The following is an 81,488-nucleotide window of genomic DNA, read 5'->3' as shown; positions in this document are numbered from 1 at the left end:
GATGCGTGTGACCCATTGCTGTCGAAGATGTTCATTTGCCAAATGGGGCAACCTCCTTGCGTTCTCGGTTACCTCATTTTCTCATGGGATTCAATCCGTTTGAAGGTGGGGACAGTTTGACGCTTACCTTTCGCCGCACCTCCGCCAGCTTCTCCCGTCGGATCTCCTTCGTTTTTCGAACAGCCGGATACAATCAAGGACATCGCTAGCCATGCAGCGGCCGTTGCCTTCACTGCGGCCGCCATTATCTTTTTTTGTTTCATCGTGTACCCTCCTCATGAATTGGCTCGGATCTGATCGGAACTTTGTCCGGTTCCAATGTACCAAAACGGCTCCATCGCGGTAAGCTTCACTTTTTGCTTAAGCACACCCTTTTTGCGAAACGCAAAAAAAGCCTTTTCCCGCAAGGAAAAAGACTTGTGTCGTTTTATACATGCTACACGCCTGTCCGGAGAGACCGGTCCCGATTAAAATCCCGGCGATTGGATACGGTGCTTCAAATAAAACGTGATCGCGGCACAATCGATATTAATAAACTGCAGCGGATCGCTGCGAATAAGTTCGGCGAGCTCGTCTACGGTGACCCATCGGGGATTTTGCGCGCAATCGCCTTCGGGAAGCAGTTCGCCTTCCGCTCTGCATAGAAAGTAATACCCGACCGAGTCGATTCCGCCTTTAATCGTCTGGTATGCTGTGAAAGGCCGGATACATTCGACGACGACATTCGGATTGATCCCGACCGTATCGATCCGCGTATCTTCCCCTTCAATCCACACGACATCGAGGCCGGTTTCTTCCTTCACTTCGCGGCGCAGCGCGCTTGTCAGCGACTCGAACTGCTCCACGCCGCCTCCCGGAAGCTCCAGCTGTTTCGGTTGGTTCGGCTTGTTGCGCGTCTGGATGATGATCTCGGTTGTGCCATCGCGTTCGCGCTCGATGATGGCGCGGGAATTCACATAAAACAACGGCAACCTCTCCTCATTCGAAGTCATGTTCGATCCAACGTATAGGCAACTTATGGATATCGACTCTTCCAAATACTACAATTCTCGGTATCCGTAAAAAATCCTTCCCGGCGGCTGCTCCAGACTAGGAAGCATTTCTCCATCCGTCACTTTCCCTCTAACCCGGTCTGCGGGCGACGGCTCATAAACTTGCGTACTTCGTAACCAGCGCAGCATACACACTTTTGGGCCGGAGTCCGACCAGCTTCTCCACCGGTACTCCGTTGTGAAATACGATAACGGTCGGCATCGACATAATTCCGTATTCGGAAGCGAGGGTCGGGGAGTCGTCGCAGTCCACTTTCAACACCGACAGCCGTTCCCCGTATTCGCTCGCCAGATCGCCCAGGATCGGCAAAAGCACTTTGCATGGCGGACACCACACCGCTCCAAATTCGACGAGCGTCACCCCCTGCTGGCGGATCATCCCTCGAAATGTCGTATCGTCAACAGCATACAAACTCATCGGTCATTCCTCCTGTTGGGTAGCTGCAGTTGCGAGTGGTTCATAAGCCCGGTTCTTATAGCCCCGGTCGTTCTCCCAACCGGTAGGTCCATCATAAACCCTTACATTAATGTCAGAGTCAATACATGCAAGCACACATTTTTTCAAAAAATGAATGGTCTAATACGGCGGATTCACCGATCGATGATGGACTTCCACGCTCCCCCGGAACTTTAAGAACTGGAGATCAGCTGCTCCTCGTCCAGCTCGGCCAATCGCCGGAATGCAGAAGAGCGGCTGTACAGCTCTTCATAGGAACCGCAATGTTCCATTTGCCCTCCGGCCAAAAAATAGATGAGATCCGCATTTTTGATCGTGGATAACCGATGGGCGATTAAGATCGTCGTTTTGCCTTGACGGTCCTGATCCAGCGCCTGCATCACCCGTCGCTCCGTCTCCAGATCAAGCGCTGACGTCGCTTCGTCCAGCACGAGAATTTCCGGATTGCGCAGCATGGCGCGAGCAAGCGCCAGTCGTTGCCGCTGCCCGCCTGACATTGTGATCCCCCGTTCCCCGAGAACGCTGTCATAACCGTCCGTCATGCGGATGATCGTTTCATGAATTTGGGCTTTCCGGCAAGCATCGATCATCTCTTGTTCGGTTATGTCCATGCCGAACGTTACATTTCTCCGTACCGTATCCGGGAAAAAATAAGGCTCCTGCAGCACGATCGCCAAGCGCCGGTTCCAGTCATCCGCAGCCAGCTGTTCCAGAGGTTGCTGATTGATGAAGACTTGTCCTTGCTGGGGAGAGATCGTTCGGAGCAGCATCTGCAGCAAGGTCGATTTCCCCCCTCCGCTTACGCCGACCAGGGCGATTTTGTGACCGGCCGGAATATCCATAGACAACCCTTCGAATACAGGGGTCGTTTGCGATGGATACGTAAAATGGATTTGTTGAAAGCGGATATGGTTGACCGGCCCGCCCAAGCGAAGGGTGCCCGAATGCGACTCGGCTTGCCGCATGATCGTCTTTAACCGGTCCGCCGATGCCACGCCGCGCGTCAGATCCATGCTGAAATTGAACAAGTTCTGGAAGGAATTGACCAGTTGGGCGATATATTGGTAAGCGACGAGGAACATGCCGATGCTTAAATCCCCCCGGATCACCGCATATCCGCCGAAACCGAGCACAGCGACGTGAATTCCCCATTTGGTCGGCTCGGTCATGAACAGCTGCAGGTTGCTCTTTCGTCCTTCCTCCATCACTTTGCGGAAATAACGCGCAAAGCCGGAATGATACTTGTCCATCTCCCACTGCTGCCGGTTGTACGAGATCACTTCGCGGGTTGAGGAGATGCCTTCCTCGATGACGACACCGAGCTGAATCCGTTCATCGTTGACCTCCCGGCTGATTCGTTTGATCATAGGTCCGGAATATTTGCCGATCCATACATAAAAAACGATAAGGGCTGCGGTCACGATCACAATCATCGGCCCCATCTGGCTTAAGATCATAAAAATCGAGAAAACGTAAAACAGATGCTGCAGCCCTCTCGGAATCCGGTTGGATAACACTTGGGCGATCGAATCCGCATCATGGGTCATATGGTGCACATAGGTTGAAGTGCGTTCCTGCTGGAATACCGCCTGCGGCAGCCGTAAAATCGCGTCCATCAAACTTCGGGTGATCAAATGTTTGCTGTCCATCCGATTGAGAAACACATAGTGGGCGACCCGGATATATAGAAGCATAAATAAGATTATCAGAACGACGAACACGGCAATAAGCGCCGGCAAGCGCTCATACCTGCCAACAAGAATCACATCGTCGACAAAAAACTTTTGAATGCCGGTAACTCCAAGAGTGACTAGACATTGGGCAAGCATAAGAAGAAGCATCACCGCATAGTTTCTCCGGAACGGGGCTACGAATTGCCAATACCATCTCACATCCGGCTTGGGGTTAGCCTGCTTCATATTCGTCACTCCCCCTCCACAATTGATACAACAAACCACGCTGCTTCATAAGCGACTCCCAGTCGCCGACCTCCACAATCGATCCCTGATCCATCATGACAATCCGGTCGTAATCCCTGATCGTGGATAACCGATGGGCTACAGTCAGGACGGTGGCCTGCTCCAGCGCTCGGAGCGACCGGACGATTTCCAGCTCATGCTCGCGATCGAGCGAGGAGGTCGCTTCATCCAGCAATACGATCGGCGGATTTTTGAGCAGCATACGCGCGACCGATATGCGCTGCTTCTGCCCGCCCGACAGCTTCACGCCACGCTCGCCGATCCAGGTCCCGTACCCTTCCGGAAGCTGCCGGATAAACGGATGCGCGGCCGCACGTTCGGCAGCGGCCGTTATCTCTTCCTCCGCACACAGCGGATTTCCGAACCGGATATTCTCACTGACCGAGCTGCCGAATAAATAAGTTTCTTGAAACACGTATCCCATCGATTCCCGCAGTTGCCCCAGCGACAACTCCCGGATCGGAACCCCGTCCAGCAAAATCCGGCCTTGCAGCGGATCGTAAAATCGGCTCAACAGCTTCAGAACGGTCGTTTTGCCGCTCCCGCTTTCGCCTACCAGCGCGACTCTTTCACCCGGACGAACCGTTAAATTAAAATCACGCAGCACAGGCGTCCCGCTCCCGTAAGCAAAGGAGACGTTCTCAAACGTAATTTCGCCGCGCACGTTTTCTAACGAGACAGGCTCCGCCGCTTCCTTCACCTCGGGCACAAGGTGAATAAACCGGTACAACCGGTCTACCTGAACGAGGAGCAGCCTCTGTTCCGTTATCGAGCCGATCAAAGCTTGCATGAAGCCCATCATGCTAAAATAATAGAGAAGAAATGTGATAAACTCTCCGATCTGGACTCGTCCTTCCCGGATCTCGAAACTGCCGGCAATAAACAACAGCGCTGCGCCGACATAATGCGAGAAGTGCCGGAACGATTCCGACCGGTATAAATAGGCGAGCATTTTTAACCATTGCTTCGAGTAGGCTTTATATTTCTGATCGATCTCTTGAAAGACCCATCTTTCTGCGCCGTAAGCTTTCACTTCCGTCATTGCGGAGACGGAATCGTAGATTTGCTTCTGGTAATTTTTATCCAGCTCCGACGCTTCTCTGCGATGGATGCCGGTTTTTCTTTCCAGCGTCGGACCGATAAAATAGTAGATTAGAAACGCGCACAACGACAATACAGTAAGCGTAATGCTCGAGCCAAGCATCAATCCGATACACAGGAGAATAAAAATCGTCCGGGTAATCAGATTCGGGATGTGATGCCGGTACAGCTCCTGAACGGTGCCGACATCCGAACGAAGCAAGGTCAAAATCTCGCCTGTCGGCGTATTCTCGAAGTAAGGATAGCCAAGCCTGCGCAGCTGATGAAACGATTGCAGCTGAATATCCCGGGACGTATACTCCCGCATCCGGCGCTCGATCAGATTACGGACGCTTGACAAGGTCAACATGACGGCGATTACGGCAAGGAAGATCCACAGCAGTTTGCCAAGCGCGACAACATCCTTGGAGGGGATGATCTGATCGATAATAATCCCGATCATTTTCGGAATCGACAGCTCGCCCAAACCGATTAGCAGACCGCAGCTCACCAGCAACAGGAGCATCCCCCGATACGGCCGCATGAAGCCAAGTATCCAAACATACGATCGGAGCCCCTCTTTGAGGCGCTTCCATTTCGTCTCCCTGGTTTCCATTTTTCGCTCCTCTTCCCGATTCGGCACAATACAATTCGCCTAAATGAAATCCCTATATATGGCAATGCAGTTACGATTATACTACACAAAAGGAGCCGGACTCTAGAGAAATTATAAATCCGGCAGTTTCACCATTTTGTGTTGCTCCGTATAGCAAGTAGTAATGGTACATGAAAAAACAAATCTATTTACTCCGGTTATATATTTAGGTAAACTAACAAATAGGTAAGCTAATAAATAGGTTGGCTAAACATATGCCAAGCAGAATCCAAGTCATACGGTACGGTCTAGCAACAAACTAGAAAAAAGAAGGTGGCGCTTCAAAATGGAGGATGATCCGAGATGGAACGGGAAAAGAGTCAGGGCAAGCGGCTGATCGAGGTAATGGCTCAAATTAGACGCGTGTCGTCGAAGCATCAATTTGAAGATATTATTCCCCAGCGCGAGTTTCATGTATTGGAAATTATCAATAGCCGGATGCGGTGCAACCGCTCCGAGGAGCAGGAGCATTCCGCTGCCCCGGGGATAAAAGTTTCCGAATTAAGCGAGATTTTACACATCACAATGCCCTCAGTTTCGCAAATGATCAATGGGCTGGAACAAAAAGGTTACGTAAAGCGGGTTACCACTAAAAATGACAGGCGGGTTGTCTATATCACGCTCGATTCCGAAGGGGAAGCCGCCCTTGCTAAAGCCAAAAAGGCGTTCTTATCCTTTACGGACGAAATTGTCGGACGGCTCGGACATGAGGAAACCGAACAGCTTATCTCGCTTTGCACCCGTCTTTATGAGATTATCGGCGATATCCGGAGCCGGCAAACGTAAACATCCCTACTAGAAAGGAAAGGAACCCGTCATGGCAAAACTCGCCAAATATTTAAAGCCCTTCGGCGCGATGCTCGTGTTGTCGATTGCGTTGTTGTTCGGTCAAGCGATCTCGGATCTGAATCTGCCGAATTACATGTCCGACATTGTCAACACAGGCATTCAGCAAAGCGGAATCGAAAGCGCCGTACCCGATGCGATCAGCGAGGACGGCTTCACGCTGATGACCTCTCTCATGCAGGAGCGGGATAAGCAAACGGTAAATCAACATTACACGCTCGTCCAAGCGGGAGATAACAAGTATACCGACGCCTATCCCCTGCTGAAAAACAAAAATGGATATATCTTAAAAGAAAAAAACGACACGGTTATCGACGAATTAAATCCGATCTTCGGCAAAGCCGCCGCAACCTTCATTGAAATCTCGAAGCAGCTCTCCGCCTCTTCGGGGAATCAAGCAGCTCCGGCCAAGAAGCTGGATATGACCAACGTCGATTACAAAGAGCTGTACGCTCTAAACCCCGTACTTCAGCAGCTTCCCGCCGCAAAGCTGAATGAAGCGATCGCTTCGGCGGACCAGATGGATCCCGCCATGCAGATTCAGACGGGTACGGCTTTCGTGAAGCTGTTGTATGGCGAGCTTGGAATGGACGTAGGCCGGATTCAGAACCAGTATATTATGAAGACGGGATTTTTCATGCTGCTGATCGCATTAGGCGGGGCCGCCGCTACGATCGGAGTCGGATATTTATCGGCGCGGATCGCCGCAGGCATAGCCAAAAAGCTTCGGCGCGACGTGTTCAGCAAGATCGAGAGCTTCTCGAACAACGAATTTGACAAGTTCTCGACCTCCTCGCTGATTACCCGTACGACCAACGATATTACCCAGGTTCAGACGCTCATTATTATGGGTATCCGGATCTTGTTCTATGCTCCGATATTAGGGGTCGGCGGCGTCATTATGGTGCTGAGAGAGAACAGCTCCATGACATGGATTATCGGCTGGGCCGTCGCCCTGCTGATTGCATTGATCGGAATCGTCTTTTATGTCGCGATGCCCAAGTTTAAAATCATCCAGAAGCTGATCGATAAATTAAATCTCGTTGCGAGAGAAAATTTGAGCGGTCTTTCGGTCGTCCGCGCCTTCAGCAACCAAAGCTTCGAGAAAAGACGTTTCGATTCGGCTAACCAGGATTTAACGAATACCAACCTGTTCGTCAACCGCGTTATGGTGTTTATGATGCCGATCATGATGCTGATTATGAACCTGATCACCCTGCTTATCGTATGGGTCGGTGCAAATCAGATCGCGGTATCCGCCATGCAAGTCGGAGATATGATGGCATTTATGCAATATGCGATGCAAATTATTATGTCCTTCTTGATGATCTCGATGATGTTCATTATGGTGCCGCGCGCTTCCGTATCCGCCCAGCGTATCGTCGAAGTGCTTGCGACGAAACCTTCGATTGAAGATCCCGTTCAAGTGAAGCCGTTTCAGTCCGATATGCGTGGTGTCGTAGAATTCCGCAACGTTTGCTTTCATTACCAGGATGCCCCGGAGGATGTACTGAACGACATCACGTTCACGGCCAAACCTGGGGAAACGACAGCCTTTATCGGCTCGACGGGTTCGGGCAAGTCGACGCTGATTAACTTGATCCCTCGCTTCTACGACGTAACGTCAGGCGAAGTTTTCGTTAATGGCGTGAACGTGAAGGACGTAACCCAGCACGATCTTCATGAGCAGATCGGTTATGTCCCTCAGAAGGGAGTGTTGATGTCCGGCTCGATTGCGAGCAATTTACGCTACGGCAAAAAAGAAGCCACCGACGAAGAAGTGCGTCATGCCGCGGAGATTGCCCAAGCCGCCGATTTCATCCAGAAGGATGAGGCCGGATTTGAGAAAAACATATCGGAAGGCGGCGCCAACGTGTCCGGAGGCCAGAAGCAGCGTCTGTCGATCGCACGCGCGCTCGTGAAGAAGTCGCCCATCTATATTTTCGACGACAGCTTCTCCGCCCTTGATTACAAAACCGATACGGCTCTCAGACAAGCCCTGAAGAAATATACGGGAGACAGCACCGTTCTGATCGTCGCACAGCGTGTCAACACGATTCGGCATGCCGACCAAATCATCGTCTTGGATGAAGGTAAAATCGTTGGGATCGGTACCCACGATGAATTGCTTCAGAATTGCCCGACCTATCTGGAGATCGCTTCATCCCAGCTTTCGAAGGAGGAATTGCAATGAGTGAACGAGCCTCCAAGTTCGGAAAACCGAGAAACAAAGGGCCGATGGGCGGCGGACCCGGGGGACCCGGCGGACCGGGAATGATGATGCCCGGCGAGAAAGCGAAAGACTTTAAAGGAACGTTCCGAAAGCTGATCGCTTACCTAGGCAAGTATAAAACGGCCGTTTTCTTCGTCATCTTGTTCGCGATCGGATCTACGATCTTTAACATTCTCGGCCCTAAAATACTCGGGGAAGCGACAACGAAAGTATTCGAAGGCGTCATGGCCATGATCACGGGCACGGGCGACGGCATCGATTTCGGTTACGTCAGCCGGATTATGCTGATCCTGGTTGCGTTATATTTGATCAGCGCATTGTTTGCTTATATTCAAGGTTATATCATGTCCAATGTTGCGATGAAGGTGACCTATAATCTTAGGCGCGATATATCCGAGAAAATTCATAAGCTGCCCCTTAAATATTTTGATAAACGTAATTACGGCGAAGTATTGTCGCACATTACGAATGACGTCGATGCCATCAGTCAAAGTCTGAACCAAAGCTTGACTCAGATCATCACCTCCGTTACGAGCATCGTCGGTATTATGATCATGATGTTTACGATCAGCTGGCAAATGACCCTAGTCGCGTTATTCGTTCTGCCGCTGTCCTTTATCTTCATTATGTTCGTCGTGAAAAAGTCGCAGAAGCACTTCGTGGCCCAACAAGAGTCGCTCGGGCACGTCAACGGGCATATTGAGGAGATGTACGGCAGCCATACGGTGATGAAGGCATTCAACGGCGAGGAAGAATCGCTCAAAAAGTTCGACGAACATAACGAAAAGCTGTACAATTCCGCATGGAAATCGCAGTTTCTCTCCGGGATGATGATGCCGATCATGATGTTTATCGGCAATCTCGGGTATGTTGCCGTTTGTATTCTAGGCGGATATTTGGCCGTGAACGGACGAATCTCGGTCGGGGATATCCAGGCGTTTATCCAATACATGCGCCAGTTTACCCAACCTATTGCTCAGGTGGCCAACATCTCGAACGTCCTTCAGCAGACGGTTGCGGCTGCGGAACGCGTATTTGAGTTTTTGGCCGAGGAAGAAGAGCCTGCAGATACGGCAACGCCTGCGGACACTTCCAAAGTAAAAGGCGCGGTCCGGTTTGACAACGTCCACTTCGGCTACAATCCGGAGAAGCCGGTCATTAATAACTTTACGGCTCTTGTTCAGCCCGGGCAGAAGGTGGCCATCGTCGGCCCTACCGGTGCCGGCAAATCGACGATCATCAAGCTGCTGATGCGCTTCTACGATATACAGAGCGGCGCCATCCTGATCGACGATACCGACATTCGGGACTTTGCCCGCAACGATCTGCGCTCGCTGTTCGGTATGGTGCTGCAGGATACTTGGCTGTACAACAATACGATCAAGGAAAATATCCGTTACGGGAAGCTGGACGCGACCGACGAAGAGCTGTACGCGGCGGCGAAGGCCGCTCAGGTGGACCATTTCATCCGTACGCTGCCTGACGGTTACGACATGGTGCTTAACGAAGAAGCGAGCAACGTATCGCAAGGTCAGAAGCAGCTGCTCACGATCGCGCGCGCGATTTTGTCCAATCCGCAAATTCTGATCCTGGACGAAGCGACGAGCTCGGTCGATACCCGTACCGAGATTCTGATCCAGAAAGCGATGGCGAACCTCATGAAGGGTCGCACCAGCTTCGTGATCGCTCACCGTCTGTCGACCATCCGCGATGCCGATCTGATCTTCGTCATGAAGGACGGCGACATTATCGAGCAAGGCACGCATGACGAGCTGCTGGCGCGGGGCGGCTTCTACGAAAACTTGTACAACAGCCAGTTTTCCGAGGGCGAGGAAGAAGCAAGCTGATAAAACGACAAGGGCTGCCGGTTTCGGCAGCCTTTTGCTTGTTAGGATAGGCTGACAATCGATTTGATCTGCTCCTGCCAGCTGCGGATATAGGGATCTTCTTTCAGTTATGTGTAAAGAAAACCGAGGACGGCTCCCTCCTCTTGATTGCGTTTTCCGAGTAACGCGTGTTATACTTGCCGTAATTCCGGATTCGATTCCTTAATAAGATCCAATGGCACCAGTTGTTGAAGCGCTGTTCGGTCCGTCGGGGATTGCGTTACTTAACAGCACGACGCCAGCCGGTTGACGCCCGCAGCTCGCCATACATTCGATGCAAGGAATAAGCGGGAAAGCAAAGATTACCTGCAACCGGTTCCAGATTTGCCACCTCGAGAGTCCATTCAAATTTCAAGTAAAGGATGCGTCCCGCATGAGCGTAACCAAAAAACAAATCGCCGATCATCTGGGCATTTCCCGTACCGCCGTCTCGCTTGTTCTGAACAATTCGCCATCCAGCAGCATCTCGCAAGAAACTCGAGACCGTATCCTGCAAGCGGCCAAAGATCTGGGCTACAAAGATACGACACCGCGCCATCGTCTCTGTCTTTTGCTTATCAATATGGAAATCGACGACCCTCGTTTCATGTCACGGCTCGATGTTATTTCACGAGCTGCGGATCGGATGCAGTGCGATCTGATATTCAAATACATACCGCAGACAAATGATTCCATCGCGCAATTGACGCACTTTTTGCATACGACCGATCTGGCCGGCATCATCGTGCGGGGACCTTACACCTCGGAGACGATTCAAGCCTTGGAGCAAGTCGCCGTCCCGTACTTGGTGCAATCGTTCGAAGAACATGCGCCGTCCCCCTCCAGCAACATGCGGCAAATCGTTTACGATCAATCCCAAGTGGCTTATTTGGCGACGAAGAGATTGATCGATCTCGGTCATCGACATATCGCGCTGTTTCTCGGGCGAATCGACCTTCAAGTTCACATAGTCACGTTGCGTGGTTACCGGCAGGCTTTGATCGATCATGGAATTACGCCTGATATGAGCCTGGTGCAGTCATGCAAGGAAGAAGACGGTTACGAATTGTGCCGTCGGCTGCGAATATATGAAGTGCCGTATACCGCGATATTGTGCTGCAATACGATCGTGGAGTTCGCTGCACTGCAATGGCACAAAGATCATCACGTTGCGGTACCCGAGCAAGTCAGCCTGCTTGGATTCGGCGCCACAAGCTTAATTACGGCGAGTACGCCTGTATTGTCCAGCGTACGGATCGACTCCGAAGAGATGATGCTGGCGATGATGAAACAGATCGAAGGGCTGCTCACGGAGGACCAGGCCACTACGCTGTACGTCGACAAAGTCGAATTTCTCGGAAAAGAAACCTTATATCAAACCAAGCAATAACGGAAATATAACTATGGTTACTTTTATATAACGGACGAAACTTTTTCGTTGACATTCCCCCTTATCGTATTGTAATGTTACTCATGAAAGCGATTACCAACCTTGAACCTGCAGCAATCGATTTCCACTTCATCCTATTATGGAGGCGATCACGATGCACAAGAGGGACATCAATCATGAGGGGGATTTCAAACACGAACGGAGCCGGCCGGAGCAGCACCAATTCCCCGCGGCCGCCGCAACGAACGGCATCACTACGATCGAAGCACACACGAAGACCCGAGTAAGCAGACGCAAAATGCTTACCATGCTAGGTGCGGCAGGAGTGTCACTCACCGCTGCCGGGCTGCTGCCGGCCGGGGCTTTAGGACCATCGACAGCCTATGCCGACAAAGGCGGTATTCCGAATCACGGCGCCGGCAACGGGAATACGGGCGTAAGCGGCTCCCCGCCCTCTCCTTCCGGGACAAGCGATTGTGTAATCCCGATGACTCTCTCACAACTGCGCAGCTACACACCCCCACAGCCCAATGAGCAATATTACCTTACCGATCCCGGTCATGAAGGGCATTTCCGTTACGATCCGACGGATTCGTCTTCTCCCGACAACACGGGCACAGTTCTCGTCTCTTCCAGCGGCGCCCGCTTCAAGCGCCATATCGAAGGGAAAACGTATAACGTCACTTGGTTTGGCGCCAAAGGTAACGGCGTTAACAACGATACGCCCGCTTTGCAAGCCGCGATCGATGCGATCCCTCCGGAAGGCGGCACCTTGTACATTCCGCCGGCAGCGGCCTTTTACGCTTTGGAGACCGGCGGATTATGGCTTAGCGACCGAACGAACATTCACATCTTCTCTTCTCATGCGATCTTGAAGATTCAAGCCGGGGTACCCGATATTCCGAAGCAGCAAGACAGTACCTACACCACTTCCGTCGACAACTATTCGTTGTTGTATTTGCAAAATTGTACGAACATGACGATCGAAGGACTGCAGCTTAACGGCAATATCTCGAACCGGACCGCATTGGCAAGCGGCGAAAGCTTCCAAACGTGCCTGAAAATCAAAGGCTGTACGAATGTGAATGTACGCAACTGCATCATTACGGAAGCCATGACGGACGGCATTACCGTAACCGGAATTTATCAGTTCACTCCGACACGTCAAGTACAGGTGAGCAAGCAAATCCTGATCGATTGCTGCACGGTCACCAAATGCCGCCGCAACAACGTATCGCTCATCGCGCAGGACGGGGTTACGATGACGAATTGTCTGATTGATCAAGCCGGGATCATCCAAGGGACGCAGCCGATGGTCGGGATCGACGTGGAGCCGAATCCGTCCTGGCCGCGCAGCAGCCAAAATGTCATTTTGCGAAATAACCGAGTGACCCGCAGTGCAGGCAAATACGAAATCAGCTGCGGCGGATCGGATCAGCATCATATTTTAATCGACGGCAACCTCATTCACGATAGTATCGGAACGGGGCTGAACATCGAGACCGGGAAAAATCAGCCGCTCTGCACCAATGTCATCGTCGTCAACAATACGTTCACCCATACGAAGTACGGGCTGCGCATCGTAGGCCGGAACGTCGAATTGATCAGCAACAACTTGTTCGTCGACAATGAGCAGATCGGGTTATTCCTCTATAGCAGCGACGGTATGCTGGTAACCGCCAACAAATTTATTCGCAACGGCGTGGCCGGTATTTTCAACAGTACGTCAGACGCCAGCTTGAAAATCCGCTCCCTCTTCATTACGAACAACTGGTTTGAAGATAACGCTTCCGCCGCATTCGCCAGCCACGGCAACTCGGTCAAACTGTCGAAGTACGACGCTTCGTCCCTTGTCGTCTTCGATAACAACAAACAAATCAACACACCGGCCGCATCGCCGAAAATGAAGGGCGTTCTAATCGACATCGATTGCAACGCTGTCGCAAATGGCAACGTTTCGCGTTACTTGCTGGACCCGGACCATCCGCACGACCGGTTTGACGGAGTAGGAAACGTTTCTCTCAGCATATAATCGAATCCATTCGAACGATTGCACCCGTATATAGAAATCGATTACATAGGTGGAAAAAGGGGATGATTGTTATGGTCTGGAAACAAACATGCAGCACGATAGCAACACTCGGCATGTTAGGAGCCGTCTTGACCGCTTGCGGAGGCGCAGCGACACCGGAAACAGGAGGAAGCGGCAGCTCGTCCGCTCCTCCCGCCGCCCAGAAGCCGAGCGAACCGCCGGCACCGGTGAAACTGATTATGATGCAGGACGGCGCTACGATCACGAAGGAAGAATTCGAAAATTTGATTGCGGCGCCCGTCAAAGCCAAATACCCGCATATCACCATGGAGTTGGTTGTCAATAGCAAAGCCGACGCGGGCATTCAAGATTTCATCGCCTCCGGCGAGTTCCCGGATCTCATTTTCAGCACGTATCCGCGCATTACGAACCACCGGGATTTGAAGACGGTCGAGGATCTGAATCCGTATGTCAACAAAAACAATATCGATCTGAAGAAATACGATCCCGCCGCGCTTCAAACTGCGCAAGTGTACTCAGGTGACGGCAAGCTGTACGGACTGCCGTTCTCTTTGAACTTTACAGCTACGTTTTACAACAAAGACATCTTCGACCGGTTTGGGGTTCCCTACCCGAAAGAAGGCATGACCTGGGACGATGCGCTGGAAACGGCCAAAAAGCTATCGCGTGTTATGGACGGCGTCGAGTATAAAGGCGCCTTCATCCAAGGGATCGGCGATGTCTCTACACAGCTCGGTCTGCCTCTCGTCGATCCGAAAACAGGCAAAGCGAATATAACCACCCAAGAAGGCTGGAAGAAGCTGTTCGATATGTACAAAGCGTTTAATGATATCCCGAATAACAAGGACGCCCATGCGGCAGCGACGTTAACTAACGGCTTTCTTAAAGATCAGAAGGTTGCGATGGCGATCAGTTACGACGCCCGTATCGCTGCGCTCGAGAAATTGTACGGCACGCCGCAAGATTTTAACTGGGATCTCACCCAATTCCCGAGCTTCAAGGAAAAACCGAACACAACGGTCGCCTCGTCAGGCCATTTCCTGCTGCTGTCCTCACTCGGCAAACACAAGGAAGAAGCATTCAAGGTCATCGAATTACTCGGCTCAACCGACGTACAGAAATTGATTACCGACCACGGCCGCTTCACCGCACTCAGCGACCAATCGATCAAAGAGATGTACGGAAACAATATGAAATCGCTGAAAGGCAAAAATATTAAAGCCGTATTTAAAAGCCAATTCGCCGCACCGGTCGCTCCGCATACGAATACGGCCTACGTGTTCAAACATATCAATACCTCGCTTACCCGGGTAGTCAATGGTGAAGTCGACGTCAACACAGCCATTCGCGAAGCGGAAGAAGCAGCGAACAAAGAAATTGCCGAGAAATCGAGATAAACCCGACGTGAATATCTAGACTTGGAAGGAAGGAATTATTTATGCAATCCGAATCAAAGGTTACTTTGGGAGTCATTGGACTCGGCGCCCGAGGAACGGGCTTGCTCCAAAATCTGCTGGCCATGGACGACGTGGACATACCGGCCGTCTGCGACCCTTACGAGGATCGTCTGCAGAACGCGCTGGACATCGTAGCGGGCACGGGAAGACCGAAGGCGGAAGGATATTCGGACTACAAGCAGCTGCTTGCCCGCGGCGATCTGCAAGGCGTTATTATCGCTACCACCTGGACTACACATGCCGAGATTGCAATCGCGGCAATGAAAGCCGGCAAATACGCGGGGATCGAGGTCGGCGGAGCCGCTTCGCTCGAAGAGTGCTGGGAGCTGGTCCGGACTTCGGAGCAGACCGGGGTGCCGTGCATGCTGCTGGAAAACTGCTGCTACGGACGCGATGAGCTGGCCGTCCTCCATATCGTGAAGCAAGGGCTGCTCGGCGAGCTGATTCATTGCCAGTGCGGCTACGAGCATGACCTGCGCAGCCAGGTTGCGCTTGGCGAGCAGAACCGCCATAACCGGTACCGCAACTATTTGCACCGCAACGGCGAGCTGTATCCGATCCATGGACTCGGCCCGGTGTCCAAAGTGTTGAATATTAACCGCGGCAACCGTCTGATGACCTTGACCTCGATGTCTTCGATAGCGCGCGGCATCCGCCAGTGGGCGACGGACAAGTTCGGGGACAGCGATCCGCTGGCCAGAACGGAGTTCGCCCAAGGCGACATCGTCACGACGATGATCAAATGCGCCGGCGGCGAAACGATCTCGATCATTCACGATACGACGCTGCCGCGTCCGTATTCCCGGGCGGGCCGGGTGCAAGGGACGAAAGGGCTGTGGACGGAGGACAACAACTCGATTCATATCGAGGGCAGAAGTCCGCACCACAAATGGGAATCGTTCGATGGCTACCGCGAGGCATACGAGCATCCGATCTGGAAGCAGTTTCTGCGCGACGGGATCACAGGCGGCCACGGCGGCATGGACCATCTCGTAATCCGCGCTTTCGCCGAAAGCGTCAAAAACGGAACGGAGACGCCGATCGACGTTTACGACACGGCGGTGTGGATGGCGATTACCGTACTTTCCGAAGATTCGATTGCGCTCGGCAGCGCCCCGGTTTGCATCCCCGACTTTACGAAGGGCAAATGGATCAACCGTGATCCGGCTTCGGCGGGCCGGTATAGGCTGGACCGCGTAGATGAATTATCGTTTAACGATTAAACGCAATCTTCAAAGCGAATGAAGGAAGGCTGTGCCCGAAGCCGACAACGGCTATAAGCACAGCCTGTTTTACGCAAAAATTGAAGATGCGGACTCCTTCATAGTGGGCTTCCGTCGGATTATTCAGCTCCATCCTTCGCCCGCTTGAATCGGCTGGTCCGCATCCGCTCCTCCAGGTGCGACAAGTACAAGTCCTCATCGACCGGCAAGTCGGCCCAACCGTCCGTCCAAGCGGACAAATGCATCGCGTTGGACAGCATCAGCCCCTTGATCCCCTCTTCCCCCGGGGCAATCAGCGGCGTGCCTGTACGAATCGCATCGGCGAAATTTTGCGTCGTGAGCAGATGCCCGTCCTTCTCCTGCTTCGGCAGCGGAACGTCGAACTTCCAGCATTCCGGCTGGCGGAACAGGTCCGTCGACGTCCGGTTGAACTCCGTCTCCGGCACCCTCAGCCTCCAGAACGTCATTTTCCCGTCCTCGATCACCAGTTTACCCCGGTCTCCGACCACCTCGTACCGGTTCGTCCCCGGCGACTCTCCCGTCGACGTAATCAATTGTCCGGTCGCCCCGTTCTCGTATTCGGCAAATGCGATCACTTCGTCCTCTACCTCGATATCGCGGTTTTTCCCGAAATAACACGACGCCCGAATCCGCTTCGGCATCATATCGATCGTCCACTGCCACAGATCGAGCTGGTGCGGAGCCTGATTAATGAGGACGCCCCCGCCTTCGCCGGCCCACGTTCCTCTCCACGTGCCCGAATCGTAATAGCTCTGCGGACGGTACCAGTTCGTCACGATCCAGTTCGTGCGCCGGATCGCCCCCAGTTCGCCGGATATGACGAGCTCCCGAAGCTTCCGGTACAACGGCTGTGTCCGCGCATTGTACATGATTCCGAACACGGTGCCCGCCCGGGCGGCCGACTCGTTCATCTGCCGGACTTGCTTCGTATAGACGCCCGCCGGCTTCTCGGTCAGCACATGCAGGCCGCACTCGAACGCCCGAATCGCGATGGCGGGATGGTCAAAATGAGGGGTAGCGATGTATACGGCGTCGATGCTTCCCGAGGTAAGCATCGCTTCGATCGAGTCGAACCCGGCCACGGAGGACGGGAAATGTCCGGCAGCCCATTTCAGCCTTTCGGGAAACATCTCGCATACGGCGGCAAGCTCCGCTCCTTCGATCTCGCCTTTCGACAAGTAGTCGGCCGTCATCGTCCCCATATTGCCTAATCCGATCACTCCGAATTTTACGTTGCCCATATTGATTCTCCTCTCCAGAATCCGATCCGGGAATCGGGCAGCTGTATGCGGCTGCCCGTTCAGCTTTATTTGGCCTGCAGCTCCTTGATCGCTTTCTCGGCCGTCTCGGTCGACACCCGCAGCGCCGTATTGGTGTCTTCCTGTCCTTGCGATATCCGGCTCAGCGCCGTGAGCAGCCCGGCTTCGGCGGCGCTTGAATATTTGGTGTACAAGGCCGGATCGGCGTATTTTCCCGGAATCATGCCCTTCCGGTTTTTGCCTGCCGAATATTCGTCATCCTGGGCGTACGCCTTCATCACCTCGGGGCTTTTCAGAATCGAAGGGATTCCTTTCTTCGACTGCTCCAGCTGGAATTCATCCGACGTCAAGTATGCAATGACCTGGAAGGCGGCATCCTTATGCTTGCTGGTGGACGACACATAGAAGAAAGTCGGATACGACTGCGGGCCGAGTCCCGGCGATTCCTTCAGGTAAGGCAAGCTGACGACGTCCCAGTTCATCGTCTTGAACGCTTCTCTCATCGCAGGCTCGCGCATGCTGGTCGTCAGGTGAGCGAGCATCGCCAGTGTTTTATCCTTAATGAACAGATTGACCTGCTTGCTCAGCACAGCGGTATCCGCATCGCCCTCATTGCCCGGCAGCCTGAAAAATCTCGTGAGATTTTCCGTCATCTGCTTAAAGTTGTCGCTGCCGTACAGCACCTTGTTCGTTTTGGACTCCAGATAAGGAAGCGATTGCTGGTTGAGGCGCATCATATGCGGGAACGACATGGAAAATCCGCGGTACATCACTCCGCCTTCCGTACGGCTCACTTTTTTGGTCAGCTCGTACAGCTCGTCCCAGGTCATCCCGTCCTTCGGGTAAGGAGCGCCGAATTTGTCGAAAATGTCCTTGTTGTAATACAACGCCAGCGTGGTCGTATGGACGGGCAAACCGTATATGCCCCCGTCGGCAAGCTGCTGCTGCATTTTCACTGTGGACGGCTCCAGACGGTTTAAGTCGTACTGATATTTCTTGATCAGCTCCGAGATGTCGTATTGCAAACCGAATTCCATCAGCTGCGACGGGGTCAGCCCGATCGAGGTGTACACGATATCGATCGTTTCCTGAGCCGTAACGCGATCTTTCAACGCCGCGCTCGGATGGTATTCCAGCGTGACGTGGGGAAATTTTTTCCGGATCGCGTTACCGTAATCCTGCATGAACCGCTCCTGATCGTCGCTGTTTACGCCATTGTTCACAACGAGCGTTACCGGCTGGTCCGCCGGCTTGACCGCTCCCTCCGGGGCGCCGCTGCCCTCTTTGCCGCTTCCGCCTCCATTCCCTCCGCATGAAGCCAATAGTACCGCCGTCATCGGTATGACCCATCCCATTGCGAGCTTGTTATTCATTTTGTTCGGCCCCTTTTCGTGAATTCGTATATCCATCTTGCAGCGAAGTTTCGTTGCAGCAACGACAGCGCTTACAATTAAGTCGAATATAGCCGATACGATGCCGAAGCCGTTCTTCGGACCGATAGTCAAGCGAAGCAAACCTCCGCCACTCTGACCACATAGTTCACGCCGTAGGGGAAGCTCGTCGCTGTGAATGAAAACGTCCCGGCTGCCGCATCCTGAGTAAATTCCAACCTCTCTCCGTTGTCCAGCCAGTGTACGGATTCGACCTTCCGGCTCAGCCCCGTAAATGTTTTCGATCCCGGGCCTCCGCCTCCGACGGTTACATCGGCATGTCCGCTTCTTTTCAGATGATGGATGAACAGATACAGCTTGCCGCCCGGCGTTTCCAGCGCAAAATTGCTTCCCTCCCCTTCCACGTCGGCCGGTTTTCCTTCGTAGATCGGCTTGCCGTTCACCTTCAGCCATTGACCGAGCACTTCCAGCATCGCCTGCTGGATCGGAACGATTTTGCCGCCGGCGGACGGACCGACATTTAGTAAATAATTGGCCCCGACCTTCCTGCACGCGCACAGACTTTCGATCAAATGCGGAACCGACTTGTACATATAATCCGCATCCCCGATCCCCCAATGATCGTTCATCGTCTCGCACATTTCGGCAGCCACGTATTTGCTCATGCCGCTTCGGTCCATCGGCTTCGGACGCCCCTGCTCGTACGTGACACTGTCGATCTCCGGATGGCCCAGCTCGCCTTTTTTCCACAGCCCCGTGTTGTTGATGATCATCGCTTCCGGCTGAAGCCTGCGAATCATCCCGTACAGATCGTCCAGCTTCCAGTCCGCTTCCGGCTTGCTCCAGTTGCCGTCGAACCAGATCCCGCCGATCGGCCCATAATGGGTGCATAACCGTTCTATAGACTGGTACAAGTAATCCAGATAAGCGTCAAAATCGGAATGGAAGGAAAGCTCATACCAGTCCAATGTCGTATGATAAAACAGGGGCAGTACGCCGCCTTCCCTGCACGCTGCGACGAATTCGGCGACCAGATCCCGCTTCGCCAGACTGTGCGGAGCATCGTACCGGTTCAACCCCCGCGTGTCGTACAGCGAGAAGCCGTCGTGATGACGCGTCGTGAGCGTAATGTACTTCATCCCGGCTCTTTGGGCGATGGCGACAATTTCCTTGGCGTTAAACTCTTCTGCAGAGAACGTATCCGCAAGCCGCATATAGTCGTCCCCAGCCATTTTGCCGATCTGCTGAATCCACTCCCCCTTCCCGAGCTGCGAATAAAGACCCCAGTGAATAAACATGCCGAAGCCGAGTCGTTCAAATCGTTCGATTCTTGGTTCCGGTTTTGGTTTTGGTAAATGTACGGGTTCCATAAGTTTTTTCCTTCCTGGATCGTTGGATTTATTCGATGGCGCTTTCATTACTAATGTATAAAATCTGGCGTTTGTTTTGTAGATTGGATCACGAACAATAATTGGACGATCCCGACTATTTGTTTCGGATTACGGTAACGCCCGGGATATGATAAGATGGGAAGCATAGTCGGCGTACAGCCAATCTGGCGACGGAAGGAAGATGGGGCCGTGTTATGCCTGGAGTTGAAAATCCCGCCGCTCCCGCAAGTCATTACGGTCGGAAGATCGGTCACCGGCAAAGCCTATCAACATTTCAGAAGATGCTTCGAGGCGTACAATATCGTGTTCGTCCAATCAGGTTCCTTTTACATTACGGAAGATGATATCGCTTACAATATGAAGGAGGGCGACATCCTCGTACTGGAACCGGGCAAAACCCATTGGGGGCATCGCCCCTCTCCCGAGCATACGGAGCTGATCTGGGTCCATCTGTCCCATCCGAGAGCGATCCGGTCGCTGGACCGCGAGCAGATTCCTTGGTCATACCCGCTTCAGCGAAACGAAGACAACGACGAACGCCCGTTCGATCAATCGATGTATTTGCCGAAAATGACCTATATCGACCCTCCATCGATCGTGCCTTTGCTGGAACGGATGTATTTGATGTTCCATTCGTTCTCGGTATCGAATGCGCTGCCGCTTCATGCTTTAGTGTCGGAGCTGCTGGTCAAAATCCAGTCAGTTGCGCAAGTTTGCGGACGCTCCCGGTCCGCTTATTTATCCGAGAAGGTCATCGAGTATTTGCAGCAGCACGCCAACGTCCCTTTGCACTACCAGCATCTGGAGGAATCGCTTCATTATCATTTCGATTACTTGTCCCGCTGCCTCAAGAAACATACCGGCAAAACGCCGCTTCAATATATGCGCGGCATCCAGATCAATCAGGCCAAATCGCTGCTGGAAAATACGGAGCTGACGATCGCCGACATCGGCGAGCGGGTCGGGCTGAACAGCCACGGTTACTTGAACCGGATCTTCCGGCAAAGCACCGGGATGACGCCGAATCAATACCGGGCCTCCTGCCGCAGAAACTACGGACCGGAACCTCAAAAATAAGCTTCTTCTGCCGCCGGAAACGAAAGAAAGATCGTCTGTTTTCGACCGATCGATCAAAAACAGGCGATCTTTAATTAGGAGATATTTCTTTAATCGGAGCCGAGAAGCCGTTGTTCGGTTTTGGCAACTGTAAACGAGACGGAAGTCCCTGCACCGGTCCTGCTTTCTATTCTTAGCCCATGACCGGTAAACTGCTTCAACCGCCGATCCGTATTCAATAGGCCGATTCCCGAACGTTTGTTTTTGTTCCGGTTCAATAACTGCTTGACCGTATCTTCATCGATCCCCGTTCCGTTATCGGAAACGCATATTTCGACAGCCGCTCCGAGATCGCTGATCCGTATGCGGACTTCTCCACCCGAGCGCCGTTTCAGTATACCGTGCGTTACCGCATTTTCCACAAGCGGCTGGATCGTAAGCGGCGGCAGAAACACGGTCACGTGATCGTCGATCTCCCAGGCTACCCGGAGCCTTTCTTCAAACCTCTCCTGCTGAATGTTCAAATACGAACGCACGAGCTTCAGCTCATGGTCCAGCGGCACCGCCCCGTCGGAGTTTTGAAAATCGATCCCGTACTTGATATACGTAGTCAGCTCCTCCACCAGATCGTCCATCCGGTCTTTGTCGATCCGGCTCAGCGCGGTTACCGCATTAAACGTATTGATGAGAAAATGCGGCTTGATCTGGGCTTGCAGCAAGGCCGCTTCCATCCGCAGCCGTTCGCCCACCGATTTTCTGAGATTCGTCAGCGACCGTACGCGGGCCTTCAACTCGATCGCGTTCACCGGCTTGGTGACATAATCGTTGGCGCCGGCGCGAAATCCGGCTTCGATATCTTGATCTTGGCTGCTCGCCGTTAGCAGCAGAATCGGAAGCTCCTCGACGGAATAACGTTCGCGGACCCGCTCCGTCAGCTCGTAACCGGACATGATCGGCATCATGACGTCGGAGATGATCAAATCCCATACGCCGGTTTCCAGCAAGCGCAGCGCTTCCTTCCCCCCGATCGCCGTGAATAGCTCGTACGGCTCCTCGGCAAATATAGCCTTCAGCACATTCAGATTAACCGGATCGTCATCAACCGCGAGCAAGCGGAGCCGTTCCGGAGCCGGGCTGCGCGCCGGTCCGTTAGCCGGAGCGGTCTCTTGGCTGCTCCCCCTGCTGCCTCCGTATGCGGAATCGGCCGCTGCCGTTTGCTGGACCGCGGAGTCCATTTCCTCCCTGTCCGCCGCCAGCTTCAGCCGGAAGGTGAATACGGAGCCTTCGTGCAGCTTCGAGCGGACCGTTAACGTGCCGCCATGCATCTCGACCAGTTGCTTGCATATGTTCAACCCCAACCCGAAGCCGCCGCTGCGGGAACCTTTATCCGGGGATACCTGCTCGTACGGCTCGAATACCCGGCTCAGCAGCTCCTCATCCATGCCCAGCCCCGTATCGGAGACGGAGACGACCGCCCATCCGCCGTCCGCCTCGGCTTGCACGGACACCTCGCCTGCGTTCGAATACTTCACTGCATTATGCAGCAGATTGAACAATATCTGGTTCAGTCTGTTCTCATCGGCATGAACGAGCGGGAACTCGGCCGGAATGCGGTTGACCAGCCGGAGAGGCTTGCCTTCCGTCATAAACCGCAGCATATCCATAACGCCCGAAGCGACGCTGTGCACGGACAGATCCGCCAGCTGCAGGTGAATCCGGTTGTCTCTCAGCCGGGCCATATCCAGCAGGTCGTTAAGCAGATACGACATCCGCCTGCCCACCTTGACGAGCATCTGCAGATCGCTTACGCTGTCGATTCCGAGCTTGGACTGTTCCCTCGCCGCTACCGATTGGGAGATGTTGATGAGGCCGTGCAGCGGATTGCGCAGTTCGTGGGCGACGGTGGACAGAAATTCGTCCTTCTGCTTGCCGGCCTGCCGCAGCTTGTTCGTCAGCTCCTTGGATTCCTCGGACATCCGGATATAACGTCTGAACCAGTAAGCGGAAAAGCAAATCATGGCGATGATCAGATCGAACGGATAAGAGATCAGCTCGATTCCGGCAATATGCATAACAACAAGCCAGATCAGGCTGTTGATCGCAGCGGTTGCAGCCAGCAGCAAGAAGATATTGTCCATGTCGATCCGGACAGCCGACCGGAACAGCAGCACCGGCGTCATCAGACAAGGAATGAACATCAGAATCAGATAGCCCCCTTGCAAAGACAGGGCGGCAGATAACGGCAGGACCAGCACAGATATAAACGCAATGCCGCACAGCAGCTCATAGATCCGCGAAACCCTTCGATGAACAAACGGAACCTTTTCTTTAACGAGCTGGTACAGAAAAAAACCGCCGCTGATCATAACGAGATAGATGCTCTTCAGACTCCATACGAACGGGAACGGAATCCACACATACAGTAACCTTTCCCCGTCCAGCAAAGTCGCCATAATGATGCATACGATCATGAGGGAGTAATAGATCAGACGGCGGTCTCTGCCTCCGACGAGGTACAGGACGAAGCCGTACAGCACATGAATCGCATAAGCGACGCAAGCGACCCAGACCATATCTCTGGCCAAGCCGGTGTCCCTGCTCAACGTGGTCTCCAGACCAAACTTGATCGAGCGGAAAATCCCGCCGTTGAGACGGTTGTCGAAATTGGCGGCCTGGATGACCAGATCGATCTCGTCAATTCCTTCGCCCACTGAAAATTTTACGGTATACGGAACGTCCAGCGGCTTATAGTCTGCCTGGCTGTCGGCCGGCTGGCCGGAACGACCGATCGATTGCCCGTTTACATAGACTTCCGATGAGCTTTTTACGCTCGTTACTCGAACCCCGTATTCCTTTCCCCTGCCCGAGTCTACCAAAATCCGCAACCGGTAAGTGCCGTATCCGTACTTCTCGCTGCCCTTCGGCCGATCGTCGAAGCTCCAGCTGCCGGGTACTTGGATCGGCCGCCCCTCAGAATGAGGACGATCGGCCGTGTCATCCGTCCCATCGCTGTACAGCAACGTATCCGGATAAAACAACCATTCGCCGTTAAGCGGAAGGGAATGCTCGGTCAGCGGCTCCCAGCCCCGCAAGTCTAGCACGCCGCCGGCCGCGACCGGGTAGGAATCGGCCGAATGGGATTCCAGCCACCAATAACGAAACCCGGTCAGAACGGCTAAAAAAATCGTAGTTATGATCCAAATTTTTCTGGTAGTCATCATAACTGTTCATTTCGACAAACTTTGTCGGTATTCCTCTCGCACGCGTTGGGAGAGGATGGAAAATAAGTTTCGGCAGCATGCTGCCTAATAGCAAGGCACAGAACCGAACCGGCACGAAGAACAACGTCCCGAGACACTTACGGGCGCTATTCGTCACGTCCGATTCCCGAAAGTTTATATTTCTTGAATGATGAAAGAACACTGCTTCATAGGGAAGAAGCAGTGTCCGCACACCTTATAGAAACGCTTTAAACAACATTTTTACAGCTTGACCGGCTTTCCCGTCGCCGCCGACAGATTCGCCGCAACCGTAACTTCGTGTGTTTTCAGGGAATCCGCATAAGACGACTTGATCGGTGACGGATCTCCCGTGCGAACCGCATCAAGGAAGGCGATATCTTCGAATACCCGGGGATTTGGCGTGAGCGCGAAAGGTGCCGCAGCCTCCTCCTTGTTTCTGACGATCCGGCTTCCATTGCTCTGCACCTCGACTACGCCCTGCCCGGTGTATACGTTCAGTCCCGTCTTATGTCCGGCCGGCAGCATGCACGAATTGGAGATGGTCGCTACGCTCCCGTTCGCCAGCTTCATCGTCACCGTTCCTACATCCGCCACGTTAGCGCCTTCCTCCAGCTCATGGAGAATCCGATGCCCGTACGCCGCATACACTTCCACCACTTCGCCGCACAAATATCTCAGCAGATCCGTGATATGCGTCGTCTGCTCGACAAACTGCCCCCCGGATAAATGCTGCACCCGCCACCACGGAACTTTCGGCATACTGCCGAGCCAATAACCGAGCGACATCCCGATGCAGCCGGACTCCAGAAAGCGCTTCGCCTCGTCGAGCGATTGGATATAGCGCCACTGGTAGCCTACGGACGTGATCAGCCCTTTTCCGGCGATCTGTTCCGCCAACTGGCGCGGCAGTTCGTTGTTCACGCCAAGCGGCTTCTCCACCAGAAAGGGAATGCCGCGTTCGATCAACGCCCGCTCCGCCTCGCCGTGCGCCATAGGAGGCACGCACACAAAGGCGGCATCCAGCTTACGGTCGTCCAGCATCTCGGTAATGCTGGAATAAGCTTTCGCATCCGTCCAATCTTTAGCCGCCGTTTCGGCGCGCTCCAGCTGCAAATCGCAAAATGCGGAAATCGTAACCCCTTCAATGGCAGCCAGGTTCGTGATATGTCCCTTGGCGACTCCTCCCGTGCCGATAAAGCCGACCTTAAGTGTCATTACGTATCACCCTTTCCCGATATCTCACGATTCCACATGCCGGAGAATATCCCGCTTGAACTGATGCAGCGCTTCATCCGTATCGATCGTATATCCACACTCCAGACCGACAAAACCGTCAAATCCGGTATCCTTAATGGATTTCAAAATATTCAGATAATTCAACTCGCCCGTTCCCGGCTGCTTCCTCCCCGGATTGTCCGCGATATGAAAATGATTGATCCGATCGATATAAACGACGGCGTTACGGATGACGTTGCCTTCGGTAATTTGCTGGTGATACACGTCAAACACCAGCTTGATGAACGGACTGCCGACCCGGTCGATCACTTCGGCGGACTCATCCGAAGCTTGCAGGAAATGCCCGGGGTGGTTGATAAGCCCGTTCAATGGCTCCAGCTCCAGCACGACACCGGCCGCTTCACACATGGAGGCACAGATCTTCAACGTCTCCACCATATCGTGTGTTTGTTTCTCTCTGGAAATTCCCGGTATCTCCTGCCCGGTCTGCGTTATGATGCTCGCCGTACCGGCCTCCTTGCAGAACGCCAGCGTTTGCCGAAGTCCGTCCAGATACTGCTCCCTCGCCGCGCCGTCAACCAGATTGAAGAAGGTGGTGCATACCGCGCTGATTCCGACTCCTAACCGATCCTGCGCCTTCACCAGCTCACGGACATCCGCCACCGATTTCCAGTTCAAATATTCCAGACCGTGAAAACCGTGCTCCGCCACCTTTTCCAGTAATTCAATTACATTTTTTCCTTTGTAAGCGCCTGCGCTTAATGCGTACTTCAACTAGCCTCTCCTCCTTCGCTGTGCCGTGGGCTTCTGCCTTCACCACGGTGCCGGATTACTAGACAAATGAAATAACGTTCGTTATGATTGCGGTATCCCGCATCTGCGGATCTGATCAGCATCCCTTATATGTACACGTTTATATTACCATCGCAAAGAAAATGAAAACAATCTGCTTTTTTGAAGATCAATAGCACTTTTTGAATAAATAGCGAAGGAAAATGATCGATGAGCAATCGGAGACGCCAGTTTATATCAAGCGAAGCGACCTCGGGCAATATCCCCCTGCGCCTGTACAATATGGGTCTTATTCAGCAGAAAAAAATCATCCGGCTGGAAGGATTTCCAGTTCTCCATCTATTTGTCAACCATACGGGTAGCGGTCAGTTCGAGACGCTGCACGACGGCAGGCTGTGGACGCTCGCTGACAATCAGGCGTGCATCCTGCCCGCCCGGGTACCGCATACTTACTACCCGCTTCCCGACACCGTCTGGAAACACGGCTTCGTCACGATCACCGGGCCGTCCGTTAACGATCTGCTGGAAACGATGAATCTGCCGCTAATGGAAACGATTCCGCTCCAATCGACCGAGTCGATCTGGAAATTGTTCGAGAGCTTGTTCCAGCTCGTCCGGGATAACCCCCCAGAGCAGGAGTGGAACGTCTCTGCGCTGCTCTACGAGCTGCTGCTTGAAGTGCTGAAGCAGTCGCTCCTCCATCACGAGGCGTCTACCCGGACGAAAAGCAGCTCCGGCGCCATCAAAATGGCGGCCAGAATGATCCGCGAGCATTATGCGGAGCCGATCCTGCTGGCCGAATACGCCCAAAGCCTCGGGTATACCGTCCAGCATTTGAACCGGCTGTTCAAGCAAGCGTACGGCGTGACGATGCACCAATATTTGGACGATATCCGATTCGAGAAGTCGCTGCAGCTGCTCAGTCTCGATATGAGCGTACAGGACATCGCTTCTGCCCTGGGCATGGAAGCCAATTATTTCATACGCGCCTTCAAACGCGTTCACGGCATTACGCCCGGCCAATACAAGGCGCAGTATGTTTCCGGCCAGGAGTGAAGCAGGGTTTTGCTCCATTTAAGGGGCTGTCTCCTTAATCCAAAATCGGTTGCGATTTTGCGAGCCCGCCTGGAACCGATGTTCCTCTAGAAAAAAGGACCTCAGCCTCCACGTCCCCGTGGAAGTTGGGGTCCTTTCGTTTGGAAATGGAGCGCTTCTCTGTCAGGCGGTTTCCGGCTTGCGGTACCCGGTCACACGTCGACTGTCTGTCCGCCTGGGCTCAAAACCAGATAAGAGTCTTTTGCACCCTCTATATTCGGCCTTTTCGCAAAAACGAAACCAATAAAGGCGGTTTGTACCCCTTATTTCAGCCAGTTGGCGGGGGCTGGACCCATATCGCCGATTTTAGCAGCTTCAATCCGCTCTTATTTCCCCAGCCAAGCGGCTTGCGGACCATATAAAAGCTGCAAACCGCTATTATTCGGTTCCTACCTCACTCACACTAGAAGCAGGCAAGCTCCGATCAGCCGCGTTAAATAACTTGCGACACTACACTGCTGGCCCGATAAACCGCATGAGCAAACTTAAACTTTCCTGCAACCCGGAGGCTATCTGCAGAAACGAGGGATACACCGGCATAGCATCAGCTGCGCCTTAGCGCTGAATCGATGGCAAAAGCGTTGCCCGACCACGCCCGGCGCGACGTCCACTCCGCCTCTCCGCACCAGAACGGATCGTCCGCCGGCAAGCCGAGCGGGAGAAAGACGACCGAGCACAAATACAGGCTGCCCGTTGATATATACGTCTCTCCGATCTCCGGCTGGTGTCCGCAAAAACCGATCGTCAGCCAGCCGCCCGGATCAAACGTCCCCGGCGCCTCGATCGTCCGGCGGATAACCGCCGTAAGCGCACATCGGACCTGCGCAGGGATCAGCGGCGCGGGAAGCTCGCGGCGGAGCGACATTTGGGCCAGCGTCTGGAACGCTCCGAATCGATAGGCGAGCGAGCGGCCGAGCGGCGGGAACGTCCCTTCCGGGGATATCAGCCTTTCCTGGACGGCTGCATAACGCTGCGCCCGGCTTCGGATTCGTTCGGCCATTCCTTGCCATTCGCTGTAACATTCCCCCGCCTTATCAACAATATCGAGCAGCATCGGCTGGATGACGAAACTGTTATAGTAATCGGCGTGGTATTCTGGACCGTCTCCGTATGTGCCGTCACCGACATACCATTGTTCATGCTGCTTCAGCGCATAGTCTACGCGCATCGGGTCCCAGTCGCTCTCCCCCATCCGGTAAAGCGCCGTCTCGATGATCGCCGCAAACAGCAGCCAATTGTTATGGAACGGCTTGCGCGTACGCGTCGCTTTCAGCGCGGCCACCGTGTTCCGCCTCACACGTTCCTCCAGCTTGTCCCACAGCTCGGTCGGAGCGCGCAAGATCGCATGGGCCAAAAAAGCCGCATCCACGATCGGCTGGAAGCCAGCGCAAAAATTCATATAATCGGGCGACAATGGATCGGTTCCGGCGTCTATCGCTTCCCGGGCCAGCGCCGCCGTTCGTTTCCGCCGCTCCCCTTCCTCGCCGTCCGCGGCCCCCGTCTCCAGCCATGGAGCTATGCCTGCGAGCAGACGGCCCAATGCTTCCAGATGGGTATAGTTTGGACGGTCGTCCAGCTTTCCTTCCACCGGCATCGTTGCCTTTAACCGGCGTTCAGCCAGCGCGCCCAATACGGGGTCCGCAATACGTATCAAAGTATGTATCCAATATTCCCTGTCGAGTTTGCCTATTGTCATACCGGGCCACCTCCTCCTACCAGCAACTCTATCAAAGTGCAGACAGCCGGACCAGGGATAATAGTGGCCGTTTCCCGTACGATTTTATCCTATTGATAAAGTGGAAGGGAGACTACCAGGAACGCGCCGGCAGCTTCATTCGTACTCGACATTCCGTTCCAGCCAGGAAGCCATCCGGCCGAGCAGGTTCGCCCGGAGCATCACCAGTTCTTCATAGTCATAGAAAAATTCGATCTTCTGCTCCACGATCGAATCTCCTTCCGGCCGCGGAGTCACTACAAAATGGGACCAAGACTCGGCAAAATCCTCATACACATCATTCATCGCATAGTCGGATACGAAGTTTTCCTCGTCCTCGGAATCCCCGTCTTCCCAAAACTGCTTATAAAATTCGTACATATACGAGCCGCGATTGGCGCAGCCTTCATCCCACATATACGTTTTGCAACTGCTCTCGCTTTTGTAAGGATCAACCTGTTTGGCATTTAGCGCGAGTAAATGTCCGAACTCGTGAATGTCGGTTAAGACCCGCTCCGTTTCGAAGGTCGCTTGTTCGACGTTAACGGCGTACGTCCATTTCTCGTAATCCTCATCGTCTTGAATGACATACGCCATCAAATCCACATGTTCAAACACTTCATAGTTCGAAACCATCATTCGCTCTTTCGACGGAATGATCCAGGTGAACCGTTCCCACAACCACGCGTAATATTGTTCGTCTTCATCAGACGGATCGATCCGGATCGTATTGCCCCGGACCGGATAACTTGCCAGTACGTCCGCATCTTTTTTACTTTTGCGGAGCATCTTCTCATCGAGATACCATTCTTCCGAATACATCAGTTCACCGTACCATTCTTCCATATCGAAAATGAGGTTTTCAGCCCACGCTTCACAGGTTTTCGGATTTTTGCAATCGACCTTGTAACTGCATACGCCCGGTTCGACTTCCTCTTCGTAGGATTCACACACGCTTTTCCCCTTTTTCCCGGCAGGTTGGCCTTCTTTGTTCTCTTTCGTTTGCTTTGCAGCGGCGGGAGTTTCCTTCTCTATCGGATACTGTCCGGACACGGCTGTCTCCCCCGCTTCCTCCATCACCATCTCTTCCAGAATGGTGCAGCCCGCCAACACGCTGATGCCTAATAAAATGAATACCACTGTCATAAAGCTTCCTGTTCGTTTCCCCATGCCGAGCCTCAGCTTTCCTGATAAATAAAATCCGCGTGCGATTTGACCTTTACTTGTTACGTACGCCGCCATATCCGGTTTCAAATGCAAAAGGACCATCGAACGAATCGACGGCCCGTGTTACTTATAGCGCTGATATTCCGAAATTTCTATACTTGAAACTCTCCATAGTCGACCAAAAAGCGGTCGTACAGCTCCTCCGGCAAATCCAGCAAATCGTTCGTACTCTTCATATGCCGCCTCAAGTCGCCCAGCATCCTTTCGATCCGGCCGCCGTGTTCATCGGAACGAAACGCCAGATTGGTCATTTCCGACGAATCGCGGGCCAGATCGTAGAGCTCGAGGAATATCTCATCCTTAAATAGATCTATGATCAGCTTGTAGTCTCCCTCGATCACACACCGCTGGAAGTTGCTGCGCGCCCCGTTGCCGTCGAACTGGATGAAAATCCGTTCGCGTCCGAGCCCTTCCCGCTCCCCGCGAAGAAGCGGCATTAGGGACATTCCCGACACGCCGTCCGGCGTTCCGATCCCCAGATAGTCGCATAAGGTGGGCAGCACGTCAATACTGCTGATCAGCTCGTCATACCGGTCTGCCACCGGCGTGAAACCGGACGGAAACTTCATATACAGCGGCGTTTTCACCGACTCTTCATACATGCACATTTTTTGCCAGAGCCGGTGCGAGCCGAGCATTTCCCCATGATCGCTCGTGAAGACGAGCAGCGTGTTGTCGTACAAGCCTTCCTGCTTCAGCGCAGCGACAATCTCTCCTACACAATGGTCGAGCAGAGCGACAAGTCCGAGATATACGCTCCATATGCGTTCCCACTCTTCGCGCGTGTAGGACGTTCCCAGCATGCCCGTCAAATTGTACAGCTGAAGCGGTGACTGATTGCTCCCCCATACGCCTACGTTCTTCGGCAGCTGCACCTCCCGGATCATCGAGAACCAGGGTTCCGGGATGTCCAGCGGAGGATGGGGCGCCAGGAACATCGCATTCAGCGCGAACGGCTTGCTGCGGTCTCTGCCGCGTATAGCTTCCAACGAATCGTTCAGGATAAAGCCGTCGAAGAAATAGTCCAGCCCTTCGTCATACCGGCCTACGGTAGGGATCGAATAGTTACGTGCACGCGTGATTTTGCCGTAAGCCAGCTCGGGCACAAGTCCCTGGAAGGCCGCTCCCCCCGGCTTCTTCCTGCCGTTTGCCTTCAGATACGCTTCATACCGCTCCTCCAGCTGCAGCCAGTGGGTTTTGCTGTCCTCGCGGTGTTCCGGCTTGGGATTGGTGAACAGATGCTGCTTGCCGGTATGCCAGCTGTCCCACTGTTCCTCCAGCAGCTCGTACCAGTCCGCATGCTCCGGCCGAACGATGCCGTGCTGTTTTTCCTGCTTCGTCCAAGGGTTGATGAGCGAACCGGTTTCATTCGGATATTTGCCGGTAAAAAAAGCTCCCCTGGCCGGTACGCACAGCGGCGATGCGCAATACGCCCGGTCGAATACGACGCATTCGTCCTTCAGCCGGTTGATATTCGGCGTGTGGTCGCCGAACGCATCCCACCGGAGCTGGTCGGCCATGATGATGACGATATTCGTCTTTGCGGTCACGTAGCACTTCCTCCCCCATTAAGCTATTTCGCGCTTTTCGCCTGCTTCGCTTGCTCGATCGCCTTGTTCAGCTCTTCGTCCGCGTCGCGAAGCGCCGTGTTCACATCTTTGGTCCCTTGAATGAAGGCGTTGAACGCATTGTTCACCGGAGTCACAGCCGGTACCGTCACCAGCTTCGAATCCCTCGCCGGATTCATTTTGACCGGTTTATTGTGATAAAACGATTGGGTGTTTTTCCCCTTCAGCTTGGCGGAATCTTGTCCGAAAGCTTTGCGGATCTCCTCGTTTTTCAGAACCGTCGCTTTGCCCGCCTTGCTGGCCGACATCTGCATCTCGTCGGACAATACGAAGTCGATGACGTTGAACGCTTCCTCCTTATATTTGCTGGAGCTCATGATGTAGTAGAACCTCGGGTTCAGCTGGGCGTTCGTAGCGGGAGCTTCCGCCATCGTCGGAAGCGAGACCATGTCCCAATTCGTAAAATCGTCCGGGAAGCTCTCCATCGCAGCCGTCACATCCGCATGCATGGCCGAAATGCGATTTTTGGTGAAATCGCCGACCTCCAGTACCCGGGATCGTACTCCGATCGGCTGGCTCATCGGGATCTGATAAAACCTTCCTAGCGTATTAAAAATCGTACGCCATCCGTCCGAGTTGAGGTTTGCCCGGTCCTCTGCAGGACGAAAGTACGGGGCGGCAATCTGGTTATTATCGAACAAATACATGAAGTTCATCGTCATCCCTCTGTACTGAATGCCGTCCTCCACCCGAGTAAGTCTGCGAGCCAACTCGTATGCTTCATCCCAAGTCATGCCGTCCTTCGGATACGGGGTGCTGAACTTATCGAACAGATCCTTGTTGTAGTACAAAACCGGTGTATACGCGGTTACGGGGAGTCCGAAATAACTGCCTCCATATGTCTCGGATGCGCTGCGGATAATGTCCAGATAGGCGGGATCGATCCGGTTTAGATCAAAGCCCGTTTTCTTGATCATTTCGGTCAAGTCGTACTGCATGTTTTTATCGACCAGCTCCACGTTCAGAGCAGGCAAGCCTTGATAATAAATATCGGGAGCCTCTCCGGCTACAATCAAGTCCTGGAATTGCTTGCCGGCTTGCAATCCTATAAACTCGAATGAAATATGGGGATACTTTTGTTTGACCTTGTCGGCGATTTCGTTTTTGAATCGCTGTTCGTAATCTTTGTCTCCCGTAAAAAACCTGAGCGTAACCGGTTTCAATTGCTGCTGTTGATGGGCCTCTTCCGTTGCCGGCTCCTTTTTGGCGCATGCGGATAACAGTGCGGCGGCCACAACGATGGATACGGTGGTCAAAACGATTGTTTTCGGCATTTGCAAGCTCCCCTTTTTATCCATTTTTCGAAATGCCCTGCTTAACTTGGCGAATCAGGCCAAACTGTTCTGTATAGGTTACGACACGAACTCCGTATAACGATCCAGAAAACGGTCGTACAGCTCCTCCGGCAATTCCAGCAAGTCGTTCGTAGCCTGCATATGCTCGCGCAAATGAAGCAGCATCCGCTCTATGCATATACGATAAGCCTGATCCTGGAACGCCAGATTTTCCATCTCCTGCGGGTCGGCGATTACGTTGTACAGCTCGATAAACGTCTCGTCCTTGAACAAGTCAACGATAAGCTTGTAGTCTCCCTCGACGATACAGCGCTGGAAATTGCCTCTTCCTCCATTGCCGTCATATTGAATGAAAACTCTCTCGCGTCCAGCGGATTCGCAGGCAATTAACGGCATTAAGGATCGACCGGACATCGGGGACTTCGGCCGAATATCCATGTAATCGCATATCGTCGGCAGCACGTCGATGCTGCTGACTAACGAATCGATCGAAACCGCGGCCGGTTTGCAATCAGCCGGAAACTTCATATACAGCGGCGTACGGACGGATTCTTCGTACATGCACATTTTTTGCCATAATCCGTGCGAGCCGAGCATCTCGCCATGATCGCTCGTAAAGATAATAAGGCTATTGTCATACAAGTCTTCTTTTTTCAGCTCGTCGATGATCCGTCCCACACCATGGTCAAGCAGCGATACAAGGCCCAGATAAACCTTCCATATCTCTCTCCATTCTTCTCTCGAATATCGCGTGCCTATAGCTCCGGTCAGATTGTAGAGCTGCAGGGGCGACTGATTGCCGCACCATTTCCCGACATTCTCAGGCAGCTCTACCTCATCGGTCAAGCTGAACCATGGGTCGGGTATATCGAAAGGGGGATGCGGTGCGTGAAACATCGCGTTGAGCAAGAACGGCTTGCTGCGGTCGCGCTCCCGGATCGCTTCAATCGAGTCTCTGACGATAAACTCGTCGATAAAATATTCCTCTCCCGCTTCATACCGGCCAACGGCCGGGATCGAATACGACTGGGCACGCGTAACCGTTCCATATGCCATCTCCGGCACCATTCCCCCGGTAACCGGCTCCACCGGGCTTCCGCTTGTTGTGCTCTTTTAAAAATGCTTCATAGCGGCCCTCCAGCTTTCTCCAGTTCGTTCGGCTGCCTGACGCCCGGTCCAAGCCGGCCATCCGGAAGTGCTGCTTCCCCGTATGCCAGCTGTCCCACGTATTGTCCATAAGCCCGTACAGATGATCAAGCTCCGGCCTCACCCGGGAAAACGCTTCCTCGCCCCGATTGATAAGACATCCTGTCTCGTTCGGGTACATCCCGGTAAAAAACGCTCCGCGGGCAGGTACACAAATGGGCGAAGCGCAATACGCCCTTTCAAAGACGACGCTCTCTTCCTTTAACCGATTGATGTTCGGCGTATGGGCGCCGATCGCATCCAGCCTTAATTGATCCGCCATAATTAGGATGACATTCTGTTTCTCGTTCCTCATCGCTAACCCCCTCAAGCAATCTAAGAAAACGGACTATACTCGCATGAGTTCAACCATTCGATTCTCCAGCCGGGACCGATCGGCCGCATATCCGATCAAGTGACCGTCGATCGATTTCTCCAGAGCTGTCGAGGAAATCGACGGCGCCGCACCGCGCAGCACTTTAACAAAATCTTCGACCAAGCGCAAGTCGCCGCCGCCATGCATATCCTTGGACACCCCGAGCTCGATGCGCTGTTCGGAGTATCTGTGACCTCTTCTTGCATCCGGATGACGGATGACATAAAATCCTTCCTCCATCTCTCCTTGAATCTCGCCTTTGGTCCCTATAATATGAATCGAACGTCCCGGCTTCGCAACGCCGCCGGTCATCACATGCGTCCCCGTGCTGCCGTCCTCGAATTCAATAATAACGGTCTGATGATCGACCACGTCGTTGTCGCATTTCCATACGCAGCGCCCGTACGGGCTGTCCGTCCGCAACGATTCCGCCAATTCATCGTCGCTCGCCTTGACGCCCAGATGGGTATTGTAGCTTACATACGCTCTCCACAGCCGCTGTTCGATATAGTTTTTGCGGGCGGAATAAGCACAAGTTTCCTCGATCGGGCAGTCAACCATGCACCGGGTGCCGGCTCCCTCCGGGGCTTGTTCCGGCCGGAATTGCAGCAGGCTTCCGAAGCTGCTTACTTTCGCCGGCCGGACATCCCCCTTCATCCAGGTCAAAATATCCAGATCGTGACAGCTTTTGGCCATCAGCATCGAGGAGCCGCTTTTGCCCTTGTTCCCCCACTTCCCCCTTACATAAGCCATGCCCATATGGTCATAGCTGACATTCTCGCTGGTCGTCAGACTTATGATGTCGCCAACGGCTCCATCCGCGATTTGCCGCCGGATCGATTCGTAGAAAGGCGCGTACCGCAATACGTGACAAATCATCACTTTCCGGCCGTGGCGGCATACTTCTTCATACAACTTCATCACTTCGTCCTCGCTGATGCCGATCGGTTTCTCCAGCATGATGTCGTATCCGGCACGAAGCAGCGGGATCGAAGTCGCAACATGAATATGATCCAGCGTTCCGTTAATAACGGCGTCGGCCATCTTGGGCTTCCGGGTGAACGCCTCCAGTTCGGCAAAGCAATTGTCCTCCGGGATGCCGAAGCGCTCCATGGTCAGCTTTCTACGTTCCTTATCCGGTTCGACGACACCTACGATTTTCATCTGATCCGGATGTTTCTGTGCAAATGACGCGTATAACAAGCTGCGGTGTCCGGCTCCTACGATTACGACCGTAACCGGCCCCTCCTGTTTGTCCATACCCCGCGCCAAATTGTTGTTCATGTTCTCTCCCCCAATAATTATTGTCTCTTTATTAGTTCTCGCAATCGATCATCACGTGAATGGTGCCGCCCTGATGGGAATTGCGGATGTCGAACGCTTTCCCGACTTCGGATAACGGCACGATATGCGTAATCATATCCTTCGTATTAACCAGCCCGTCCATCACCAGCCGCAGCCCCTCGTCGAAGTACCTCCGGTTGTCGATATCCCGCTTCGGCTCCGTCGAATAAATATCCAGTCTTTTTTTGTGTACTTTAAAAAAATCGAACGGCTTATGGCATGTCCCGATGCAGCCGTACATGACGATTCGCCCGTTCTGGGCGGCCGCGTCGATCGCGTCGACCATCCCGTCTCCTTCGAGCAGACACGGGATGACGACGTCGAACCCGTCGGGAAAATCGCCGCTCAGTACGTCCATCGTCCGTGTGCCGGCCGAAGGGAGCCGGTACGTATGCGTCGCCCCGTAGCGGCGGGCAAGCTCCAGCTTTTCGTCGAACAGGTCGGTGACGACCAGATTGCGCGAGCTGTACAGCGATACGACCTGCGTCAACACCAGGCCGCTGACGCCTTGCCCCATAATCAGCACGTTTTTGCCCGGGTTAATGTCACCCAGCTCAGCCGCATGAACGATTCCAGGCAACACTTCGATGAGCGACCCTTCCAGCAACGGCAAACCTTTGGGGAGCACCTTGACCGAGAACGGACTGCAGCATACGTATTCCGCAAACGCTCCCCATACATATCGCAGCGCTACATGATCGCCCTCTTGCAGGCCGATGACTCCCGCCCCGACTTTGTCGATGACTCCCGCCACTTCGTGCCCGAGGCGGGTTGGGTAGGACACGAACTCCGGTTCGCGCGCTCCTCTGAACACCTCGATGTCGCTGCCGCATATTCCGACCCATTTGACTTTTACGCGTACCTCATGGTCCGCTGGGTCGGGAATGTAAGCTCTGCGCACCGTTATTTCGCCGATCCGTTCGACGACTGCGCACATTTGTGTGCCGTCCCCCGTCTCCCCCGTAAGCTCCAGGGGCGGTACCGACATTTTTCTGACCATATGGCGTCACTCCTTCTAAGTAGGAATTTAATTAATATCGAAAACGCTTACTATCTATTCAAATAATACGGAGTTGTGGTGAAACCATCTTTGCTTCTTTTCATCTTGTTAGCTCCACCTCTTTGTTTTATAATACCTTTACCTTACCATGCACGCTGCGTTTCACGAATGTCCGAATTATCGCAAAACTTGTCATTATGTGTGATTCATTCATCAATCACCGCTGCCCTTCAGGGAGGATGCCCATGAAATCCGAATTACTTTCCGTCTATTTCGGCTCGAAATCAATTCGCTCTAAAGTGGTGCTGCATACGCACGAATATTGGCAGTTGGAAATCGTAACTCAAGGCGTCATCCAAAGCAGAATGTCTGGCGAGGAGCTGACCCTCGAGAAAGGGGATATGCTGCTGGTGCCTCCGGGCTGGGAGCACGGATTTTGGTACAATAAGCCGGGCGTCGCCTGGATTACCTTAAAATTCGAGCGGGCGGCGGATAATTTGCCCGTTTGGGGCGGGATCATACACGGCAACCAGTTCACCGGCAGACTTATCGCTTCCTTCAAAGCGGCGATTCATGATTCCGCTTACAAGCAGTACGAGAAAGTATTTGTCAACGGTTTTCTTGAAACGATATTTCACTACATTCAATCCGACGAATTCCACAAAACGGACGACCCGGCCGAGCTGCTAGTGAAGCTGGTTACGGAAAAAATCTTGTCGCGGGACGGCAGAGCGGTTACCGTCAATGATCTTGCCGAAGAGCTGTCGTATACGCGCAGCCACTTGTCAAAGAAATTCAAGGAGATTACCGGGGAAAATCTGAAATCTTATATCGATCAGATCCGGATACAAAAAATAGAGGAGTTGCTCCGTTACCGGGAGCACAGCATATCGGAAATCGCCGCCGATCTCGGCTTCAACGATATTTTTTCGTTTTCGAGGTTTTTTAAGAAGCACACGGGCGAAAGTCCGAGGCAATTTATTAAAAACCCTGCGTCGTTTTCGACGTATTCTGCAGGGTCGGACGAATAGCCGGCGAAGATACGGGGAGCCGATTGATAAGAATATTAACCGGCGCGGCATATCACACCAGAAACTAAAAAACGACATCGGCAACAAGCCGATGTCAGCATTGGATCGTATACGGAGAACGACACTACAATTGAACGACCGGAGCCGGAAGCGGTCTCTCCATCTCCTCGACCTTGTAACCGAAGCCGTAACCTCCCATTGTCCGAAGCTGCAGCTTGCCTCTCTCTCTCCGGTACAAGCCCGGATGGACTTTGGCTTCGTATCCGGAAGCTTCCGGATAAAACTGCATGCCGTTCGTCTCCACTCCCATAATCGTACCTGCGTAATAAGCCAGAAGCACATGTGGAATTTGCGCCAGCATCGGATTCGTCAAATCCTGAACCATTAGCGTCATCCCGTGCGCTTTCGCCCAGCATAGGCTAAGCAATGCCCCGGTTTGCGTCTTGCACGTCTTCAGCGCGACCCCGGTCCAGCCGAGCTCCCGGCCCAGCTTCACCAGTTCCCAATCGTGAGCGCTTTCGTCCATAAACAGCGGTTTCCTCGCGCTGACGCTGCGGACATCGAGCCGGTTCGCCTCCAAATCGTACGGAAACGGCTGCTCGATATACAGGATCGACTTATAAATATCCGGAAACTCGTGTAGCAATCGGTCCAGGATGTGATTGACATACTTGCAGTCTGTCACCTGACAGTTGAAATCTGCAGTAAGCCATACGACCTGACGGGCCAAGGCGATTTCGCCCACCTGCACGAGCCGCTCGTAATCCCACGCCGCATCGTTTCCCGCCAGCTTTACCTTCAGGCATTTTAAACCGTCCCGTTCGATCCAATCCTCCAACGTGTAGGGATACCTGTCCTCGCGCTCGTCACCGGTCAGCTCCCGCCTGTATAGAAGATCTTTGCCGCCCACCAAATGCCAGGCCAGCAGCTCCGGAGACGACGGAGTGTCCAGAAAATGCTCCGGGTACAAGCCGTCGAAGCGAACCGCCGACCCGTTCGCCGGCTCCAAGTAAGCGGCAAGATCCGCATTCATATAACGCTCGTTATATGTCGCATAGATGGAAAGCCGGTTCGTTTGTCCGTAGGCGTCATGAAGCGCAATATCGAATAAGGAGAAACAGACGAGCGCCGCCAAATACGGAACGTCCTCCGGCAGTCCCGAGCCGGCATTAAACTGCTCGACGAGCATGGGGAGCCGCTGCTTCTGGTACGAGTGGCCGAGCTCGAACGGATGCCCTTGCTCGTTCCATTCCGCGAGATCGTTCGCGATCAGCTCGCATATCCGTTTAAGCGCGCGTTCGCGAATCTCGTAACCAAGCGCGCTCGGCCATACCCATTGAACGCTGAGCGGCGTCTCTCCCCAGCCTTCCCCTCGCTCCCCCCTGCGGTTTTCCGTCTGGATGCATACTCTGGCGCAGGTCACACTCGTAAGCACCTCGGCTCCGAATTTCAAGGGGACGCGGGTTTCCACGGGCAAATAGTACAGCTGCAATCCTGTCACGCGAATATCATACGGCTTCATCGGTGGCCTCCGTTTGCTCCATCACTTGGCGGATATAACGAACCTCTTCCTGTAAAGCGGGGATCAACAGATCAGGCCGTTCGCTACAGTAGAAAGGCTGGAAATTAAGTACGCCCCGGAACTTCACTTTATGCAGCGCCCTGGCGATCACCGTCCAATTCGTGACGCCTTCCTGACAAGGAGCCCAAGATTTGGTCCAGCCTTTATTCGGCAGCGCGGCATCTTCGGGCTGGAACCGGTACAAGCCGTCCTTGACTCCCACAGCAGCCGCGTAAGCTCCCAGACCGGCAATCGCCTTATTCCAATTATCCGATCCCTCGTGAAACTGGTTCCCGGGGTCCGGCATAATGCCGACGTATTCGGCCGGAAGCCCTTGGACAAGCGCTAACGCCTCATACGTATGTTGGACGAGCATCCGGTTCCCGTGGTGCACCTGGTACACCGCTTTGATCTTGAATTTCCCGCATAGCTCGGCCATCCGGTGCATCTGCGCACGCGCCTTCACCATCTGGGCGAACAGATCCTCGTGTTCGGTGTACGTAAAATATGACATGCGGAAGCTTCGGATTCCGTGATCCGCCATCACGCGCAGCGGCGTATCGTCCTCGGCAAGTTGGTCCGGCGAGAAACCGGTCGTTGCGAACTCTACCTTTATGTTGCGGCGATGCATGGCTTTGACAAAAGACGCCGTCTCCGCGGCCATATGGTCCGGAGTGACCCAAAATCCGTCCCGCACTACCAGATCGACCGCATCCAAACCGCAATCCAGAACGACCTCCGCTAGCTGATCCAACGTGCAGCTTTGGAGAAATTTAGGAAACAGCGAGTATGTCATTTCTTTCATAGACTCATCTCCCCTTTTACCTCACGCAAGACGATCGAGCATATCCCAGGTTACGACCATTTTCGGCTTCTGCCCGCTTTTGTAAGATCGGATGTCCTCCACCACCTGGTTGCCGATATAATAACTGGGTCCGCCGGCAAGATGGGACGTGTAGATGACGTTCGGCAGCGTGCGGATCGGATTATTCATCTCCGCCGGCTCCGGGTCCGACACGTCCAGAAATGCGAACAGTCTGCCTTTCTCCAGCTCCGCGATCAGCGCTTTTTCGTCGATGCAGGCCCCCCGCGAGGAATTGATAAACACGGCGTCGTCCTTCATCGCCTGAAACTCTGCCGCACCCATCATGTGGCGGGTGCTCTCGGTCATTGGAGTATGCATCGTAATCGCATCGCACTGCCCGCACAGCTCCAGCAAGCTGTCGACCTTCGTTGCGCCAAGCTCAGCCGCCGCTTCCGGCGTAAGGAACGGATCGTATACCAGCACTCTAGGACCGAATGGGCGTACGAGCTGCAGAAAGTACCGACCTACTTGCGAAGCGCCGACCACTCCGATCGTAGACGCCGCCAAATACAGCTTGTTCGGGAGGGGCGCTCTCCGTTCAGTACGATTACTTTGCGAGTTCGGAATAATCCGGCGCAGGCCGACGATCATTTCGCCAAGAGCCATCTCCGCGACGGTTTTGCCGATCGCAGGGGCGCAAGAAGCAATCATCAGATCGCTTCCGAGCAGGTCGTCAGTAAAAAAAGCTTTGACACTACCGGCCGCATGCTCCCACAGCTGAAGGGACGGACACGATTCCAGAATCGCCTTGCTTGGCTTGGGCGTTCTCCAGGACCCGACTGCAACTTGGCAGTCTCTCAGGAACATACATGCTTGCTCTTCCGTAAGCTGTTCGTCCGTTTCATTCCACCTGACGTTTGCGACCGATTCCAGCTCCTTGCGGCTAGCCTCGGAAAATATAGCTTTTTGCATACTTGTAGGCAGTAACACTCCAATGTTGTCCACGTTGCAGAGCACCTCTTTCTATGATGAATTCAGTACAAATATAGCATCCGACCGATTGTGAACGAATGGCAAAATCCAAGTTAAACTTATCTTTTTGCGTGATACCTGATTTACTTTTCACCTGCGCCGCTCAAACGGTCGATTCGCTCCTTGTATTTCGGCGATACGATCGGCGGCTTGCCTGCCTGGCATACGAGCGATCCGTTGTCCGTCAAGCCGGCGTTCCGCTGCGCCAATACCGCCACCAGCTTCTCCCGCCAACGGATCAGTTCCGCGGAATAGTGCCCGCTTGCTGCCAGATCCTCGCATTCGCCCGGATCTGCGGCCAGGTCGAACAGCTGCTCCGTGCCGATTCGCGGAAACCACATATATTTCCATCTGCCGTCCGTCACATACTGCATCTCCTGCAACTCGGAGTAACAGGTGCTGTGCTCTCCATGTACAAACTCCCGCCAAGGAACGGACTCTCCCTTCATTAGCGGCAGCAGGCTGAGCCCGTCCACGGAATCGGGTATCGGCACACCGGCGACATCAAGAATAGTCACTCCTTAATTCATTCGTCAGCTATCGGGATTACCATATTCCACGTATGAGCCGCCTTGTTGAAGCCGCCGGGGCCGTCTGCCGTTGCTGCGAACAGATGCGTCGGACGGCCGTCCTGCAACAACAGGAAAGGTCGCTCGAAGCTGCCCTGTCTGGTCGTGCTTCCGTCATCCCAGCGGATTTCGCGCGAGTAGGCTTTGGGATTGACGGCGAGCGTCCAATGGACGCCATCGGCGGAGCAGGCGTGAATGCCGGCATGTTTCTCCCCGCATATATGGCCGTCCATATCTTTGGCGATTAACTCATAGCCTTGTTCCGACTTCCAGAGGAACGGATCTTCCAGATGAAATTGCGATGGAGGAAACACCGGCTCTTCGGAAATCACTTCATGCCGTCCGTAGTAATGATCCGCCCGGGCCGCTCCGATCGTCATTTTACCGTGACTGTTTCCTTCATATTGCCGCGCTTTATAGATTAGCAGCACCGACCCGTCCTCATGTACGCAAGGAGCCGGATTGGATGTCAGGAAGCTGTCGAACCGGCCGGGTCTGGCAGGGAGTGACGGAGCGTCTTTTCTCTGCCAAGGGCCAAATACACTCTTGGAAGTAGCTACGCCGATTCGCTTATTCGCACGTGCGACGATCGTAATCGGATCGTTCAGATCGAGCTTCTCCCCTTCGGCTATATCGTTCAGCGGGTGGGTAGAGCCCATGTAATATAAAATATAAGTGTCGCCGTGCTTGGTTATGTGCGGATTATGCGTGCTTCTCCCGTCCCAATACTCCGCCCCTCTAGCGGGTAATACGACTTCCTGGAATTCGTAAGGTCCTTCCGGCTTGTCGGCAGCGGCTCTAACGACCTCGGAAGCGACCAGCCAGCCCGGATGCATCGGAAGATGCTTCGGCCAGCGGGAGGCAAACATGTGGAACCGGCCATCCTCTCCTTTTACAACGGAGCCGCACCATACCCAGTAGCCTTCCATTCGGAAACCTCCGCTTTTCGGTGCGGGCAGCAATCTTTCATACAAGCTTCTCATTGATACCTCCCTCTCACGGCCTGTCCTGTTATTCGTCTAATAAATAGCTACTGCCATAGGAAGGTCCGTTCACGGACGGCAGCGTCAAATCGAATGTATCATGTCCTCCAGGAAAAACGAATGGCTAAATTGCGTTAGTATTTGTCGTTTTGTGTGCCTCTCCTGTGCAAAGCGAAACCCCGTCATCACCGGATGACGGGGTTGGAAAGCAATAGATTGGAGATGAAGCAACGGGAAATCCCTCTCAGTGCGCATAGGCCGTCTGCGATTCTCCGCCGCCAAGCCAGTACTGTTTCAACGGGACCATCGCCGCTTCCGGGACGTAATATTTGAAGCAATTGTCGCTAATGGCACCGAGCAGTTGGCGGCGAATAGGGTCCGCCCCTCCCAGGAGCGCAGGCGAGGCTTGATGGTAATCGATCGGACGAATCCAGAGCGGGCTGTAGCCGATAAACAATTGCCGGCGCGTAAAGACCGACCGGTTAGGCGACCCGGCATGCCACAGGTTTTGCGGGAAAATGAATACGTCTCCCGGCTTGCCGCATATTTGCAGCTCGCCTTCCACCGGGACGTTCACATCGGTTTGCACCGGTTGAAAGCCAGCTTTCCGGTGGCTGCCCGGAATAATTTTCGTATTGCCGCGGTCCGGCTCCGACATATCGCTCAAAATGTAGCAAATCTTCACGTAATACGGGGCGGTCAAGCCGCCGATCTTCGGAAAATGCGGATGCGGTCCGTCCTGGTGCCAGTTGATGAAGCTGCTCGTCGCCGTCTTCACGTCATCCGGGTTCGGCTTGCGGACCGTCAGATGGGAGATGTGCAGCTGAATGTTGTACCCGATCAGATTAACCATAAGCGGCAGTAAGGACCGATGATCGATCAGCGACATTATCGAAGGGTCCCGCTCGACGCTATGATAGACGTTATAAGCGAGCGATTCCGGTTCCTCGGCAACGATCCGGTCGATGGCGGCGTTCAGTTCCGTAACCTTGGACTCGGACAACGCGTCTCTGAGCAGCAAATACCCTTCTTCGTGAAATTGCTTCACTAATGCCGGAATATCCAAATTCATCTCGATCATGGTTTTCTTCCTCCCGAATCTAATTTACTCGTGTAAATATTAGTAATGAATAAAGGGAGAGCATTGAGCTTCTCCGAGGTTTACACTAATTTTACTCCAGTAAATTTAACGTTGCAACTACATTTTTTCATATTTTATCCTATGAACGCTCTTAAAATAGTCTTTTGGTCGAATATACAAATGTTGTCCGTCATGCAAAACTAGGAAAATGACCAAGTTATGGGACAGGTCATCTGTATACATCCGTAATACGGAAATCGATTGGATTCGCATACGAAGGAGGAGACAGCTAATATGCCGATCCCGACGAGTACCGAAATGTCGATTCTTTTTGAGGAAAACGACTTGCAGCTGCAGCAATTTATAGCGGAGCACAAGATGACCTTGAAACGGCGGGGGATTTCAGAAGAGGATTGGACCGAACGGTCCGGGGAGCCGATCCGGGACCAGATCGTGCAGGCGTTCGCGATTATTTACGGAGTGGCGGTGGATTGGCGGGAGTTTGACGAAGACATCGTTCTTTTATTCGGAAAAATGATTCCGGAGCAGATAGAGGTTGAAAATACGGACGAAGGGCTGAATGTCGTGTACGACGGCCGCAGCTATTCGATCCCGCTCAGCTTCTCTCCGAAGGACCGGTACATCACGATCAGAGGATTCCAGTCGATCGTGCGCGACCGGTATGAAGTGCGTTTATTGGAGGCTTCTTACTTGTCCGATACGCATGAATTTATCATATTGCCTGTCACAACCTGGGAAGAGCTTGAGCGGAGTTACCCGGGCAAAATCGGAGGAGTATTCCGGACGATTGACGACGATCTGGACTTCCCGTAATAACCGCGGATGCCCGCGTCCCGAGACAACGCAAGCCGGATACCTGCAGCTTCGGTCTCCGGCTTGCGAACGGGCGGTTCGATCCGTGCTTCCGCAGCTTGCTGACTACCCTTGTACCGGATAATCCACGACGACTACGTTGTCGAGAATTCCGTCCAGCATCTGAACGAACCGCTGATGCAGCGGATGCGGTCCGTATAACCGCAGCGCTTCCCGGTCTTCGAACGTAACGCGCAAGCCGAGCGTGTACCCGTGGATGTTGCCGGTTTCCTCCGTCACGTTGATGCCGGCGGTTAATTCCACGATACCTGGAATATTTCCTCGGAACGAATGCAGCGCGTCCAGCAATTCCCGCTCCTTCTCAAAGGTTAGAGGCGCTTTGAAACGAAATGATACCAGATGTTCGTACATATGAGGCCAACTCCTCTCCCTAATCAGGTCGACAATCATGTCCTCCCCATTATACGGAAGCCGCCCCGATCTGGACAGCCGGATTTTACATCGTACCGGCTCCGCTACGTCGTTTTCTTTTTTTTCCTGTACAACACGATTCCCGAAATGGCGACCAACAGGATTCCGGCCCATACGAGTACCCCCGTATACCGCCCAGCTTGTTCAGCCGGTGCGCCTGCAACCGGGGCTTGCTCCGTTTGAAATACAGCAGGCTGAATCCCGGCCCCCTTCATCGCCTCGTCTCTGGCCGGGTCCCACGGTCCGGTCCGCCCGCACAGGTTCGTTCGGAGCTGTCCTTCCCGCTGGCCGCCGAACACCAAATAATCGGCACCCTTCGTGTAAGGGTCCCAGCCGTTGTCATAAATCTGCACACGGGGACCGTCTACGCCTTTCCAAGCTCGATCGACTTGAAAGACCGTCAATCCCCCTTTTCTGATCTCGATGACCGTTCCCTTGAATACGACCGAACTCGTACCCATCTCTTCGTTGACCGGTCTGGGCGGCGCACAGGATAACGCTTGCGCTTCAGGCACGGCACTCCACATTCCGAACATGGCGATCCATACCGCCAATATCAGCTTTTTCATCGGCTTCGCTCCCCGTCAACAACTTATCTTTTTGACGGCTCCGGCGCCCCGGATGTTGCAGAGGAACATAAGAAACTTCGGGTCAGACGATCGTAAAGTTGACTCCATAGTAGAACAAGCCCAACTTGCCCGCTACGCGTTGGGAAGCGAGATTGTCCGACCATGTGCTGTACAACGGGACCGCCCCTGCCCTCCGTACCTCCTTGGCCCAACCGGCTACTACAGCCGAGGCGTATCCCCGGCCGCGGAACTCGTCCAGCGTCTCGAGCCCCGCTTCATGCGCCTGCGTGGTGATGCGTACGCTGCGACATACGGAGACGGCCCGATTCTCGTGCAGAAGCGCCACACAGGGCTGGGCGAAATCAATCTCGGAGGCCAGCCATTCGAAACCGCCGTTCAGCAGTCCCTCCATATTCCCGCGCGTAATCTCCTTCACCTGCATGGACGGAACGGCTTCGCCGGGAATCTCGAAGCATGGCCCCGTCGTAAACGTAACCCCCTGAAGCAAATTCATATAGGTTGCGAAATGTTTCGGCTTCGTCCGGAAATCCGTCACCTTCGGTTCGTCTGCGCCCAAATCTTCCAGCTGTCTGACGAGCTCTTCCGGAACATCGTGCCGGAACCGGCAAACGCTCGTCCCCTCTATCGTCCGTCCCAAAAAAAAGCGGGGGGCAGCCGCCTCACCCGGCCACGGCTCGTTTATCGTCTGAAGCCTCATGTTCCGGTCATGCGTAAACAACGCCCCGACATGCAGCTCCATGAGTTCATGAGCGGCCGGCTTTTGTACTTTCCGATCGGTCAACCGTCATTCCTCCTGTTCACCCTATAACGTCTTTTGAAGATGATCCCCATCCATCTTACCCGAACAAGTACCGCGTTCCAGAGAGAAAATGAACTTAATTAAATAATCCTGCGAACCATTTAAGCAAACCGTCCGGTCCGGTAAAGGTGAATACGTAGGTCCTTGCAACAAAATAAGGGTGTTTGGCACCCTTTATTTTCAGCAATTGGGGACGATCGAGCCGAATAGAAGCGGTTTGCCCCCCTTATTTCAGCCCACTGACCGAGGATGCACCCTTTTCGCGGATATTAAGAGCTTCAAACCGCTCTTATTCCGCGCCCAACCCGGTTTTCGGACCAAATAAAGGATGCAAACCGCTCCTATTGGGTTCAAAAAAGCCGCGATCTGCGCGGCTCGTTTTGGCAAAACCAAGTGCTACTATGCTGGCTTAGGAAGCCTTCAACGGAAGGATCAGCTGATGCTGGACGGAGCCGTCCTTGGCGCTGTGGATGAACAAAATCAACATCAGATTCGGCTGCGAGGCGTTCTCGTAGCTGACCTCGAATTTGAACCGCCCCCACGCCGGGGCTCCTTCTTCGGCCATCTCATGGCCTTTGGCTAATATATTGTGGCCGTCTTCCAACTCCCAGCTGAAAGCAGCCTCGAATACCCGGGCTTCGCCTTCCACGGTAAAGGTTTTGGGAACTTTCGTTCCCGGCTTGGGCGCGAAAATCCGGAAAGCGTCGTTCTCCGCTACCGGGGTCGGGATCCCTTTGCCGGAGCGGGCGTCAATGCGTATCGTTTGCGGTTGATCGGGCGTTTCGTGACGGACGAGCTCGATTGTCCAGTAGCCGTCATCCGTTTGCAGCGAGACGTTTTTGACGGCCGTTGCGGCCGTTGTTCCGGTCAAGGATTGCAAGGCGGACTGTACTGCTGCCGATTGGCTGATCGTACCTTCGGGCAGCTTGACCTGTTCCTCCTGCATGACGATTTTGGCCGCCGTCGTCTGAGCCGGATACGATTCCGCCACTTTCCCCGTATGCCAAGCCTCCACTTGCGCGCCGACCGCCATTTTATCCGGGGTAACGGTTTGGCCGAGACGGGTCTCCAGCACCGTCTGCTCAGTCACGGTGAACCAGTAGGCGTCGATGGAAGGCGTGCCGTTTTTGTCGGCATAGGCTGTAATTAGCCAGCGATTCCCGTCCTTCTGTACGATATGGCCTTTGTCCATCGCTTTGACCGCAGATCCCTTCTGCTCGGTGACCGGTTCCGGTGAAGGGTTGGCCGGAGCGGGGCCGGCAGATCCTGCGGAACGGCCGCAAGCGGCCAACAGAACGACAAAACAAAGCAAGGCGAGCAAATGAAGCATTTTCAAGGTTCTCATGTCACTCCACTCCTTTGACAAGTCAGACGTATTACGGGCTTCAAAGGTTTCAAGATATCTCCAAATATAGGCTGACCCCGCCGATTATCCGGTAATAAGACTTAGCGGGTGCAACGGTATCTTTAAACAATATAACTCTATTCCATCCGATTTAAACGAAAGAGGCATCACGCCGAACAAAATAAGCAGCTCCGGCACGCCTTGCTTTCACGGTGCGCGGGAGCTGCCCCTCTATATTCAACGGCATCCGAACAGCCGAAGCCGAATTCATCCCTTCATTTGTCCATCAAACAGGAGGATCGCCACGATCATAACGGATGACCTCCTTTCCAGCTATCTGCTAAGTTAACATTCACGGTTAACGATATACGTTACTAAGTGTTTTAAAAATGCGGTATTGCGGGGCATCGTCTGCAACTGTTCCACCGCCATACAGTAATGCTCCCACATTTCTTTCTGGGCGCCTTCCGGACCGAGTACGGTCACGAAGTTTGAATTGTTATTTTCCGCATCCTGACCGGTAGGCTTGCCTAGCACGAGCAGATCCCCTTCGACATCGAGCAGATCATCTTTAATCTGGAAGGCGATTCCCGCGTGATAAGCGAATTTCTTCAACGCTTCGATCTCCTCCGCGCCGATCCGGGCGAGAATGGCCGGCATGACGAGAGCCGCTTCAAAGGCAATGCCGGTTTTGTAAAAGCAGATCGTGTTCAGTTGTTCCAGCGTCAGCCGTTTTCCTTTGGAATCGAGATCCATCGCCTGGCCCACGCACATATCGGCTGCCCGCCGGGACGAATATTGGATCAGCTCAAGCACGGTCGCAGCGTCGAAAGACTGCAGTGACGATTGCTCCTCAATCGCTTTCTGAATCAGAAACAAACCGGTCAATTCCGCTGTCGCGCTATTATGCACCCGGTGCACGGTGGGACGCCCTCTGCGGGTGGAGGCATTATCCTGCGAAGGCAGATCGTCGAAGATCAGGGAGGCGGTATGCATATACTCCAGCGACCTTAGCAGCGGCACGATCGCGGCGGCCCCCAATCCGTACTCCTGAACTCCCATCACCCAGGTCAGGATCGGCCGCAGACGTTTGCCGCCGCCTTCCAGGCTGTAGTTCGCGGCATCGATAAGCGACTCTTGCATAGGCGGAATTCCGTCCGGTTTATAGATACTCAACTGGTCGTTGATCTGCTTGCGGACCGTGTCGAGCGTCTCCCGGAAATGTTCCTTTTCTTTCCGGTCGTTTCTCAGCACCTCGATCAGCTGGTCCCGCAGCAGTTTATCGAAGAAATCCACGTTTTCCGCCCGCTGCACCATATAGTGGACAAGTCGATGGAACTCCGGATTTCCGGAGGCGAACACGTTCATCACTTCGTTGTACGTATCTGTGCCGATCCGTTTCTTGAACCGCTGCAGCCCGTTGATCGCCCGATCCAGAATGACCTCGCGGGACTTGGCGTCGGAACGGTATACGTGATGAATCAAATAAGAGATGACCGCCCAGTACAGCTCGTAAGGATTGATCAGATCCGGACGCAAACGATGGTATTTGAAATAATAGGTGTAGGGTGTAACCGCTCCGCTCTTGCTGTCGTCGAACATATCCGCCAAATCATCGGCAAGCTGGTTGTAGATGCCGTAGTAAAACGTTCGTGTATCGAAACCTTCATCCGAGGCAGCGCTAATGACCGAACGGACAATAAGCCGGGAGGAGGAGGATTTGATGATGATGGGCACATACAGCTCTTCGTTGGTGTAAGTCGCATCCGACAGGTTCTTGTTGCGGTCCGTATCCTGGGAATGGAAAAACACGTAGGACTGCTCAAAAAAAGGTTGCTGCGCCTCCGGCCGCTGGTAATTTTTAATATACTCGAAAGCGTCCCGAAGCTCCGCGTGTACGAATCGAACCATACTTAGGTTCGCTCCGCTCCACTCGCCCAGCTCAGGCACCGATCCTGTGAGCAGCGCGGTGCGGATCATGCGGGAATACCGTTCTTTCTCCCGGTCGGTCAAAACCCCGGAATCGAGAAGATCGTCGATAAACGGATACGACAAGCCGTACGAGTAACCAAGCCGGATCGCCTCATCCAATCTGCGGGCGCGTTCCGCAGGCGGCGCCTCGTCCCCCATCTCTTCGACGACATGAAGGACGACGCCGACGATAATTTTGATCAGCTTGCGCATCGCATGTTCTGCGTTCATCTCTTCGGGAATATGGGCCGATACGTCCCTCAGCTTGTTGATGACCCAGATCGTCGCGCTTTCCACGCCTTCCTTCCGGGCCCACCGGTACAGACCGGCCAAGCTCAAATCTTCGGACTCGTTCCCTTTGGCGGCTGCGGCGGAACGGATCAGACGGCTTTTGACATCTGCGACCATACGTTGGATCCGGGACAACGTGACGGGCGAATCGAGCGCTTGGCCCAGATCCCTCATATACATGTAGGAGACGCTTCGGTCCAAGTAATCGTCCAGTTTCCCCGTAAAGTTCAGCCACCGGATGTATTTATTGAAATCCCGGGAGTCAGGTTTGTTCTTGCCCCGCAGCAACAAGGATAGCCAAGACCGATGGATATGGTTCCTTTGCCACGATTGAAAATCTTTCGTCAAAGCAGCCGCATAAGTCCGGTCCCTGACCAACGCTTCAAGCGATGCGAAATACTGGGCCGCCTTCCGCTCGGCCAACCGGTACCAGGCGTCGGCATGATCTGTATATGGATGTATCATAGGATTCCCTCAATTTCTATTGTTGTTTAACATGGATCCCGTAAGGAGAATGAGGTTACACCATGAATCGAATCGGAATGGAACTCACGCCGCAATAAATTCGTCGGATCATGTTCATATCTTAATACGTGAAACATCCTTTTGGGTTACGAAATCGTCAGGAGGATCGTTGGATGATCCTATTTGTGCGGGTTGCGGCAGCTATCTTGGCTCACAGCCATCACCCCAAGTTTTTTTCAACAAAAAAAAAGATGCCCCTGTTCCCTAAACAGAAGCATCCTGCTTGATCTCCCTGCGAAAGGATCTTCTCCCGAACAATCGCGTTCAGCGACCGATGATCCTTTATCCTGACCTCCCTTTCGCAGTACGAACAGATGTGTAGAACATCAACACTCTACATCTTATTCGTTGCCCGGAGAATGGTATAAGGAAGCGGCCTACTCCATGGACGAAATCGGAATTTCCGGTACAATCGCACCGGATCGCTCCAGATGTTCGCGCAATAGCTCCATCGGAACGTCGCGTACCGAACAATTCAACTCGGCGGCAATCGCCGCGGCCATGCCGGCCGCCTGTCCGGTCGCCATGCAGCTGGCCTGTACGCGGAAGGCCGAATTGGCCATCCGGTCGCCCGATATGCATCGTCCGGCCACGAGCAGGTCGTCGCTTCCTTTCGGAATCAACGCCCGGTAAGGCAGCGTCGCAACGATACCGGGCTGAAGATATTTTTGCTCGATATGGTAGCCGCTGTGATGGTGCAGATCGATCGGGTAAAAGCTGTAGCATACCGCATCCGGCCACACATAACCGGACACGTACGACTGCTCGTCGACCTCCGCTTCCCCGTCGATGCGCCATGTTTCACGGATGCCGCACTCATTTGCAACGTAGCGAACCTCCAGCTTCTCGCAGCCCGGCACCCGGCGCAGCAACCGTACGGTGTCCAGCAAATTCCGCCGTGCCTTCACTTCCGCGGCCGTCCTCGACTCCGATTCCGAGCCGTCGATATGTTGAACGTGCATGTTGATCCGTCCCGCTCTCAGATCGTTATACAGTCCGTTGCGGCTGCGGTCCACTTCCCCGCACAGGAGCGCTTCCTCGTACAGACGGCCCAGCTCGCCCTCGTCGACGGCCGCCGGATCGTAGCCGCCGATATCGTTAATCAGCGTCCCCGGCTGCAGCACCTCGCCTTTCCGGCGCGCGTATCCCATCATGCCCGCCACATCCGCGTCCCCGGTCGCATCGACCAGCTTGCGCGTCTTGAACCATCTCAGCCCCGACTTGCCAACGAGCGCAACGTACAGGCCGTCCTCGCCCTTCCGGACCGCGGCAGGCATCTCGTGCAGCCGCAGGCTGACACCCGACTCCATACAAAGCTGATCCAGTACGGCGCTATATATAAACCGGTTCACCAATATTTGATGCTTCCAATGTCTGGGCGGAACGACGGAGAAATCCGGAAGCTCCGCACCGTCAAGCTCCGCCGTTCGTTCGATAATCTCCCAGCCGATGCCGCGAATGACTTGTTTGCCCCAGGCGTGAAACAGGCCGGGGAAATTAACCGAAGCTACGATCGTCGTGCCGCCGAGAATGCCGTTTTTCTCCACGAGCGCCGTCCGCTTGCCGGCCCGGGCCGCCTGAATGGCCGCCGTGCATCCTGCCGATCCGCCGCCGAACACCATGATGTCATACTCGCCGTAAACCTCGTCTTTCGCCGGCAGCGGGATTGTAACAGTCTGCCCGCCGTTTAGCCCCTTGCTCATTTGCGCACCGCCTCTTCCAGCGCTTTATTCCCCTGCTCCTCGGTTTGCCGCAGCGCCGTGTTCAGATCCATCTCGCCCATGATCACTTTAGCCAGATTCGCGCCAAGCGGCGACAGCACCAACCCTTCGTTCGCCGAACGCGCCATTGGAGCGGCCGGTTTGTTCGTATACAAAGCTTCTACAATCTGCTTATCCTTAAAGGTCGTATCCTGGGCAAACGCATCCCGGACCGCCTTCGTCTTCACGACAGGGATGAACCCTTTTCGCGACAGCTGCATTTGAAAGTCGTCCGATACGAGGAACTTCAGCACTTCCATCCCCTGATCCTTGTACTTGCTCGTACTCGTAATAAACACCCCGTTCGGGTAAGGCTGCGAACCGACTCCGGGCAAGTCGCTGAACACAGGCAAGCTTGCGATTCCCCAGTTAAACGTGCTGAAGTCCGGCTGCAGTTGCAAATAAAAATTCATGACGTACATGGCCAAATTTTTATCTTTCATAAAATTATCGTTACTAATCGTTTTGTTCACCGAGGTTAAATATTGGCGGTATCCGTTCCCCTCGGTAGGCTCGAGAATCGACTTGCTGATGAGCTTGCGGAATGCGTCGGTGTTGACCGCCGCTTTGCCGCCCGCTTCGTCGACGAACGGCAGCGAATACGGGTTCATCGTCAACATATGATTGATGGACACGCCGAGGCCGAGGTATTGAATCCCGTCTTCGAAACGGGTTAAGCGTTTACCTAACGCGATAGCCTCATCCCACGTCATTCCGTTTTTCGGGTAATCGACGCCGAATTTATCGAAAATATCTTTGTTGTAGTACATCACCAGCCCGCCGTCGTGCAGCGGAAAACCGTACAGCTTCCCCTTGTCGCTGAGCGCGTCGAACACCGCCGTTTCGAACCGGCTCGTATCGATTTGATGCGTCTTCATCAGCGTCGACATATCGTACTGAAACCCGTTATCGATAATGTTCGCGCGCATATTGCCGAGCGAGTCGTGGATCAGATCGATCGTTTGGCCTGCGGCAATATTACTCTGCAGCGTATTTTTCGCCGAGCCCTGAATGTAGGTAAAGGTATACTTCGGAAACTTCATCTTAAGCGCCGTCCCGAATCTCTCGTTCCATACCTCTTCGGTATTGCCGACCGCCCCGAAAATAACGAGCTCCGCCGGCTCGTCGACATACGACTTCGGAGCCGCCTCCGGAGCCGGCCCGTTCTTCTGGTTGTCCGCCGACCCGCAAGCGCCGGTCAGCATAACGACGGCAAGACCCGTCCCCACTACACCCGTTACTGATTTCGACAGCTTCATTTATAGCGCTCCCCTTTTCTTGGTATTCGGTTTCAGCAGGCCCGCTTCCCTTATTCATTGTAGGAGAAAACGCTTTACTTTCACCATACACTTTTGTAATCTAATCCATATACAAAAAATTGCCTGCCGGGCGTGATCCGTTCGTTGGCCGACGAGGGGAGAGGTTGGGATGTCTTTTCCTTTATGCGGGCATATCCCGCGTCTCACCTATTTTCAGCACGTAGTCAAGCGCGAGCAGTTTTTTCAATACGAGAGCGTGCAAACGGAATGGCTCGTCTTTGCGGTCGAAGACGGGTCCTTTTATTACGAGATCGAAGACCATTGTGCAACCGCTTCCTTCGGCGATCTGGTGTTCTGTCCTCCCGGCGTTAATTTCAAACGCGTCGTGATCGCTCCGGTCACCTTGTTCGTTCTCCGGATGGGCTGGGGCGACGACCAGGGCAACGAGCTCGACCCGCTGCGGCTGGACCGCATTCCGGTCGGCAAAGTAAGTCTGCACGACACCGAGAGGCTTCTGGACGATTACGCGGCCATGAAGCGGCATCATTATCTGGATGAGCGATGGAGCATGATCGGACGCAGCCATTGCCTGCACCATATTTGGTTGATGTACTGCGAACAGGCGGAGCAGCTGCCGTCCGCCGAAGCTCCCGGCTCGCTAGATCCGCTGATCCGGAAGGCGACCGTTCTGATGCAATCCCAGGCGTTCGAGCGGTTCAGCCTGAACGCGTTAGCCGCCTCCCTCGGAGTGAGCCGCACGCAGTTATGCCAGAAGTTCCATGCCGAGCTGGGAACGACGCCGATCAAATACGTGACCGCCCTGCGGCTTGAGAAAGCGAAGAAGCTGCTCGTCGAAACGAATTTGACGCTGGATCAAATATCCGAATGCTGCGGCTACCAGAACGGGTTTTACTTAAGCCGTGTCTTTAAGAACAATTGCGGCGTAACTCCAAAGCAATACCGCTTGGAGCACCGGCTGTAGCGGGATGAGAGCAGATAAGAGTCTCTGGCACCCTCTATTTTCGGCATATGGGGACGGCTGCGGCGAATAAAGGCGGTTTGCACCCCTTATTTCAACCAGTTGGTGGGGTCTGCACTCTTTTTGCCGATTTTAAGTGCCTCAAACCGCTCTCTATGCTGATCTTTCAAGCAGAAGGGGCTGTCTCCAACGTCAGTTTGCGATTTTGCACCTATTCAGAGCTGATTTTGCTCGAGAAAAAGGACCTCAGCCTCCACGCTACAGTGGAAGTTGAGGTCCTTTCGTTTGAAGGCCGGTACACGTTCTCCCGGCTTACTTAGGTACATGAACTTTTTGCAATAGACACTTCTCCTTCCTTCCGGTTACGGGGAATGCCGGGGAAGGATCTGCCTCGCTTCAGCCCATAGGAGGCCGGCTTAATTCGTCTCATACCACGTGCCCGATATGCATTTGAACCGGTACAGCCTGCTCGGTTCTAACAGTTTTGTCGCCAATGTATTGGTTTTGATCGTCGTATTATGGGCGATGCTCGTATTGCCGTTCGTCGTGATCATATCCAACGTTTGCCCGTTCACTTCGTTTACGAATCCTGTAATCGTGGTAGCCTCTGAGTTGTGGAAACGGAGAACCGATTGTCCCTTCACATCCGGTATGGCCGTTTTGTTCGGAGGTGTGAACAGCTGCTGGCTGAAGCTGGCCTGCGGCCCGGAGTATCCGCTGATGCCGTCGAACCATTTCGTAGCCGCTCCGTCATCCTTGAACGCCACGACCAACGTATCGCCCGCGCCGTCGTACAAGCCGTACCGGTGCGTCCAACCGTCCTGGCTCCAATACGACGATTTGCAGTTGGTCATCTGGATGCCGTTAATGTATTGTCCGGAATCGATTCTGAAATTATCGAACAAATTGCTGCCGTACCGGCTGTTCCGATGAGCCCAGCAATTCGATAACCGAATTCGCCAAGGCGGTATATCCGTAGGGCTTTCTCTGGTAAACCAGAAGCCGTGCCCGTAATTGATATCCGCCCGGCAATTGACGAAATTGTTGTCCGGTCCGGCGATCAGAATGCCTACATTGGCCCCTTCGAATACGCAGTTCACAAACATGTTGCCTGCCGCGCCTTCCAGCTTGGCCGCGCAATTCCACAATTCCGTCTGATCCGTTGAATAATCGGCGCCGATCTCCGTATTCGTAATCATATTGTCGTGTCCGCTCAGCCGAAGCGTCGCTGTTCGCTCCTCGAAGGAGGTTCCCTGTCTGCTGACGCCAAATATTTTGCAGTTGTGCATCCGCAGCGTACCGCCGCCCTGTTGCCAGACCGCCTCTTTTTTGAACAGGAAGAAGTCGCAGTTGTTGATGATCACGCCGATCGACCAGTGCAGGACGATGCCCTGCGTGTCTTTGGGTCCGAACGACTGCAGACCGACCAGGGTAAGCCCGTCAAACGTGACGTTTTCCACCGTTTGATCAGCGGAATAGAAAATGCTTCCTTCATCCCATGATTTGATGACCGCCCCTTTCCCTCGGTTCGCGAAGCCCCATATATTGTGTCCCGGTCCTCTCAGCGTGATGAAGGAATACAGCCGCACGCCGGTCGCTCTGTACACGCCGGTCGGGAACGTAAGGCAGCCCCCGCCGATGCCGTGCAAATAATTGATCGCCGCCTGGATCGCCGCCGTATCATTCGTATACCCGTCGCCGCGGGCGCCGAAATCTTGGACGCTGATCGTCTCACGCAGCCGGTCGCCTACCGTCCGTTCCGTCAGACCGGTCGCAAGCAAGTACGAGATGTCGTCCGCATCGGAACCGCTCCCGTATACGGCGCCGTTAACCGTCTGAGTGCCGACTGTATTCATGAGCAGCCCGCCGGACATCATAGCGGCTCCCGCAATCCCCAGTGAGGTCAGCAGCTTTCTGCGGCTCATCGTCTTGCTGTCCACCTCCTCCACCGGCATATCGTCCGCTACGATCGGTCCGGCCCCCGTATTTTGCCCTGGCTCCAAACGTTTGTTTTGATCGTCCATCCTGGTTCCTCCTCCGCGTTATCGCTGGATCGTTTACTTCGCCTTCGCTTCCGCCAACCCTTTCGCCGCCGCTTCGTCCGCTTGCCGCAGCGCCGTATTGACATCTTTTTTGCCGGACAGCACATTCATCATCTCGGGCAGCAAATATTTATCCTGCACGTTGACGCTGTTAACGAGCCCCCGCGCTCTTCCTTGCGGCTCGGGGGCATACTTATGGAAGTAATACGCCGGAATGTTTTTGCCCTTATACAGCGGATCGTTCTCCATGTACGCCTGCTTGGTCGACGGGTTCGCCAGCACCGGGAACAGCCCGTCCTTCGACATCTTCAGCTGGTATTCGTCCGACGTCATGTAGGAGGCGACTTGAAAGGCGGCCCGTTGATTTTTGCTTCCCTTGGTCAAGAAGTTGTACCTCGGATTCGCCTGCATGCCGACACCCGGTTTGTCCTTGTAAGTCGGAACGGAGACGAGATCCCACTTGAATTTCCAGGACGGGATGTCCAGCGCCATGATCGTCATACCGGATATTCCGGTTTGGAACAGCTTGCGGTCGGCTTCCTTGGAGGCGGTTTTCTCGTCGAACGTCAAGCCGGGCAGCGTATAAAACCTTAGCCAGTTGTCTATTACCTTTTTCCAGTTCTCGTGTTGAAAGGTCGTCTTCTCCTCCTTCGGGTCCAAATACGGCAGCTCGAACGGATTCAAGGCAAAAAACGTATCGCCCCACCTGTCGGTAAATCCCCGATATTGTACGCCTTGGTCCAGCCGGTTCAGCTTGCGCGCAAGCTCGTATATGTCGTCCCAGCTCATGCCGTCTTTTGGATAGGCAATTCCGAACTGATCGAATAAGTCTTGGTTATAATATAAAGCGTTTACATTGATGTTCAACGGCAGTCCGATGACAGCTCCGTTAGCCGCTTTTTTCATAACGTCGACCGTAGCGGGATCGAGCCGGTTCAAATCGTATTTCTCGCTTGCCACAATCGGGCCGATATCTTCGACTAACTTAAGCGCATTCATCTGATTCGGGATCGAGCCTTTCGTCCCGATAAAGATGTCCGGAACTGTCCCTGTGGCAACAAGCTCCTCAATATAGCTGCCTTTCGCCGGCGCTATGCCTTTGACCGTAATGTGCGGGAATTTCTGTTTCAACGGCTCCACATAAAACTTGTCGAATTCCGCCTGCGAGATGGAGTTCATATAAAAGAGCAGTTCTACCGGCGTGCTCTCCTCTGTTTTTGGATCGGGAGGCGGGCTACTCGTTTTGGCGCCGCATGCGGATAAAAGCGGAACAAGCAACAGCCCGGCCAAAAAACTTCTTTTTTTGGACATGGTTTGGTTTCCTTTCCTTTCTTCAGCTTATTGGATGAATCATTCGGATCTCAACCGGAGCGCCCTCCGGATCTTCGGCCACGCATACCTGTGTATACCCGTCCGCAAAACGCCATTCCTCCTCTCCGGAAACCTCTTGGCCGTTCAGACACACCTTCGCAGGAGCTTGTTCGGAATAGATCCGGACGTCGAACGTCCTGGTGACGGGCATTCCTTCATAAACTCCTTGTCGGCCTCCTATGCGAACGACGACTTCGCTATCTTCCTTATGACATGAGATAACCGTCGTGGCCACCTCTCCCTCCAGGTATTGATACGACGAGCCGTCATCCTCATACAGCATGAACTCGCTGCCGGTTCCCGGATAAATTTGCAGTCCGATCTCATCCACAGGACGATGACCGACATAATCCATTTCCGGCCAGGTCGGAATGATCGCTCCCGCTTTGACGAACAACGGCCCTCCCCGATCGGACGGGATATCGGCAGATAGATCCAACGGACCTGTGTAACGGCGCCCGCTCCAGTAATCGATCCATTCCCCCTCCGGCAAATGGACATCCTTCGTAAAGACTCCCACTAGCAAATAATCTCCCAGCATATATTGTTGATTGCAAGCATCCGAGCAAGCATCGGACGGATAAACAAGCGGCATCGCCCGAATAATCGGCATTCCGGTCCGGACAGCGACATGGGCCGCCGAGTACAAGTAAGGAAGCAATCGGTACCGCAGCTTCGCATAAAACGTAAATACCTTCAACAACTGCTCGCCAAGCAGCCAAGGGTGTCTCCAATACGCCCAGCTGTTCACTTGCGACCAAGGCTGCAGGAAGCCGAAATGAATGCCCTCCGCCGTAAAAACATCCATGTCGCAGCTGGCATGAGGATGTCCGGACAAGCCGTGATTTAACATCGACACGAGCGGTTTCGGGCCGCCTCCCGTATCCCCCGCCCAGGTTGCCGCATACTGCTGAATTCCCGCGTATCCTCCGGATGTATAGATCATCGAGCGGAGCCCCGTATGCTCCTTGAAACCCAAATGCATTTGTTTATTGAGTAAAGTGGGATATACATTATGGAGCTCCTCGTCATCCATTCCGTTTCCCCATTTACGGTCAGGATGTTCATTGACTTGCCTCGCGCCATCCATTTTAAATGCCCGGACGCCTTGATCGACGAACGTTTTCAGGTGGTGAAACCACGGTTCGTCCCGTTTGGTCAACGTGTCGGCATAGACGGGAGCATGCGCGCGCTGATCCTGCTCGAAATCGTCCGGATGAGAATCTCCGACGTCGGATGACTGCTCTCCGTTCTCCTCGCGGGCGGCAAGCGCCTGCCTCTCCTCCTGGTACGTCACATCGTAATCGCTGCACAACCACAAACTGAGCTTAAAGCCGAGCCGCTCCAATGCGGAGATAAACGTATGCGGCCCCTTGGGCGCCCAGGGCGGCACATAAAACCGTTCCGGATGCCACTTCTTTTCCGTAGAATAATCGTAATGTTTCTGCATCCATCCCGGCTCCAGTCCGATCAGATCGCACGGAATGCCATGCTGACGGAACCGCATCGCATCGTCCAGCATTTCTCTTGCACTCTCCTGCTGGTTGCATACGAACGTCAGCCCGTACGCCCACATCGGAAGAAGATGAGGCTTTCCGGTGATCCCGGTGAACCGGTCCAGCAATTGACCGAAATCGCTGCCGGCGATCAGATAATAATCCAGCTCGCCCTGCTTGGCGAACACCCTCCACCTGTCTTCCCGGGTGTAGCCCAAGTCGAAGGAATGGCGCCAAGTCGTATTTAGGAAAAATCCCCATCCGCCGCTGCTCATCAGATAAGGAACAGGGGCATAACACTCGACATTTTTCACCCACATCCTCGCTCTTCGTCCCCGCTTCTGCAAGCCTTCCCTGGATTCATCCCCAAGCCCGTACAGCTTCTCCTCTTCCTCCAAGACGAACTCGCTGGAAAATCCGGTGTTCCCATGCAGCTTTGGCCCTGCCGCTTCGCGGAGTATGCGCTTACCTTCGCGATCGCATAAGGTGATTGCCCCGTCTTTCCTGCTGACCGACAGGCTAGTATCCGCTGTCCGGATTACGATACTGTCCTGATTTTCTTCCCGTATGAAATCTACTTTAGGCCATTGATTTCGGACAATCCCGTACCTGATCATCGTTGCTTCCGGAAATTCCGCCTTGCGGCCGACGCGGATTCGGAATATATGCTCGGTCACAGGTTCTGCACGCACAATCGTTCCGTTTTCCAACAAAATATCGGTCTGATTGCTTTCCATTTGATTCAAATCCCCCCTTTGTTTTACTGTGCTTTAATTGTATAAATCTCCATTTCCCCTCTCAAGGTGTATGCATTGCATGTTATGATACGTGGATGACTGATTTTGGAAAGCTATGGTATGATTGTTGCATCGTCCAAGCGTATGTCCACTTTTACTGGAGGAGGGATTGTCTATTTTGCACGACGATGTTCAATTCCGTACCCTCAATGGAAATTGGGTTCGCATTCAAGTATGGAGCGCCTGTACGTTTCGCATCCGGTTCAGCGCCTTCGGCGAGTTTCCGGAGCCTCCGCTTAACCGTTATGGCATCCTTCACCCTCCCAACCATCCGGCCACGTACACGGTTACCGACGATCATCCTCTCTTCACCGTGCAGACGGACCAAGCCGCACTTCAGATTGACAAACGGAACGGAGCCATCGCATGGATGCACGCCGACGGACGAATGCTCCTGGAGCAGGACGGGCCGCCGCAATTCGATTCCGGGAAGGGATACGGGCTGCAATTTCGGCTGAACGATCATGAGAAACTATACGGGCTTGGGGATGAAACCCGAAGCCGGCTTCAGAAAAGAGGCCATCTGGCCGACATCCATGTCGAGGCGCAGCGCGCTTACTTGCCGATTCCGTTCCTGATAAGCAGCATGGGGTGGGGAATGCTCGTCAATACGACATGGCGGCATACCGCCGATATCGGGCATTCGGTCCGCGATCGGCTGCAGATCCGGTGTGACGGCGGAGAACCGGATGTGTATATGATGGCCGGCGATTCCTATCCCCAGCTGTTGAATCTTTTTACCGACATTACGGGTAAACCGGCCTTGCTTCCTTTGTGGGCGTATGGCTTGACCTTTTCCTGCAATGTGCAGGCGAATGCCCGCGACGTGGTCGAGGATGCGCTGAACTTCCGCCGGGAAGACATCCCGTGCGATATGCTGGGTCTCGAGCCCGGATGGATGGAAACGTACTATGACCATACCACGGAGAAAAAGTGGCATCCCGAGCGGTTCTCCATTCCTCTCTGGGATTCCAAAGGTCCCCGGACCTTTATGGGGGCGCTTGACCGGCTGGGCTTCAAGCTCAGTTTATGGCTGTGCTGCAACTACGATCTGACCCGGCATGAGGAGCGGCAACTCGCCGGTGAAGCTGACGAAGAACATGGCCCCGAAGAAGACTGGTACACGCATTTGAGCAAATTCGTCGATCAGGGTGTATCCGCTTTCAAGCTGGACGGCGGACATAAACCGATGGCTGAGCCTGAGCGCATATGGGCGAACGGAATGAGCCCCGCTGAAATCCACAATTTGTATCCGTTACTCCTCGCCAAACAGATGCATAACGGCTACACTCTTCAGACGGGACGCAGGGCGATGATTTATGCCATGACCGGGTATACGGGAATCCAGCAATATGCAGCAACGTGGGCGGGCACTTCCGGCGGAAGCGCCGAGTCGCTTGTGTCGCTGCTGAACCACAGCATGTCCGGACACATCCATACGACCTGCGACATGGATATCCATTCCCCTGCGGGGATTCACTTCGGATTTTTGCAGCCATGGTCTCACTTGAACAATTTCGCCTATTGGCAGCATCCGTGTCTGTTAACTCCGGAGCTGCTGCACCTGTTCCGGCGATACGCCAAACTGCGGTACAGCCTGATTCCTTACCTGTATTCCGCCGCACACTCGGCCGTCCGCACCGGGATGCCGATTCTTCGGGCCATGCCGCTCTGTTACCCGGACGACGCGAGATCCGACGACTTGTTCCATCAGTACATGCTGGGCGATTATTTGCTGGTCGCGGTCCAGGCCGATCGCGTCTACTTGCCGGAAGGAACTTGGATCGATTACTGGACCGAGGAGACTTATACCGGGCCTAGGGAGTTTCAATATTCCATACCGGAGGGTGCAGGAGGGGCTTTATTCGTAAAGGCGGGGGCGATTATCCCGGTCTGGCCGAAAGTGGACTGTATCGGGACCAGGCTGCCGGAACGAATTGGCGTGCACCTGTATCCCGGCTCGTCGGAAGCAACTACCCTGTATGAAGATGACGGAACGACATACCGTTATCAGGAAGGGCAAATCAGCGAGACGAAGATAAGCGTACAGGCAGGTGCAGGGAATGTTATCGTGCAGATCGACCCGAGATCGGGCCATTTCGAGGGAATGCCGCGGGAACGCAGCTACGATATGTATATACATCTCGATACGAAACCGTACAAGCTCTCCGTTAACGGCGCACCATTAAAAGAGTGGAACCTGAAGCCGGACGGGCCACTCCCCAGGGGAGGCTGGTATTACGACCCGGCGCTGCGCCAGACTCATCTGTTCGTGGAAGAAGATCAAACGCTATCCTCCTCTCTCCAGGTCCACGTACGGTTTGACGAGACGGAACGAAGAAAAGCTGCCGCAGACACGGCCGCCGCGCTCCAAGGGCCGGATCGGCATGACAACAAGCCCGAGCTTGCGTACGACAACCCGGCAAGCAAGCCTGACTCCGGGCCGAAGCCGGTCTGGAGCTTCTGGCAGCACGATGTGGAGATTAGCCTCATGTCCGGCAATCTCGCTCCCTTGTACGATTCATTGGACATCATCTCGGAAGAGCACCGGAGCTTTGCCTGGAGTGCCGATGAGATCAGGGAATTTTTGCTTTACCTCAGCGGAACGTTCATTCGGATCGCTGAGCGTCAGGGCTGGAAGCTGAAAGACATTGCCGGAGACGACTATAACGAGGTTATTCAATTGTCCTCCCTGCCTTTAAGCGAGGGCACTCGGTGTCTGCTTCGCCGGGTCATGCAACGGTTCGCCGACCAGTTTCGCTTCGTTCCGGCGCCGTCGATGAGTCCTCTGATCAAGCAAGTGATAGCGCTCCTCGAGCAATCGGCGGATAAGGAACTGTCGCTGCAGAACATTGCGGAGCAATTGCATGTGAATTCGTCTCACCTTAGCCGCGCTTTCAGGAAAGAGCTGGGAAAACCTTTTTCAACCTATGTATTGGAAAAGAAGATGCAAAGGGCCAAGCAGCTGCTTCTCGAAGGCGTCCGGATCATCGAAGTTTCGATGACTCTCGGCTACAGAGATCCCAGCCACTTTAATCGCGTATTCCGCACGTATTGGGGAATGACGCCGGGGGAATTGGTTCATCCGCCCAAAAAGAATAAAACCCCGAAAACGAAAACGATTCAGTAGTCCGCTCCGGATGCCCAGGTTGCCAGGGTGAAGATCGCCGTGGAGCCAATCGGGCGGGCCTTGCCAGACGGGAGCCAGGAGCGCTTCTTCCCAAGCGGCTGCTGCCTTATCGCCGTCCAGCTTGTCGTCGCTCCGATTGGCGATAGCCTCCCGTACGGTCTTGTCGCGTACGGCCAGCGGCACGCCCCTGTGCGAGTTATGCGGTCCCGAAGCCGGTCCGCCGGCGGCATCGATGCTCTGGATAGATGCGATGAATTGTGCCAGAGCTATCGACGCTTGCCGGGGATCGGCGATCTTGGCGATTGCCTTAAGCTTCAATCGTTCCGAACGCTTTCCATGTACCCGGCGAACCCGCCGTCGTACACACCCAGCCGATGCAGCCTCCGGGCAAAGGCAGCGTGTTGTATACCAGGTCGCCCCGTGCGTATGATCCCGCTGCAGGTGCTGCCGTACCGTACTTCGCGGCCCCGTTCCAGCTGTTCCCGGCCTCATGAAGTGTGGACACGCCGGCTCCCGTGTATGTAATAGCTCCGCTTGCAACCGTACCGCTCACGACATTATTCTGGATACTGGCCGTATCTACGGCTGACGTTCCGCCTATGCGGAACGCCCGCTGCGTCCCGTTCACGGAGATTACGTTTTTCACCATATTTCCGCTCAGAAGCAGCTCCCCGACATGTTCCACTGCGATTCCTTGACTCGACGGCGAGTCCAGCATATTGCCTTCGATGGACAAGCTCAAGCTTTTCTGCACCCCGATATAGCCGATTCCCGTACTCCCCGCAGAGCGGATCAAGTTGCCGGCAATCCTCCCGTTTCCTTCGCACAACGCATACGTAATGCCGCTTGCACCGGAGCCGGAGATTGTATTGTTTATGATCGAGAAATGCTTCAGGTATCCCACATAAATTCCGATATCGTTGACCGTATCAATCATATTGCCCGATATGTCCACCAGTTCTGGCTTGTTGTCCGCCGTCCCGGTTATCTCGATGCCTCTGAAGCCGCTGCCTTTGATAATATTGTCCGTTATTACGTAACGTCCTGCGACCGGCCCGACAGTAGCGGGGACCAGGCTGATCCCGGACCCGCTCGCAGGAATGTGCTGAGTAACACCCTGAATGATGTTGCCGGAAATGATCATATTGTCAGCGTTCACCTTGCCCCGGATCGGAGCAACATGACTGTTCTCCAGCCGGTTGCCGGTGACGACGACATTGCGGGACCAAATATACATGTCGATCACGCCGATGCCGCTCCCGTTCGTAAACCGTCCATACCCGCTGATGTAATTGTCCGTAATGGAAAGCTTCGAATATTCCGGAGACGATACGTTCGTTCCGGCAACCGAAATGGCCGGAATTCCTTCGCCCGCTTCCGCCGGAGTATGCTCGAAATGACATCCGTCGATCGTCGCGGTGGCCGCATCCGCTATATAAATCGTGAACGTGTTATAAGCCGGGCTCGACCTGCTCTCCGAACCGTTCGTGAACCGGCAGCGCAGGACGCGAAGCATCTCCCGGTTCGTTTCGGTTCTGTCGCCCAGAAAGCGAATGGCTCCTTCGCACGTATTCGTCATGTGGACGCGTTCGACATGCAGGATCGCCGGACGCGATACGCCGCTGCCAACAGCCGTGCAGTTAAGCGCAAATTTGCCTTGACCGTACGTTTGATTCCCGTTGTTCTGATCGATCGTCATATCGAAGATGGAGACTTGCGTTCCGTTCCCGCTAATCTGGATCATATTCCGGTTAGATAGAGCCTTTTGCCTGATGATGGACTCCGGTCCTTCTCCGCTATATTCGATCGAAGCTGAGATCGTAATCGAGGAAACGATATACTCGCCTTTCGGAAAAAACAGCCGTTTGCCGCTAAGCGCATCGGTCGCCGCCTGTATACGGGCTCCGTCGTCCGTAACGCCGTTGCCCGTAGCGCCGAATTGCTTGACGGAAATCAGGCCGGTGTGGGACAATTTCCACCTGCCTCCGTCTGTGGCTACGATGACGGTGCCTCCGTTGTCCGGACTTGCCGAATCGGCGCCATCGAACGAATAGCCGCCTCCGCCGCCGTCCCCTGGTGCATAATATCCCGCTGCATACGCGTTCGTCGCTAACGTATGATCGACCTCGCGTAAAGCTTGAATGGAATCAACTATGATCAGCCCGTTCGTATGAGGGCCGCTTCCCCCGCCGTATACCGCCTGAACCACCCCGGCTCCGCCTCCCGCACCTTGGAGAACATGGTACAATACCGCTCCACTTCCTGCCGTCCCGATTGCCGCAAGCAACTTTCTGCGATTCATTTGCTTTTCATCATTCATCGCTTTGCCCTCCAGCTTTTATTTGAAAAGGGAGATTGTATTACCGGACATACAAGTGGAACCGACAGGATTCACCAAGATGTTATTATTGATTTATAATTTATTAATTAATACTGGTTTACATTTATTCCCTTTTCAATATAAATACTAGAGTGATTCGAGTAATAAGTCAATGATTGATTTAGTTACCGGAGAAACTATTTAATGAAATGCTACAACAGTCAATTTGTGGTTTATATTTATATTATAATTAATGTAAACCAACGCAATCAACTCGAACTGCCGACTCTTACAGCAGGATCGATCTTTTCCTTACAAAAGCAAAAAACAGCAAGCCCCGAACAATCGGAAACCTGCTGTTGTAATTGATCTATTCTATTCGTTACCCTTACTTTGCTTGAATATACCCTTCGGCTTTAAGCAGCTCGGCGATCAGAACAGCGCCGCCCGCCGCTCCGCGCAACGTATTGTGAGACAGTCCGACGAATTTGAAGTCGTACAGCGAATCCTCGCGCAACCGGCCTGCCGACACGCCCATTCCGTTCTCGATATCGCGGTCCAGTTGGGTTTGTGGGCGGTTCTCTTCTTCAAAATACGTGATGAACTGCTTCGGCGCGCTTGGCAGCCCCAGCTCCTGCGGACGGCCTTTGTAGTTCGACCAGCGCGCGAGAATTTCTTCTTTCGAAGGTGTTGTCTCAAACGATACGAATACGGTAGCCAGATGTCCGTCCGTTACCGGAACACGGATGCACTGGGTTGTAATGAGCGGCGCGCTCGCCTTAACAATCTCGTCGTTGACGATGCTGCCCCAGATGCGCAGCGGCTCCTGCTCGCTTTTTTCTTCCTCCCCGCCGATGTACGGGATGACATTATCGAGCATTTCCGGCCAATCGGTAAAGTTTTTGCCGGCGCCGGAGATCGCCTGATACGTCGAAGCCACGACTTGGGTCGGTTTGAAATCAGCCAAAGCATGGAGCATAGGCACATAGCTCTGGATGGAGCAGTTCGGCTTGACTGCGATGAAACCGGTCGAAGTGCCGAGACGTTTTCTTTGGGCGGCAATGACGTCCAGATGCTCGGGATTCACTTCAGGAATAACCATTGGGACGTCAGGAGTCCAGCGATGAGCCGAGTTGTTGGATACAACCGGCGTGCCTGTTTTCGCATAAGCCTCTTCCAGCGCTTGAATTTCATTCTTTTTCATTTCCACAGCGCAAAAAATAAAATCTACACCGGACGCAACTTCCTCCACCTTGGAAGCATCCTGAACGACAATCGATTTGACGTCTTCCGGAATCGGGGTAGACAGCTTCCATCTGCTCTTCACGGACTCTTCATATGTTTTCCCTGCGGACCCGGCGCTTGCCGCAATTGCCGTAACTTGAAACCAAGGGTGCTGATCCAACAGTTGAACAAACCGCTGGCCCACCATTCCCGTTCCTCCGACGATACCTACTCTTAGCTTTTGAGACATAAGCGATCCATTCCTTTCTGATATACATGTCTTGTTATTTATTCATTGGAATTTTCGACAGATCCATCATTCAACCCGGAGAGAGGTTCCCTGCACGGCCGCCCGTTCCCGGAACGAAACGTGGCATGCATCGATCCTCTCCTAATTTACTATTCAAACCATCCGTTTCGGTGCGCAGGTTCCCTGCGGCGATTCCAAGTTACAACAAAAGCTTTGATAGCGCCGCAAATATTTTATAACAATAAAAAATCCCACCCCCAAGACTTGGTCTTAGGGACGAGATCCTATACTCGTGGTACCACCCTGATTCGCTGGTATGTCGCCATACCGGCCTCTTTAAGTACGGCATTACGACGTAATGCTTATACTCTAGCTCTATAACAGGAGCTCCTGGCACGCCATCCCTCACGTGAGTTCCGACCTGCTGCTCAGAGTCTTTTTTCAATAAAAAATCCTTTACCCCTTCTCAGCCGGCCGGGGTTCTCTGTGAAAGAATTCATTTATTTACTCGTCTCTTCATCGCATTTCATATTGCGATAATAGTATCAAAAAACTGCCGTTTGGTAAACCATTTTTTAAATTCAAAGGCGGAAGTAGCGATTAATTGCCGATTTGCTCCGCTTTCCCGCCTTTTTCTAAAAGGACTGGGATTAATTGTTATCCCGCTTATACTTGCGCGCCAGTCCCGTCGATCGGATATGTCCGGAGAAGTTCATGCAGCGATTGCCGTACGTCGCCCTGAAATAACCCTCCATGATAGCAGACAAGGTGCTCGATGTCATATTCAAGCAAGCGACGGACCGAACGGACCGCTTCTTCCAGATCCAGCGTATACTGGGGATTGGCGATGGCCAGCTTCGCGTCCTCGATCACGACCGCGTCGGCTGCGATCAACGTTTTGATAGCCGGCAAGTACAACGAGATATGCCCCGGCATATGACCCGGCGTATGAACGATCTCGATCCCGCCGCACCAAGGCAGCGTGTCGCCGCCGGATACCGTCTGATCTACCTCCGCCGTCTCGATTGAGTGCAGAAAGCGGATAAACTGTTCCGCATACGGCTTCGCTTCGGGAGGCATCTCCTCCAGCGATGACTCCGCTTGCTCCAGCCTCAGTGATTTTCTGGCGCCTTCCAGATACGGCTTTTCCAGCTCATGCGTTATCATTTGAATGTGCGGATATTTACGCTTCAGCTCCGCCATCGATCCGATATGATCCATATCGTGATGGGTCGCAATGAAATGAGTGATCGCATCGAGAGTGACTCCATAGCGGCCAAGCGCTTTCTCAAGATGCGGAATAAATCCGGGATAACCGCAATCCACAAGAATCCGTTCGTGTTCATCCTGCAGTAGAACCGGCGTAATCACCTGATGTTGCCCGTTATAATCGAATTTGATCTCAAGCAGCCGATAAGTGGTGTTCATCATTATTCTCCCCGTAAGCAAAGAGCGGTTGTTTATACAATCGCCAATGGTAACTGGTTATACGCTTGCTTATTTTTTAGTGATGTGTTCCTAGTATAACAGCCCTTCACCCTCATACGCTTGCTGCAATTTCATTATATTTATTTTGTTCTTCGTTTGGAGTAAAGCATGCATGACTCTTTCCGATTTTTCCGGGTCGGGACCGGAGATCATCTCGGTGAGCCGGGCCGGAACAACTTGCCACGATACGCCGTATTTATCTTTGAGCCATCCGCATACTTGCGCCTTCTCATCTCCGCCTTCGGACAGTCTATCCCAATAATAATCCAGCTCGTCCTGATCCTCGCAGTTCACGATAAAGGAAATCGCCTCTGTGAATTTAAATTGGGGACCGCCGTTTAAGGCAACGAACTCTTGTCCATCCAAGCGGAACTCGACGGTCATGACTGTACCTTCCTCGCCTCCGCGGCCGCCTTTTCCATATCGGGTCATTCGTCCGATGGAGGAGTTGCTGAATATGGACGTGTAAAACGTAGCCGCTTCTTCCGCTTGCGTATCAAACCACAAATTGGATGTGATTTTTTGAATTTTCCTTTCCATAACACTCACTCCCTAGTAAACATAATAGTTAGTGTAACCGATGGCGCATCATTTAATGGTCTTCCTACGCAAAAAGGTCTGGCGCATCGCAATATCAGACCGGTGTGATTCTCGTTTATTTGCTGCCAACCTGCGCCCATAACGTTTCGTCGAACGACAATACTTCCTGCAAAAAACGGCCGGTGTGCGATCCCGGTACTCTGGCGACTTCTTCCGGCCTACCGCAAGCGACGACCGTGCCTCCTCCTTTGCCGCCCTCCGGCCCCATATCGATAATATAATCGGCGACCTTGATCATATCCAGATGGTGCTCGATAACGATCACCGTATGGCCCGCTTCCACGAGCTGGTCGATACAGCGGATCAGCTTCTGAACCTGCAGATGCAGCCCGGTCGTCGGCTCGTCCAGGATGTATAAATTATGGGCGCCCCGCTTGACAAACTGCCGAACAATACCGCGGCAATCACCTGCTCGTCCTGCTTCAGCTTCTCGACAAACGACTCCAAGGCGTTATGAAACAAAGTGTTCCACTCGGTTAAGCTGTCGTATCGATTCAACGATCCGGCCCTCCCGTTTCCATATAGAGATACCCAAATAATACCACTATCGCCATCGTCAGTAAAGAACAAATGTTCTCATTTCATCACTTTCTGCTCTCTCCAGCGGCTTGCTTCGATGCAACCGTTTTTTGATACACCCAAATCGCCGCAAACACCCAGCAGCCGCTTGCCAAATAACCGCCCACGATATCGCTCGGATAATGAACGCCCACGTAAATCCGGCTGACGCCGATCATCAGGACGAAGAAACCGCTGACGACCAGAAGCAGGATACGCCCGCTCACAGAACGGATATGCTTCCACAGCAGAAACGCGAGAATGCCGTACAAGCTGAAGGCGCCCATCGAATGTCCGCTCGGAAAGCTGTAGCCGACCGCCTCCACGATCCGGTTTACCGTCGGTCTGGCGCGCTCGAAGATCGCCTTCAGCGTCTCATTCAGTATCCAGGAACCTGCGCCTACGGAAGCAAGCAAGATCAGCTCTTTGCGGTGCCCCAGTACAGCGTATAGAAATACCATGGCTGCAAGCGAGATGATCCCGGCGCATAAACCGGACCCCATCCAGGTGAAAAAGACGAATACATTCGTCCAGACATCCGATTCCAGCCCCCGGACGAAGGAGATAACCGCGTTGTCGAAACCTTCGATTCTCTGATCGCCGATCAGCAGCGCAATAGCGCCAAACCCTACGGCGCAAAGCAAACTCACGATAATTCCGCTAGTTATTCGTATTCCCGTCAATGATTCCGTTCTCCTCTCTCTTTTACAAGCGCACTCTAACTCAAAGTTCGCGTAAATCGGCAAATGATAACGCTTACTGCTCCTTGTCAACCCTAATTTTGTGCAAAATTCTCATCAAATTCTCATAATAGCACGGAAACCCATGCCGGAAAAGGCTTTCACAAACCTTTTCCAATTTCCGGTGCTTTTCGATATGGTATGGTAGTAGCAGGTGATCACCCAATCCGATATTTTGCGAGGAGGAAGTTATGATTAAGACTAGAAACACACGTATCGGACGAGCTGCACTTGCTGTCACACTGAGCTTTTCCGTATTATTTTCCGGAGGCATGTTCCTGAATTCCAACTCTGCCCAAGCGGCTTCGACATCCGCTTCCGTATCGGCAACGTCCAAAGCTACGAAAATAATTAATACAGGCAAAAAATATATGGGAGTCCGATATAAATTCGGCGCAAAGACAGGCAACACCAGTTCGTTTGACTGCTCGTCCTTTACCCAATATATTTTCCGTCAGCATGGCGTTAACATTCCGCGTTCGTCCAAACAGCAATCAAAGGTCGGCAAATTCGTGCCGAAAAGCCAGCTGAAGCCTGGGGATCTCGTCTTTTTCTATTCCCCGATTCATCATGTCGGCATCTACATCGGCAACGGTAAAGTGATGCATACGTACGGCAAGCCGGGAGTTACGATCTCCAGCATCAATTCCGGATGGTGGAAAGACCACTACACAACTGCCCGCCGCGTCCTGTAACACAGTCGTATTACGATGGCCCTATCCGCCAATTTCAAAAAACTATAACTTAAAACGGAGCCATGATCCGCAGGGTCGTCGGTTCCGTTTTGCTTATTCAGGGAATGCTGCACAAGGAAGGATTATACCAATCGTTTGGAAAATGATACATATGATCATTCCCAATAAGCAAAGAACGCTCGGCTACTCTCCGGGCGCTCCTTGCTTCATTTTATCCGTCAGCTCCGCAACCGCGGCTTTGAGCATCTCCTTTGCTTTCAGCTCATCCTCGTAACCGATGCTGTAATTCGTAATATAAAAGTCCAAATAATCTTTGCGATCCGTCTGCTTGTACGATCTGTAATGGTCCGCCGACAGCTTGTAGGAGCCCATCGCCGTCCTGATTTTCTCTGCAACCTGGACCAGCGTCAAGACCGGATACCCTTTCTCCCTTGCCTTGTTCATCTCCGGGGCGCCGTTCATCACCATCAGATCGGTAAAAGCGGTATCCGCCTTGCCGAACAAGTTGACATCCAGCTGCTGAAAATAAAAATTGTCGCCACGAATTTCGTAAAATTCTTTGGCGATCCGAATTTTCTCCCGGGCAACCGGAAGATTGTCGTAATATTCTTGGATCTTCTCGGAAAACTTAATCATATATTGATGGAGCGCCTCCGTCTCCTTATCGACCGGCTTGGGGACAACCGGATTGCCCGATCCGTTTCCGGTATTAGCCGCTATCGTTAGCGTAGCGGTGGAAGTGGCGGAATCCCAGCCGATCTTCGCGCCAAGCGACTCCCCGATTGCCCGAAGAGGCACCAGCGTCGTTCCTTCCAGATTGATGCCGGGCGCTTCGCCCTGCACCGTTTTTCCGTTCACGACTACGTTTACGACCGGAAATCCTTTGTACTCCCCGCTCCCGGCTCCCCACGCGACTCCGGATGCAGCTATCAGCATGCTTGCCGCTATCATCGCTATTTTCCGTTTCATCGTTTGTCCTCCTCCATTCCCTTCCTAGTTATTGTAGTCAAGATATTCCGGACGGGCAACCGTCCAAAAGGAAAAAAACGGTATAACCCCGCAGGGCCATACCGTTTCCGACCGTTTATTTCAAATCGCCGAGAAATCTTTTGACGACACCGTTCGGCGTTTCGATCAGTTCATACACTTTTACATAGTTCGTATGGCTGAAGCTGTTCAGCTTCAGGTTCGAGAAGTTCAAGGTATTCTCCTGATTCACCATCCGGGTTGTCCCCTGGAACGGCAGCGTCTGCGAGCCGATGACGAAACCTAACGGATCGACGACGTCGAACTGCAGCTTGGATATGGCCGCGTCCGCGATAATCGTATCCTTGCGGGTGAGCGCTGCGTTCATCTTGAGCGTATAGGTGAACGTGGAGCTGAGCAGCCCGTTCAGCAGCAGATCCGACTCCTTGATATCGATCGCATACGGATATACCTTCCAGGACGCGTCCGTCGTATCCTCTTGCCCGTATCCGAGCGACACGGCCGCCAGCGGAATCGTCTCCTTGGCTTTGTACATGCGCAGCGTAACCGGCTTGTCTTCGGAAGCTTCGGGAACCGAGAAGGAATACGTCACCAGATAGCTGTTGCCCGAGGCCAGCTGGGAGATCACGTTCGTCTGCCGCGTGCCGGAGTAGACCCGCCCGGATTCGTCGGTCAGGTCCAGTGTCAGATCCGGAAGCGCAAGCGTAGTCGTATCCCGGTTCGTCACTTTCAGCTTGGCAACTGCTGTCGTGAACCCGTAATTTTCGTTCTCGTACGTATTCAGCTCCATCACGGCTACGTCGATTTTCTCGTCAAGCGCCAGGACGACATTGTCCCCGAGATTGTACGGCGCTCCGCTTCCTTGCTGGTGAATTTGCGCTTTTTGCAAGCCGGCCAGCAAAATCGGCACCGTCTTGGAACCGGCAGCTGTATTCGTATTGTTCGTACCGCCGGTCGCATTGGAGCCTCCGGTGTTTGCAGCACCTGTATTGCCCGCAGTTCCGCTGCCGGTTGAGGAGCTGCCTGCGGCAGAGCCGTTTCTCGTTTCGAACAAGGCCAGTTGAAGATCGTCAACGTCTATCCCTTTCGGCAGCAAGGCGCTGAAGGAAAACAGCTCCGTCTCTCCTTGGGACAAATAGGCGGGATGAACCGCCGTATCCGCCGCCGCTACCGAAACGCCGCCGCTGCCGGCTTGGAACATAGCTGTCAGTTTCGGGATCGCGACCACTTGATTGCGGACGTTGGCAACTCTTACTTTGCCCGTCACCCATTTGCCGTCGTCATTTTGCGAGACGACCGCCGATTCGACCTGTACGGAAACCGAATCCAAACCGGCCGAGTCGGATACGGCGCGCGAGTCGCCGATGGAAGAGATATTCGCCGTCCGGCCCGCTGCCAGACTGTCCAGCACGACCGATTCGCTGCCGCTCGCATAATAAAACTGCAGATCCCACATCCCGTCCCGAGCTTCGCCGGGAACCGAAGCGCGGACCGTCAGCCGCTGCGGCTTGCCGGGCAGCAGCGGCTTGTCCGCCCCGTCCAGAACGGTAACCGCCACCGTCTGCCCGTCCGGATCTTCCAGTCTCATCTTCAGACCGGCGGGAAGCGCGAAACCCGACGAAGAGATGTTCTCCGCCACCAGATCCGCATACAAGTTCCATGTGTCGTCTTCATAGACGAAATATTCGTTGCCCAGACGGAACGATACCTTCGAATCGCTCGCATACGAGCTGTCGGCTTGAGCCATCGGTACGACCGCGGCAGGCGCGTCTTGCACGTCCGTCTGCATAGCGGCGGAAACCGACAACGAGCCCAGATCGTTCATCGCGACGGCGGAGCCGTAGCTCCAGCTGAACAGCGTCACTTTCAGCTCATCCGCCGGCAACCCTTTCGGCAGCCGCGCTTCGTAGGCGAATTCATTCGCTTTGCCCGGCTGCACCCGCGCGTTGTTTTTGCCCGTCAACTGGGCGGAATAGCTGTATCCCGATGCGTCGGTTACGCGAACGCCGTACCAATTGTAATCGACGTTCCCCTCCGAGCCGTTATGAAGCTGCACGGCAAACCGTAGGATGGAATCGTCGGAAGCGGTGGAATACCGGACTTTCTCCAGCGTAAAGTATACGCTGCTGCTCGCGTACACTCCCTCCTTTCCCGCAGAAGCGGTAACGGGAGAGAACGCCAGGCATAATACCGAAGCGGCGAGCAGCAGCTTTTGCGCCTTCGAAGCGATGACGCCTTTTTTGTGTCGTCTCATAGGGGACTACCTCCATGTCTTTAGTCGAATCGAAGCGCGTCGATGGGCTTCAGGCGCGACGCTTTGTTCGCCGGGTACAGGCCGAATATGATTCCGACGAATACAGAGAACAAAAACGCATAAATCCCGATTTCCAGCGAAAGCTCAGTCGGTTGTCCCGGATTGAACAACGGCCAGCTGAGCGACGCCCCGATGCCGAGCAGCAAGCCGAGCAAGCCTCCCAGTCCGCTGATGACCGCGGCCTCCATCAGAAATTGCATGAGAATATGCCGTCTCTGGGCCCCGATCGATTTGCGGATGCCGATTTCTTTGGTGCGCTCGCTCACCGTTACGAGCATAATGTTCATAATCCCGATTCCGCCGACCAGAAGCGAGATCAGCGCGACGCTGATCAGCTGATTCGTCAGCGAGCTGGACGCTTCCTTCCTGGCGTTCATCAGTTCGTCCTGGTTGGAGATGCGGAAGCCGTTGCTGCTTTTGAACTTGTAAGTCAAAAACTGAGTAATCGTATTTTGTGCGGTCGCTAATTGGCCGATCTCCGGAGCTTCCAGGTAAGTCGTCCGGATTTGCCCGAGCTTGAAGGCGCGCCGGGCGGTCTCGATCGGGACGATGACCGAGCTGTCGGGAGAAGTTCCGCCGATGTTCGACCCTTTCTCCTTCAGCGTGCCGACTACCGTGAATACGAGTCCGTCAATATTGATATCGTAGCCGATCGGGTCGACGTTGCCGAACAAGGTTTTGGCCGCTTCGCTGCCGATGACCGCAACCTGGTTGCGGAACTCGACATCGGCGGGCACAAGCTCGCGTCCGGCCGCAAGCTCCGTCTTCATTAACGTGAAGTAACGGTCGTTCGTCCCGATGACGTTAAACGACTCCGAGGTCCGCTCATACTTTACATTGGAGCCCGCCTTCGTAACCGTAGGCGCGATCGACTCGATCTCCGGCAAAATCTCCAGCTCCATCAGATCCTCGTAATCGAGCTGGGTTGCGCGGCCGTTGCCGAGCAGGTTGACGACGAGCAGGTTCGTGCCCAGATTCTCGTATTGCTTCTCGATCTGGGCGGCGGTCCCCTGTCCGATCGATACGAGCGTGACGACCGAGCCGACGCCGATAATGACGCCCAGCATCGTGAGCAGCGTCCGCATCGGCTTGCCTAAGATCGTGCGCAGAGCCATGATGACCAGCTCAAAAAAGTTCATACGTACACCGCCTGTCTCGGCAGCGATTCGTTTCGTTTATCTTCCACGATTTCTCCGTCCCGCAGCGATACGACCCGCTTGGCATGCTCGGCGATGTGCAGGTCGTGCGTGATCAGCACGATCGTATTGCCCTGCTCGTTCAGCTGTATCATCAGTTCCAGCACTTCCGAGCCGGTCTTCGAGTCGAGCGCTCCCGTCGGCTCGTCGGCAAGCAGCAGCGACGGCGAGCCGGCAAGCGCTCTGGCGATCGCCACGCGCTGCTGCTGCCCCCCGGACAGCTGACTCGGCTTGTGGCCGATGCGCGCTCCCATGCCAAGCGACTCCAGCATTCGGACCGCCTTCTCTCTCCGTTCGCTTCTTCCCATCCCGCCGTAGATTAACGGCAGCTCTACATTTTCGATCGCCGTCAGCCGGGGCAGCAGGTTGAACTGCTGAAAAATAAAGCCGATCTTTTTGTTCCGCAGCACCGCCATTTGGCTGTCATTCAATTTCTCGGTAGAGGTCCCGTCGAGCTTGTAAGTACCGGATGTCGGAGTGTCCAGCAGGCCGATCGTATTCATCATCGTCGATTTACCCGAACCGCTGGGACCGACGATCGCTACGAAATCGCCTGTGTGGACGGTAAGCGAAACGTTTTTCAGCACATGCACCTGCTCGTCTCCGCGGCCATACGTTTTGCAAATATCCGTCAGTTCGATGATGTTCATGCTTATCGGCCTCCTCCTCCGCCTCCGCCGGCACCGCCGCCGCCCTGGAATCCGCCGCCGCCTTGCGGAATCTGGATCATCACGCCTCCGCCTCCAGCGCCGCCCCCGCCTTGCGGGAACGCTCCGCCCTGGAACTGCTGGCGCAAAGCGTCGATCTGCTGCTGAGTTCCGTTCTGCGTGCGCTGACGTGTCGGCACGACGACCTCGTCGCCTTCCTGCAGCCCTTCGGTCACTTCTACGCTGGTCTTGCTGCGGATGCCGATCTTGATCGGAACGTTCTCCTCAACCGTGCCGTCGGCTTTCTTGACCGATACGCTGGCGCCGCCGCGCTGCATCCGGAGCGCCTCGAGCGGCAGCGTGAGCACATCCTTTTTATCCTGTATCAAAATTTCAGCCGTACCCGTCATCCCGTACTTGAGCAGCTGGTCTTTATTCTCGACGCCGACTACGGCATCGTAATACGTCACGCCGTTCGTCGTCGTGCCGACTGTTGATACCGTAAGCACCTCGCCGGCAAACTTCCGTCCGGAGAAGGCGTCCACGCTGACCTCGACCTTCAGTCCCGGCTTGATGCTCGTCAAATCCAATTCGTCCACCTGAACCGGCAGCGTCATGACGTCCAGGCTCGCCACGCCCCCGAACAGATCGCCCGATTTCACGGCGGCTCCGACCGGGAATTTGGCCAGCACGTTCGCCCGCTGATTGGCGAAATCGGTAGAAAATACGCCGTCGAACGGAGCTTTTACAGTCAGATCGTCGACCCGCTTCTGCGCTTCCTGGAGCGTGAATTGCTGTCTCTCCAGGCTGGCTTGCTTGGAAGCGATCGAATCTTTCAAGGAATCGTTCACAATGACCGCGATCACGTCTCCCGCCTTGACGGTATCCCCCGTCTTGTAGCGCAGCTCCGACACCGTTCCCGCCGTCTCCGACAGGAAAGCGACCGTTTTTTGCGGCTCCAGCTTCGCCGTGCTTTTCGCTTTGATCTCTCTGCCGTTCAAAATAACGCTGCCGGATACGTCCATGCCGGCGTCGATCGTACCGTCGTTGTCCACCGTCACTTCCACATCCACCATCCGGTTGCCGGACGCATCGGCCTTCATTTCCTTGCCGACCGACTTCACCGTTCCGGTCTTCGTAAGTGAGAATCCGGTAATCGTCAAATCGACCGCATCTCCGGCTTGAAACTGGATCGCCTCTTCCATCGGGAAGGGCAGCTTCACCGTTAATATCGAGTTGCCCGAGACGGTCCCGATCTTCATCGATTTGCTTACCGTCGAACCGACATCAAAGTTGGCGCCCAGTGTCAGCTTGCCGTCGCTCGGCGCGACGATGCGCAAATTTTGCTGCTGGCGGATCAAATCGTCCAGTTCCTTTTGCAGATTGGCCAGGTTTGTTTGGCCGTCCTTCAAGGACGCTTCAATCGTCGGGTTCGAAACGGCAACCAGAATGTCCCCTTTTTTGACCGGCTGGCTCCTGGTTACATTAAGCAGCGAAATCGTACCGTCCGCCGGAGCGGTAATGTTCTGCAAATTTTGCGTCTGGAACTGCGACGTCCCGGATACGGACAGCCGGATATTTCCTTTTTGTACTTTTACGGTGGATATTTGGGTTTGGGCGGATACTTTCGGCCGTTCGGATGTGCTGACAAAAAAATACGTTCCCGCACCTCCGCAAACGACGACAACCGCCAAAACGACCGCCCATTTCGCACCGCGTTTCATGGCCATGACCATCTTCCTTCCCGTCTACTCTATGGACTTGAAATGTATAGGTTGGCTGTTCAGCCGGCACTTCCGTATGTAATAGCTGTAATTCCTCCTCCTGCCTTTTTCTGGATACGCTTACATCGCTGTAAGGACAACTGGTTCAGCCTGAAGGAATTATAGGCGCCGAATATGAACCATTTATGAACAAAACCTTAAATCCAGGTAAAATTGCAGGCCGTTCCGGCAATGGGAACGGCCTGACGGTTAATCCCGCTATTACGCGAGCTGCTCCAGCAGGCTGGACGAATACTCGGCTTTCAATCGCGCGCTCTCCTCCGTCGTAATTCGACCGTCGTCGGCCAGTCCGTTAATCTCCTGATTAGCCGAGCGCAGCAGATTGTAAATCAGACTGTCCTTATCCGATTGTGCGGCAGCCGAAAGCGGATATCCCCGCGACAGCGACTCAAGCAGCCCGGCTTCGTCCGCTCCGACCGCCTCCGCCGTCTGCTCCAGCACCCGGTTCGCCAGCTCGCTGCTGTACAGCGAGGCATCCACTTTTCCTGCATATCCCGCCGTTTGAATAGCAGCGCGGATTAGCGAATAGGCTTCCTCGCGGGTCGCTCCCTCCGCGCGGTCCAGCCTGCCGCTTTGCACCGCACCGGCGATGTAATGCTCGGCTCCCGCTTGCAGCGCTCCAAGCAGCTCGGCTTCGGTTAGTCCGGTTGCCTGTACGAGCGTCTGACCGGCGGCCAGCGCTTCCTTCAGTTCCCCGTAAGAGAGGCCGGCGTACGATGCGCTGTTCTTCACGATATTCCGCGTGCTTCCTAGAGCGATCGCTGCATCGGCCTGCAGCGTCCCGTCCGGCGTTTCACCGCGAATTAACCGGTTTAACGCTTCGTCCGCCTTCGCCTTCCACTGGTCCGCAGCCTGCCGGGACAGACTGCCGTCAAGCCAAGCGGCATCGATCGCCTGACGGATCGAGACCCCCAGCTGGTCCGACAGCTCGGAATCCGAAAGTCCGGTAGCTTCCGCGAGCGTGCTCCCTTGCTCCAGCGCCTCCAGGACGTCGGAGTAATCCTTGCTCGACAGGACAGCGGCCAATCGCTCCGCCGAGTCGAGCTGACGGGCGAGAAGCCGCTCGCCGAACCGGTCCATCCATGCGGAACTTGTCCTGTCGTATGCCGGAGTCGATACGGCTTCCCGGATCGCCTTCGCCCCTTCCGCCTTCCGCGCCTCGGCATCTTCCGCTCGCAGCTTGCCGGACCGGACGGCTTGGTCCAGATCGGCGGACAGCTGCGACTCGAGCTGGGCGGACAACGAATCCGCGCTCAAGCCGGTTGCTTCCGCCAAGCTTTGGCCCGCTAGCAACGCCTGAAGCAAGCCGGCCGACGAGCCTTCGATAAAGATCGCGGCGTTCGGCACGATCCGGTTCACATGCAGCTGCACCAGATCTTGTCCGGCGTCCGTAACGGACAAGCGGGAATCTTGATCCCAGCTGCCGGATACCGCAGCGGATACGGCGGACGATAACGCCTGAACTGCTTGATCGCCTTCCGTTCCGGTCAAGTAACCGGCGGCGACTTCCGCCTCGACGGTTTGCCGGTAGGAGGCCATCAGCTGGTCATACAGGTCGCCCGGCGAAACCCCGGCCGCTTCGGCAAGCGATTTTCCCGAGTATACCGACTCCAGATAAGAGCTATAGTCGATATCCGAGTCGGCATACGCGGACGCCAGCGTGACGATTTGGGACAGCTGCTTCCGTACGAGCAGATCCGCGTAAGTGATCGGGCCTGCCGTTTGGCTGGACACGGCTACCTCCCGAATCGTACCCTCATTCGAAACCGAAACCGTCTCCGTCTTCACCGTATCCGCATAGGCCGGGTGCAGCGGTCCGGCGAAGCCGCCTGCTGCCGCGAATACGACGGCCCCCATCAGCACGGCAAAACGTTTCTTCATCGTAGTTCCTTTTTGGTTGTTCAATTCCATCTCCATCCTCTCGTCTCTATGTATCCCTTACTCCTACGCCTTGAAGAGGTTGTTCAAAAAGTCCACTTTTGATCACGAAGCAGATCCAGAAGCCTGCTCGACATCGAATATGGAATTCAGCCGGAACTTCCGGTGCTCACGTAGGTCCCACTACGCTCCGCTCCTCATTTCCTAGCTTCATCCCATCTTCTCGGTGCTGAAAACCGGACTTTTTGAACGCGCACTTGAAGTATAGGCCTTCTATATGACCTGTCCGTGAACGGAGGCTTAATGCAAGCTGAAAATAAACTAAATTGTTGCTTAAAGTGCGAGTGCGGCAACCCCAGGGTCGGTCGGCGATTCCGGACAAAGAAGACTTACACTTTCAAGCGATCTCGCCATGCCAAATCGAGTAGGCCCATGCACAATTGCATGGGCCTCTCACAGATCCGGACGTGCGGGTCATCGCATCCGGCTCCTCCAAGATTATCCCCTTTGGGGGTGATGTTCATTGTAAAGCTCAAGAAGACT

At 54.0% G+C, this 81,488-nt stretch carries 62 protein-coding genes, 1 pseudogene and 1 other annotated feature; of the genes and pseudogenes, 14 read left to right on the top strand and 49 right to left on the bottom strand.

The genetic code is table 11. The annotated features are described in order from the left end of the window. Positions 1-68 precede the first annotated feature (68 nt). The 5 genes from AC3Y2E_RS25680 to AC3Y2E_RS25660 all read right to left on the bottom strand — a co-directional run bounded on the left by AC3Y2E_RS25680 (position 69) and on the right by AC3Y2E_RS25660 (position 5,112). A complete protein-coding gene (locus AC3Y2E_RS25680; RefSeq protein WP_379215521.1) occupies positions 69-263 on the bottom strand; it encodes a hypothetical protein in 195 nt (64 codons plus the stop codon). Positions 264-467: 204 nt separating this feature from the next. Continuing rightward, on the bottom strand, positions 468-956 hold the full coding sequence (locus tag AC3Y2E_RS25675; protein ID WP_379215524.1) for an NUDIX hydrolase: 489 nt from the start codon (positions 954-956) through the stop codon (positions 468-470). Positions 957-1,146: 190 nt separating this feature from the next. Beyond that, on the bottom strand, positions 1,147-1,470 hold the full coding sequence (locus AC3Y2E_RS25670) for a thioredoxin family protein (protein ID WP_379215519.1): 324 nt from the start codon (positions 1,468-1,470) through the stop codon (positions 1,147-1,149). A 212-nt stretch (positions 1,471-1,682) separates the two neighbouring features. After that, a complete protein-coding gene (locus tag AC3Y2E_RS25665) occupies positions 1,683-3,428 on the bottom strand; it encodes an ABC transporter ATP-binding protein (protein WP_379215517.1) in 1,746 nt (581 codons plus the stop codon). Continuing rightward, on the bottom strand, positions 3,415-5,112 hold the full coding sequence (locus AC3Y2E_RS25660; protein WP_379215515.1) for an ABC transporter ATP-binding protein: 1,698 nt from the start codon (positions 5,110-5,112) through the stop codon (positions 3,415-3,417). The genes AC3Y2E_RS25665 and AC3Y2E_RS25660 overlap by 14 nt, the downstream gene beginning before the upstream one ends. A 414-nt stretch (positions 5,113-5,526) precedes the next feature. Here AC3Y2E_RS25660 and AC3Y2E_RS25655 point away from each other — a divergent pair, with 414 nt between their 5' ends. From AC3Y2E_RS25655 to AC3Y2E_RS25625, 7 genes are all read left to right on the top strand, one after another. Continuing rightward, a complete protein-coding gene (locus tag AC3Y2E_RS25655; RefSeq protein ID WP_379215513.1) occupies positions 5,527-6,009 on the top strand; it encodes a MarR family winged helix-turn-helix transcriptional regulator in 483 nt (160 codons plus the stop codon). A gap of 31 nt (positions 6,010-6,040) precedes the next feature. After that, complete coding sequence (locus AC3Y2E_RS25650; protein ID WP_379215511.1) at positions 6,041-8,263, top strand: ABC transporter ATP-binding protein; 2,223 nt, start codon at positions 6,041-6,043, stop codon at positions 8,261-8,263. Next, entirely contained in the window at positions 8,260-10,149 is a 1,890-nt protein-coding gene (locus tag AC3Y2E_RS25645) for an ABC transporter ATP-binding protein (protein ID WP_379215509.1), read from the top strand. Before AC3Y2E_RS25650 ends, AC3Y2E_RS25645 begins: the two co-directional genes overlap by 4 nt. Before the next feature lie 412 nt (positions 10,150-10,561). After that, the gene (locus AC3Y2E_RS25640) at positions 10,562-11,557 is read left to right on the top strand and encodes a LacI family DNA-binding transcriptional regulator (protein ID WP_379215506.1); all 996 of its coding nucleotides are present in this window, start codon (positions 10,562-10,564) and stop codon (positions 11,555-11,557) included. A gap of 154 nt (positions 11,558-11,711) precedes the next feature. Then, positions 11,712-13,589: a right-handed parallel beta-helix repeat-containing protein gene (locus AC3Y2E_RS25635; RefSeq protein WP_379215504.1), complete on the top strand. Its 1,878-nt coding sequence runs from the start codon at positions 11,712-11,714 to the stop codon at positions 13,587-13,589. 71 nt (positions 13,590-13,660) lie between these two features. Further along, positions 13,661-15,007, top strand: a complete 1,347-nt coding sequence (locus tag AC3Y2E_RS25630; RefSeq protein ID WP_379215501.1) for an ABC transporter substrate-binding protein — start codon at positions 13,661-13,663, stop codon at positions 15,005-15,007. A gap of 41 nt (positions 15,008-15,048) precedes the next feature. Continuing rightward, positions 15,049-16,290: a Gfo/Idh/MocA family protein gene (locus tag AC3Y2E_RS25625; protein WP_379215499.1), complete on the top strand. Its 1,242-nt coding sequence runs from the start codon at positions 15,049-15,051 to the stop codon at positions 16,288-16,290. A 119-nt stretch (positions 16,291-16,409) separates the two neighbouring features. On the opposite strand, the gene AC3Y2E_RS25620 is transcribed toward AC3Y2E_RS25625, so the two are convergent. The 3 genes from AC3Y2E_RS25620 to AC3Y2E_RS25610 all read right to left on the bottom strand — a co-directional run bounded on the left by AC3Y2E_RS25620 (position 16,410) and on the right by AC3Y2E_RS25610 (position 20,331). After that, entirely contained in the window at positions 16,410-17,552 is a 1,143-nt protein-coding gene (locus AC3Y2E_RS25620; RefSeq protein WP_379215497.1) for a Gfo/Idh/MocA family protein, read from the bottom strand. Positions 17,553-17,617: 65 nt separating this feature from the next. Beyond that, on the bottom strand, positions 17,618-19,075 hold the full coding sequence (locus AC3Y2E_RS25615; RefSeq protein ID WP_379215495.1) for an ABC transporter substrate-binding protein: 1,458 nt from the start codon (positions 19,073-19,075) through the stop codon (positions 17,618-17,620). Further along, positions 19,072-20,331 (bottom strand): alpha-L-fucosidase, encoded by a 1,260-nt coding sequence (locus AC3Y2E_RS25610; RefSeq protein ID WP_379215493.1) that lies wholly within the window; start codon positions 20,329-20,331, stop codon positions 19,072-19,074. The genes AC3Y2E_RS25615 and AC3Y2E_RS25610 overlap by 4 nt, the downstream gene beginning before the upstream one ends. Positions 20,332-20,487: 156 nt before the next feature. Between AC3Y2E_RS25610 and AC3Y2E_RS25605 the strand changes: the two genes are divergently transcribed. Beyond that, on the top strand, positions 20,488-21,429 hold the full coding sequence (locus AC3Y2E_RS25605) for an AraC family transcriptional regulator (protein WP_379215491.1): 942 nt from the start codon (positions 20,488-20,490) through the stop codon (positions 21,427-21,429). 89 nt (positions 21,430-21,518) lie between these two features. On the opposite strand, the gene AC3Y2E_RS25600 is transcribed toward AC3Y2E_RS25605, so the two are convergent. From AC3Y2E_RS25600 to AC3Y2E_RS25590, 3 genes are all read right to left on the bottom strand, one after another. Beyond that, positions 21,519-24,629 carry a hybrid sensor histidine kinase/response regulator gene (locus AC3Y2E_RS25600; RefSeq protein ID WP_379215488.1) on the bottom strand — a complete coding sequence of 1,037 codons (3,111 nt, stop codon included), beginning with the start codon at positions 24,627-24,629 and terminating at the stop codon, positions 21,519-21,521. Positions 24,630-24,890: 261 nt separating this feature from the next. Then, positions 24,891-25,865: a Gfo/Idh/MocA family protein gene (locus AC3Y2E_RS25595; RefSeq protein WP_379215486.1), complete on the bottom strand. Its 975-nt coding sequence runs from the start codon at positions 25,863-25,865 to the stop codon at positions 24,891-24,893. Positions 25,866-25,889: 24 nt separating this feature from the next. Then, a complete protein-coding gene (locus AC3Y2E_RS25590; protein WP_379215484.1) occupies positions 25,890-26,660 on the bottom strand; it encodes a TIM barrel protein in 771 nt (256 codons plus the stop codon). A 228-nt stretch (positions 26,661-26,888) separates the two neighbouring features. Between AC3Y2E_RS25590 and AC3Y2E_RS25585 the strand changes: the two genes are divergently transcribed. Continuing rightward, positions 26,889-27,734, top strand: a complete 846-nt coding sequence (locus AC3Y2E_RS25585; RefSeq protein ID WP_379215482.1) for a helix-turn-helix domain-containing protein — start codon at positions 26,889-26,891, stop codon at positions 27,732-27,734. A 583-nt stretch (positions 27,735-28,317) separates the two neighbouring features. Here the strand turns inward: AC3Y2E_RS25585 and AC3Y2E_RS25580 are convergent. The 8 genes from AC3Y2E_RS25580 to AC3Y2E_RS25545 form a co-directional block, all read right to left on the bottom strand. Then, positions 28,318-29,469 (bottom strand): DUF2264 domain-containing protein, encoded by a 1,152-nt coding sequence (locus AC3Y2E_RS25580; protein WP_379215480.1) that lies wholly within the window; start codon positions 29,467-29,469, stop codon positions 28,318-28,320. 135 nt (positions 29,470-29,604) lie between these two features. Beyond that, positions 29,605-30,657 carry a hypothetical protein gene (locus AC3Y2E_RS25575; RefSeq protein WP_379215478.1) on the bottom strand — a complete coding sequence of 351 codons (1,053 nt, stop codon included), beginning with the start codon at positions 30,655-30,657 and terminating at the stop codon, positions 29,605-29,607. A gap of 149 nt (positions 30,658-30,806) precedes the next feature. Next, the gene (locus AC3Y2E_RS25570; protein WP_379215476.1) at positions 30,807-32,264 is read right to left on the bottom strand and encodes a sulfatase family protein; all 1,458 of its coding nucleotides are present in this window, start codon (positions 32,262-32,264) and stop codon (positions 30,807-30,809) included. Between the two features lie 23 nt (positions 32,265-32,287). After that, a complete protein-coding gene (locus AC3Y2E_RS25565) occupies positions 32,288-33,616 on the bottom strand; it encodes an ABC transporter substrate-binding protein (protein ID WP_379215474.1) in 1,329 nt (442 codons plus the stop codon). 78 nt (positions 33,617-33,694) lie between these two features. Further along, positions 33,695-34,693: a sulfatase family protein gene (locus AC3Y2E_RS25560; protein WP_379215471.1), complete on the bottom strand. Its 999-nt coding sequence runs from the start codon at positions 34,691-34,693 to the stop codon at positions 33,695-33,697. Next, on the bottom strand, positions 34,632-35,138 hold the full coding sequence (locus tag AC3Y2E_RS25555) for a sulfatase-like hydrolase/transferase (protein WP_379215469.1): 507 nt from the start codon (positions 35,136-35,138) through the stop codon (positions 34,632-34,634). The genes AC3Y2E_RS25560 and AC3Y2E_RS25555 overlap by 62 nt, the downstream gene beginning before the upstream one ends. A gap of 33 nt (positions 35,139-35,171) precedes the next feature. Beyond that, positions 35,172-36,482: a Gfo/Idh/MocA family protein gene (locus AC3Y2E_RS25550; RefSeq protein WP_379215467.1), complete on the bottom strand. Its 1,311-nt coding sequence runs from the start codon at positions 36,480-36,482 to the stop codon at positions 35,172-35,174. A gap of 31 nt (positions 36,483-36,513) precedes the next feature. Next, positions 36,514-37,542, bottom strand: coding sequence for a zinc-dependent alcohol dehydrogenase (locus AC3Y2E_RS25545; protein WP_379215465.1), 1,029 nt, complete (start codon positions 37,540-37,542; stop codon positions 36,514-36,516). A gap of 245 nt (positions 37,543-37,787) precedes the next feature. On the opposite strand from AC3Y2E_RS25545, the gene AC3Y2E_RS25540 reads away from it, so the two are divergent. Next, positions 37,788-38,573 (top strand): helix-turn-helix domain-containing protein, encoded by a 786-nt coding sequence (locus AC3Y2E_RS25540; RefSeq protein ID WP_379215463.1) that lies wholly within the window; start codon positions 37,788-37,790, stop codon positions 38,571-38,573. Between the two features lie 124 nt (positions 38,574-38,697). Here the strand turns inward: AC3Y2E_RS25540 and AC3Y2E_RS25535 are convergent, their stop codons facing one another. The 6 genes from AC3Y2E_RS25535 to AC3Y2E_RS25510 all read right to left on the bottom strand — a co-directional run bounded on the left by AC3Y2E_RS25535 (position 38,698) and on the right by AC3Y2E_RS25510 (position 44,604). Further along, a complete protein-coding gene (locus tag AC3Y2E_RS25535; protein ID WP_379215461.1) occupies positions 38,698-40,095 on the bottom strand; it encodes an enolase C-terminal domain-like protein in 1,398 nt (465 codons plus the stop codon). Further along, positions 40,082-40,939, bottom strand: a complete 858-nt coding sequence (locus AC3Y2E_RS25530; protein ID WP_379215459.1) for a sugar phosphate isomerase/epimerase family protein — start codon at positions 40,937-40,939, stop codon at positions 40,082-40,084. Before AC3Y2E_RS25530 ends, AC3Y2E_RS25535 begins: the two co-directional genes overlap by 14 nt. A 21-nt stretch (positions 40,940-40,960) precedes the next feature. Next, the gene (locus AC3Y2E_RS25525) at positions 40,961-41,944 is read right to left on the bottom strand and encodes a hydroxyacid dehydrogenase (RefSeq protein WP_379215457.1); all 984 of its coding nucleotides are present in this window, start codon (positions 41,942-41,944) and stop codon (positions 40,961-40,963) included. Between the two features lie 110 nt (positions 41,945-42,054). Beyond that, positions 42,055-42,489 carry a sulfatase/phosphatase domain-containing protein gene (locus tag AC3Y2E_RS25520; protein WP_379215455.1) on the bottom strand — a complete coding sequence of 145 codons (435 nt, stop codon included), beginning with the start codon at positions 42,487-42,489 and terminating at the stop codon, positions 42,055-42,057. An 8-nt stretch (positions 42,490-42,497) separates the two neighbouring features. Beyond that, on the bottom strand, positions 42,498-43,469 hold the full coding sequence (locus tag AC3Y2E_RS25515; RefSeq protein ID WP_379215453.1) for a glycoside hydrolase family protein: 972 nt from the start codon (positions 43,467-43,469) through the stop codon (positions 42,498-42,500). A 298-nt stretch (positions 43,470-43,767) separates the two neighbouring features. Next, positions 43,768-44,604, bottom strand: a complete 837-nt coding sequence (locus tag AC3Y2E_RS25510; RefSeq protein WP_379215451.1) for a phytanoyl-CoA dioxygenase family protein — start codon at positions 44,602-44,604, stop codon at positions 43,768-43,770. A gap of 294 nt (positions 44,605-44,898) precedes the next feature. On the opposite strand from AC3Y2E_RS25510, the gene AC3Y2E_RS25505 reads away from it, so the two are divergent. Then, positions 44,899-45,438 (top strand): hypothetical protein, encoded by a 540-nt coding sequence (locus AC3Y2E_RS25505; RefSeq protein ID WP_379215449.1) that lies wholly within the window; start codon positions 44,899-44,901, stop codon positions 45,436-45,438. A 105-nt stretch (positions 45,439-45,543) separates the two neighbouring features. Here the strand turns inward: AC3Y2E_RS25505 and AC3Y2E_RS25500 are convergent, their stop codons facing one another. The 7 genes from AC3Y2E_RS25500 to AC3Y2E_RS25470 form a co-directional block, all read right to left on the bottom strand. Further along, positions 45,544-45,849, bottom strand: a complete 306-nt coding sequence (locus AC3Y2E_RS25500) for a Dabb family protein (RefSeq protein WP_379215447.1) — start codon at positions 45,847-45,849, stop codon at positions 45,544-45,546. A gap of 104 nt (positions 45,850-45,953) precedes the next feature. Further along, complete coding sequence (locus AC3Y2E_RS25495; RefSeq protein ID WP_379215445.1) at positions 45,954-46,478, bottom strand: LPXTG cell wall anchor domain-containing protein; 525 nt, start codon at positions 46,476-46,478, stop codon at positions 45,954-45,956. Between the two features lie 82 nt (positions 46,479-46,560). Further along, positions 46,561-47,280: a kasugamycin N-acetyltransferase AAC(2')-IIb gene (gene aac(2')-IIb, locus AC3Y2E_RS25490; protein ID WP_379215443.1), complete on the bottom strand. Its 720-nt coding sequence runs from the start codon at positions 47,278-47,280 to the stop codon at positions 46,561-46,563. A gap of 427 nt (positions 47,281-47,707) precedes the next feature. Beyond that, a complete protein-coding gene (locus AC3Y2E_RS25485; protein ID WP_379215440.1) occupies positions 47,708-48,643 on the bottom strand; it encodes a Gmad2 immunoglobulin-like domain-containing protein in 936 nt (311 codons plus the stop codon). Between the two features lie 345 nt (positions 48,644-48,988). After that, positions 48,989-51,370, bottom strand: a complete 2,382-nt coding sequence (locus tag AC3Y2E_RS25480; RefSeq protein ID WP_379215438.1) for a polyprenyl synthetase family protein — start codon at positions 51,368-51,370, stop codon at positions 48,989-48,991. Positions 51,371-51,807: 437 nt separating this feature from the next. After that, complete coding sequence (locus AC3Y2E_RS25475; RefSeq protein WP_379215436.1) at positions 51,808-53,133, bottom strand: FAD-dependent oxidoreductase; 1,326 nt, start codon at positions 53,131-53,133, stop codon at positions 51,808-51,810. After that, positions 53,130-54,449, bottom strand: coding sequence for an ABC transporter substrate-binding protein (locus AC3Y2E_RS25470; RefSeq protein ID WP_379215434.1), 1,320 nt, complete (start codon positions 54,447-54,449; stop codon positions 53,130-53,132). Before AC3Y2E_RS25470 ends, AC3Y2E_RS25475 begins: the two co-directional genes overlap by 4 nt. Positions 54,450-54,618: 169 nt before the next feature. On the opposite strand from AC3Y2E_RS25470, the gene AC3Y2E_RS25465 reads away from it, so the two are divergent. After that, on the top strand, positions 54,619-55,431 hold the full coding sequence (locus AC3Y2E_RS25465) for an AraC family transcriptional regulator (protein WP_379215432.1): 813 nt from the start codon (positions 54,619-54,621) through the stop codon (positions 55,429-55,431). A 413-nt stretch (positions 55,432-55,844) separates the two neighbouring features. Here the strand turns inward: AC3Y2E_RS25465 and AC3Y2E_RS25460 are convergent, their stop codons facing one another. From AC3Y2E_RS25460 to AC3Y2E_RS25450, 3 genes are read right to left on the bottom strand one after another with little or no spacing between them, the layout of a single operon-like run. Beyond that, positions 55,845-57,452, bottom strand: coding sequence for a glycosyl hydrolase family 28-related protein (locus AC3Y2E_RS25460; protein ID WP_379215430.1), 1,608 nt, complete (start codon positions 57,450-57,452; stop codon positions 55,845-55,847). A 33-nt stretch (positions 57,453-57,485) separates the two neighbouring features. After that, the gene (locus tag AC3Y2E_RS25455; RefSeq protein ID WP_379215428.1) at positions 57,486-58,781 is read right to left on the bottom strand and encodes an ABC transporter substrate-binding protein; all 1,296 of its coding nucleotides are present in this window, start codon (positions 58,779-58,781) and stop codon (positions 57,486-57,488) included. Between the two features lie 22 nt (positions 58,782-58,803). Next, positions 58,804-61,074: a glycoside hydrolase family 31 protein gene (locus AC3Y2E_RS25450; protein WP_379215426.1), complete on the bottom strand. Its 2,271-nt coding sequence runs from the start codon at positions 61,072-61,074 to the stop codon at positions 58,804-58,806. A gap of 169 nt (positions 61,075-61,243) precedes the next feature. Here AC3Y2E_RS25450 and AC3Y2E_RS25445 point away from each other — a divergent pair, with 169 nt between their 5' ends. Then, positions 61,244-64,264, top strand: a complete 3,021-nt coding sequence (locus AC3Y2E_RS25445; RefSeq protein WP_379215423.1) for a TIM-barrel domain-containing protein — start codon at positions 61,244-61,246, stop codon at positions 64,262-64,264. 33 nt (positions 64,265-64,297) lie between these two features. Here the strand turns inward: AC3Y2E_RS25445 and AC3Y2E_RS25440 are convergent. From AC3Y2E_RS25440 to AC3Y2E_RS25405, 8 genes and pseudogenes are all read right to left on the bottom strand, one after another. After that, a pseudogene (locus AC3Y2E_RS25440) lies at positions 64,298-64,582 on the bottom strand (protein kinase family protein); the annotation flags it as partial. After that, entirely contained in the window at positions 64,572-66,584 is a 2,013-nt protein-coding gene (locus tag AC3Y2E_RS25435) for a putative phage tail protein (protein WP_379215421.1), read from the bottom strand. The gene AC3Y2E_RS25435 and the pseudogene AC3Y2E_RS25440, both read right to left, overlap by 11 nt. 388 nt (positions 66,585-66,972) lie before the next feature. Then, the gene (asd, locus tag AC3Y2E_RS25430; protein WP_379215418.1) at positions 66,973-68,058 is read right to left on the bottom strand and encodes an aspartate-semialdehyde dehydrogenase; all 1,086 of its coding nucleotides are present in this window, start codon (positions 68,056-68,058) and stop codon (positions 66,973-66,975) included. A gap of 269 nt (positions 68,059-68,327) precedes the next feature. Continuing rightward, positions 68,328-68,587: a binding site (T-box leader), on the bottom strand. 137 nt (positions 68,588-68,724) lie between these two features. Continuing rightward, positions 68,725-69,486: an MBL fold metallo-hydrolase gene (locus AC3Y2E_RS25425; RefSeq protein ID WP_379215416.1), complete on the bottom strand. Its 762-nt coding sequence runs from the start codon at positions 69,484-69,486 to the stop codon at positions 68,725-68,727. Between the two features lie 90 nt (positions 69,487-69,576). After that, positions 69,577-70,086, bottom strand: a complete 510-nt coding sequence (locus AC3Y2E_RS25420; protein ID WP_379215414.1) for a VOC family protein — start codon at positions 70,084-70,086, stop codon at positions 69,577-69,579. Positions 70,087-70,201: 115 nt separating this feature from the next. Continuing rightward, on the bottom strand, positions 70,202-70,411 hold the full coding sequence (locus tag AC3Y2E_RS25415; protein ID WP_379215412.1) for a hypothetical protein: 210 nt from the start codon (positions 70,409-70,411) through the stop codon (positions 70,202-70,204). A gap of 38 nt (positions 70,412-70,449) precedes the next feature. Next, positions 70,450-70,644: a hypothetical protein gene (locus AC3Y2E_RS25410; protein WP_379215410.1), complete on the bottom strand. Its 195-nt coding sequence runs from the start codon at positions 70,642-70,644 to the stop codon at positions 70,450-70,452. 86 nt (positions 70,645-70,730) lie between these two features. Then, positions 70,731-71,387: a phosphatase PAP2 family protein gene (locus AC3Y2E_RS25405; RefSeq protein WP_379215408.1), complete on the bottom strand. Its 657-nt coding sequence runs from the start codon at positions 71,385-71,387 to the stop codon at positions 70,731-70,733. Positions 71,388-71,716: 329 nt separating this feature from the next. Here AC3Y2E_RS25405 and AC3Y2E_RS25400 point away from each other — a divergent pair, with 329 nt between their 5' ends. Then, positions 71,717-72,139, top strand: a complete 423-nt coding sequence (locus AC3Y2E_RS25400) for a C40 family peptidase (RefSeq protein WP_190926780.1) — start codon at positions 71,717-71,719, stop codon at positions 72,137-72,139. A 183-nt stretch (positions 72,140-72,322) separates the two neighbouring features. Here AC3Y2E_RS25400 and AC3Y2E_RS25395 read toward each other — a convergent pair whose 3' ends face one another. The 6 genes from AC3Y2E_RS25395 to AC3Y2E_RS25370 all read right to left on the bottom strand — a co-directional run bounded on the left by AC3Y2E_RS25395 (position 72,323) and on the right by AC3Y2E_RS25370 (position 80,978). Then, a complete protein-coding gene (locus tag AC3Y2E_RS25395; protein WP_379215405.1) occupies positions 72,323-73,108 on the bottom strand; it encodes a stalk domain-containing protein in 786 nt (261 codons plus the stop codon). Between the two features lie 115 nt (positions 73,109-73,223). Next, positions 73,224-75,380: a hypothetical protein gene (locus AC3Y2E_RS25390; protein ID WP_379215403.1), complete on the bottom strand. Its 2,157-nt coding sequence runs from the start codon at positions 75,378-75,380 to the stop codon at positions 73,224-73,226. 20 nt (positions 75,381-75,400) lie between these two features. Next, positions 75,401-76,579: an ABC transporter permease gene (locus tag AC3Y2E_RS25385; RefSeq protein WP_379215401.1), complete on the bottom strand. Its 1,179-nt coding sequence runs from the start codon at positions 76,577-76,579 to the stop codon at positions 75,401-75,403. Beyond that, on the bottom strand, positions 76,576-77,286 hold the full coding sequence (locus tag AC3Y2E_RS25380) for an ABC transporter ATP-binding protein (protein WP_379215399.1): 711 nt from the start codon (positions 77,284-77,286) through the stop codon (positions 76,576-76,578). The genes AC3Y2E_RS25385 and AC3Y2E_RS25380 overlap by 4 nt, the downstream gene beginning before the upstream one ends. A gap of 2 nt (positions 77,287-77,288) precedes the next feature. Beyond that, complete coding sequence (locus AC3Y2E_RS25375) at positions 77,289-79,013, bottom strand: efflux RND transporter periplasmic adaptor subunit (protein WP_379215396.1); 1,725 nt, start codon at positions 79,011-79,013, stop codon at positions 77,289-77,291. Positions 79,014-79,268: 255 nt separating this feature from the next. Beyond that, on the bottom strand, positions 79,269-80,978 hold the full coding sequence (locus AC3Y2E_RS25370) for a hypothetical protein (RefSeq protein WP_379215393.1): 1,710 nt from the start codon (positions 80,976-80,978) through the stop codon (positions 79,269-79,271). Between the last annotated feature and the right edge of the window lie 510 nt (positions 80,979-81,488).

It is taken from the genome of Paenibacillus sp. MAH-35, assembly GCF_058135425.1.
The sequence above is the reverse complement of the archived record's forward strand: the minus strand, read 5'-3'. Positions and strand labels throughout refer to the sequence as shown.

Coding starts and splice junctions, on each gene's coding strand:
- AC3Y2E_RS25370 (WP_379215393.1), bottom strand. CDS start 80,978: ATGGAATTGAACAACCAAAAAGGAACTACGATGAAGAAACGTTTTGCC.
- AC3Y2E_RS25560 (WP_379215471.1), bottom strand. CDS start 34,693: ATGGCATATGGAACGGTTACGCGTGCCCAGTCGTATTCGATCCCGGCC.
- AC3Y2E_RS25395 (WP_379215405.1), bottom strand. CDS start 73,108: ATGAAACGGAAAATAGCGATGATAGCGGCAAGCATGCTGATAGCTGCA.
- AC3Y2E_RS25420 (WP_379215414.1), bottom strand. CDS start 70,086: ATGGAAAGGAAAATTCAAAAAATCACATCCAATTTGTGGTTTGATACG.
- AC3Y2E_RS25635 (WP_379215504.1), top strand. CDS start 11,712: ATGCACAAGAGGGACATCAATCATGAGGGGGATTTCAAACACGAACGG.
- AC3Y2E_RS25470 (WP_379215434.1), bottom strand. CDS start 54,449: ATGAAGCTGTCGAAATCAGTAACGGGTGTAGTGGGGACGGGTCTTGCC.
- AC3Y2E_RS25530 (WP_379215459.1), bottom strand. CDS start 40,939: ATGAAAGAAATGACATACTCGCTGTTTCCTAAATTTCTCCAAAGCTGC.
- AC3Y2E_RS25575 (WP_379215478.1), bottom strand. CDS start 30,657: ATGGGGAAACGAACAGGAAGCTTTATGACAGTGGTATTCATTTTATTA.
- AC3Y2E_RS25625 (WP_379215499.1), top strand. CDS start 15,049: ATGCAATCCGAATCAAAGGTTACTTTGGGAGTCATTGGACTCGGCGCC.
- AC3Y2E_RS25630 (WP_379215501.1), top strand. CDS start 13,661: ATGGTCTGGAAACAAACATGCAGCACGATAGCAACACTCGGCATGTTA.
- AC3Y2E_RS25375 (WP_379215396.1), bottom strand. CDS start 79,013: ATGGCCATGAAACGCGGTGCGAAATGGGCGGTCGTTTTGGCGGTTGTC.
- AC3Y2E_RS25540 (WP_379215463.1), top strand. CDS start 37,788: ATGAAATCCGAATTACTTTCCGTCTATTTCGGCTCGAAATCAATTCGC.
- AC3Y2E_RS25640 (WP_379215506.1), top strand. CDS start 10,562: ATGAGCGTAACCAAAAAACAAATCGCCGATCATCTGGGCATTTCCCGT.
- AC3Y2E_RS25680 (WP_379215521.1), bottom strand. CDS start 263: ATGAAACAAAAAAAGATAATGGCGGCCGCAGTGAAGGCAACGGCCGCT.
- AC3Y2E_RS25535 (WP_379215461.1), bottom strand. CDS start 40,095: ATGAAGCCGTATGATATTCGCGTGACAGGATTGCAGCTGTACTATTTG.
- AC3Y2E_RS25480 (WP_379215438.1), bottom strand. CDS start 51,370: ATGATACATCCATATACAGATCATGCCGACGCCTGGTACCGGTTGGCC.
- AC3Y2E_RS25595 (WP_379215486.1), bottom strand. CDS start 25,865: ATGACACTTAAGGTCGGCTTTATCGGCACGGGAGGAGTCGCCAAGGGA.
- AC3Y2E_RS25515 (WP_379215453.1), bottom strand. CDS start 43,469: ATGGAAGGCTACTGGGTATGGTGCGGCTCCGTTGTAAAAGGAGAGGAT.
- AC3Y2E_RS25670 (WP_379215519.1), bottom strand. CDS start 1,470: ATGAGTTTGTATGCTGTTGACGATACGACATTTCGAGGGATGATCCGC.
- AC3Y2E_RS25510 (WP_379215451.1), bottom strand. CDS start 44,604: ATGATCGAGATGAATTTGGATATTCCGGCATTAGTGAAGCAATTTCAC.
- AC3Y2E_RS25645 (WP_379215509.1), top strand. CDS start 8,260: ATGAGTGAACGAGCCTCCAAGTTCGGAAAACCGAGAAACAAAGGGCCG.
- AC3Y2E_RS25555 (WP_379215469.1), bottom strand. CDS start 35,138: ATGAGGAACGAGAAACAGAATGTCATCCTAATTATGGCGGATCAATTA.
- AC3Y2E_RS25385 (WP_379215401.1), bottom strand. CDS start 76,579: ATGAACTTTTTTGAGCTGGTCATCATGGCTCTGCGCACGATCTTAGGC.
- AC3Y2E_RS25460 (WP_379215430.1), bottom strand. CDS start 57,452: ATGGACGATCAAAACAAACGTTTGGAGCCAGGGCAAAATACGGGGGCC.
- AC3Y2E_RS25425 (WP_379215416.1), bottom strand. CDS start 69,486: ATGAACACCACTTATCGGCTGCTTGAGATCAAATTCGATTATAACGGG.
- AC3Y2E_RS25660 (WP_379215515.1), bottom strand. CDS start 5,112: ATGCGGCCGTATCGGGGGATGCTCCTGTTGCTGGTGAGCTGCGGTCTG.
- AC3Y2E_RS25475 (WP_379215436.1), bottom strand. CDS start 53,133: ATGAGCAAGGGGCTAAACGGCGGGCAGACTGTTACAATCCCGCTGCCG.
- AC3Y2E_RS25585 (WP_379215482.1), top strand. CDS start 26,889: ATGAGCAATCGGAGACGCCAGTTTATATCAAGCGAAGCGACCTCGGGC.
- AC3Y2E_RS25380 (WP_379215399.1), bottom strand. CDS start 77,286: ATGAACATCATCGAACTGACGGATATTTGCAAAACGTATGGCCGCGGA.
- AC3Y2E_RS25655 (WP_379215513.1), top strand. CDS start 5,527: ATGGAACGGGAAAAGAGTCAGGGCAAGCGGCTGATCGAGGTAATGGCT.
- AC3Y2E_RS25390 (WP_379215403.1), bottom strand. CDS start 75,380: ATGAGACGACACAAAAAAGGCGTCATCGCTTCGAAGGCGCAAAAGCTG.
- AC3Y2E_RS25435 (WP_379215421.1), bottom strand. CDS start 66,584: ATGAATGATGAAAAGCAAATGAATCGCAGAAAGTTGCTTGCGGCAATC.
- asd (WP_379215418.1), bottom strand. CDS start 68,058: ATGTCTCAAAAGCTAAGAGTAGGTATCGTCGGAGGAACGGGAATGGTG.
- AC3Y2E_RS25400 (WP_190926780.1), top strand. CDS start 71,717: ATGTTCCTGAATTCCAACTCTGCCCAAGCGGCTTCGACATCCGCTTCC.
- AC3Y2E_RS25465 (WP_379215432.1), top strand. CDS start 54,619: ATGTCTTTTCCTTTATGCGGGCATATCCCGCGTCTCACCTATTTTCAG.
- AC3Y2E_RS25495 (WP_379215445.1), bottom strand. CDS start 46,478: ATGAAAAAGCTGATATTGGCGGTATGGATCGCCATGTTCGGAATGTGG.
- AC3Y2E_RS25500 (WP_379215447.1), bottom strand. CDS start 45,849: ATGTACGAACATCTGGTATCATTTCGTTTCAAAGCGCCTCTAACCTTT.
- AC3Y2E_RS25455 (WP_379215428.1), bottom strand. CDS start 58,781: ATGTCCAAAAAAAGAAGTTTTTTGGCCGGGCTGTTGCTTGTTCCGCTT.
- AC3Y2E_RS25545 (WP_379215465.1), bottom strand. CDS start 37,542: ATGGTCAGAAAAATGTCGGTACCGCCCCTGGAGCTTACGGGGGAGACG.
- AC3Y2E_RS25505 (WP_379215449.1), top strand. CDS start 44,899: ATGCCGATCCCGACGAGTACCGAAATGTCGATTCTTTTTGAGGAAAAC.
- AC3Y2E_RS25605 (WP_379215491.1), top strand. CDS start 20,488: ATGGGAAGCATAGTCGGCGTACAGCCAATCTGGCGACGGAAGGAAGAT.
- AC3Y2E_RS25600 (WP_379215488.1), bottom strand. CDS start 24,629: ATGATGACTACCAGAAAAATTTGGATCATAACTACGATTTTTTTAGCC.
- AC3Y2E_RS25610 (WP_379215493.1), bottom strand. CDS start 20,331: ATGGAACCCGTACATTTACCAAAACCAAAACCGGAACCAAGAATCGAA.
- AC3Y2E_RS25550 (WP_379215467.1), bottom strand. CDS start 36,482: ATGAACAACAATTTGGCGCGGGGTATGGACAAACAGGAGGGGCCGGTT.
- AC3Y2E_RS25665 (WP_379215517.1), bottom strand. CDS start 3,428: ATGAAGCAGGCTAACCCCAAGCCGGATGTGAGATGGTATTGGCAATTC.
- AC3Y2E_RS25565 (WP_379215474.1), bottom strand. CDS start 33,616: ATGCCGAAAACAATCGTTTTGACCACCGTATCCATCGTTGTGGCCGCC.
- AC3Y2E_RS25485 (WP_379215440.1), bottom strand. CDS start 48,643: ATGAGAACCTTGAAAATGCTTCATTTGCTCGCCTTGCTTTGTTTTGTC.
- AC3Y2E_RS25580 (WP_379215480.1), bottom strand. CDS start 29,469: ATGACAATAGGCAAACTCGACAGGGAATATTGGATACATACTTTGATA.
- AC3Y2E_RS25650 (WP_379215511.1), top strand. CDS start 6,041: ATGGCAAAACTCGCCAAATATTTAAAGCCCTTCGGCGCGATGCTCGTG.
- AC3Y2E_RS25620 (WP_379215497.1), bottom strand. CDS start 17,552: ATGGGCAACGTAAAATTCGGAGTGATCGGATTAGGCAATATGGGGACG.
- AC3Y2E_RS25450 (WP_379215426.1), bottom strand. CDS start 61,074: ATGGAAAGCAATCAGACCGATATTTTGTTGGAAAACGGAACGATTGTG.